Origin of the sequence: Pelagicoccus mobilis (assembly GCF_016595505.1) — a bacterium.
In the GTDB taxonomy this organism is placed as follows: Bacteria; Verrucomicrobiota; Verrucomicrobiia; order Opitutales; family Opitutaceae; genus Pelagicoccus; species Pelagicoccus mobilis.
The window spans coordinates 1-98190 of the sequence record NZ_JAENIL010000030.1; the positions used below are offsets into that span (position 1 = coordinate 1).

Consider the following 98190-nt stretch of genomic DNA (forward strand, 5'->3'; position numbering starts at 1 on the left):
AACGACTCCGTTTCACTTCTCCATTTCGCCATAGCGGCGCCCTTGGTCTTCGCGTTCGCAACGCTTTGGGCCAACAAGCTAGGCCGCCCGGCAGTACAGATCGTTTCGATCACCGGTTTTGCGATTCCCGCTATTCTGGCTCTCATCACTTGGGTTGCTTACAGCCCGGAGGTAGCCGGTGGATATGACTTCGTCACTCGCCACAACACCGGTCTGGAAGTGGTGGGCATCAGCCTTCACCTCGGGCTTAATGGTGTAGCTCTTCCGCTTTTTGTAATGGCATCCATCGTTGGCTTGGCAGCTGGACTTTACGCGGCTCAGTCAAAAGCTGAAAACCTTTCCCGCTATTTGTTCTGCTTGTTGATCATGCAAGGCGGTTTGATGGGTGTCTTCGCTTCCATTGATGTGTTCTTTTTCTACTTCTTCCACGAGCTCGCGCTCATCCCGACCTTCGTAATGGTTGGCGTATGGGGCGGACGTGACCGTGGTTACGCTGCGATGAAGATGACCATCTACCTCACGCTTGGCGCGATGCTATCTCTCGCTGGCTTGATCGCTCTTTATGCGAAGAGCGGTGCAGAGTCCTTCGATCTCATCACCCTCAAGGCACACCTCGCAGCTGCTCCATTGAGCGATACAGTTTCCAACTACGCGTTTGGTCTTTTGCTCTTCGGCTTCGGTATCTTGGTATCGCTCTGGCCACTACACACTTGGGCACCGCTCGGTTATGGAGCTGCTCCAAGTTCTGCCGCCATGCTGCACGCTGGTGTGCTCAAGAAGTTTGGCCTCTACGGTCTGATCCAAATCGCGGTGCCTCTTATCCCAGGTGGAGTAGGGCAATGGGAGAATTGGATCATCTGGCTCGCGCTCGGTAACGTTGTGATCGTCGGTCTGGTGACCATGGCGCAGCGCGACCTCAAGCAGATGCTCGGTTACAGCTCGGTCATGCACATGGGATATGCTTTCCTCGGTATTGCAGCGATGTCAGTCATCGGTGTTGCGGGCGCGGTTATCATGATGGTGGCGCACGGTCTCACGGTTGCTCTACTCTTCATGCTCTCGACCATGATCCACCACCGCACGCAGACTTTCGAAATGGAAGAAATGGGTGGCCTCTCCAAGAAAGCGCCCGTGCTCAGCGCCTTTTTCGTTTGCGGCATGATGGCAAGTATTGCTCTCCCAGGTCCAGGTCTCGCCAACTTCTGGGGTGAGTTCGGGATCTTCGTTAGCCTCTGGGCTTACAAGCCATGGGTTCTGGCGATCGCTGCCACAGGTATCATCATTTCGGCCATCTATGCTCTTCGCGCTATCGCTCGCGTGTTCTTCGGAACCGAGTCCGAGGACTTCCAAGAAGTTCAAAAGGAGCACGAAGTGATCGACATGACGTGGGCGGAACGCGTTCCAGCTCTGATTCTCATCATCGTTCTTTTCTTCATCGGTTTTTTCCCGAAGACCATTTCCTCCTCCCTCAATGACGCCCTCGAGAGCGAACCCGTCTACCAAGTAGCGGACGCTGGCGAGTAACTACTTTTGGATACACGATGCCAACTGAAACTCTGAATAAACTCGGCGAAATCGCAGCTACCAACAGCTGGGGCGCGATCTACCCAGAACTGATCCTCGGGTGCTTGGCTCTGTCATTGCTCATTCTCGAGGTAGTGCTTCCGAAGTTCGCACACGGCGCGATCCCTCGCATCTCGATCCTCGGTCAAATCTTGCTGCTCGGCTACATTCTTATCTTTGACTGTGCGGGGTGCTGCAATGGCGTTGCCTTTGGCGGAATGATCGAGCTTTCCGGAACGGGCCAGGCTTTGCGGATATTCTTCCTGATCGCTTCTATCTTCGTGAGCTACCTCGCAATGGTCAGCTTCGAAAACAAGACGCTCGCTCGTATCGAGTACTTTGCGATTACCCTCGTGGTGACTGGAGCTCTTTCGCTCATGGCGATGTCCAACCACTTCGTGATGCTCTTCGTAGCGCTCGAAACGGCGACCGTCGGCTTCTATGTTTTGGTCAGCTACTTCCGCCAGAATGCGCTCTCGCTCGAGGCCGGTCTCAAGTACTTGATCATGGGTGCGCTTAGCTCGGCGATTTTGCTCTTCGGTATCGTGCTTCTCTACGGCGCGGCGAGCAATCCAGCCCTCGCAGGCAGCAGCCCAGATTCGATGAACTTCCAGAATCTGCGCGCCTTCCTCGAAGCGAACCCAACTGACAGCCTCGCCATCATTGGCATGCTGCTCGTGATCTCGGGTATCGCCTTCAAGATCGGCGCTTTCCCATTCCAAGTGTGGATCCCAGACGTTTACCAAGGCGCGCCGGTTTCGACTACGGCCTTCCTTGCGGTCTCTTCCAAGGCTGCCGGTTTCGCGGTTTTGCTCACGCTCACAAAGGTATTTGCGCCGCTCTCCGAATGGTTGATCCCAGTGCTTTCCGGCATCGCTTGTTTGACACTGCTCTTCGGTAACTTCGCCGCACTCACGCAACGCAACCTCAAGCGTCTCATCGGTCTCTCCGGCGTATCGCACGCAGGTTTCTTGCTCATCGGTGTGATCGCCGCTCAGGCAATTCCGGAAGCGACCAACTGGGTGCTTTTCTACCTCTTCGCTTACTTGCTCGGCTCGATGGCGGTATTTTCCGTTTTCGCGCACTTGCCGAAGGAGTGGGACTCCGATCTCGACCTCGACGATTTGGGCGATCTCGCCAAACGCAATGGCTTCCTCGGCATCGCCCTGGCAATTGGTATTGGCTCGCTCGCTGGTATCCCGCCGCTCGCCGGTTTCATCGGAAAGTTCCTCATCTTCGTAGCCGCCTTCAAGGCCGAGCTCTACACGCTCCTCGGTGTGGGTATCGTAGGTGTGGTTGTTTCGATCTACTATTACTTTGGCGTGATCAAGGCAGCCTTCTTCGAGGTCTGGAAGTTCACTGATGAAGACGAAGAGGAAGCGACTGCCGCTCTGCCCGGCGCGACGCTTACTTTCCTCGGCAAGTTTGCCATCCTAGTAGCAATTGCTGGCTCGGTGGTTCTCGGCTTCTTCCAAGGCCCACTAGGCAGCTGGCTTTCCGGACAATAAAGCACGAACGAATAATCCCTATTTTTTAACGCTAACGGCTCGCCCAAAAAACGGCGGGCTTTTTGCGATTTAGTTTGAGCTGGTGAGCTTACCGAATTGGTTTCGAATACCGGTTTTTGACAACCCCAATTAGTCTTTCCCTAATGAACGTAACTGGTCTCGCGATCGTACCTCCTGAAGAAGCGGAAGGTGAATTCAAAGTCACCCCGGAGCTCCTCGCCTCTGTCCTCGCTCGTTACTCTCGTAGCAACGACGGCATTTCGAACATCATGTCCAAGGTCGATCTGAAGAACGCGGACAAGTCGATCGATCGTATCCTCAAGTTTGTGGATTATGGCCATGCTTCGATTGGTGGTTTGACGGGTGGTATCGCGATCGCGATTGACGACGTTTCAATGTGGCTTGCCTACAAGCTCTTCGAAGTGTCTCAGATGTGTGACGGGCAAGAATCAAGCACGCGTTACATTACGATGGATCCGAAGAACATACCGACGCCTGACGAGATCGGCATGCCGGTGGATCTTGCGGAGGAATGGCTCTCGATCGTGGCTGAAGGTTTCGAGTGCTATAACAAGGAGTACGAGCGTCTCGACCAAATTGCCAAGGATGACCCAAGCGTGGTTCGCGCTCCAGAAGGTACGCCCGAAAAGGTGCTCAGCCGTATGCGTAAGAACTACGCTCTCGACCGTGCCCGCTACTTTATCCCACTCGCGACCAAGACGAATCTCGCGCTTGTCATGTCGGCTCGCATGTGGGCGCAGACGATTAAGCACATCGCCTCGCTCCCGCAGAAGGAAGCGCAGACTGTGGCGGATCTGATTCGTGCGGAAGTGGCGAAGTTCGCTCCGCGTCTCGTCAAGCACAGCAAGGCGGAGAAGTCCTTTCAGCAGCAGGCCACTGAAGAGCATAATCGCAGCATCGAGCTCCAGAAGACGCGTCTTTCCATCGAGCACCTTGAAGACGAAGTCTGGGTGGATGTGGCGGACAGTGTCCCTCCGTTTCTTGCGGAAAAGCAGTCAATCGGCAGTGCTCTCAAGTATCGTTCCAATCGATACGGCTACTGCGGCACGGCGATCCGCCGCATGCGCGTTGCCTTTGCTTGGAACAACATGGCGATCGCGGAATTGCGCGACCTGAACCGGCACCGTACCGGCCACCGTTATACGCCTTGTATCCAGGCGGGCTTCTATCTTGCGGGTGAAACTGATCGCGACGAGTTCAGACCCTTTCTCGAGCGTCAGAAGGCTTTTCTCTCGAAGCTAGCTGAGCGAGGGGACGCGAGCTATGTCTACGCTCTCATGCTTGGCAGCCAAACGCCGTTCGAGCATTCGACCCATGCGGACAAGTTTGTCTACGAAGCGGAACTGCGTACAGGGCTTGGAGCTCATTATCGTTATGCCGATCATCTTAGTCAGGCGTTGGCGGAATTTTATAAGCAAGTACCGGATGCCCGCGAGTGGGTCGTCGAAGGTACGGCGGAGCCGGAGTGATGCGTCGCTTTGCTTTCGCTTTTTTGCTGCTCACTTTTGTGGGAAACCAGTGGTTCTCGCCGGAGCTGGACGCGGCGAAGAAGCAGGATAAGACGATTCCGGTAAAGATCGTCAAAGCGAGCGATACCAAGTTTAAGCACGCGAAGCTGGTTCAGCCGAAGCAGCAGGTGAAGAAGAAGCGTTTTCTTTGGTTCAAGAAAAAGGAAGTGAATCGTTTGGAGCCTAAGAAAGCTCGGCTCAACGGAGCGCTTAAGAAGCCGGCTGTGGTTAAGCCGGAATCAAAAGATATTCCCGTGATCGAGCCTGAAACGGTTCCGGCTAAGTAGGGGGCTGGCTCGTAGGCATCGCTCGATAGAAGGCGATCGCAGCGACGTCTTTAGGTAGCTAATTCGTAGGAATGGTATTCGTTCTTGATTACGTATAAAGACCTACTAGTTTCTTGGGTATGTCCCACTTACCCAAAATCCCCAGTTTTGTAGCCCTCATTCTGTTAGTCTTTGGTTCCTCGATTTTTGCCGAAAAGTCCGAGCTCGAAAAAGGGGGGTGGGATGAGATCCCTCCGGAGGAGTTTGAAGCAGCGGTGCCGAAGATAGATCCCGATGCTCATAGCGAGTTCACGTTTCGGAGCATCGAGGTGGATGATCGCGATCTGTATTCGTCGACGCACCGCTTCCACAATCGGGTCAAGCTGTTTACCGAGGCAGGGGTCAAGGAGTGGGACAAGGTTGACCTAGAGTATTTCGAGGGGATGCGAGTGACTAAAGTGAAGGCTCGAGTGATCTACCCGGACCTAACGGTCGCAACCTTGGACCGGAAGGACATCGTAAAGCGGAAGGTCTTCGAAAATGATTCCTTCAAGGGGTACGCGAAGTCGTTCTCTTTTCCTGGTCTCAAGCCTGGGTGCATCATCGAGTATTCCTGGGACTTGAAGATCGACGCTTGGTTCAAGGGGGTGACGGTCGACTTGCTGGGTGGGCATCCGACTTGGTTGTATGATGTGATCGTAAAGCCGTACAAAGGGCTTGCTCATAGCGTGCGGAACTTCAACAGCGGAGCTCAGTGGGATAAGTTTTCAAGTGGGTTCAAGTGCCAGCTGACTGATTTGAAGGCTCGCTCGAATGAGCCTTACGTTGGCCCAAGGCGCGATTTTGAACCTTTCTTCGTTGTCGAGTATTCGACCAAGCTGAAAGCCTTGGAGCAGCAGAAGTATTGGAACTACAGAGCGGGTCGCCTAGACAGCGTAAACGACGAGTTGATTCGGCCCAAGGTGGGGCGTGTCAAGAAGCTCGCTGAAAAGCTCTTTAGCGGCACGGGATTGAACGAAGAGAAGATTCAAATCGCCTACGACTATTGTACGCAGGAGATCGTAAATATCAGCGAACCAACTACGGTTTATACCGAGGAGGAAATCGAGGAGCTGAAGCGTAACTCGAGCCCATCCGATACATTGAAAAATGGATACGGCACAGGGTTTGATATCAATGCCTTGTTTGCCTCCTTGCTCGGTGCTGGTGGATTCAAGGTATCGCTGGCTGAGGTTGAAGACAAATCGTCGTGTACCTACCATGTGACTAAGTTGGGTGGATTTAATCTCTCGGACTGGGCGGTCGCGGCGAAGGTAAATAACACTTGGCAGTTCTATGATCCAGGTAGCGGCTTTTTGCCATGTGGGGTGCTCAACTCAGCGAACTCCGGCTCAGACGCTATTATCATCGAAGGCAAGTTCTACAAGGATCTAGAAACCGCTGCGGTTGGGGACGATTTTTCGAAAGTGGCAAGAATCGCGAATTTAAGCATCGATGAATATGGGGATCTTAAGGGGAAGGTCGCGATTAAGTATTCGGGTTACGAAGGAATCTCTTTGAAGCGTGCTTTCTCTGGGATGACTGATACGGAAATGGAGGAATTTGTTCTCGAAAAGGATTGGCAGGATCGTTTGCCGAGAGCGGAGATCAGCGATTTTTCGGTTAAGAACGAGGATTCCCGATCGAAGGATTTGATCTTGAAGTACAGCGTTAAGATTCCGGGGTATGCGGACGTGGCAGGTGATCGCCTTGTATTCAATCCTTCAATATTCCAGGAAGGTGAGTCTCCTGTCTTTGGTGAAGAGGAGCGGAACTCGACGATTGGCATTCCGTTTCGTCCGCATGTTTCGGACAAGGTGACGTGCACGATCCCGGACGGCTTCGAGTTTGAGGCCAATGCGGGAACGGACTCGAACAACGAAGGCCAAATCGTATCGCGTAAATCGATGATTACCAAGGCGGATGGTCAGTCTATCGTGTATCAGCGGTTTTATACGCTGAAAGTTCTAACGATTGACTCTCGATTCTATCCGCTTGTGAAGGCCGAGTTTGATCGAATGAACGAAGCGGATCACCGTCCCCTGACACTGCTCGCTAAGGAGAGTTGAACTTGTTAGCCACAAAGATGATGCTGCGAGCTTTGATTGCTATCGTATCGGTGGGGCTGGCGGGCTCTGCCTTGGCCAAGAGTTCTTATCCGGATTGGCTGGAGGAGTGCCTTGAGAACAAGTCGGTGATTGATCGGTTTGAAGAAGAGGCGGACGCTCTTTGTTTGCTGGATGAGAGCGAGATCGAGTACGAGGGGCGCGGGGTTGTCAGCCAGAAGGTACGTCGGGCGTTTCATATCTATGATCGGGATGGCAGGGAGAATGCTCGGATTGCGATCCAAATGTCGGACGGTAGGAAGCTCGACGGATTCTCTGCGTGGATCATATACAAGTCGGGAAAGATTGAGCGGTACAAGAAGAACGACCTTGTGGAGATCGCTCTGGATCGTGACAAATTGCGGAGCGATAGTTATCAGCTGCAGTTGGATCGTTCCGAATCGATGAGAGAAGAAACTGTATTCGCATTTGAATACGAAACGAGTAAGAAGACGGTTTTTCTCGATGGTGCTTGGCGTTTCAATATGGGGGTTCCTGTTGTTCTCTCTCGCTTGAGCCTGACACTGCGGAAGGGCTGGGAACTACGTTCGAGCGTTTTTAATTCCGATTTCTCTGAGTATTCAAACGAGGGTTACGTGCATCGTTGGGAGGGGAGGAACATACCGGCCGTGGAGATAGAGGAGAGCCAACCCTTTAGTTCGCTAATGACGGGGAATCTCTATTACACGGTTCATCCTGATTCAAAGGAGATGTCGCGATACCCGTATGCGATATTTTCGAATTGGAATGATGTGGCTCGGTATGTGGATGCTAGTCAGGATGAGCGGATTCTGACGAATGAAGCTCTGGTCGCGAAGACTGAAGAGATAACTGCAGGCAAGGAATCGCAGTGGGAAAAAATCTCTGAGATTTGTTCTTACGCTCAGTCGATCAACTATCTCGCGAACTCGATCGACCTCTACAATGGTGGAGGGATGACGCCGCAGTTCGCTGAAGAAACCTTCGAAAAACACTATGGCGACTGTAAGGATATGACGGCTTTGGCGAGGGCTATGCTCAGTTGTATCGGGATCGAATCATTTGCGGTGACGGCTCAAATAGGGAGTGACTCTTGGGTCTACGACGAGTGGGCGTCACCTGCTGCCTTTAATCACTGTATTCTGGGAGTGCGGGTTTCGGACGATGCTCCAGACTGTTCTGGTGTCTTTGAGCACCCCAAGCACGGCCGGATGCTCATATTCGATCCCACGACAAAAAACTCCAGTCCAGGAGTGCTTCCCTATTATTTGAAAGGCAGGAAGATTCTCGTTTGTAGTGAAAAAGATGATGCGCTCCTGGCGTTGCCCGAGATGCTTCCAGAAGAAAATCGGGTAAAGCGTGAGGTTACGGCTACGATCAACTTGGGAGGGAATCTAAATGCAGAATTGGTGCAGGAGTGCTATGGGGGCGCGGCAGAGTCGCTCAGGGGCTTGTATCGGAGTCTGAAGCGCGACGATTTTGAGAGTTTCCTTAGGGCTTGGATTGCGAATGGAACCCGGGATGCGCAGATCGACTCTTGGAGTTGTGAGGATTTCTTCGAAGAAAACCGTTTCGAGCTGACGTTATCCTTTACTGCTCGGCGTTATGGGAGATTGATGAACCAGGGAGAGATGATGCTCTTTAGTCCTGTCCTCATGAGTCGCCTGCAGTGGGTTCCTCCTGTGGATGATGACCGAAAGACTCCTTACTTGCTCTCGCCTCATCGAACGGAAGAAACGATACGTATTTCCATCCCTGAAAACTACATGCTCGATTCGTCGAGCAATCGCAAAGAGCTAGAATCGGAGTTCGGACGCTATTCGATGAACGTCTCCTTCACCGACGGAGTGCTCGAGGCGGATCGTCTGAGCGTGCTGGAGCGCTCGGTGGTACCCGTTGAGAACTACGGTCAGCTGGTAGACTATTTCGAGCAGAAGTCGCGAGCCGAGAGCTCCAAAGTTGTGTTTAAGCAAAAGGGCTAGCTAGCCAGCGTTTCGAACCGCGTCCTTCTTCTCTTCACGTTCCTCTTCGAGACGGGTCTTTTCGTTGGCGAGTTGTTTGCGGATATCTTCGGCGTCACTAAAATTCCCGCTTGCTTCCGCTTCCGCTATCTTGGGAGTTAGGAATACTTCGCGTTCCGCTATTTTGGCTTTGTACTTTTCGTCGAGCTCGGCGAGTTGGGCCTTTTGCTCGTCGCTAAGTGGCTTTTGTACCCCGTCCTTTTGCGCGAGGCGTTCCATGGCGAGTTCGTATGCGGACTTCATGGAGGGAGAATCCTCTTCGGCACGAGTCAGGTCAAAGGAATTTCTAGGCTTGGAGAATTAGGATTATCGCGGCGCAAGCTGCGACTGCGAGCAGTTGCCAGAGCGGCGAGGCCTTTGAATTGGATTGTTGGTAGCAATAGCCAATCAGAAATAGGGAGCCTAACAGTGACAAGGATGCGGTAAGTGCGGATATGGACGGGGTGGCTATGCTCGCGTATGGGAGTGTACTGGTGAACTCGAGGAGCAGGTGTATCAACTTAATTAGTACGATCGCGGCGTTGTTGTAGAACTCGCTAATCGGAACTAGGTCTATGAGTGGCGAGAAAAGCAAGGAGAGGAAACCTGCGATTATAGCGAGCGAAGCGAGGGGGAGTGCGACTAGATTAATCAATATTCCGTAAGTTGGGAGAATCTGGAAGTAGTAGATTCCAAGCATCGCTGAAACGAGAAAGGCTGCTGTGCTCACTCCAGTTGCATCGAGTATCCAGTTCTTGGAGGCTAGGAGTAGTTTCTGATGTTTCGATAACGCAGCTTGAGGAATATCTCTGTATAGGGGGACGAGGTGATTGAGTGTTTTGGCAAGTGGAAGACCGAGTAATAGAATCGCCGTTACGGTGAGGTAAGACATCTGGAATCCGGCCTGAAAGAGTTGTCCTGGAGAGAGCAGCAGGTAGATCAATGCGGAGAGGGCGAGGGCGTTCACCGGAGCGTTTTGCTTTTGGCTGAAATTGGCGAGATAGAAGCACGCGACCATGAGGAGCGCTCTCCAGGAAGAGGCGGACCCGCCTGTCACTAAAACGAAGAGAGCAACTGCAGTGAGAGTGAGAATCGCGCGAGGTTTTCGAGTGAATCTGAGGACGGTGAGCAGGGTGTGGAAACAGACGGTGATGACTCCTATGTGTAGGCCGCTGATGGCGAACAAGTGCATCGTCCCATTTGAGAGGAACAGCTGTTTTTGTTCAGGGCTGAGCTCGCTTTTTTGCCCAAGCATTAGTCCTTTGAGCGCTCCAGTGTATTCGCTTTCTGGAACGCTGTTGCGAGATAGAATTTCGGAAAAATGTTCGCGAGCGTGGTTGAAGAAAGCGGTAGAGCCACTCGATTCTTTCGACTTGGAGAGGATGTATCCTTGTTTGTAGTCGAGTCCGATGCCTAGATTTCTTAGATAGGCGTCGAAGCGATCGCCATCAGAGTAGGAGCGAAGGGGGCGGACCACTCCGATTGCCTTGAAGGTTTCACCTTCTTGGGGATGCTCCGTAAGGGCGTCCGTATCTAGGAAAAAGAAGACGCTTCTTTGAGTGAGCCAATTTTGCTGGGGTGGTGTTTGAACGATTTGGGCGATGCCAAGGGTGGTGTCGGGATCGGTGGCGTTGAACAGGGTTTCTATTCTCAACTCCAGAACAGCTTCGCGGGGAGGCATATGAGCTTGCTCGTTTCGCAACCCTTCTTGACTGGAGAATCGAATCGCTCCGAGGGATGTGATGGATACGACGAAAAACAAGTGCCACAGAGGGAGCTTGCTAGATGCCGCGACGTAGGAGAGACCCCCTGCGACTATGGCGATAAGAAGCGGGTAACCTATGTCGGAAAGTGGCTGGAAACGAGCGATCGCTATTCCAGTGGCGTAGGGTAACAGTATCCAAAGCAGCGGTACGCGACGCGGCTTGGCGGCAGATGGCATTTAGGGGAGGTGGTTTATGAAGGGGGATTGAGGTAGAGTAACGGGGGATTCCATTCCGCGTCTGAGGTAGTCGCGAGCGATTGAAATGGCGTCGAGGGCGGTATTGCCCTTTGCGATTTGAGCGGCGGTGGCGGAGCTGAGCGTGCAGCCGCTGCCGTGTGTATCGATTTCTTGGATTCGAGTTTGGTGAAAGTGGTGCGTTTCGCCGGACGGCGTCGCGACTACGTCAATAAGGTCCTCTCCTTCGAGGTGGCCGCCTTTGACGAGCGCGGTTGCCTGATAGGCCTTGGCGAGGTCGATGGCAGCTTGGTCCATTTCCTCCACGTTTTGGATCTCGCGTCCGAGAAGAAGTTTGGCTTCGTCGAGGTTTGGGGTGACCACGCGTGCTAGAGGCAGAAGGTGGATTTTTAGGGCGTCGAGGGCGTCGTCCTGGAGCAGAACGTGTCCGCTTGTCGCTACGGACACGGGGTCGACGACAATGGAGATGAGGGGGGCTCGTTCCAATCGGCGGGCGACCGCCATGATGATTTCGCGATTGAAGAGCATTCCTGTTTTGATCGCCTTGATCGGGTAGAAGTCGAGGACCTGCGAGATCTGGGCGTCAACGAATTCGGCTGGGGCGGTATGAATTGCCGAGACGCCTGTCGGGTTTTGGGCGGTGAGGCAGGTGATGGCGGTTGTTCCGTAGACTCCGTTTGCGGCGAAGCTTAGCAAATCCGCTTGGATGCCGGCGTTTCCTCCGGAATCGGATCCGGCGATGGAGAGGGCAGCTGGGGGAGTCGAGTCGGACATAATTGTAAGGTGATTTTGCGCTAGGAGTGCTCAATGCCAAGCTAGAGTTGCCGGGTGGTGCGCGCGCTTTGCTACGTAACGTTACGTTGCGGACTGCGCGGGCTGCGAGCGGGGCGTTTGTTTCGGGGTGAAGCGATGATGGTTTTGACCTTGGGACTGAGGGGGCCTAGCTGTGGAGAATGGATGATCAGGCGAGTTTGTTTGGAGCGGAAGAGGAGGTGGCTCTGCGAAAGGATGAAGGGGGGCGGCCGAGCAAACGGCAACCGCTGGCGGCCCGTCTGCGTCCGAGAAACCTGAAGGAGGTGGTCGGGCAGGACCACATTTTGGGCGAGGGCAATTTGCTTCCTCGCTTGGTGGAGTCCAACACCTTTGGCAGCTTGCTCTTTTATGGGCCGCCGGGTTGTGGGAAGACGAGTATGGCTGAGGCGATAGCGGGAGAGACCCAAAGCCGGTTTGTCAGGGTGAATGCGGTGATGTCGAATGTGGGGGAGCTACGCGAAATCTTATCGATCGCTCGTCGTATGGAGGACAAGGATACGGTGCTCTTTGTGGATGAGATTCATCGCTTCAACAAGTCGCAGCAGGATTTGCTGTTGCCGGATGTGGAAGCGGGGAATATCCGATTGATCGGCGCTACGACTCATAATCCTGGGTTTTATGTGAATGCTCCATTGCTGAGTCGGAGTCATTTGTTTCGCCTGAATCCTCATTCTGTAGAGACGGTGGCGGCGCGTCTTGCGAAGGCTTTGAAGGACGAGGAACGCGGGTTGGGCGGACGTCGGCATGAGGCGGAAGCGGAAGTGCTGGAAGGCTTGGCGAAGCTTTGTGACGGGGATTTGCGTCGGGCGTTGAATGCGTTGGAGGTGATTGCGATGGGGCTGGCCGAGAGCGAGCCGATTACAGCGGATGCTATCAGTGTATTCGCCTCGGAACGACAGATTCGCTATGACGCGAACGAGGACGAGCACTACGATACGATTTCAGCGTTCATAAAAAGTATACGAGGTGGGTCGCCTGATGCGGCTCTTTATTGGTTGGCGAAGATGTTGGCTGGCGGCGAGGATCCTCGTTTTATCGCTCGCCGCTTGGTTATTTCCGCCTCGGAGGATATTGGGTTGGCGGATTCGAACGCATTGCCTTTGGCGGTGGCGACGCAGCAAGCCTGCGAGTTCGTGGGGATGCCGGAGTGTCGGATTAACTTGGCTCATTGCGTGGCCTATTTGGCTGCTGCTCCCAAGAGTAACTCGGCGTATGCGGCGATCGGGAAGGCGTTGGCTGACATCAAGCAGGGGCCTGTTCAGGAGGTGCCTGTTTGGTTGAGAGACAGCGGTGGAAAGGCTTCGAAGGCTCTGGGGAATTCGGCTGACTATCGCTACAGCCATGACTATCCGGAGAACGTGTCTGGCCAGGAGTTTATGCTAGAGCCGAAGCGATTCTTGGATTTGAACCGTGTGGGGGCAGAGACGGAGATTGCCAAGCGTCTGGAGCGTTGGGAGAAATTGAAAAAGGAACGGAAAGAGGAACTGTAATATTATGATCGTAGACCATATTCAAAATTGGCGGAATTATTCGCTGGGTGGAGCTTGGGAGAAGGCGTTCTCCTTTCTGGAAACGCTTTCTGTCGATGCGGAGGAAAAGGAGTATCCGATCGATGGAGACGCTATTTTTGCTCGGGTGATGAGTTATCCGACCAAGGTGGAGACTGCGGAGGACGCGGTGTTGGAAGCCCACAGAAGGTATGTGGATATCCAGATGGCGTTGATCGGATCGGAGCGAATCTCGGTTTATCCGACTCATGAGATGATTGAGAAGGGGGGCTACGACGCTGAGCGGGATGTCGAGTTTTTTGAATACAAGGAAGCTGCGAAACTTCAATTGTCGATGTATCCGGGGACGTTTGCCTGCTTGTTGCCGCAGGATGCTCATATGCCGCAGCTTTTTACGGAAGAAGCGGGCAAGGTGGTAAAGAAGGTGGTTGTGAAAATCCTTCTGGACCGGCTGGATGTCTAGGGGGCGTTCTTTGGCTTTGAATGCCCGTTGAGGACAACGGGCTCTCCCTTAGTTGTCGCCGAAGTCCGCGTAGCGGAAGAGGTGAAGGGTAGTGCGACCGTCGTGCTGGCTGGATACGATCTTCTGGTAGCAGTGCGGAAGACCGGGCAAGTTGACGTTTGTGGAGAAGGTTCGGAAGAGGAGGAAAGTGGGCTTGTAGCGGTCGAAGTTCATTCCTTCGAGTACGCGGTCTTCGTAGCCAGTGAGATTGAAGACGAGGAGCTCGAAATTGCTGTCGAAGTTTGAGCGTTCGAGGATGCCGCAGATGGAGTTGGTGCTCACGTAGTTCACCTGCTTGCGTTTCACCTGATTGGGGAGCGGGACTTGGATGGGCTTTCCTTCGAGTCGCTCTTTCGCCTCTTGGAGGAGGGTTTTGCGAACGGAAGCTGAGGGGGGTAGGCCTACGATTTCGATGTAGGAGTCGCGAAGCAGTTTTTCGGAGGCTGCTACATTGAGCGATACGCTCGACTTGCGATTTTTCCGGCAGCGGTGAAAGAGGTGGGGCCAGGGTTCGATGAGGAGTCCTTTCCAACCGAGGGCCTTTTCGAGGTAGGGAGTCAGGCTGCCGTTGATGCCGTCGCGGGCGCCGATCTCGACGAATTTGCCTCCTGGCTTGTTGAAATAGGGTAGCAGCGTCTTTGCGTGGGGCTTGAGAGCTCCCATCGTGAATGTCCGATGGAAGGCCCGGGCGAGTGGGCCTTTTTGCTTGGATTGTTGGTTGCTTGCCACGGCTGAGTAGAGTGCTTGCTTCGTCATTCGGCGAAATTGGGCGCTGGTTAAGCCGGAATGCTGGAAATTTGCCTATTCTGGGGGCGAACTCGCTAGTCTTTGGCCTCTAGGGGAATAGCGGAGGATCGAGTCGCGTTTACGCCTGATTTACGAGAGCGGCGATTTGTGTTAAATTGTTCCCATCGTGGCGGAGGGATCTGTCGCTGATAACAGACGAAGAAGAAATTTTCTCCAAGCAACAGTAGGACCCGTGGCCAGGTGGCGGCGGGTCTTCTGCTATCTGGACCTGAGGTGGGAGCTAGGGGGCGAGGGTGGCTCGGAGGCTGCCCGGGGTATTGGTGGTGAGTGATTGGGCGCCGAGCGTGAGCCACTGGCGGGCGGTTTCTGGTTTGTCGACGGTCCAGGTGTGCAGCTCGTAACCGGCTTCGAGAATTGGGGCGAGGTAATCTGCGTCGACGTGGGGGTGGCAGTAGAGGCTGAGGCCGTCGGCTTTGGTGCGGCGGAGCTCTTGGACGAGGTGCTGGGGAGTGGGTACTAGGTTGGGGGATTTGTCGCGATGGCGTGGGGTGGCGAGAAGGATGGCTTTAAGGGAGGGGCGTTGGGATTTGACTGCTTTTATGACGCGTCCGCTGAAGGCAATGATGACGATTTGAGACGGGGCGATATCGGAGGAGTCTATGACCTTGAGGAGATGGCGGACTATCTTGGGGCTGCTTTTGATTTCGATGTAGAGCTTTTTGTCGGGCGGGACGGTGGTGAGGACTTCGGCCAAGGTGGGGATGGAGGTTCCGGCGAACTCGGGGGATTTCCAGGTGCCGACGTCGAGGGCTTTGAGCTGGGCGAGTGTGGACTTGCGGACGGTGAGGTTTTGTTTGGCGTAGCTTCCTGTAGTGGGGTTGTGGATGCAGACGACTTGCTTGTCGCGGGTGAGGTGGAAATCGCCTTCGATGGCGTCAGCTCCCTGTTGCCAGGCGAGCTGGAAAGCGGGCAGGGTGTTTTCGGGGGCGTCGGCGGAGGCTCCGCGGTGGGCGACGATGAGCGGGGATGTGGAAGACTTGAGTAGACTGGGCGTCGAAAGAGACATTAGGAGGGCAAGCAGGATGGAACGAAGCATTTATGAAATACAATGCTCCGACGAGATCGGAAACGCAAGTTGGCTTGAGCTGTGTGTTTGTGGCCGTTGGGGACAACGGCCGCTACCTAATGTGAGTAACTATCCTTCGATCTTGATGATGGTGACGGGGCAGTGGTCGGCGGCTTCCTTGAGGGCTTCGCGGTCTTCTTCGAAGCCTTGGCCGATCTGGAAGGGATCGTCCTCGGCTATGACTTGGTGGAGTTGGGCCAAGCCTTCCTCGTCCATCTTCCAGTAGTTGGGGGCGACTTCGGTGCAGAGGGCGCAGCCGATGCATTCGAGTCGCTTGTGTTTGATGGTGATCATTTGGAGGATGAGCTGCTTGTTACGGCAACGACGGAGCGTTGCCCTCCTATGCTGGGAGATGGAGGAAGAACTTGTCGTTTTGACGGACTTTGGCGTCGACTTTGATCGAGAAGACTTGGCCGTTGGTGACGTTTTCGGCTGTAGTGGTATCGTCAAGACGGAGGCCCTCGAGGGTGCCTTTTACGACTCCACTTGTTTCGCCGATGATGAGGTATTCTTGACCGGAGACGATGGGACCACTGGCGGTGATTTCGGCGACGCCGAGCTTGTTGTAGTAGTGGGTTACACGGCCGGCTTGGACTTTTTGGCGGGTGGCTTTGGTGCCGTGGGTCATGGACCAGCCTTGCTCGCGACCGAGGTAGTAGCCGGAGGAGTGCCCGCGGTGGTAGACTTTTTTGAGGTCGTCGTTGAGTTGGGTGACGAGGTCTTCGGTGAAGGTGCCGGACTGGATGGCGTCGACGCCGCGGCGGTAGGCGGCGGTGACGGTGGAAACGTATTCGGGAGCGCGGCCGCGGCCTTCGAGCTTGAGGGTGTGCACGCCGGCTTCGAGGACTTGGTCGAGGAAGTCGATGGTGCAGATGTCGTTGGGCGACATGACGAAGTTGTTGTCGATGAGGAGTTCCTTGCCGGACTCCTGGTCGACGACTTTGTACTCTTTGCGGCAGTTTTGGGTGCAGGCGCCGCGGTTGGCTGAGGCGTTGTCGGTGTAGAGGGACATGCCGCAGCGGCCGGAGACGGCGATGCAGAGGGCGCCATGGGCGAAAGCTTCGATCTCGACGGGGCGTCCGGAGGGGCCGCGGAGGTCATCGGCGATGACTTGCTGGCGGATCTTGCGGATCATGGAGAGGTTGAGCTCTCGGGCGAGGACGATGCGGTCGCAGAATTGGGCGTAGAATTTGAAGGATTCGTAGTTGGAGACGGAGAGTTGGGTGGAGAGATGGACCTCGAGGCCGAGTTCGCGGGCCTTGAGAATGCAAGCCATGTCGGAGGCGATGACGGCGTCGACCTTTTGCTTGGCGGCTTCTTCGAGCAGGGCGAAGCAGAGTTTGAGGTCGTGGTCGTAGAGGAGGGTGTTGAGAGTGAGGTAGCCGCGGATGCCGCCTTCGTGGCAGCGGGTCATGATTTCGGCGAGGTCCTTGAGGTGGAAGGAGCGGCGGGAGCGGGCTCGCATGTTGAGCTGGGCGAGACCGAAGTAGACGGAGTCGGCTCCGGAGTCGATGGCGGCTTGCAGGGATGGGTAGCAACCGGCGGGAGCGAGGATTTCGACGTGTTCGGACTGTGTGGTGGTGCTCATGTTGGAACCGCTAATGGCCGCGAATTATCGCGAATGGGTTGAGAATACTCTAAATTAAAGAGGAGCTTGTGTGTGGTTTTTTCTTGGGGAGTCAAGTGGTGGGGTGTGGGAGAGGGGAGTTTGACGTTTCTTTGGATGGTTTGGTGGGAAATGAAAAAGCTCGGCGGGTGGCCGAGCTTGGTGGGATGAAGATTATGATTAGGATGAAGATTATGATTAGGAGGAAGATTGTGGTTAGGGGGATGAGGAGGGGTTGGGGATCAGCCTGGGGGCCAGGCCATTTGGCGGCCAGCTAGGAGGTGGATGTGGAGGTGGGGGACGGCTTCGCCGCCGTGTGGGCCGTTGTTGATGACGGTACGGAATCCGTCGCTCCAGCCGAGTTTGGCGGCGAGCTTTGGGATAATGGTCATCATGTGGCCGAGGAGTTCGGCGTCTTCTGGAGTGGCTTCGCCGATGCGCGCGATGAGCTTCTTGGGAATGAGCAGGAGGTGGGTTGGGGCTTGGGCGGCGATGTCGTGGATGACGATGCATTTGTCGTCCTCGTGCTCGATGGTGGCGGGGATCTCGCGATCGATGATTTTTTGGAAGATGGTTTTTTCCATGTTGGGAAGCTGAATTGATTTGGTTGTGGGCGGCGGTCTGGGCCAGACCGCCCTACCTTAATAAATTATGAGATTGAGGTGGCTGGAGGGGCGGGTGCGGGATTGGCAGAACTCGCGGGCGTAGGCGATGGCGCTTTGGTACTCGGCTTTGCGTTTGCCGGTCCAGCGTTTGCCGGTGGGGCAGATGGCTTCCTTTAACCCGGTGAGGACGAGGAGCGGGCGTTCGAATCGGCAGGTGCGTTTGAGGGCTTCGAGGAGGCGGGCTCGGAGAGCGAGTTCGGAGTAGCCTTGGGCGTCGGGGGCGGTGACGAGGTCGATGATGGCCTTGTCGGGGTGGCGGGTTGTTTGTTCGAGCAGAGTCTTGGCTGCTGCGAGAAAGGCGGATGGGGAGTCTCGATGTTCGCTGGGCAGGGTGGCCTCGATGGACTCCTTGATTTGCCGGGCGAAGTAGAGGTCGTCGCCGATATTGTCGGCGAAGAGGGCGCAGATGATCTGGAGCTTGGAGAAGTCTTTGTGAGCGCCGGGTTTCAAGGTGTGGAGAGTGAGTTTGTGTCCGCTGGGACAGCGGACGCTGCCTTTTAGAGGAGCTTGGGGGTGTTGAGGTCGGAGATTTCGTCGAGGAATTCGTCGAGGTTTTTGAAGTCCTTGTAGACGGATGCGAAGCGGATGTAGGCGATGGCGTCGATGGACTTGAGGTTTTCGAGGACCTTTTGGCCGATGACGGCGGAGGGGAATTCCATGCCGTGCTCGGATTCGAGCTGGTCGATCATGTCTTCGACGAGGATGTTGATTTGCTCGGCGTCGACGGGGCGTTTTTGGCAGGCGCGGCGGAGGGAGTAGATTATCTTGGCTTTGTCGAAGTCTTCTCTGCGTCCGTCTCGCTTGGTAACGTAGAGGTTTTCGCGGAGGATCTGCTCGGTGGTGGAGAAGCGGTGGGAGCATTCGAGGCACTCGCGACGGCGGCGGATGGTGGATCCGTCTTTGGACGCACGCGAGTCGATGACTTTATCGAGCTCTGATCCGCACTTTGGGCACCTCATGGTAAGTTAGAGAGTAAGGAAGTTCTTGAGGATTTCCATCCCGTTTTCGGTCGCGATGGACTCGGGGTGGAATTGTACGCCCCAGATGGGGAGCTCGCGGTGACGGAGGCCCATGATCTCGCCTTCGGCGGTCTCGGCGGTGATCTCGAGGCTGTCTGGGAAGGATTCGCGCTCGGCGAGGAGGGAGTGGTAGCGGGTGGCTTGCAGGCCTTGGGGGAGGCCGCGGAAAAGGTCTTCTCCGTGGTGGGAGATGGGGGAGGTCTTGCCGTGCATGAGGCGGTCGGCGCGGACGATTTTGCCTCCGAAGTGCTGGGCGATGGATTGGTGCCCGAGGCAGACGCCAAAGACGGGGACCTTGCCGGCGAAGGCTTCGATCATGGCGATGGAGACGCCCGCTTCGCTTGGGGAGCAGGGGCCAGGAGAGATGAGGACGCGTTCGGGATTGAGGGCGAGCGCTTCTTCGGTGGTGATCTGGTCGTTGCGGAAGACGCGCTGCTCGACCCCGAGGGTACCGAAGTACTGGACGAGGTTGAAGGTGAAGGAATCGTAGTTGTCGATGACAAGCAGCATGATGCGTAGTTTTGCTGTGGTTTAAATAGGGCGTGGGGAGGTGGGTCAAGCCCAGCGCGGGGTGTGTGAATAAGTAGCCGATGTAGCGGCTGGGTAATCGGTTTTAGGCGTAAGGGGCTGGGGGTAAGTTTTGAGTTGTTTGAAGGTGGAGTGGGGGTAGTTTGTGGGCCGATTTATGAGCGAACACTTTGAATTGCTGAAAACAGATGCGGAAACGGATGCTCGTCGCGGGCGTCTGAAGACTTTGCATGGGACGATCGAAACGCCGATTTTCATGCCGGTGGGCACTCAGGCGACAGTGAAGGGGCTGACTCCGAAGCAAATCAAGGAAGAGGTGGGAGCTCAGATCATCTTGGGGAACACGTATCACTTGAACCTTCGCCCAGGTTCGGAGCTAATTCGTGATGCAGGCGGGCTGCACAAGTTCATGTCGTGGGATGGTCCGATCTTGACGGATAGTGGCGGCTTTCAAGCGTTTAGCTTGGCGAAGTTGAGCAAGCTGACGGAAGAAGGGGTGGCCTTTCGCTCGCACTTGGATGGTTCGAAGGTTTTTCTGGGCCCGAAGGAGGTGATGACGATCCAGGCGAACTTAGGTTCGGATATCGCCATGGTTATCGACGAGTGTCCTCCGTATCCGTGCAAAAAGGACGATTGTGTAAAGGCGATCGAGCGGACTACTCGCTGGGCGAAGGCGTGCAAGCAAATCGCGACGGATAATGGATTCTTGGATACGGGGCACCATGTGTTCGCGATTGCTCAGGGGTCGGAGTTTGAGGATTTGCGTCGCCGTTCTGCGGAGGAGTTGGCGGAGTTGGATTTTCCTGGATACGCGATTGGGGGTGTCAGTGTGGGCGAGCCTGAGCCGGAGATGTTGAAGCAGGTGCGGGCGACGGCTCCGTTTTTGCCGGAGGACAAGCCTCGATATACGATGGGCTTGGGGACTCCGCCGCAGATGTTGAAGATGATCGCGGCTGGGGTGGATATGTTTGATTGTGTGCTGCCGAGCCGGGTGGCGAGAAACGGGGCGTTTTTCACGCCGGATGGGATGTGGAACATTCGCAATAGTCGCTTTGCTACCGATATGTCGCCGCTGGTGGAGGGCATGGAGAATTACACGTGTCGGAATTTTTCGCGGGCCTACTTGCGGCATTTGACGATGGCGAAGGAGATCTTGAGCTGCACGTTGCTGACGTTGCATAATCTGCATTTCTATTTGGATTTGATGCAGCAAGTTCGGGATCACCTCGAAGCGGGTGACTTCGCTAGTTGGAGTGCCGCTTGGATCGAGCGTTACGAAGCTGGAGGTAAGGGGCAGGAGTAGTTTTTTGCCTGTTGTAGTTGACTGGTGGTTACGTGATATGAGTGGAGGGAAGACGAGTTCGAAGTTGAGAGTGAATATGCGGCTCTCGGTTGTGGAAGGGCTGTTCGCGATGCCTTTGGTGTTCTTTGCGATGCCCGGGAACTTCCTGATGGCCAGTCTGGCGACGGAGGCGATCGGTTTGAGGGAGTCGGTATACGGGGTGATCGCGTCGTTGCCTGCTTGGGCTAATGTGGTGCAGTTGTTTGCCTTGCCCTGGTTGACGCGGCGTTTGTCGCAGAAGACGATTTGTTTGATTTTTTCTTGGGTGCATCTTGCGTGCTGGATGGTGGTCGGTGTTGCGTTGCCCAAGATTGCGGAAGGAGGGCCTTGGCATTCGCCTTGGCTGGTCGTGACGCTTTTGGCGACGGGAGCGCTTGCGTTTGCTTTGGTGAATGTGAGCTGGACTTCCTGGGTGCAGGAGTGGTTGCCGAGCAAGGGGCGTGGGAAGTATTTGGGGCGTCGTAATCGGCTGCTTCAGATCAGTACGGTGGTGTTTCTGGTTGGGGCGTCCGCGTATTTGGGGCGGATGGCGGAAAACGCGGTGTTGGGGTTCCAGGTGATCATCTTTGGGAGCGTGGCTTTGCGGGCTCTTTCGATTGTATTGCAGCTGCGGATACTTCCGACCAAGCGAGTTGTGGATGAGAGGGGGGCACGGTTGTTTGATCAGTTCGCGGTCATCCTCGGAAACAAGCCTCTGGTTCGGTTTGTGATCTTTGGGGCTGCCTTTGGTTTTTGCGCGAATGTGATGGGGCCTTTTTTTCCTGTGTTCTATTACAAGGCATTGGGGATGAGCGTGGATGAGGTTGCTCAATTGGCGATGTTGGCGACGACTACGGGGGCGTTGTTTATGCCGTTGTGGGGGAAAATTTGTGATACGCAGGGCTGCAAGTTAGGGTTGATGTTGTCCTTGGGGCTTTGGATGGGGATCGGCTATTTGCACGGGTTCGCTACTCCGGAGCGGACTTGGGTGCTTTACGTGAATTGGGGCATCGGAGGGATTGCGGGATCGGGATTTCTTTTTGCCTCGTTCAACATGATTTTGAAGCTGATCCCGCCTGAAGCCAAGACGGCGGCGATCAGTTTCAATCTGGCGGCGAGTTCGCTGTCGACGGCGGTGGCTCCCATTTTCGGAGGGTTTCTCTTTTCTTGGTTGGAAGCGACGCTGGGAGATCTTGTGAAGGCGTTGCATGTGGTGTCGGCGGTGCATCACACGGTGACCTTGCTGACGGGGCTCCTGTTGTTCGGTATCGTGGAGCCCAAGGCGACAACGCTTACTCAAGCGATTGGGGCGATGCGACCGATGAGGCAGCTCGGCGCCTTGCTGGGGGCGGCTTTTTTGGCCAACTACAGTTTCTTCCGGAAGCCGAAAGGCGGGGATCGGAAGGGGGATGGCTCCGATTCGGGCGACTTTTAGGGAGCGAGAAGGTTTTGCTTTTAGGGTAATTTCCGTTTGAGTCTAACTACCAACGAATTATGAGAGTATTAGTGACTGGTGGGGCCGGCTTTTTAGGAAGTCATTTGTGTGATCGTTTGCTCGAAGACGGGCATGAAGTGATCTGTTTAGATAACCTGTTTACGGGGAGAAAAAGGAACATCGTCCATCTGCTCGGAAATCCCTATTTCGAGTTTGTGCGTCACGACGTGATCGATCCGTTCAAGTTCGAGGTGGACTGGATCTTTAATTTGGCCTGCCCAGCGTCGCCGCCTCACTATCAGTACAACCCGATCAAGACCATCAAAACCTCTGTTGTGGGCTCTATCAATTGTCTGGGGTTGGCGAAACGAGTAGGAGCTCGTGTATTTCAGGCTTCGACTTCCGAAGTTTACGGTGATCCTGAGCAGCATCCGCAGCCTGAGTCCTACTGGGGCAACGTGAATACGACCGGGCTACGCTCCTGTTATGATGAGGGGAAGCGTTGCGCGGAGACTTTGTTTTTCGATTATCATCGTCAGAACGGGGTGGATATTCGAGTCGTTCGCATCTTCAACACCTACGGTCCGCGGATGTTGGCGAACGACGGTCGGGTGGTTTCGAACTTTATCGTGCAAGCTCTCAAGGGAGAGGATATCACGGTTTACGGAGACGGTCAGCAAACGCGCTCGTTCTGCTATTTCAGTGATTTGATCGAGGGCTTTATGCGACTGATGAGTCAGGACGAGATTACGGGGCCGGTGAATATCGGCAACCCTGGGGAGTTCACAATGCTGGAGCTCGCGGAAAACGTTTTGAAGCTGGTCGACACGAAGTCGAAGATTGTTCATCGCGACCTTCCCTCGGACGACCCTAAGCAGCGCCAGCCGGACATTTCGCTCGCGAAAGCGAAGCTCGGTTGGGAGCCGAAGGTGCCGCTTGCGGAAGGCTTGAAGCCGACTATCGACTATTTCCGTAAGGATCTGGGGCTGTGACTTTTGATCACTTTGGAGCTTGCGCTGCAGCTTTTCGTTGCAAGCGGGTCCGCAATTCTCTAGCGGGACAGGTCATTATTTTACCCAAGCTCTAATGCTATCTTCATTTTTCAAGAAATTCGCAGGACGTTCCAACAAGAAATGGCTCAAATCGTGTGAGCCTGCTGTCGCCAAAATCAACCAGCTAGAGGCCTCGTACCAGTCGCTTTCCGATGAGGAACTGAAGGGCCATACCGCGAAGCTCCGCGAGCGTGTGACCAATGGTGAGTCGCTCGACGACATTTTGCCGGAAGCCTTTGCCACGGTTAAGAACGCGGCTCGCAGGTTGGTGGGCTCCTCTGCTATGGTTTGCGGGCGCGAGCAGCATTGGGACATGGTCCACTACGACGTGCAGTTGGTGGGAGGCATGGCCCTGCACCAAGGTAGGATTGCGGAAATGGCGACGGGCGAGGGCAAGACGCTCGTTTCGACTTTGCCGATCTATCTGAATGCCATGGCGAATCGCAATGTGCAGTTGGTGACGGTCAACGAATACCTCGCTCAGCGTGACTCTGAGTGGATGGGGCATTTGTTTAAGTATCTCGGTTTGACGGTTGGCTGTATCAAAAATCAGATGCCGCCGCCTTTGAAGCGCGAGATGTATGCTTGTGACGTCACTTATGGGACAGCTTCTGAGTTCGGCTTCGACTATTTGCGGGACAATGGGATGGCCCACTCCAAGCAGGAGCAGGTGCAGCGGGATCACTTTTTTGTAATCATTGACGAAGTGGACTCCATTCTGGTCGATGAAGCTCGGACGCCTTTGATTATCTCGGGACCTGCTCCGATCCAGCGCGAGCAGCCTTACACCAAGCTGAAGGGAGCTATCGAAAGCCTCGTTTCTTCGCAAAACAAGTTCTGTAACGGCTTGATCGCGGAGGTGAAGGAGGAGATCGACAAGGGCGACTACGATGCTTGGGACGTCGGACTGAAAATGCTCCAGGTGAAGCTTGGCATGCCCAAGAACAAGCAGCTTCTCCGTCTCATCGAAACTGGCGAACATCGCAAGTTGTTAGACAAGACGGACTTGGAGATGCACAGCGACATGAACAAGGACAAGTTCTTCGCCCTGAAAGAGGACTTGTTCTACGTGATCGATGAAAAGCAACGTCAGGCTGATCTGACGGAAAAAGGTCGTACTCAGCTTCGGCCGGATAACCCGGACGCCTTCGTTCTGCCTGATTTGGCGACTCGTTTCAGCGAGTTGGATAAGGATTCTTCTCTGAGTCAGGAAGACAAAGACGCGATCAAGCTTAAGGAGCAGGAAGCCCTTGAGCTTGTAGGCGAGGATATCCACGCGATCAGCCAGTTGCTTCGCGCCTACGCCCTATACGAGAAGGATGTCGAGTACGTGGTTCAGGAAGGCAAAGTGGTGATTGTCGACGAGAACACGGGTCGTGTGATGCCGGGACGCCGTTGGGGCGATGGTTTGCATCAGGCGGTTGAAGCGAAGGAGAATGTCACTATCGAGCGCGAGACTCGAACGTTCGCTACCGTTACCGTTCAGAATTACTTCCGCATGTACGAGAAGCTCGCGGGCATGACGGGTACTGCGGAAACCGAGGCCACGGAGTTTCACGATATTTACAATCTGGGCGTTGCCGTTATTCCAACCAACAAGCCTTGTATCCGGATCGACGACAACGACGTGATCTACAAGTCTCGCCGCGAGAAGTACAATGCGGTGGTCGACGAGGTCGAGGCAGCCCACAAGAAGGGGCAACCGGTGCTCGTGGGCACGGTTTCTGTCGAGGCGTCGGAATTGGTGGGGCGGATGCTTCGTCGCAAGAATATCCCGCACAACGTCTTGAACGCGAAATTCCATCAGCAGGAAGCGGAGATCGTCGCTCGTGCGGGTATCAAGGGGGCAGTCACGATTGCCACTAATATGGCGGGTCGTGGTACGGACATTAAGCTTGGCGAAGGTGTGAAGGAAGCGGGGGGCTTGCTAGTGATTGGCACCGAGCGCCACGAGTCTCGTCGTATCGACCGCCAGCTGAGAGGCCGCTGTTCGCGTCAAGGAGATCCAGGGCGTTCGAAGTTCTACATTTCTTTGGAAGACGATCTCATGCGTCTATTCGCCAACTCCGGTTTTATGGCCAAGATCTTGCATGGGTCGATGGAGGAAGGCGAACCACTTGAGCATTCTCTTTTGAATCGTTCGATTGAGACGGCCCAAAAGAAGGTCGAAGGCAGCAACTATTCCGTGCGCAAGCGTCTGCTCCAGTATGACGACGTGCTCAACAAGCAGCGTGAGATCATCTATGGTCTCCGAAATGAGGCGCTGCAAAGCGATACGCCGCTTGATACGGTAGTGGAGCTCGTGGAAGAAGAGATCGCGGATCGGCTCGAGGACGCTGAAGGCGATTTGGCGGGCTTCGTGACCTGGGCGAATTCCCATTTCCCGATCGGTTTGTCTGAAGAGGCGATCACAGGGAAGGGCCACGAGGAGCAGCTCTCACATGTGCTGGAAGCGATCAAGGACGCTTACCGGATCAAGAAAACGGCTGAGAACGAGGATGCTCTCGAGCATTTGGAGCGATACGTTTTGCTCAGCTCAATCGACTCCCGTTGGCAGGAGCATCTTACTGAGATGGAGGATCTTAGACGGAATGTTGGCCTTCGTAGCTATGGTCAGAAAGACCCTCTCAACGAGTACAAGAACGAGGCCTACGTCTATTTCGAGGAATTGATGCGGAACGTTCGTTCGCAGGTTTGCACTCGCTTGTTCAGAACGGCTACCAACCTCGTCGCGATTGAAAATGTTAAGAACATGCTCGCTCGCCAAGCGGTAGCTCAGGGTGGAGGTTCCGAGTCCTCGGTGGCTGGAGGTTCCAAGCCATCTGCGGCTCAGGGGAAAGAGGTCCAATTGCCCAAGGTAACCGTGAAGCGGAATTTGCCTAAGGTGGGTAGAAATGACCCCTGTCCTTGTGGGAGTGGTAAGAAGTTCAAGCAGTGTTGCGGTAGGTAGTTTCCTTGGATCGTTTCACTTGCTGCGGGTGATGCCGTATGAGGGCGAGTGTTATCTTATTGCGAAATACCAAATTTAAGCAAATTGACACTTGATGCATCCGTAGGGGTATCTAGTTTCGTATTGCTTCGTATTCCCCACATCCAAACAGATAAAATATGAAAAACAAGGTGTCTACTTTTCTCACTCGAGCGACTGCCTTGGCCCTTTTCGCTGCCCCGTTCTGTTCGATCAATGCGCAGGAAGTTTATTCCGCGACGATTGGAGCTGTAGCGATCAAGGTGCCTAGTCAATCGGATGTTATGGTTGCCCTGCCTTTTAAGCAGGAGAAAGCAGCGGGAGGTTCGGTCTCCTCTGTCGACGCAGCCGTAGCAACGCTCGGGGCAAGCACTCTACCAGATGGTGAATACGGTGCTTCCGGTCATTATCTCTACGTCGAAGACGGATCCCTGCAGGGGCGTCATTTCGATATCGTTTCCAACACGCCCTCGACTGTGACGCTCGACGCGAGCGATTTGACGGGCTTGGCTGGAGCCAACATTTCTATCAGAAAACACTGGACGCTCGATGCTCTCTTTCCAGAGGGCGTAGGTTACCATGAGGAAACCGAGCCTGGTCGTCGTGTTGTTGAAGTTGTATTGCCAGAGGCGGCTTCTGAAGGCGGAGGCCTTGCGGTGGCTAAAATCTACTATTTCTTCGAAGACACTTGGAGAGAATTTGGTAAGGCTATCGACGAGTCCAATGATGCTGGGGGGACAGTCGTTCAGCCAGGCGAAGCATTTGTGGTTCGAAACAATGGCGGAACGGATCTTGATTATTTCTTCTTCGGTGAGGTCGAATACGGCCCGCTAGCGATTCCGCTCCAATCGTCATCTGACGTAGTGGACAACTTCGTCGCTGTTGGTCGCCCTTTGGGACTTAAAATTGAGGAGTTGGGACTTCATACGAATCCTTCAGTCTTTGGAGCGAACGATCGTCTACTCGTTTATCCGAATGGCCAACAAGGCTTGCTGGGATCGGATCTCAAGCCAACCGTTTATCTCTATGCTTCAGACAAGTGGCAGGTTGAAGGTGGCGACGGTACCAACGTAGGAGGCACGCTGATCGAAGCGGGCCAAGGAATCGCCGTCCGCAAGGCAGCTGACGCGGCTGGAACGGAATACTGGGTTAACGACTGGAGCATCTCACAATGAAGAAATCATTACTTTCACTACTCGCATGTGGGGCTCTCTGTGGTTCTGCTTTCGGAGCGAAAATCTCTTTCTCGCTCGACATTGAATCCCTCTCAAACGCGGGAGGTACGGAGCAGTTGTCCAATCAAGGGCTACTGGTTCTGATCGTTTCTACTGAAGACGAGGTTTTCCAGTCTCCCGTAGCCGATACGATCGTCACTGGCGATGATCAGATCGTCGCTACCTGGGATTTGAACAAGGTTGGTCCTGGCACGACTGACATCGCCCTTTTCGAAGGTGGCATCGACTATCAGGCTGAATGGGAAGGCGGCCCTCTCGCTCTCGTTTGGTTTCCGGGCTTGTCGGAAGAGGACATGACTCCAGAGACGGACGAGCCATTTGGTTTTTTCTCTGATGCAAACAATCTGGTAAGCGGCCATTCTTGGAGAATGCCAGCTCCGGGCTCTCTGCTACATAGCTTAAAGCTGTTTACGCAGTCTGCTACCAAGTTGGTACAAGGTGGCGGTGACGTTCCTGACGGAATCGGTGCGGCGGCTTACTTGGTCGGAACTGCTCCAACTGCTCCAACTGCTCCAACGGAGATCTCCTTCGAGCCGAAGGGAACGACGATTGAAGTGACTTGGGAGGGTGGATCCGCTGGTTCAGGTGGTTACCTCGTCCAACGTAAGGGCGATGGAGACCCTAATTCTTCGTTTGAGACGATCGGAATCGTAAATGCGGGTGATCCAAACAAGTTTATCGATCCAAACGTCATTCCTGGTGCTAAGTATGACTATAAATTGATCTCGCTTAGCGGTATCGGTTTCGCGTCGGCTGACCAAGTTGAAGACTTCATCGAAGCGCTTCGTTCACGAATCATCGCGTTTGATAGTCGTGCAAAAATGATGTCCGGCATCAACAAGCGTACGATCGACTTGTCTGTAACAGGTAGTGAGGAGTTGCCAGTTCTGCTTCAGGCGATTGGCCCAAGTCTTCACGATTCAGGATTCGTTCCTCAAAGCCGTGACATCCCTGCAGATGCTGCTCTTGAACTCTATTATGGTATCAAGCCAGCTGACGTTACTGATCGTAAGATCGCAGAGAACGATGAGTGGGATCTCTACGAGGATCGTGATCTCATCGAGGATGTAATGAGAGACTACGGTGCTTACCCGATGTACAACCATCCAGGTAGTGGCGACTCCGCGTTCTTGGCACTCGTTAAGGAAGTTGCAGGTGGTTACACTGCTCCGGTTTTCGACCCAATGGGTGGCGAAGGCGTCGCGGTAGTAGGTATCTATGACGTGAACTACAAAGAAGAGAATCCTTCTGAGACTCGTCTGACTGGTGTGGCATCTCGTAGTTTTGTAGGCGAAGGGTTCGAGAACTTCAGAAGTTCGGTGAATATCCTAGGCCAGGTTCCGATGACGCTCCTGATCCGTGGTCAAGGTCCATGGCTGCGAGACTTGTCCGAGAACGATGCGTTCAATTCTGACGTCGTGCTGGATAATCCAACCGTTACTCTCTTCCGCTTGGTAAGTGGAAAGTGGGAGGAAGTTGCGACAAATGACGACTGGGGTACTGCGAACTCTGCTTCGGTTGCTCAGATTCATGCAGCCTCAGATGCGGTTGGTCTTCCTCGTCTGACCGAAGGTTCAGCTGACTCCGCGATGCTTCTCACTGTTGAGCCTGGTATTTACCAAGCTATCATGGATGGCGTTGATGGGGAAACGGGTGTCGCGCAGATCGCGATTTTCGAAGTTCCTGGAATGTAAGGACACTCGCTCTTAAATCTTTTCCAAGGCTCGCTTCCTAAAGGAGGTGAGCCTTTGTTTTGTTGATATGGAATCTGATTCTATTTGGTTTGATAGCGGAATCCGTAATTCGAAGCAGACTTTTCGTTTCTAATGCCTAAAATTTATACAGGACTAGAGTTAATATCTGTTCATATTCCGAAGGCTGCAGGTACGAGCTTCCGCAAGCTATTGGAAGAGCAGTATCAACAGGATTTGGAGTGCTTTTATGGAGGGGATAAAACTTTAGCCCTTTGGAAAGAAGGGGATTTGGAGCTAACACGAAACAGCATTCGTGTTGTGCATGGCCATTTCCGAGCGAGTCGGAAGCTTTTGCAGCAATGCCCAAACGCGAAGTTGATAACTTGGATACGCCATCCTGTAGATCGGTTGATATCTTATTACTATTTTTGGGAGTCGCTTGCTCCTCATGGAAATCCTTGTCACGACCAGTTCCTAAAGGACCGTCCAGGATTGGTCGAATTCTCTCAACAGGAGTACATGAAAGGGGAGTGGGCGGCATACTTTGGCGACGTGCCGATGAACCTGTTTGATTATATCGGTCTCGTTGAGTCCTATGACGAAGGGATTGAGTATCTCGCTCAGATGCTTGGATGGGGCGCTTTTCAGGTTAAGACAGAGAATAGGAACGCTTCAAAACCTGACATCAGTCACGGCGAAAGGTTGGAGCTAGAAAAGAGCCTAGCGGAGGATATAGAAATGTATGAAAGTTGGGCGTCCTATTCTCGAAAGCGCTTCACACTTACTAGCTGATCTCGAATCGGTATTGCAGATGTTTCTCACGGAAGCTTGTTGCATGAGATTGCTCTTGACCAAAGATCTTTGATGTCGCTTTGCATAGTGCTGTGAAGCATCGTATTCCCCATTATTCTAGACTGCTTGGGAAGGGGCTTGAGATTGGCGCTTTGCATGAGCCGGCTCCTGTTCCGGATTCGTGCTCGATGCAGTATTTCGATGTTCGAGACAGGGATGAATCGGTTCGCTTGTTCGATGAGTTGGACCCGTCGTTGATTGTCGATGTGGATGTTGTCGGTGATGTGGATCAGAGGGATTTGAGAAAGATCGGAGAAGGGTGTTGTGACTTTACGATCGCAAATCATGTGATTGAGCATTTGGCGAACCCGATCGCGTTGGTGGAGGACATGTTTTATATTACTAAGCCGGGTGGTTTAGTTGTATTGTCAGCTCCAGATAAGCGGTTCACGTATGATAAAAAGCGCGATATTACTCCGTTTCAGCATTTGCTAGAGGATTATTGGAATAGGGAAACGAGGGCTGATGATTCGCACTATTTAGATTTTATTCGTAAGGTGCTCCCGGGAGGGGAGGAGAAAGAGGGGAAGGCGTTGGAGGATCTTCTTACTCTTGTCTGGAAGCGTAGAGAGCATGTTCACGTTTGGACGACCCGTTCGTTTAGAGGATTCATGTTCGGGGCTTTAGATCATTTGGGAATCCAGGCTGAACCTATAGTCGAACTGGATGGCGATGATACTCGTTTTGAATATTTCTCTATTTGGCAGAAAGCAGAAAGCGGGTTTATTCCGAGTCTGTTGTCTGCGTGCCGATAGTGTTTCGAGTTCGATCAATAATGGGAGAACTTAACCGAGAGCGACTGGATGTTGTACAAGTTTGGCGAGGGCTCGCGGCTAGCTTGATTGTCATCGTTCATGTGTTTCTGCGACTGGACTATGTTTCTACAAGTAGCGAACGTGAATTCCTTATAGGCAATTGGGTGAATCTGTTTTTTTGTGAAATGGGCGTAGATGCCTTTTTTGTGATTAGCGGATTTATAATGGTATATATCTCTGATCAGGGAACTTCCCAGTCAGGCTTTTTGCTAAAGCGTGCGTTGAGAATCTATCCTCCTTATTGGATCTATTCAGGTATGATGATAGCTGTGCTGTTCTTTGTCGTACCTAATGATCGGAGACTGGGATTTGACTTCGTGGATCTCACTCGAGCGTTGTTTTTGATTCCCACTATAAACGACGTTACGAAAAACATATTTCCACTCTTTTTGTCGCAGGGGTGGACCTTGATATATGAACTGTTCTTTTATTTAGTTTTCTTTCTTTTTTTGAAAGTTGGATCCGTCGCTCGAACGGTGCTAACTAGTGTTGTACTCGTTGTTTTTCATCTGATCGCTATTAAGACTGGGCTTTTTGATGGAGCGGTTAAGTGGCTCTTTTCCGATAGCGTGATGTTGGAGTTTATAATTGGAATGCTGCTGGGGCTTTTCTATACCAAAACTCGTTTTTCGATTCGAAAAGGGGTAGCCTGGTTACTTGCTGGGATTGGGGTTGTTTGGTTTATCTATTTTCAGATAAACGAGTATCAAGGGTGGGGTGTGCGGATTGTATCCTACTGCATCCCGTTGTCGCTGTTGTTTGCGGCGACAGTTTTTTGTGAGGAGTTGAAAGCGATTCAGTTTCCTAAGGCGCTTCTTTGGTTGGGGGATGCTTCATATAGCATCTACCTGACGCATACTATCGTTATATTTGGTTTCGCTAGGCTGAATCGGAAAAATGGAGTTTTCGCTGATGTCTCTTTAGACGTTCAGTTTGTGCTCATTTTACTTACAGCACTCGCAGTCGGAGTGCTATTGTACCAATTCGTTGAGAAGCAGACGAACCGGTTGTCCCGAGTCTTGATAAAGAAGGTTGTTCGTTAGGACTTTGTCCCTACGAGGGCTACCCAAGCTCCGCCCCATCTGTGGATACGTGTGTTTTGGTAGCCTGCTTTTTGGCCGTAGGTAAGGAGTTCGTCGGCGGAGGAGACCATGCTCATGTGAGCGGGGCGCTCTGATACCGGAATATTGTATCCGTCTGTGAATACCTGCCAACCATGGTCCGTGGTAATGTCTACGTTGTCGAAGTAGACTCGGCCTCCTGGCTTCAGGAGTCGCATCGCCTCTTTGATGTAGCGGTAGCGGTCCCATTCGAGGAGGTGCATAAAGACGACTGTGCAGTAGATCGCATCGAACGACTCGTCTTCAAATTGTTCGAGGGAGCTGGCTTGCAGTTTGTGGAGGCTTACGTTGTCGAGATCGTTCAGGTATTTTTCAGCCTGTGCGATCATGCCTGAGGAAATGTCTGCCCCATTCCATTGCCCCACATGGGGAGATAGGGCGCGGCCGACTCTTCCGATTCCGCAGCCGATTTCCAAGAAGGTATCTTCTTTGGATACGCCGATCGTCTCTTTGAGGACCTCTAGTGTTACTTGTGCGGAGCGTTGAAATTCTTTGTTGTCGTTGTGGCCTGCTACGAAGTGTTGCGCGGAATCGAAGTCCTTGGCTAGGCCTTCCCAGGTTTTTTCGTAGTTTGATCGGTCGGAGAAATTCATTGTCGCTATGTTCAGTTGGATTGGTGGGATGTCGAGATCTCTGTTGGTGGCCGTGGAGGCTTTTCGAGACGAGCCTAGAGAATGAAGGTGCCTTTTTCTAAAGCTGCGAGTTTGGGCCGGGCTGGCTCGAGGCTATTTGTTTCGAGGGTTATGAAGGGAGTGTAGATTGAGCGAAATCCTGCTTCCGCGAGCTTCTGGCAAAAGTCGATGTCGATTGAGTCTATATCTTCGAGAGCCTCGGAATAGCCGCCGACTTCTCGCCATAGGGCTTTTCTAAAGACGATACAATCGCTCGATATCGCGGGAAAGGAGGAGTTGAGTAGGGCTCGGTGAAAATAGCCGTCCGAGTCTTTGTGGAGGTCGCAGAACTGTGTGGAACGGATGCCAGGTTCGGGGAGCGTAAAAGGTGAGCTGCGAGTATGGCCTGTTGTGGTGAGCGTTCTCGCTCCGACAAGGCCGACTTCTAGTTGGGAAGCGAATGCGACTAGGTCTTCCAGCCAACTTGGAGACTGTGGGGCGAGCGTTCCTTTTGTGATGCAGATGAATTCGGTGTTGGAATTCTCAATCGCCTGATTCCGTTTTCTTGCGAGAGAGCCTTCAAATCGATTGGGAGTCGCTTGGGATAGGGAAACGAGTTGGCTGTTGAAAGGGAGTTCGCCGATTGTCGTTTCTTGAGCCCCTTCCACGATCAGGGTGACAGAGGCTCGAGGTTGTGTTTGGTAGCGTGGGTAGAGGTAGATTCCCGCGTGCTCCTTTATTTCGACGGGACGTTCCTCTCTTTGTAGGTTTTGGCCCAATACGGCTTTGGCTGCCTCGTATGCGTAGTTCTTGTTTTCGTTTGAGGTTGCTGTCGATACGGGGGTCGTCCTCCAGTGGTATAGGATATGTGGAATGTGGACGATTGACCGGAGGTCGCATTTGGCGCTGGCACGAAGTATGAGGTCCCAATCTTGGGAGCCACTGGTGTCTTCGCGAAGCCCTCCCACGTTTTTTAGAAGACTGGATCTATATACGCTGAAGTGGCCGGTGTAGTTTTGGCACTTGATGAATGTAGGATCCCAGTCGGGTTTGAAGTATGGGGTCGAGCGGTTGTTGTTGAGATCGATCTTATCCTCGTCGCTGAACAGTATGCTCGCGTCTGGGTGGCTCTTTATCGTCTCCGCTACCATTTGGAGGGCGTGCTCAGATAGCAGATCGTCGTGGTCTAGGAATCCGCAGTAGCTTCCGGAGGAGAGCTCTAAGGCGATGTTGGTGGCAGCGGCTATATGGCGGTTTTGTTCGAGTGTGCGGTACTTGATTCTGCCGTCGAGTTCGGCGTAGTTCTGGAGGAAGGAATCAAGTTCGCGGGAGTTCGAAGCGTCGTCGATGATGCATAGCTCCCAATTTCTGTAGCGTTGCTGGCGGACTGAATCGATCGCTTGCTGCAAGAGCTGTAGATCCGGTTTGTAAGTCGGCAATAGAATCGAGAATTTTATTTGAGCCTCTGATTTCTCTGGGTCCGGCGCTTGTTCGTAGAACTTACTGAGCGTCGCTTGTTCACGCTCTTGATAGATCTCATAGTCCAGCTCTCGGTCTTCTACGATGGTTTGGTCTACGGCTGGCTGGAGAGGCGGGACTGGGAGCTTGTAGCTGTGGCCTTCGATTTTCAGAGACGAGGCGTTTTTGCGGAAGACAGCCGATATGAGATCGCTAAGTTTTTGAGCAACGCTTCTGCTAGGAGCGACTGGCTCGAACGATTCTATCTTTTGTGGAGGTGGAGAATAGGAGGTCGGTTTGGCCGTTTTTCGAGAGCTGGTGAGGGTGGTGTAAAACTCGAGAAGCATCGCTCCATTGCGGGAGAGGGCGAAATGCTCTTCTGCATATCGTTTTCCATTTTGGGAAAGTGCTTTGTGCAGTTGGGGATTCGAGTCTATTTCAAGGTAGGCTTCGGCGATCGATTCGGGGTCGGTCTTTTCGACGAGGAAAGCTTCCTTTTTGTCTTCCAGTCTTAAGCCCAGGTTTATCTTGCCGGTGATTACTGGACGGCCGCTTGCCAGGAACTCTGGTAGTTTGCTGGGGAGGCGGTAGTCGTTGAAGGGATCGCTGTCGCCGGGCTGAACGAGAACGTGGGCATTTTGGATGAGAGCGGTGAGCCTCTCTTTGGGAAGAAAGCCGAGATCTAGTATGTGGTCGTCTGATGTGTAGCGGCAGGACTCGAGAAGGGAGGGGTGGTTGGGGCCTGTTTTTAGAAGGCGAACCTTTTTCCCTCGTTGGCGGAGAAGATAGACGGCGTCGTAGAGATTGGCGATATCTTGCCGGTTGCTGCTGGTGACTCCTCCACTGTAGACGATGGTTTTTTCGTCTTCTTCGAGTTGCTTGAGAATAGGTGAAATGTCTACCGGACAGGTCGGCTCGCTTTGGAAATCGATACCCGGCAATAGTTCGATGCGTGGAGTTGAGCTTGGGAGGAAATCGAAAAGGGTGTCGATGACGGCGGTGCAACCGTCAGCGTTTTCTAGGAATTGTTGGAATTGCGTGGGGTGGCAAAGCATTGGCTCCCATCGGTCTTGGCCTTCTGGGAACTGTCGCGAGCGGAGATCTTCCCAGTTGGAGTCGTAAAAGTGTTCGAGGATGGCCTTCTCGTTGTCTTCCATATGGACGACGAGTCGAGCTTCGCGGCCGAAGCGGGCTTGGTAGCTGTGGACGAAATTGAGGACGTTGATCCGGGGCGTCCATGCGTGAATGACGTCGGCTGGCTTTCCGTTGGGGAAGTGGTGAGCGAGGCTGAGCAGATCTGAGTAGCTGGTGGTCTTGAAGAGGATTTTTGGGAGTTTTGATCTGCTTCTCAAGTTGCCTGGAATCGCGACTATGCACTGGTGCCCCGCATCGGTGAGATAGTTCGCGAAGGGACCGATGTGGTTCAGGCTATTTGTGGAATGGTCCCCGTAGTTGACGAAGAGTATGTTCACTGGGAGTCGGGCGTTGGGGGAGTGCTGGCTATCGAGCCGTCCACTGAGAGCGTGAGCGAGCGTCGATTTATCGTTGCCACAGGGCGAGCGCTCTGAAGCGATTTTCGTAGAGGCTGCTCAATCGCTGGGGCGAATAGAGCTCTTTGATCGTCTGGCGGGCGTTTTGGCCAAGCCTTGCTGCGAGTTCAGGGTCGGTGGCGAGTCGGAGCATTTGGCGGGCGGCATCGGCGGGATCGGGGTCTGCCCAGAGCTGTCCTTTCTCGTAGGGGCCGAAGTCACGTTCTAGTTCCTTGAGCTTGAAGGCGACGGGGCAGCCGTTTTCGGCGTTTACGAATTCCGAAGTGGCGGACCAGTTGGTCGAGATGACGGGTTTGCCGAGGAACATGCTTTCGGCGACGGTGAGGCCAAACCCTTCTGAGCGATGCAGTGAGACGTAGCTATCGCAGGCTTTCATGAGGCCGTAGGTGTCTTCTCGGGATAGGGTGCGGTCGATCAGGTGGTAGTTGGGGATGTCGGCGAGGAGGGCTTTCAGTTCCTTGAGGTTCTCTTGGTTTCGCCCTGAGGAGTGGATCTTTATGACGAGGCCGACGTCTTTGGCGATCGGGTTGCCGGTGAAGGCTTGCCGGTATGCTTCGATGATCGCCTTCGGATTTTTTCGTTCCTGGTAGCTGTTGAGGTCGTAGGCGAAGCAGAAGAGGAACTGATCCTTGGGAAGCCCGAGGATTTCTCGGTAGTCGCCTGCGGGGATTTCGAAATCGATGCAATGCGGCATGGTGAGCACGGGCACCGGGGATTTCATGGCGACGGCGTTGCGGACGAAGTCTGAGGGGGTCCAGATCTCGTCGAAATATTGGAAGTACTTGATCCAGCGGTCTGGAAAGTCGGGGAGTTCCCAAGCCCAGTAGGCGATGTTGCGTTTCCCTTTTCGAAACTGCGGGCTGTGGTGGTGGTCGATATCGGCGCTTTGCGGGGCGTCGATATGGAAAATGTTGATGGGGTGCGGGTTGCTGTCCTGCAGTTCGGCGTCGAGACTGGTATCGCCTTGGGAGGCCATGCAGTTGACTTTGAGCGGGACGAGGGCGTAGGGGAGCTGGGTGTTTTTGAGGACTTTGGCGGCGAGCCGCGCGGATTCGCCGATGCCGAGTTGAGCCTTGAACCAGCCGACGAGGTTTACGCCGAGCTCTGCGTGCTCGAGAGCGTATTCGGTGTTGAGCGGGTTGGTCGGGTTGAGGGCGAAATTGAATACGTTTTGGCCATTGAGATCGAGTTTCTCGATGCAGAGTCGCTTGTTCAGCGCTTGGGGGCGATATTTAGCCAGTTTGCCGCGGATCGGGGAGGGGATGTAGCCTTTGTTGGCCAGAACTCTGCCGAGGTAGGCGTATGTGTTGGAGCGGGCGGTTCCGAGGAGTTTCAGCTCGATTTGTACAGGTTCGTCCGCGCGAGCTGGAGGATCGGGGAAGTGTAATTTGAATTCTCCTGTTTCGAGCTTGGTGAAGAACTTGGTGCCGATTCCATTTACGGTTACTTGCAGTCCCAGTTCGCCGCGGGTTTCAGGCGCTCCATCTGTGTCGGGGTGGAGGGTGCCGGAGAGGGTGATCGATGAGAGCAGAGTGCCTCTTGGTAGGGTGAATTGCGCTTGCTCGCGGATCCAGACGCCTGGCTTGTCCTCGGTTGGGTACAGGCCGTTTATCTTGTAGCTATCTTGGAGGGGGGAGGCGTGCATGTTTCGTTCTTCTTTTCTGATCTGGGAGTCTGACATTCCATCCAAAAGCGATTTCCAGTGGCGTTCTTTACGATGCAGTTCGCAATTGGCTAAGGTAAGGGCAACGGGGGACGGGCCTTTTCTGAGGGTGAGGAAGCGTAAGGCTGCGTCGTAGGTCCGTTGGGGATTTAGGGCGGACAGGGGGGCGGCGAGCGTTTCCTTGAGGTATTGGTCAGGCCATTGCGATGCGGCGTGAGTGGCGATGAGCTTGTCCCACTTTCGCTGCACGAGGCGGGAGTTGGCTTCGGTGTTCAGGTTCCGTCCATGGCGTGTGAAGCTGACGTGGTGTCGTACGCGGCTCTTGTTGCTGACGTAGATTTTGAGTCCGAGTTGGCGAACCCGGAAGCAGAGATCGACGTCTTCCCCTCCGTTAAGGAAGGCTTCGTCGAAGCCGCCGAGATCGAGAAAGAGTTTTCGGGGAATGGCGCAGCAGGCGGCGGTGATCAGGTGCACTCGAGAATAGGCTGGGGTTCGGCCGAGAGTGCTTGGGACGGTTTGGATGTGCCTTAGGCTGGTGTCGATCGTCACTTCGATGCCAGCGTGATCGACCTCTCCGGTTTTGGCGTTTAGCTGAACGTTTCCGACGATGCCGGGGCGGGCGAGTTTGCGGAAGGCTGCCAGCATGGGAGGGAGCCAGCCTTTGAGGAAGACAAGGTCGTTGTTGGCTAGGACCAGGTATTTTCCTTTGGCGTGAAGGGCTCCTAGATTGTTGGCGTGAGCGTAGCCTTGATTAAGCGGACTGGTGATGAGCTTGACTCGTTCGCCAGCGAGGTCTTGCAGGCCAGCCTTTATGTCGGGAGCGCTTCCGTCGTCTACAAGGATGACTTCATAGTCGATTCCGGCAGTTGTTTCTTTGAGGGAGTCGAGGCATTCGCGCGTCAGATCGAGGTGGTTGTAGACTGGGATGATAATGGAGACTTCCATCGGAAAAGCGTCTAGTAGTGGGGCGGTTTTTCGTCGGCTGGCATTTCGTTATTTGAGCCGCTTTGCGAGTCGGCGCGCTCGGCGAGCTTTCTGACTTCCGCTCTGAGTTTTTCGAGTTCCGTCTGCAGGCCGTAGATGACTCGGTCCTGTTCCTCGATATGGCGTTCGAGAAACGCCTGTTTTATTTGAAGATCTTGAATTTGCGACTCGCTCATCTGAAAGGCCCCCCACTGTGGGCAGTCGAGGCGAGAGGGCAAGATTCCCCTTAAATGGAGTCGATTTCCAACCGATAAAAGGAGCATGCGGCCCCCACTTCTTCATTCGGCCGCTTTTCCCGGAAAACGTAAATGACTCAATCGGATTCTCCAGACTTCGAGTTCGACATATCGGACTTGGAAGTTGAGGGCAGTGCTGCCCCCGCTTCCAATGCGGAAGATGCTGTGCCCGGTTCTAAGGATGAGTCGAACCTTGGAAAGCAGGAGCAAGGCTCAGGAGATCAGGAGTTTAGATCGGATGATCGCTCAGAGGAGGACCTTGACGAGGCTGCGTTGGAAGGCTTTGCGATCGATGAGCTCCCGGACGCTTTTAGTTCCGAAGAAGCGTCTGCTCCGGCTGAAACGGATGCGGATGCGATAGAGCCTGAACCTGCTGAAGCGCAGGATCCCGGTTCGGATGAAGACGTGCAGGAAGTGACGCGTGTGGCGTCTGAAAAGGAAGCGAAGCCTACCCGCACGCTTGGAGCGGACGACTTGGGCGCGGATGTATTCGCGGAAATGGACGACGATTCTTCAGCGGTCAGCTTTTCGGATGTGATCGACGACCTGATGGACGAGGTCGAGGATTTCGAGGCCGGCGGGTTTGTGGATCTTGAGCAAGAGGCCAAGGCGTCTCAGAGCGAAAAGGACGACCTTTTTAAGATGGACGATCCGGATGATTCGCTAGGCCAGTCGATTGATCCGAATGCGGTTGAAGAAGAGGAGCCTGAGGCGGAAGCCCCTTCATTTCCAAGTCCTCCAGCTGATTTCGAGATTCCGGCTGATCCGGAACCCGAGGCGGTTGTTCCTGAAGAGCCCGAGACTGCTCAGGCTCCGGAACCGATTTCTGACGAGCGAGTTGAGCCAGTCGCGACTAACGAGCGCCCTCCTCAACCTGTTTCTAGATCCCCTCAAACAGAGATTCCTGTTCAGGGATCTATGGAGAAGGTTGAGGCGAAGATTCCAGAACCGCCAACTGCTGAGACCGTAGAAGAGAAGAGTGCGGCTGCTTTTGATCCGGAGATGGTGATTCCTGCCGACTTGCCGGAACCGTCTGCTCCTGTTGAGCAGAAAATCGAGGGATCTGCTCCCGAGCCGTCAAGCGACGTGCCTGAAGAGGAAGTGATGGTCGAGTCCGAGGCGATTGGTCCGATCGAGCCTGCCTTGGAAGATGAGGCGGTTGAGCCAGTGGATGGGCACGAGAAGGTGCTTTTTGACGCTGCGGAAGAAGAGCAAGCTGATGTTTTGCCGGAAGAAGATGCTGCTGCGGTTGAAAGCGAACCTGCTGTCTTGGAGGAGGAGGCCGTTCCTGAGCCAGTGATCGAAGAGATCTCCGAAGCTGATGAGGATTCTGTGCCGGAAGCGGTCGAGGCTCCGGCTTCGGAGGAAGTGGAAACCTCTGCAGAGGTCGAGGCGGATTTGGACCTAGCGGCGGTCGAGTTTGAAGAGGAAGAAGAGGACCTTTCTGCTTTGATTGATGCGACCTTGGATTCTGAGGAAACTCAAGAGGCTGCTGATGATGTTCTCGAAGAGCCTCTCGAGGAGGCAGAGGAGCTTGCTGTCGAGAATGAGCCGTCTGCGGAACTCGTAGAAGACGGTGAAGATGATCCTGTGGCGCTTCCGACACTCGAAGAAGAGGTGGAGGTGGCTGAGGAGCCTGTTTCTGTCGATGAGAGCGAAGTGGAGGATATCCCTGTTGTTCTCGACGAGGAAGAGGAGGATCTTTCCGAATTGATTGAGGCAGGTTCGGCTGAGGAAGAAACTGCTGAACCTGAGGTTGAGGAAATCGTCGCGAGCGAAGAGCCGTTGCAGGAGCTCGATGTGGAGGACGAGGATGAGGTCGTTGAGCTTCCTTCGCCCGAGGATCTTGTGAGCGCCTTGGAGCCTGAGCCGGCTGAAGAGCCTGAGCCTGTTGAAGCTGCGGTTGAGGCGGGCGATTTGGAGGACGAGGAAGACCTTTCCGAGCTTGTTGCTGGACTTCAAGTCGAGGAAGAGGCCTCTCCCGAAGAGAATGAGAGTTTGCCGGAAACTCCATCTTTGACTGTCGAGGACGAGGAGGATGAGGAGATCGTTTCTCTACCGGTTCCTGAAGTGCCTGGCCTGGTTGAGGTCGAAGAGGAAATCGCGGAGGAGTCTGAGGAAGTTACAGTCGAATCTAACGTGCCGGCGGCTCCTCCTAGCGCTGAGGAATTGCTCATGCAGGCGAGCAGCCTGCTCAATGGGGACTCTAAAAAGCCAGCCGAAGGGGCGAGCGACTTGCTCGACGAGTTGGATGGTGACGACGAGGACATCGTGGCGTTGCCTTCGCCGGAAGCCATGATGGCCGACGTTGCGGAGTCTGAGATCGACGACGAGGAAGTCGTGGCGATGCCGGATCCTGCTTCGCTTATCACTGAGGCGGGTGAAGACATTGCGGTGATCGACGACGAAGAGGAGGAGGAAGACGCTCCTGGAAACGTGGCTGATCGAGCGGGCGACTTGCCGCCGCCTCCACCGGCTCCGGTTGAGATTCTTGACGAGGAACCGCCTGAAGAGGATTCGCAAGCTGCAGTTGAGCCAGAACCCTCGGCTGAAGTCTCCGATCCCGAGCCGACTGCTGAGGAAGATGGTTTGCAGGACCCGTTTGCGGGAGAGATTTCGCTCGATGATTTTAGCGATGAGCTCGGCGAGATCGAAGGGCTGGTGGAAGACGACGAGTCAATCATCGATGCCTTGGACTCTGAGATTGAAGATGATGAGACGGTGGAAAGCGCCCCGGCTGCTGCCGCTCAAGTCGTCGAAATGCCCAAGCCTAGTTTGCTCTGGCGGATCACTCATTCGATGGCGGTTGCGGCGGGATTTGTTTTGGTCGGCCTTGCGAGCGTCTTAGCTGTTTGGAAACAGCAGATTATCGAGTTTTACGAGGGGCGGGATATCGATGGGTCTGCGTTGATTCACGAGATAGAGTCGGTTTCGAACCACGCGTTGGAGGAGTTTGACGAGAGTGGACTGTACCGAATGCAATGGGTGGACAGCGAAGTTCGTCGCGTATCGAAGAACGAGATACGTCTGCATGCGTTGATAGGCGCCCAGCTGAGGGAGAATTTGTACAAGCCGGTTTTGGAATCGGAACTGAAGGACAAGTTTGGGTATGACGAGGAGTCGCTGCTTGGATCTCTGAGTTATGCCCATCAGCATTTCCCTGAGGAAATCGGTCGCTACCCGGACAAACCCTGGGAGCGGCTCTACGAATTGTCCGCGGCTAAAGGGGAGGTCCTTTCCCTGCGTGTGATTTACGGGCTGACACGGCCGAACAAGGATGCGGATTGGCAGCTTTCTCGCGTCAAGGTTAGTGGATACAAGGAGAAGCTGACTTGGCCGGAGGGCGAAACCAAGTATGCCTTTGGCGAGGGAGCTTACGATATCGATTCGCTAGAGTTTTCGAAGGTGTTTTCTGAATACAAACTCCAATCTAATGAGTATGTTGCTCGGATCGATCGCCTGAAGACTGAGGTCGAGAACGGGCGTCTTGCGCTTAAGCGGGAGAACGATCGTCAGCGTGAGCGGGTGAAGATGGCTCTATCGGAAGGGGCGTACTTCAATGGTATCGCGATTTTGGGCGAGGACGCTGTGGATTCCGAGGACGTGCAGTTGGTGATCACTGAGGTTCGTAACGAGGGGTCTTTCGTGAAGGGGGTGCTTCGTTTGAATCGGGAGAGCGAGGAGCGTTCCAAGCATTTCGTAGGAAGCTTGGCGTTTGAGAAGACGCTTAGCGGGAAGGAGCAGGGCTACCTGAACTTGACCACAGTTTCAATGGACACTCCTGGGACGCTTGCGGCGGAGTCTACGTTTTTCCAAGCGAACACTGTGTCGCGCATGAAGCTGAAGGCGGATGGATTTCGTTTGGAGGGTGACACTAGGGACCTTTCCTTCCGTTTGACGCGGAGCATGTAGGGCGGACTGCGGAAAAGATTGGGATCGCCAAATCGGTTTGAGGGCGAGATGAACGGCTGCATGAGCAGTTCCGATCTTTCTGATTCGATTTCCCGGGCGATAGACCGCAAGTGTGGCTCTATAGTCTCCTTGTCGATTCTGTGGAAAAAGGCTGCTGCGACCCTGCTTGAGTCAGGAGCGAGCGAAGCCTCGGCGGTGAGTTTGATCGATGGGCTGGGGAGCGCTCGAAGCGTGGAGGCATTGGTGGCGGGAGTTTCCCAAGAGGGAAGGACGGTTGACGAATTTCTCTCGGGACTGAGCTCCTCGGTGGACGAGTCGATCTACTCGATTGATGCGTGGTTGGAAGCGTTTGAGAGGGTCCTGGCGCGATTGGTTGAGGAGAACCGTAGGGCCAGCCCGACCTCGATTTTAGGCTATGTCCAGTGCACTGCGGAATTCGCATCTCAAACGGCTGTGCACGAGCGACTGCCTGATTTAATTCAGTCGATGCTGGACGAGTACGGTTTCGAGGGCGAAGAGGGCTGCGTTTCTGGGGGGGCTGAGTAGAAGCGAGTAGGGGGAGTTGTTTTGGGGCTTAGAGCGGGACTGAGCTCTTCTAGTCAGGAAGTTCGATTTTTTTTGCGGATAGCGCATAATCGGGACTCGCGGGCCGAGTGATGGGGTGTGTCAGACGATAACTGGATTATTGGAGGCGGTTTGGACGCGACGGCGTCATGGATCGTGATCGCCTCTGAAGTCACCTCAAATGTCTATGTATATGAAAACTCGCACCTTTCGTCGCTTTCTCGCTCCGTTCTCCCTGTTTAGCCTTTGCGCTGTATCTGCTTGCCTGGCAGGAGATAAGCAGGATGGGGCGCTCTCTGGAGTCGTGGATCTGAAAAGCGAGAAGAGCGAGAGTCGTTGCGTGATGGTCTTTGCGAAGGTGGGGGAGCGGTTCCGCTATGAGTTTAAGGAGGAGAAGCCGTGTCCCTCTTTGGAGTGCGCTCCAGGCATCAACGCCTTGGGTGAGGAGAGCGCATTGCCCCAGGGGCTTGGATTTAACGCTGATGAGTTTGTTTTGGAAGGAATCCCGATGCGGCCAGGTTTTCACGAGTATGTGGTGATGCGAACTGAGAAAGGGGTGACCCGCGAGCACGTGGTTCTGATCGATATCCAGGAGCATTCGTTCGCAGCTGGAGGTGTTGAATACGCCTCATATCTCGCTGGAGGGATGCGTTGAGTTTCAGAGGGGCGGGCTATTTTTGCGCAATCGTTTCGGTGTGCGTCCCGCGGCATGCGAATTGCTGAATAGGATTCCTGTACTAACTTCCTAGGGCTGTAAGGCTTAGGCCCATACATTCTCTGGGGGGATGGTGAGCGATTCTCTTTTTTGCAGGTCGAAATTGAATCGTAACGAAAATTGATGTGGACAAAAAGAGGATCTGTATTAGTTTATTTATTACATGGGAATTCCTTCTGGTTCTTCCAAATTAGAGAGTAGCAAGTCCGTTTCGCGTCGGACGAAGACGTATGTTTTGGATACAAACGTCCTTATACACGACCCGCACTGCATCTTTAAATTTGACGATAACAATCTAGTCATCCCCATCGAAGTGTTGGAGGAGCTGGATTCCATAAAGATGGAGCAAAGCTCTGAGCGAGGGCGAAACGCTCGGCGAGTCCATCGGCTATTGAAAGAGCTATTGCCGGACTCGCGATCTATGGCGGAGGGCGTTGAGCTTGATACAGGCGGGACTCTTTCGGTCGTAATCAATAAATACTTACAAGGAGATGCCTCCAACGCTCCGGAGCGGTTCAAGGAATTTCAGACCTTGCTTGACTTTAAGAAGAAGGACAACCGGATCATCGCGGCGGCCTTGTTCGTGCAGGATAACTTGCCTCCGCCTACGATCCTTGTGTCCAAGGACGTTAATGTGCAGCTCAAGGCGCGAGCGGTTGGGCTGGAGTCGGAGGACTATCTCAACGACAAAGCTCCTGAAGAGCCTGAGTTTAGATCGTACAAAAAGATCGAAGTATCTAAATACGAACTACAGCGTTTTGCGTCCGAGGGCGAGTTTGAGCTCGAGGGTTATGCCGAGGGCCAATTGTTCGTGAATGAGTATGTTCTGCTGGTTTCGGATGAAGGGAAGACGATGCCGGCCCGCCACTATGGCGATGGCGTGCTGCGGAAGTTGATCATTCCAGAGTTTGTCAAGGCACCCGGTGGAGTGCCGATCCGGCCAAGAAATTTGGAGCAGCGATTTTTCATGGATGCGCTTCTCGATGACACCGTTTCCTTGATTACTTGTTATGGAAAGGCCGGCACGGGGAAGACGTTGTTGTCCACTGTTTGCGCGATCCACCAGACGGTTTCCGCGACGGATTGCAAGTACGACGGGGTTTCGATCTCGAGGCCAGTGATTGGAGTTGGAAAGGAAATTGGTTTTCTGCCCGGCACTCTCGAGGAGAAGATGAATCCCTGGTTGCAGCCTTACTATGACGCTTTGGAGGTCTTGATTCCGGGGAAGGAACCGAAGGATCCTCAGTTCGAGAACAAGCGTCAGCGTCGCAAGGTGAAATCGCAGGAGGAGCCAGCTGCCGGCAAGGTGCCGCAAAAGCCGTATGAAAAGCTGCTGGAAAGCGGTTTGGTCGAGATCGAGGCCTTGTGTTTCATTCGTGGTCGCTCGATATCGAACCGGTTTTTTATTTTGGACGAGGCTCAGCAGCTGACGCCGCATGAGGTGAAGACAGTAATCACTCGTATTTCCGAAGGTTCGAAAATCGTTTTGATCGGCGATCCGGCTCAGATCGACAATCCTTATGTCGATTCGCGAAGCAACGGCCTCGTCTACTGCTCGAATCGCATGAAAGGGCAGGCCATCGCTGCTCATGTGCAATTGACCAAGGGAGAGCGTTCGCTCCTCGCTGAGTTAGCGGCTGACCTGCTTTAGGTCGGCCATGTCTGGCATAGAGGCTGAAACCCTAGCCGCGCTTCTTTAGGCGTTGCAGGGTTTTGGCTTTCAACTGGTTAACTGGTAGCTGAATCTTCTTGAGCATGCGCTTCTTCATGCGGTCGGTGAAGAGGATGCCATTGAGATGGTCGACCTCGTGCTGGATGCAGCGGCCAAGGAGTCCGTTGGCTTCGATGGTGTGAGGAGTGCCGTCTAGGTCCTGGAATTCGCAGCGAATCCAGTCGGTACGTTCCACGTCGCCCCGGATGTTTGGGAATGAGAGGCAGCCTTCTTCGTAGGAAGTGACCTCTGACTCTATCAGCTCGACCTTGGGGTTGCAGAGGGCCATGGGCATGAAAAGGTCCATGGGGGGCTTGCTTCCGTCTAGGGTGTATTCGAAATCCGGATCGCACCCGTTGAGGTCGACAACGCAGAATTGCAGGGCTTTGCCGATTTGTTGAGCGGCGAGACCGATGCCTTCGGCTTCGTACATGGTGTCGACCATGTTTTCGAAGAGAGTGCGGAGTTCTTGGTCAAACTCGGTGACAGGCTTCCCTGTTTCGTGTAGCACTTTTTCTCCGTATTGAACTATTTGTAGCAGCATGGGTCTTGTTTTTTACCTAACCAACACCTAGGGCATATGTAGTTCAATTTCTTTCTTTGTTACCGGTATCTCATGTCAACCACAGCGAAAACCTCCCGATCCCCCGCTTTTCTCGGCGTTTTTCTGCTGTTTTTGGGAGTCGCGATGATTGCCGGCGGTTGGCTGATCCCTTCTCGCTTCAAGTCGGTTCCGTTCGGGGTGGTGCGCGAAGCGGGGCAGGCGGGCGATTCGGTGTCGGATCTGGCGAAACGGACTTTGTTGGACGGGAATTTCGGGGCTGCAGCTCTAGAGGCGGAAGCGGCTATTGAGATAAGCGACGAAAAGGGCGGATTTGTAGCATCGCAGGTGGCCATGGAGTTGGAGGCGAATCCTCAGCTCGCTCGCTGGGGGGCATGGGATCCGTTTTTGGAGGCGGCCCTCAAGACTGTTCCGCTGGAGGACTATTCGACTGAGCCGGGTACTTTGGGTATTTTGCTTTCCAAGTCTTGCCGGACAGCGGTGAGCGGATTGCTGGAAAACTCGCGTAATCCGCTCGTGCAAGATTTTAGGGCGACGGGAGAGTTTACGACATACCGTCGTCTTTTCCCCGTATCCAGCACTTCGGGACGTCCCCTGGAGGTAACTCTTCATGCTCTCGGCTTGCTCGCTCAGGGCGGGCATATTAGCGACGACCTGAGGATGCAGTTGCGAGAGCTTATCCTCGAAGCGAAGGCGACTGGAGCGATTGGTCAGCTGGAGGACTTTTATCTCGATAGCCTATCACTGATGAGGCTTTTTGATTGGGGGCAGCTGAAGGAGATCTTCATTCGTCTGGATTCTACCGATGAAGTGAAGCGTCTCCGATATTTGCTTCATCGAAGGGCCGATGATCAAGCCCTTGTTTATGCGATGAGCCTAGCCAGTCGGGATGTGTCGACTCTGTTCGACTATCTAGAGTCGTTTGGGGATGCGGGCTTCGAGCGTTTGCGCTCAAGTCTGGCTACGGGAGTTGAAGGCTATCGCCTCGCTCTTCGCGAGCAGTTGCCGATCGAGATCGAGACGTTGGAGGAGGCTGGGGCGCTTATTTCAAGGGTGCAGGCGGGAATCGCTCCATTTAGTCTGCAGAATCCAAAGCTGTCGTTGGCATTTAAATACAGTTTGTTTTTCTCAGGATCTTTCGTGGCTTTGTGGGGCTTTAGTCTGTTTGGGCGTTTTTATCGCGAGACTATTTCTCCCATTCTCGCTCTGACGCAGCGTTTCTTTGGTGCGACTGCTTCGGTGCTTGTCTTTGCCGTTCTAAGCGAACCCTTCCTCGCTATCTCGGGCGCCTTCGAGGGCTATAACTTCAGCTTTGTCCTTCCTGTGCTCACGCAGGTGGACGGTGAACTTCAAATTGTCGAAACCACTCCTAGTACTTCTATGGAACCAGCAACACTACTATCCATCGCCTTTTTCTTTTTGCTCCAAGCATTGGTCTTTTTGATCTGTATGCTTAAGGTTCGTGAAATTGAGAAGCGTGACCTTGATCCTTTGGTGAAGCTTCGCCTTATGGAAAACGAAGAGAACCTCTTCGATAGCGGACTCTATGTGGGGATCGCAGGGACTTGTATTTCTCTTGTGATGCAGGTGATCGGGATCGTTGAGGCAAATCTGCTCGCCGCCTATTCCTCAAATCTCTTTGGCATCCTCTGTGTCGCGATCGTAAAGATTCGTTTGGTTCGCCCTTATAAGACCAAGCTAATCATGGCGGGCGAGGAGCAAATTGTTGGCTTGTCGAAGGAGTCCTAGGCAGTTCGGAATCAATCACGATGAATAAAACCCTGCTTCTTATTCTTTGCGACTTCCTGTTGCTGACCATTCTCTCGATGTGGAAGATGGAGGAGGACGCTCCGGCTCCATCGGATACGCAGAGTTCCGAGACGGAGAATGCAAACGTCTCTGCGATGGCGATGATGGAGCAGGACTTGCTCGATACGCTGAGCTATTCGCTCGAAGAGGAGAAAGCGGAACGTGCGGAGCTGAATGAGGACTTGGAGTCGAAGGCGGCTGAGCTTGCTCGGCGAGAGCAGGAGTTGGCTCAACGTCAGGAGCGTATTCAAAACTTGGAGCAGGATTTGACTGAATCGGAGCTTCGCGAACGAGAGCTTGCTGCTGAAAGGGAGTCGCTTGAGTCGAAGGCGAGCGGATTGGAAAGTGAAGTGGCTGCCGCTCAGACACGGATTCAAACTGTTTCGGAGCGTTTGTCAGAAGCCGAACAAGCTGCATTGCAAAGCCAGGCTCAATCTCGTCTCTTGCAGGAAGAGCTCGAGCAAAAGCTCGCTGAGATCGAGGAAAAGGAAAACGTGCTCGAAGAGCAAAGAGAAGCTCTGGCAAGCTCGCAGCAACGCGTGCAGGAGCTGGGGGTTGAGGTTCGCATGAAGGAGCAGCAGAACACGTTTTTGCAGGAATCGGTTGATACCTTGAAAGGGGAAGTCGTAGCCGAACGGGAGGAGCGGCAGCGCATTCAGGAGCAATCATCAGTGCTCGCTCAGGGGGTGAGCGACTTGGCTGCCAGCTCGCAAGATCTAAGGCAAGAGCTGCGCTCTAACTTCGAGATCAATGCGAACCAGTTGTTTGCGGATTATAAGAACAATCAGATTCAAGCCGATTTTTCCGCAGTGAAGTACATGCGTAACCGTTATGTAAATACGGAAGAAAACACGACGACGGTCCTCGTGAGTGACGGAACCAACTACTACGCTCTGGCTCACATTGATAGCCTTCCGTTTGGTTTGAAGACGAGCCCTTCGAGTATCCGTTCCATGACGCTTTCGCTGAATCGCGCGGGGGAGGAGAAGAAGGCGAGCTCGCTGCAGTTTTTAGCGCTCGATCCGCGCATCGCGATGATCTCTCTTACCGATGCTGAGGCGGAGCGTCTGGGAGGGAAGGCTTACTTGACGGCTTTAGAGCCTTTCAAGTTTCCCGAGGCAGTTTTAGTGAACAAGCAAGGGGATTACTACGGGGAGGTGGAGTTCAAGCTCGACTCGGATACGCCGGGATTCGTGAAGATGCAGACTAAGATCTTTAGTTCGATCTTTGGAGAGTTCTCGCCGTCGACAGGGGATCTAGTGCTTTCGAAAACAGGTGAGCTATTGGGGATCATGGTTAACCGACGCTATTGCGCTCTGGTTAATAACTTCGTTCCGATTTCAACTTTGGACCTGACAAAGACTTTGGACGCTGGGGAGCTGAAGAAGACGCTTCGGGTGCTGAATGGTTCGCTGAACAACTTTCCTGAGCCTTTGCGTTAGCGTTTTTGGAGGAGCTGACTGACGAGCAGTCCGCCTAAGTGAGTCTTTGTGTAGAGAGGCTGTATTTGATCACTCCATACGATTGATGGCAAGTTCTGGGGGCGTAGGTTTGCTGCGACCCTAAAAGAGGCGTAGAGGCAGCGCACTATGATCGATTGCCAGAAGGTTGTAGATTGAAAGTCCGAGTAGGCGATCAGTCCTCCGGGGCGAAGTGTCTGTTCCAGGTTTGGAAGGAGCTCGTTTGCTTGTTCTTGCGAAAAGCAGTCCAAGGCGAAATGGAGTCCAAGAAAATCGTAGTTGTTTGTTGGATAACGATACGTCGTTGCGTCTGCATGAATCGGATTGAAGCGACTTTTGTTCAATCCGGACCTTCTCTGCGCTTGGCCAAGCATCGCTTCGCTTATGTCGAGAGAGTCGATCTTTATGTTTGGATTGCTCTGCAGGAGTGTTGAGGAGAACCGTCCATCGCCGTCTCCAATGAGAAGGCCGTGGGGGCAGTTGCTTAAGTGGCTGATGTAGCAGTTGCGAGCATGTTCCAAGCTTCTTCCGAAGCTCACGCGCTCGAGAAACGCGTAGGGTCTGGCGAGTCTGTCGAAACTGCGTGTCACGTGAGGAGGAGGGGGAGTATTGGTGTGAGTAGGCAGATGTCTGCCAACGCTCGCTTCGTAATCAGCTCTCCTGATTTGAAGCGGAGGTGCAGGGTTGTCAGCGCTAGCAAGGAGAGGAAGCAGGAAATCCCGATCATGGAAAACTGTGTCCAAATGACCGATACGCTTAGAACTGCACAGGAAAAGAAACCTAAGAATGCTGCCTGACGGGTGATGGTTTCATGGGGATGACTCCAGGTGCGGATCAAGAGGCAGTTCGTGAAAAAAAGAAGCCAGATGGAGAGAATTGGTAGCGGAGGTATTCTCTGCATCTCTTGAAAAATAAGGGTGGCTGCCAGAATGAGAGCGCTTGTGAAAGCCGTTTTGGCGATCGGGTAGAAGCGGAGACTGCGGGCGCGTTGTGCGAATAGGGTGTAGGCGATGGCTGAGCACATCAAAGCGAGCCCTTTGAGTAGCTCGCTGGTTTCTAGAGTTGTTAGCGAGAGTGTCACAGCTGTGATTAGGACCAGTATCCACGTAAGAAGGACGGAGTTTCTGAATTTGAGATAGAAACTGTGCTGTTCGCTCTTGGAAGGGGATCGACTGAGGGTATCGAACCATCGATCTGCGGAATAGCCGAGCCAGACGGAGAGGGAGACGATTGCGAAGTGATGCCAATTCTGGCTGCTCGCGACGCTTTTTGAAATGAGTGCCTGCCATGCCACTGCCACAATCGGCGCGTCGAGTGAAAGAAGGGTAAGCCATTTCAGATGCTTGAGCATGTCGTCGAGGATCAAAGGGCTTTGTCGCCTGCTTGCGATAGGATTTCGGGGAAACCTTCCCACAAATGCGTTGGCAAATGCTGAGGGCAGGGCAGGGTTGCCCTGATGACGGAGAAATTTCGAGAAGACCGGCCCGACGTGATCGTGGTGATGACCACGCAGTGGCGTGCCTCGGCTTTTGGTTTCGCAGGCGACCCGAATGCTAAAACTCCGTTTCTCGATTCCTTGAAAGAGGATTCGCTTTGGCTTCGCCAGGCGGTGACGCCTCATCCCTTTGGCGTTTTTGCGCGGGCTGCGTTTCTGACCGGGACACGGTCCCCGGCGAATGGGGTGAGTGATTACTTCGATCCGTTGCCTGCCGATGCTCGAACGCTTGCTGATGCCTTTGGGGAGGAGGGGTACGAAACTGCTTTTTTCGGCAAGTGGCAGCTTTTTGAGCGAGATCCTGATGCTCCTGTGGTGGGAGAGGCTCATGCCCGAGTGGTTGTGCCAAATGATCGTCGCGGTGGTTTCGAGTTTTGGGAGGGGTTCGAGTCCGGCTTTTTGCTGAACGACCCGCTCTTGCATGGGACGGATATTTTGGAGCCGACTCGCTTTGAGGGGTATCAAAGCGACGTGCTGATCGAGCGATTCATGCGTTTTCGAGAGAACAGGAAGTCGAATCGTCCTCTTTTTGCCCTGATCAGCCTAGATCCTCCGCATCCGCCCTACGCCGCCGATGCTTCTGGGGTGAAGGCTGCGAATCCGGAGGATGTGGTCCCGCTTAAGGGAACGACTCGTGATCAAGATCTGAGGGCGATGGCTCAAAGGGAGCTTGCCGGTTATTACTCCCATATCGAGGCGACTGATCGGGCGATAGGCAGGCTGGTCTCTGACCTTAAATCCTCTGGTGTTTGGAAAGACAGCTACTTTGCCTTCACCTCTGCTCACGGCGATATGCATGGGGTGGACGGAAAGTTTCGGAAAGGGTGGCCGGACGACGCGGCGATTCGGGTACCGATGCTCTTGGTGGGGCCTGATATTGAGGCGGGAGAGGATGACTCCCTGTTGATGAGCCTGGTCGATTTGGGGCCGAGCTTGTTAAGTTTAGCCGGGGTCGACAACGCTTTGGGTCGCGATGGGCAGGATCTGTCGGATGTGGTCAGAACCGGTGGCCCCGGGCCAGCTCAGCAAGAGATCTCTATGCCGAGCGTTCCTCCTTTCGAAAAGCAATGCCCCTTTGTTTGGACCGCTAATCGCGTCCCGGAGCGCACGGAAGTGTTTCCTGAAAACGACTCGCCGTACACCTTGGAAAACCATGAAAAATGGGAATTTGAAGCCTAGGCAAATTCTGCCCTCGGCGTTTTTTAGAGAAGCTTTAGAACTTTTTCAGTTTTTTAAGTCGCTGAATAGCAGTTGTTAGTGGTGTCTTGGCGTTGTGTGGGCATAGGCTTTGCTCAGTGCGAGGCATGATAGATGACTTGATGCAGCGCGAAAATTACGTCCTGGCGAAAAAGCTGTTGGATGTGTCGCACGCAAAGCAGAACGCGATCGCCAGCAACCTGGCGAACGTGGAGACACCCGGCTACAAGCGCATCGACATCGCCACGGACTTCGAAGCGCAGCTAAAGAAGGTCGCTTCTGTTAATGACGTGAGCGGCATTAAAAACCTAGAGATTCGCACCGTGCAGGATCTCCACTCTCCAAGCGTCCGGGCGGACGGCAACAACGTCCAGATCGACCAGGAGATGCTCAGTATGCAGAAGAACGCCATCCAGTTCGAATTTCTCGCTAACTATACCTCGACTTCCCTCAACCGCCTGAAGACGGCGATTTCTGGACGGGTCTAATTTACAACTAGATAGGAACGCACCATGAACTTAATGCCAGGCATCGACTCGACGGCTTCCGCGCTGCAAGCGGAGAAGCTTCGCATGGACATCATCGGGCAGAACATCGCCAACGCCCACACGACCCGTGGTCCGGATGGCAAGCCTTACCAACGCCAAATGGTGCAGTTCGAAGCGAAGTTGCTCGAACTCGGCCGCGACGCCAGCGGTCAAATGAGGACTGCGCAAGGCGTGAACGTCCGCGATGTGATCGCAGACGAGAACCCCGGTCAGCTCGTTTTCAATCCCGGTCATCCCGATGCGGATGAGAAGGGGATGGTTAGACTGCCAAACGTGAACCTGACTCACGAGATGGTCGACCTCATTTCCGCGTCACGCTCTTACGAAGCGAATCTTCAAGTCGTGCGGACCTCCAAGCAGATGGCCCAGCAGGCTCTGAGAATTGGCAAGCGATAGTACCCCCTCCATTTCCTAATTTTCTCCACCCATACGCCCACCACCCATGATCGACTCTGTATCCAGTTTAGCAGCGCAGCAGCTTTTCAAGCAGAACCAGCTTGAGCACGCCAAGAAGCTGCAAAGTGTTGAGTTTCCCGGCCAAGCCCAAGGCCTGGAAAAAACAGGCGAAGCCAAGTCCTTCGATGGAATCGTCGGTAAGTTCATCACCGAAGTTGATTCGAAGCACAAGACGGCTGTGGCCGAAACCAACCGGATGTTGCTCGGCGAAACAGACAATGTTCACCAAGCCATGATCGCGAGCCAGGAGGCAGGGGTTGCTTTCAACATGATGGTGGAAGTTCGCAACAAGCTCGTTCAGTCCTACCAGGAACTGATGAAGATGCCAGTGTAGTTAACCTGAGAATACGATAGAGATTAGCTACTATGGGAACTCAATTTAAAGAAATCTGGCAGTCGCTCGGAGCGAATCAGCGCATTTCGCTCATCCTCGCAGGCGGACTTGTAGTGCTGGCGATGATCGGGATGATGATCTGGGCGGCAAAGCCGGATATGCAGTTGCTTTTCGGTAAGCTCTCCATGGAGGAGACCGGAAAGATCATCTCCAAGCTCGAGCAGCAGGGAGTTAAGTTTGAAACAGGAGCGGGAGGAAACTCGATCTACGTTGAATCCTCTCAAGTGCATAAGCTCCGTGCCGAACTCGCTCAAGAAGGGCTTCCAGCGGGCGGCAGTGGACCGGGCTTCGAGCTTTTCGACGAAGGGAGCTTCGGGATCAGCGACTTTGTTCAGCGCACGAATTTCCTTCGCGCTAAGCAAGGGGAGCTTGCTCGCACGATCTCGCAGTTTGATGGGGTTGAGTCGGCGCGCGTCATGGTGGTCATGCCTGAGAATCGACTGCTCGCACGTAGCGAAGGGCAGGATCGCCCAACTGCGTCAGTATTTGTGAACGGTGGTAATCTTTCTACCAATACGGTAAATTCGATTCGCCACTTTGTTGCGAACGCGATCCAACGTCTGAACGTGAACGACGTTGTCGTTGTCGACAGTATCGGAAATGTACTGAGCGAGGAACTACGCAGCGACGGGCTTGGCAGCGGAATGAACAGCGACGTCATGAAGTACCGCAAGTCGATGGAGAGCTACTTTACCAACAAGGTTCAGTCCATGCTCGATCGCGTTCTCGGAACGAACAGATCGGAAGTTCGTGTAGCGGTTGATATCGACACTTCTTCAGTGCAAACGACTGAAAAGATATTCGATCCGGAAGGTAAGGTCGCTCGCACGGTGACTTCGGACGAAGACACATTTAAGGAAAGCGAAACGAGTGGCGATGGAAGCGATATCACTGCTGGAGTTTCCTCCAATAGCCAAGGTGCCGGAACGACTGCGGCAACCTTCTCGACTCTGAAGGAACGCGAGGAGGACTCGAAGACCAAGACCGAGTCGTTTGAAATTAACGAGACGATTGTCAGCAGTGTGCAAAACCCAGGTTCCATTCGTCGCCTCACTGCTTCGCTCGTCGTGGCCAAGCATGTTGACGCCAGCGGAGCGGTCGTTTCCCGAACTGCGGAAGAATTGCAAGAGCTGGAAGATATCGTAATCACCGCGTTGGGCATTCGCTTGGCTCCAGGCGAGACCGCTGCGGACTTCGTGACCGTAAAGGAGATGACCTTCGCCCCGGATCCTTATGCGAACCACGAAGAGATGCTCCAGGAAGACGCGAACATGCAGCGTTATATCGAGATGGGCAAAAACGGCCTTGGTGCGGTGCTCGGTCTCGGCGTGATCATCTTTTTCATGCAGATGCTCAAGCGTTACAAGCCGGAGAAAATTTCTATCGAGGTGCTCCAGCCGGAGCAAATGCTGCAAACCCGGAAGATGGAGGACACCAGTGTCGTCACTCCGGAAATGCTTAATGAACTCATTCGCCAAAAGCCCGCCAATATCGGTGTTTCGCTCAGCGAATGGATTGGAGATGAAGTCGCTAAGAAGTAGTTGTCATGCCATCTGAATACAAAAGCCTTTCCCGCATTCAGAGACTTGCCACCTTTTTGGTGGTCATTGGTCCAGACGCAGCAGCTCATATTCTCAAGGAGTTTGATGATGAAGCGATCGAGCTGATCTGTAAGGAGATGACGAGCATCTCTGCGATCGAAGAGGATCTGCAGAAGGCGGCGGTCGAAGAGTTTTCGAGCTTCATTCTCTCCAGTTACGGATCCCTTTTGGGTGGTCCTCTGTATACGCGCCGCGCTCTCGAAATTGCCAAGGGCGACTTTAAGGCGACCAGCATTTTGGAGCGCATCGCTCCGACGAGTAACTCTGCCGAGGTCATCAAGGAAATCGAGCAGATGGAGCCGCGCCAGATCTTTAACATGATCAAGACAGAGCAGGCTCAGACCATCGCTTTCGTGCTTTCCTACCTCGAGCGAGACAAGGCGGGCCCTATTCTGGGGATGTTTAACCATGAAGTGCGCGAGGAAGTCATCGAGCGTCTTGGTATCATGGAGCCGACTTCGTTGGAACTGATCAACAAGGTCGCCAACTCGCTCTCTAAAAATTTGGATACGAAGCAAAAGACCACGCTCAACAAGAGTGGCGGTATTCGCATGGTGGCCGATCTGCTCAATACGCTCGAAAAGGAGGACAGCAAGTCGATCCTCACCAATATCGAAGAGCGCAACGCAGCTCTCGGCGCGGAGATTCGCAAGAAGATGTTCAGCTTCGAGGATCTGGCTCGTCTGGAGCTTCCAGATCTCCAGCGTATCATGCGCGAGGTGGATTCCGGCGATCTCATTATCGCCCTCAAGTCCGCTACCGAAACGCTCCGAGACTCAGTCATGGAGGCGGTTTCAAAGCGTGCGGCAGAAACTCTAAAGGAAGAACTCGAGATGATGGGGCCAGTCAAACTGACCGAAGTGGAAGCGGCCCAGGAGCGCGTGATCCAAGTGGTGCGCCGACTCGAAGAACAGGAGGAGATCAGCCTAGATGGTGGCGGCCAAACAGTCTAAGCGTAACGTGCTCGTTCTTGAAGAACGACTCGTTGGACTCGATGTCGCCTATGATGGTGCCTCGCGTGTGGATAACCTTGCTCACCAGCAGCAGGTCGAGACGTCCTACAAGTCTGGATACGAGGACGCTAGCTCTCAGTATAATCAGCAGATTTTGGATTTCCGTTCCGAAATCAACGCTCTGCGGGAAGGCATGTTTTCACAACTTGAGAATAAGTTTGTGAATATCGTCTCGGAGGCTCGCGAAGCGTTGATGACGCTAACCTTCGAGTGCGTCTCTCAGACCTTAGGTGGATACCAGATGGAAGCAGAAGCGATCGAGAAGATCGTCGAAGGCGTGGTAACCGAAGCAGGTCTCGACGATGAGCGTATGGAAGTGCGTCTCCATTCTGCGGATATTGCTTTGCTCGAAGAGCTCGACTCGGACTTGCGTGCGAAGCACCCTGGCTTGTCGTTTGTCGCGGATGACCTTCTTGGGCGAGGCGACTGCGTTTTGTCTAGCCGTTTTGGCAAGATCGACGGAACGATGGAAAACAAATTTGCGAAGCTACGGGAGAGCTTGCGTCCCTCATGAAACGCATGCTTCCAGATTGGGCATCCGATATCGGTATGCGTGTCGGCGCTCTGGATACGCTGAGCCATCTCGGTAAGGTGGCGCAGGTCACTGGTTTGATCGTCGAGTCTGAAGGCCCGCAAGCCAGTCTTGGTGACGTTTGCGAAATCACTTCTCCAGGCACGACGGTGAAGGTGCATGCGGAAGTCGTGGGCTTCCGTGAACAACGAATTTTGCTCATGCCGCTCGGCGATGTCGCCGGTGTGCATCCGGGGTGCGACGTGAAGTTGAGCTCCGGATTTAACAAGATCCCATCCGGCAACGAGGTGCTTGGTCGAGTCGTGGATGGCCTTGGTCGGCCGATTGATGGAATCGGCCCCATGCACTATCATGATCCGAGTTCGGAGACTGGTAAGGTACCAAATCCTCTTTTGCGTAAGCGGATCACTGAGCCGTTCAACACGGGAGTGAAGGCGATCGACTTGTTTGCTCCGGTGGGAGAAGGGCAACGCATGGGCGTATTTGCCGGTTCAGGTGTTGGTAAGTCGACTTTGCTTGGCATGCTCGCTCGCGGTTCGAATGCTGACGTCAACGTGATCGCTCTGGTGGGTGAACGTGGTCGTGAGTTGCGTGAATTTATCGAGAAGGATCTAGGTCCGGAAGGCATGGCTCGCACAGTGGTAGTGGTCGCGACTTCCGACCAGTCCGCTCCTATGCGTTTGCGTGCTGCGAATATGGCGACGGCGATCGCTGAGAACTTCCGTGATTCTGGCAAGAGAGTGCTCTTCTTGATGGACTCTGTGACACGTTATGCGATGGCCCAACGTGAGGTTGGTCTCGCAGTCGGAGAGCCGCCCGCGAGTCGTGGATACACGCCTTCTGTTTTTTCGACTTTGCCACGTCTCCTCGAGCGTTCTGGTAATTCTGACAAGGGAACGATTACTGCGTTCTATACGGTACTCGTGGAGGGTGATGATTTGAACGAGCCAATCGCGGATGCGGTGCGTGGTATCCTCGACGGGCACATCGTGCTTTCGCGTCAGCTTGCCACGGCTAACCATTTCCCGGCGATCGATGTACTAGAAAGCATCAGCCGTCTCCGAAACGATATCTCAAGTGAGGAAGAGCTCGCGACTGCGGGGATCGCTCGCGACTACCTCGCTATGTATCGGAAAAACGAGGACATCGTGAACCTCGGAGCTTATGTCCGCGGTGCGAATCCGAAGATCGATGCTGCGATCATCGCGAACGAACGAGTCATGGATTATTTGAAGCAGGGCTACAACGAGTGCGTGCCGCGCGAAGAGAGCTACCAAACGCTCGCTGGTTTGATTAAATGAAAAAGTTTACCTTCAGTCTCGATTCCTTGCTGAGCCTCCGCGATTTGGAGGAGCAGAATGCTCGCACTGCCTTGGCTGAGGTGAACGCTCAGATCGAGCGGCTTGACCAGCATATGAAACAGCTGGAGTCCTCGGTGGACGCCGTGTACCAATCTTGGGACGGAGAGAGCGGCCGCCGGTTCAATGCGATGGATCGCATGGGCCTCAGCTCGCAGGTTGCTGACTTGAAGCGTCAAGCGGCTGATGCCGAGCAAATGAAACAGCAGACGGTCGAGCGTCGCGCGAAAGCGATGCAAAATCTGCAGGAAGCCACGCGTAATCGGAAAGTGGTTACAAATTTGAAGGAAAAGCGGCTACAGGAATATCAAGCTGAGCTGCTTAAACAGGAAGCCAACGAAATCGAAGACATTTTTAACGCGCGGAGGGGCAATCGCTAGTCCTTATGAAGATTCTAAACAAACCCGTTGTACTCGCGATACTTGCCCTCCTTTTAATGGTGGGAACTCAGTTCGTGGCATTGAAGATGTATTGGTCGGAATTGTTTCCCGAGCCTAAGAGCAAGGCGTTGGTCGTCACTCGAGAGGAGCCGGAGCCCTTTGAGTGGGGGTTTGCGTCCGATTACATAACGAACTTGGAAGAGGAACTGAACCGCCGGATCGCTGCCTTGGAGGTGCGTGAGAGCGAGCTCGCGGAATACGAAGCGCGCTTGGGCGCGGATCGGGCGGAGATCGAAGAGATCAAGAGCCAAGTCGAGCTCATGCGTGAACATCTCCTGGAAGGCATCGTAAAGCTCGAAGCGGATGAGAAGGACAACCTCAAGCGCTTGGCGAAGACCTATGCTCTTCTGGACCCGGAGGCTGCGGTAAGCATTTTCAATGAACTAGACGATTCGACCGTGGTTAAAATTCTTTTCTTCATGGATTCGGAGACGGTGGGAGCCGTTCTCGAAGAAATGGTGACAGCAAATGGGAATGGCTCGGAGCAGGTGAAACGTGCTGCGAAGATTTCCGATATGCTCCGACTCTTTACGGATAACTCCAAAAATAATCTACAACAAACATAGCTATGCCAATAGAGCCTACCAGCGTATCCAAAACAGGGGTACGTGAAGTTGAACAGGCGTCTTCAAGCTTTAGTTCTTGGACGTCTAAGCAAGGAAGCTCTACCGGAGGCAAGGATCGCCCCACCAGTAACAGCATTTGGGAGAAGGCCATCAATGGCGCCCAGAAGCTTTTTGGTTCCCGTACCCCGGAACCACGTTCGCTCGAGGAAACGGGCGAGACCGATGAGTCGTCGGAAACGAGGGCCAAAACTGTACAAACTGAACCCATTGCCGAGTCCGTTCCTGGATTTGGAAGCAGAGGCTTCGGCCGTTTCTCCGCGTCCGCTTTTGGTGGAAACGCGTTTGGCTCCATCGCGACCTCTCGTGCAGCTCCGGAACCGCAGTTTGACGATGTGGATGCGAAGCCTGATTCGGGCTTCAGCGGAGGCTCGGCCAAGAAAGATTTTTCCGCGAAGTCGGAAAGCCAAGTTAAGCCGCGCGAGGAAAGTGTGGCTCCTAAAGAGAAACTCGTGGCGAAGGAAAGCGAGTTAGAGGACGAGGAGTCCGGAGATGAGCGAGTGAAGGCGAATGCGCCAGCCCGCCCGGTCGCCAAAATTGCGATGCCGCAGACTGCCTCGAGTATGCAGACTTCATCGGTTACTCCTGCTTCCGTCCAGGCTCAGGTCACACCTCAGAAAAACGTAAACGTGCAGGCAGTTGTGCCGGAAGGGCAGAAGGCTCCTGCGAACCCAACTGGCCAAGCTACTCAAGCGCCGGCAGTGCAGAATGGCCCCGTAGCTAGTCAGCAGTCGAAGGGAGCTCAAGCGCAGGCGACGACTGTCGCCGGAAAGCCAGCGACGCCAATGGCGACTGAAGCTCAGGCAAAGACGGACACCTCGACTCCAATTGCGAACGGTAACATCAAGCCGACTGGTTTGGCAGAAAACGCTGTGGTTGCTAAGCAGGCTCAAGATTCGACCAAGCCAGTTCAAACTCCCGTGGAAGCAGCGAAGGTTGTTAAAGAGCAGCCAAATCCGATTTTAGGAGACAAGCCGAACACTCCTGCTCGTGTTCCAAGCGCGGCTCCCGTGGCTAATCCTGAGCCTGCCGCTACGCAGACTCCAGGACAAGTCGCTGCTCGTCCAATGGCAGAGACGATTGGCCCAGAGAAGGGCAAGACTGAAGACGGGCTAGGATTTGACCTTTCGAAAGCGAAGGAAGGTATTTCGGAGACGCTGGCTCGTGCCACGAAACCGGTAGCCAGCAAGCCAGTTGCTAATCCTGCAAATATGCCAACCACTCCAGCTCAGCCAGGAGCGCAAGCAGGGCAGTCTCCCGTTTCGACCGAAACGCGGGACCCTCTAGGCAAGGCCATGGGGCTTGACGTATCTGGAACCCGACCGGGAGAAGGACTCGAAGGGAAGGAAGCTTCCGCCAATCGTGAGGCGAATCTGTTTGGACAACAAAGAGCCGCTTCTGCTCGTGCGGGAGCTGAGGGCGCGAGCCAGTCGCGCGTTGTGGTGCCGAGCGGCGATGGGGCTCCTATCGATGCGAAGGCAGCTCAAGCAGCTAGCCAAGCTCACTCGCTGCATGCGTCTCGTGATGCAGCGGCCGCTGCCGCAAGCCGGGCTCAGGCTCCGGCTGGTCAGGCTAAGCCTGCTGTAAGTAACAACGGCCAGACTACTACGACCGGATTGAACGGTGTTGCGGGAAATCAAGGCATGTCGACTGGCGTGAACGCCCAAAACGCGCAGCAAGGTGGATCCCAGAACCGTGACGGAGGTGATCCCGCTGCGAAACAAGATTTCAACGCCGCGATGAAGCAGGCAGCGAACGGGAAGGGCGCCGAGAAGGCAGGCGGAGATTCCGCACAAGCATTTGATGCCAAGGTAGAAGCGGCTGCGAACCGCCGCTCCGAGGCTGCCAGCAAAGCGAGCCAGACTTCTTACGTCAGCAAGACTGCTGCGGAGGTGAAGGAGACGATTGCTACTTTGACCAAGAGCATCGATCGCCTCGTCACTGACAAGAGCGGCGCGATGAATCTGAAGATCAACTTCGAAGGCGGGGGCAGTGTGAACCTCCGGATTTCGATGGATGGTTCCGCGGTAAGCACACAGATGACTACCGACGTGGCCGGACTCGAGGCGGCGATCAAGTCGAACTGGGCGGAGCTCGCCAATGACTGGAATCAGAAGGGGATCAAGCTCAACAGCCCGCATTTCCAGAATTCGGAATCCGGCAAGGAAAGCTCCTTCACGAACTTGAATGAGTTTGGTTCCAAGCAGGATCGTCAGGCGAATGGAAACGGAGAGGGGCGTGGCTCTTCCCGAGGCTCGCAGTCCCGCGGATTTGAAGAAGGCTCTGCTGAATCCGAATCCGGTTCCGCGAAAGCCTCCGACGAGGTGATTTCGGACAATGAGCTGAAGACTTACGCCTAAGCTAGAATTTTCGAACACGCGTACATTGTTCGAGACTGGAACGGGGATCCCATTTGGGGTCCCCGTTTCTTCTGTCCCCGCCTCGCCGATGCGCCCGCAACTCGCTCTCCCATTTTTGCGCAGAAATGAACGTAACGTTACGTAGCAAATTGCGCAGATGCCGGAAGTGGCTGTATTGCAGCTATGTCTGTATCTAGGAAATCTAAGTTCTTGCTGGAAATGTTGTTCGTTTTGGGGACGGACACTTTGCTCTCGGTTCCGTCTTTGCGGAAGTGTGTCGGGTACGGAGGAGGATGGGATCATGCCTCTTCCTTTGTGAGGCAAATGCGTTTGATCCAGGAGCAGGGGCTGCTGAGGGACGGAGAGCCAAGGAAATCGGACTGGATTCCGAAATTGACCGATAGAGGGCGTGCTCTCGTTGCTGATCAACTGGATCCGAAACATGAATGGGAGCAGGCGTGGGATGGAAGTTGGAGAACTTTGACCTTCGATATCGCGGCGAGCGAACGGAAGGAAAGACAACGGCTCGATACCTGGCTGAAGGATATGAGGTTCGGGCACTTGCAAGGGAGTCTATGGATCAGCGCTCGCTCTTATCGCGATTGGGGAGAGGAGCTGGAGTCCTTGGAATTGGACCCGCGTTCTGTGATATTTATGGAAGGGCAGCCTTTAGGGCGGCTCTCGGACGAGCTGATCGTTGAGCGATCTTGGGATTTCGAGGAGATCGGACTTCGATACCGCGAGTATTTGGAGTTTTTAGAGAAGAATCAGCCGAGCGAGGGCGAAGGAGATCCGGCGGAGTGCTTTGTTGATTGGTTTCGAATGGAGTCGCTTCTTTGGAGGCGTGTCTTGGAAGTCGATCCCTTGTTGCCGAGGTGTTTGCATCCAAATGGGTATCTAGGGAGGCATGCATGGGAGGCGAAACAGGCCGCTGTTGAAGGATGGAAGGTGCGACTCAGGGCGTAGGCAATCTGTAGTCATTTTGCAGGGAGCAGGGATGGAGGATGCTTGTGTGCGCAGTTTGCTACGTAACGTTACGTTCGTTTCTGCGCAAGGGGTTGGGTGTGGAGAGGGGGATATGCTTTCCGGGGGTGGGGCGGCAGATCTTGCCGCTTGGGGGAGGATATGATGTTGGATAAAAATTTGGTATTTTAAGTCGTTGATAAGAAAGGGTTAATGTATAGTTTATTTGGGTTGGCATCTGTGTTGCTAAGAACTGGTCAGTCAAAAACGTACGCGATCAAGAAGAACCCAAACACCGACTAAAAACCCGACATGCCAATCGATTCCATAGCTGGCGCTCAAAGCCTCGAGAATGTCTCGAATCTCAATTCCACTGGGACGGCGGAAGAGCGCGTAGAAAAGAAGGCCCTGGGTCAGCAAGAATTCTTCAAGTTGCTGACAACTCAGCTCGCGTCCCAAGATCCACTCGAGCCAATGGAGGATACCGCCTTCATCGCTCAGATGGCTAGCTTCAGTGAGTTGGAGATGACCTCCAACCTTACGAAGAGCTTCGATAACTTTACCAAGTCCCAGCAGCTTAACTCCGCTCAGGGCTACATCGGCAAGATGGTCTCCTTCCCAGGGGAGGCTCCAGGACTGGTGACTTCCGTTGAGTATGTGAACGACGAGCCGTTGCTTTTCTTGGACGGCAAGAACACCGACGGTCGCAGCGTGAACTCGATCACAAAGATCGAGCCAGCCCCAGGCGGAGAAATCAGCAGCTCGAACCAGTTGAAGAGTCTCGTCGAAGAGATCGTCAACCAGGTCAAGGGGCAGGACGGCTAGTCTCTCACAATTTCAAAAACCAACTTTAAAAACAGTAACCTTTTATAACCCACACTTAATAGATCATGGCATTCGGAGCACTCAGTAGCGGAATCAGCGCCCTCAACAGTTTCTCGAAAGGGATGGAGGTCATCGGTAATAACATCGCCAACGTTAATACCGTATCGTTCAAGTCTTCACGTATCAAGTATTCGGAGACGTTCAACCAAGTCCTCAAGCAATCAGCCCCTTCGCCGGCGAGTGGTGACCGCTCGAATGTCCAGGCTTCGCAGGTCGGTCTCGGTGTGCAGGTTGAAGGTATCGTGGGCCAGTTCCACCAAGGTGGACTCTCCTCGACCAACCAGCTGACGGACTTGGCGATCCAGGGTGAAGGTTTCTTCCTCGTTGAGGATCCGAAGACGAACACCCAGTACGCGACTCGTGGTGGCGATTTCCGTATCGACGACCAAGGTTATCTCGTGACCAGCGGCGGTATGCGTGTGCGTGGTTTGACGGGTGGTTCTATCGGTTTCGAAGTCGATGTCGACGCTGACGGCAAGATGAACTTCGTAGTGAATGAAGACACTCAGACCGGAACAATCGCTCCTTCCGAATACGATTACGTTCGCCTCGACTACAACGTGGGCGACGCGGAAGTTTATGACGAAGCTTTCAGAAGCGGCGGCCAAAAGCGTAACACCGTGATGTACACCAACCACCTGATCGGTGAAGACGCTGCAGGCGGAACGACTTGGGGAAGCATCTCTGTCGATCCGGGTACGGGCGTGATTGATACTTCTGCCACTGTTTATGGGGCGGACGCTGAGAATCCGCACCGCGTGGGCTCGCTCGTTTACAACGATATTGATAACCCGACCGAAGTGACCGGCGTCACCGGATGGCACTCGTTCATGAAGGAGGCGGTTTCCAATCTCAAGACGCTCCGTAACGTAAGTGAGCAAGGTAGCTTGTCAGGCGTGGTGACCGATGCGGAAATCGAGCAGGCGGTAAGTAGCGACTTCTTCTACGCGATGTTCGGAGCCGATCTCGATGCGAATGCAGCCGTCTCTATCGACGGTAACGCGGTCAGAAACCTTTTTGCTGATGTCGCCTCTGGCGGCGAATTGTCCTGGAAGTCGAACATCGACTCCGTCGCGACTGTTGACTCGATCATGGCGACTTTCCCGACCTCTATCGAAGAGGCTCGAGGTATCGTATCGTCTGTGACCCGTGAGCAGACTCCGGAGTTGAGCCGTTTCTCGATCGATGACGAAGGCGGTATCGTTTACTTCCTCAACAATGGTGACAGCTTTAACCGCGGCCAGATCCAGCTCGTCGACTTCAATGACAAGACGGCCCTGATTCGTGAAGGCCAGAACCTGTATTCAGCTTTTGGAGCTGCGGGCTTGAAGGAGAATCCTTACGGAAAGAATGAGGAAGGTCTCCAGATTGCGGGTACAAATGGACTCGGCATTATCAAGCAGGGCGCTCTCGAACTTTCAAACGTCGATCTGACTGGCGAGTTCGCCAACATGATCACCACCCAGCGTGGTTTCCAGGCGGGATCCCGTATCATCACGGTATCCGATGACATTCTTCAGGAAGTCGTAAACCTGAAGCGATAACCAACAACTAAGGTAACCTAACCTAAAGTAGTAGTAACAACCCCCAACGACTGATATAAATGGCAGAAGAACAACAAGCTTCAGAAGCCCCACAACAGTCCGCGAAGGGTGGAGGAGGTAGCGGGATGCTTCCCGCCCTCCTCGTCATCGTGCTCATGCCGGTGATCTCTTTCGCGATGTTCAAGTTCATGTTTCTTCCGATGATCAAGGCCGAGCTCCCCGAGCAGGGAGAGGAAGCTCCGATCACCGCGGAAGACCTCGACATCATGGTCGATGACTCGGGCGACGAATATAAGTATGCGTTTGAGCCAGTGGTCGCGAATGTTAAGGGGACCAGCCAGACGCGCTTCGTGCAGGCGGTGTTTACTGTCTACAGCCACAATCTGGAATTGGAATCGATCATGGAGAGCAAGCTGGACCGCTTGCGTGACCATGCCGACACCATCGTGGGCAATCTCACTTTGGCAGACTACGAGCGTCGCGAGAACAAGAACCTCGTTCGCAACCAGTTGAAGCAAGGCTTCAACCACATCGTTGGGAAGCCGGTCGTCGAAGACATCGCTCTCACTCTGGTAATCCAATAGGCGTATAACGACCGAACTCCTCCATGGCTGACGAAGAACAAAACGGCGCTAACGAAGGCGAACTGCTGAACCAAACCGACATCGACGCTCTTATCCAAGAGGCGATGGAGGAGCCGGAGGAGATTATCTATGATCCCGAAGGTAATAAGGTTAAGACCCCGAAGGGGACTCGCATCGAGCCGTACGACTTCCGGAATCCGATCTTTCTCACGGAAGTGGAGCTGCGTCGTGTCCGTATTCGCCACGAGGAGTTCATCCGCTACCTAGCGGCCCGTCTTTCCATTTTTCTCCGTCTCGAGTATTCGCTGAAGATGTCGCGTCTCTCGACGCTGACCTACAGCAAGTTCACCGAGACGATTCCGAATCCTGCCCACGTGGTGCTCTTCAAGATCGAGCAGCTTTTTGGGGTGGGGGTCATCGATATCAATCCACGACTCGCTCTCACCATGGTGGACCGGATGCTGGGGGGCAAAGGCCACTCGGTGCAAGGCGAGCGCTATTTGACCGAGATCGAAACCAATCTCGTCGACGATGTTGTCAGCATCGTGCTCGAGGAATGGTGCCGCCAGTGGAAGAGCGAGCAGGAGCTCGACACCACGATCATCGGTCACGAAAGCAACGGACGCTTCCTGGAGACTTCTCCGCCGGATGCGATCATGTTGGTACTCTCGATGGAAGCCGGAGTAGGGGACTGTTCCGAAACGATCCAGATCGGCCTGCCTTACTACACCCTCGAGCCGATCATCAAGCGCATGCACGAGGCGAAGGAGAAGGATCTTGGGCTGGATCTTACGACTTCAGAGAGCAGCTGGCAGTCGAGTTTCAACAACATCGACATCCCGGTCCAGGCTGAGTGGGATGGGGATAGCCTTACCACGAAGGAAGTGCTCAACTTGCGTCCTGGCGACGTGATCCGCTTCCCGAAGAGCGTGTTGAAGAACACGCGAGTCAGACTTTCAAACACTATAAAATTCACTGGAGAGATCGGCTTGGAGAACAACCGAGTCGGCGTGAAGCTTAGCAACAAAGTAGAAGAGGAATTGCCTGAATCATGAATATGCTAGAAGAGACGAAAGACCTTGGCCTGTTGATGGACGTGCGCGTGAAGCTCACCGTCCAGCTCGGATCCTGCCGGATGCCGATGCGTGAGGTGATGGAGCTCGTGCCTGGATCTGTCATCCAGCTTAACCAGGAAGCGAAAGATCCCGTCGGTCTCTACATCAACGACAAGCTCATCGCCTATGGTGAAGTAGTGGTCGTGGAAGATAATTTCGGCATCAAGATTACGGAGATGGCCAATGGCTAGTTCGCTGCGGGCGAACGCATAAGTATTTGATACACAACTGATATGTTAAGAAGCCGCGCCCTATTGGAGAAGGGCGCGGCTTCTTTGTGTGCGGATTGGTAGGGCGTGAGGCCCGGCACGCCGGATTGCACATTGGCGTCAACTTAAGCGCTAAAAGGCTCTTCATCTTCTTCTTCATCCGCTTCTTCATCGCGCTCGGAGAGCGGTGTTCCAGGATTGGAGTCTGTGATTTTAGAAGAAGATGAAGAAGGAGAAGCAGAAGAAGAACATTTTGGAGACGTTTTTCAGATAAGTTGACGTCAATGCGCATTGCATGAACATGAGGCAGCGGCGTGCCCGGCGGTCGCGCCCTACCATTTGTTGAAACGCAAGTTTCTCTTAGGGTGAGTACCTTATTTGCCGACCTCGCAAAAAGTGCCTAGTTCGCGGCTTGGGCAGTGTCTTGGGAGGGGCTAGGAAAAATCTGCCTATACGACCGTATTTTGAATAACTTAAATGTTTTTTTAGTTTTTATTCAACTGATATACAACGAGTTATGTTAGGTTTGTGAGCTTCTGGCATCGGCGTTGCTAAGAAAGCGGCGCACACAACCACCACAATCCTATGTCCTTCCGCACTCCTTACGCCGTACTGCTTGCCGCAGCGGCCTTATGCTTTTGCCAAGTCTCGCTAGCGATCGATGCAGACGAGGTGATCGACCCATCCCGCTCTTCTGAGGGAGCGAGTGAGGGATCCTCGGCGATGCAAGGGATCTTGTCGGGCAACTCGGCTTCTTCCGGCGCGTTGATCACGCTGATTGGTTATGCGGTCGTGATTGGTGCGGTCGCGGTTGTGGTTTGGTATTTGTTCAAAAGCGGCTTCATGCGGAAGTCGCTCGGCAAGGAGGGCGGCAAGCTCAAGATCGCGGAAACGCGTATGCTGGGAAATCGCCAGTTTATCTCCGTGGTCGAATATGGAGATCAGAAGATTCTCATCGGCGTGGGCCCAGGAAAGATCGACTACCTGACGACCCTGCAAAACAGCAGCGGAGAGTTTCCTCAGATCGAGGCGAGCAGCATTGGCGCTGAGCAAGGAGGGCAAGCGTGAGGCGAATTATATCCATATCTTGGATACTTTTGCTCGCTAGCGTTTTTGCGAGTGTGGCGTCCGGGCAGGACGCTCAAGACGCCGGGGCGGCTGGCTCCGGATTGCAATTGAGCCTGAACGTCGGCGGTGACGGTGGCGTGCAAGATGTGGGAGCTGCGATTCAAGTTCTCCTCTTGATGACGCTTTTGACCTTGGGACCTTCCATGGTCGTTCTGATGACGAGCTTCACACGTATCATCATCGTGCTCGGATTTGTGCGTACCGCGATCGGTGTTCCGCAAGCGCCTTCAAACCAAATCATCGTTGGGCTCTCGCTCATCATCACTTTTTTCATCATGCAGCCGGTTTTGACCGATGTGAATAACAACGCCTTGCAACCCTTGATGGCGAAGGAGATCACGACGCTAGATGCTTTCGAGCGTGGCGCGGCTCCGCTGCGCGAGTTTATGCTCAATCAGACGAAGCTTTCTGACGTGGAGTTCTTCTTGGATCTCGCGGATCTGGGACCGACTGCCGCTTCTGAGCTCCCGATGCGAATCGTGGTCCCCGCTTTTGTGATGAGCGAGATACGCACTGCCTTTCAGATGGGATTCAAAATCTTTCTCCCGTTCATCATGGTCGACTTCCTTGTCGGTACCACGCTGATGGCGATGGGCATGATGATGATGCCCCCAGTTGTAATTTCTCTACCGTTTAAGCTCCTGCTCTTCGTTCTCGTAGATGGCTGGACGCTTGTAATCAAATCTTTGGTACAAAGTTTCAATATATGAATATCGAAACCGCAATTGAACTCTTTCGTCAGGCTGTGACCAATGCCCTCATGCTGGTCAGTCCGATCCTGATAACGACCATCGTGGTTGGTTTGGTAATAAGTTTGATCCAGTCCGTCACAAGTATCCAGGAGCAGACGCTTTCGTTCGCTCCAAAGCTCTTCGCGGTTGGCGGTCTTTTGATCATCGGCTCCTCGTGGTTGATGAAAACTCTCATGAATTTCACCATCGAAGTGTACCAAACCATTCCTTCGGTTGGATTCTAAAATCGATTGTTAATAAGTATCCAATAACATATGACGATCGAATTGATAGGTCTGTTTTTGCTGGTCGGCATGCGAGTGCTGGGCCTCTTCATGGCAGCGCCTGTCTTCTCTCATAGAGCGATCCCCCTCGTGGCGAAGATCACGTTGGCTTCTGGTTTCGCCCTCATGGCAATGCCGATGGTCGAGATGGGAATAACTCTTCCGGAAACGGTTTGGGGGCTGGTTTTGTGGTTCGCGAAAGAGTTTGTTGTGGGCGCGATGATGGGGCTCGCGATGCGCATGGTATTCTTCGTTCTCGATTTTGCGGCCCAGGTGATCACGGTGCAGATCGGCCTGCAGCCAGGTCCGGAGATCGATCCGGCAACTTCCTCTAGTCAAGGCAATCCCTTGGGAACTGTGATCTACTTCTTTGGTTTGATGCTTCTGCTATCGGGAAGTGAATACGACATGTTGCTCGCGTTTATGCGCAGTTTCGAAATCGCTCCAGTTGGCTATTTCGAAGCGAACTCTTACGCGGCTGACTACCTCATCTTGAAAACGGTCGACATCTTTAAGATCGGTATCCTGATGGGGGCTCCGATTATTGCGGTCAACTTTATCGTTAATCTGGTTTTCGCGGTATTGGGCAAGGTCGTGCCAAAGCTCAATGTCTTCATTCTGAGTTTCTCAGTTCGTATCTTTTTCGGCACTACGGTGCTCGCTCTCACCATCGGTTTAATCGCTCACTATGCGTTGAACTTCATCGTTGAAACTCCCGAAATGATGCTTCGCTTCATTTTGTTCAGACCCCAAGTGTAAAAGATGGCGGATACTGATAAAGAGTCGAAAACTGAAGAGCCAACCGCGAAGCGCTTGGATCAAGCCCGTGAAGAGGGTAACTTGCCACAGGCTCAAGAGGTGGGAGTTATGTTTACTCTGCTGGCGGGTTTGCTGGTGGTTATGTTCGCAGGTCGTTCGATTGCGAACGATGTATTCAGTATTTCGGCATCTTTTCTTGGTAACCTAGGCGGCGACTCTCTTTCTCGGGACAACATCAGCTTTTTCTTAAGCGAGGTGGTTATCATGTTGGGCAAGCTCTCAGCTCCGTTTTTGCTGACTGCCATGGTGGCCGGAATTGTCTCTGGTGGATTGCAGACGAAATTCCGACTCACTCCTAAGGCTCTCGGGGTGAAGTTCAGCAAGTTGAGCCCGATTGCTGGGGTGAAGCGCCTCTGGGGTAAGGATGTACTCGTCAAGTTCGGTATCGATTTGCTGAAGATGGCGGCCATGGGGTTGATCCTTTGGGTGGCGATGCGGAAGATCGTCAAAGACCCGATCTTTTATGCCGAGGTCGATATCACTCATGTCGGTACCTTCATAACGGATACGATGATCTATGTCTTCATTCGTTTGGTGGCGGCTGTGGGCGTGATCGCTGTGATTAGCTATCTTTGGCAGAAAAAGAAGACCATGGACGACCTGAAGATGACCAAAGAAGAGGTCAAACAGGAGCGTAAGGATCAGGACATGAGCCCAGAGCTGAAGAAGGCTCGGATGCAGATGGCGTTCCGTCTCATGCAAGGTCAGATGTTGGGTGATGTTGAAACTGCGGACGTTGTAGTGACAAATCCAACACACTATGCGGTGGCTCTCAAGTACGAGCGCGGTGTGGACTCGGCTCCAGTCGTGGTCGCCAAGGGCGAGAATGCGTTCGCTCAAAGAATCAAGTCGGTAGCGGCAGAGCACGGAGTGCCCGTGGTCGAGAACAAGATGGTCGCTCGTATGCTTTTCAAGGTTTCACAGGTTGGGTCTGCCATCCCGATGGAGATGTTCCAGTCGGTGGCTGAGATCCTAGCGTTCGTATACAAGACGCACCGTTACTACTTCCACAAACTCAAGGCTCGTCGTGCCGAGCTCAAGAAGCGTAAATAATGGCAGAACTTTCACAGAATTTTACTCCGGCAAAACTGCTCGCTTTTCTAAAGAGAGGGGATACGGCTCTGGTTGCCTGCTTGTTTGGCACGGTTTTGCTGCTGGTCTTGCCATTGCCGCCATTGATGTTGGACGTGCTGTTGGCGGCGAGTATCGGAGCCTCTTTGCTGATCCTTTTGATCATCGTTTACGTCAAAGAGCCTTCTGAGTTCTCCGGATTTCCGACAATCCTGTTGGGAGTAACCATTTTCCGACTCGGGCTGAACGTGGCTTCGACCCGCCTGATCCTGCTCGATGGCTATGCGGGTAGCGTGATTGATTCCTTCGGTTCTTTTGTAGTTAGAAACAACTACCTGGTGGGAACTGTCATCTTCCTGATTTTGGTCGCGATCAACTTTATCGTTATCACCAAGGGTGCGGGACGTATCGCGGAAGTTGCCGCTCGTTTCACCTTGGACGCGATGCCTGGTAAGCAGATGGCGATCGATGCGGAGCTCAACGCGGGCATCATCGACGAGATCAAGGCGACTAAGCGACGCGAGAAGGTGCAAAAAGAAGCGGACTTCTACGGGTCGATGGATGGTGCGAGCAAGTTCGTTCGCGGGGATGCGACGGCTGGTATCCTGATCACTGCGATCAACGTGTTGGGCGGTATCGCCATCGGCATGTGGCAGCAGGGCATGAATTTCCAAGAGGCGTTGCAGACGTTCACGCTTCTTTCAATCGGTGATGGTTTGGTGTCCCAGATTCCGGCGTTGATCATCTCTCTGGCGGCCGCGCTTCTTGTAACTCGCAACTCTGGCGAGGACGAGGATCTCGGTTCGCAAATCGGTGGCCAAGTGGCTGCTTACCCGAAGGCTCTTGGCGTGCTGTCTGGTATGTTGGGGCTCTTCGGATTGATCCCGGGAATGCCTTTCCTGCCGTTCTTCATGATGTCCGCAGGCGTTGGCGCCGGGGCGTTGGCTCTCAATAAGGTGCAGAGCAAGAAGAAAGCTGAGGAGAAGTTGAAGCAACTAGAAGAGGAGGCTCAGGCGCGGCAGGGAGCTGCTCCAGGAGCGCCGCCTGTCGAAGATGGATCGAAGCATCTGCCGGCTGAATTTGAAAAACTAATTGAAGTAGACGTGTTTGCCTTAGAAATCGGATTTAATCTTTTGTCGCTCGCGGACAAGGCCCAAGGAGGCGACTTGTTGGAGCGGGTCACCGGTGTGCGTAAAACCTTGGCTAGCGAACTCGGCATCGTAGTGCCGCCGATTGCGGTTCGCGACAACATGGAGCTCGATGGTCAGGAGTACCGGTTCCTCTTGCACAACAAGGAGGTCGCTCGCGGCCAGGTGGTCCCGACGCGTTGGATGGCCATGAACGTGACCGGTAGCGAAACCGAGCTCAACGGCATCCCGACCAAGGAACCCGTGTTTGGTATCGACGCGGTTTGGGTCGACGAAGACGAGAAGAAGACTGCGGAAATCAATGGTTTCTCGGTGGTCGATTCTGCCTCGGTGCTCATTACTCATCTTTCCGAGTGTCTCAAGACGAACGCCCACCACCTGCTCAGCCGCCAGGATACGCAAAAGCTTGTCGACCACGTGGCGGAATCCCACCCAGCCCTTGTGCAGGAACTGCTTCCGGATCTCGTATCCGTTGGGACGATACATAGAGTGTTTCAGAATCTACTTAAGGAAGGCGTGGCCATTCGCAACCTAACCCTGATCCTGGAAGGCATAGGCGACTTCGCTCATATTTCTAAGAACCCGGATGATTTGTCCGAGTACGTTCGCCGTCGTACGGGAGAGTTTTTCGTCTCTGAATACGAGTCTGAGAAAGGGGTGCTCAAGGCGATTACCATGGATCCGCGCCTCGAGCAGGTACTGGCCTCTAAGGTGCAACGCACAAATACGGATTACACACTTTCCCTAGATCCGCAGCTCGCGCAGTACCTACTCCGGGAGCTTGCAATAAAGGCTAATGACCAGATCGAAAACGGTCTACTACCTATTCTTGTAACGGCAGCGGAAATACGCTTGCCCTTCAAACGATTCTTTGAACCGTCGCTGCCCAAGCTTAATATTTTAAGCTATCAGGAACTTCCATCTAGCACTGAGATTATGAATCACGCCATTGTCCTATTCCCGGATTTTGCTCAGAGCGATATGCAGGCCCAAGCTCAAGCGAATGGAGCGACAAATGCAGCGGCGGACGCCCCGATGGCCGCGAGCTTCCAACCTAACTAAGGAACCTGATTTTTCATGAGCCAAGACTCCACACCTGCAGGCACACAGATCAAGCTCCTCGTTAATACAGCGAGCGAGGCGGTCAGCGTCATCCGCGAGAAATATGGCGAGATGGCCCGCGTGCTTTCGGTCAAGCAAGTTGAAGCCGGCGGGCTTAAGCGACTTGTTAGCAAGCCGAAGCTGGAGGTGATCGTGGAGATCACAGGCGATGCGAGCTCGCCAAAGCCAGAGGCGTCTAAGCCGGCAACCCAAGAAGCTCAGGCTGCGGCTCCTTCTGCAGCGGCTCAGGAAAAGGCTCCTGAACAGCAAGCGGTCTCCGAAGAGCCAAGTGCGACTGCTCCTCTCAATAAGAGCCCGATAGGCGATCTGTATTCAAAAAGTGAATCAAGCGAGTCGTCAGGTGATTACTTTGCTCAATTTGAAGCCGAGACGCCAGCTCCGGAGTCGGAAGACGCAAAAGCTCCAGAGATTGCTCAAAGCGAAGCTCCTTTGGGGTCCGCGGCTAATCCGGTGCAGCGAGGAACTCTTGACGCAGTGCAGCGAGCGATCTCCATGTTGGAATCGATCGGCTTTGATCGGTCCTTGATCGAGCGCGTTCGCTCTGAAGTCGATTTTCGCGATATCGGAACTTTGCCGACAATGGATCTGTATGCCAAGATTTGCGATTGGCTACGTGTCCACTTTCCTCATACGGAAAGGCCGAACTTGAATCATCGGAGAGCCTTTATCGGCTGCAGTGGAGTGGGGAAGACTTCCGCTCTCTGTAAGATGCTGTCTGCGGATGTTTTTCTAAATGGATTGGCTCCTAGCGTGTTGAAGGTCGATTCCGATCTGCCGAACCCAAGTGACGGGCTAGAGGTATTCTGCGATATCATGGGAGTAGGGCTTGCTCGTTCTGCCAGCGAGGTTGGGGAGATAGGTCCGGAACGTCCTTTGCTTGTAGATATGCCCGGCTACAGTCTTGAGGATCGCAGCTCGATCGATTCGTGTCGTGAGAATTTGGATGCGCTCGGAATTGATGAGCGGATCCTGGTAGTAAATGCTGCCTATGAAGCGGAATTGATTGCCGACATGTTGGCGGCAGGCGAATCCATCGGAGCGAACAAGGTAGTGTTTACCCACGTAGAGGAGACCCGGAAAGCGGGCAAACTTTGGAAGTTTTTGTTAAATCGCCGGATGCAGCCTTTGTTCTTTAGTGAAGGCCCGAATCCAGCTGGTGAATACACTATGGAAACCTATAGCTACTTGCTGGAACGATCTTTCCCGAACGGGAGAGAATTGGCCGCTTCGGCCAAGCGTCGAGGCTCGGTAGCTGCAACTCAACCAGGAGGGGCGTCGATTAAGTCATGATGTACTCAATGCTCATGGGAGGGATGATTGGATTCATCTCAATGTTTCTCATCGGCTTGGCGGTCGGCAAAACTCCTCTTAGCGCCCTCGGGCAAGCCAGCATCGGAAGCTTCCTTTGCGGTCTGCTTTTCCTGTGGGTCGGACAAATTTGGATAAGGAATGTAAAGCAAATGCTCATGGAGAAGCGTCAAGCCGCCATTGCTGCGATGGCGGAGGCTGAAGAAAGAAGACAGCAAGATGCTAAAGAGCGCGGATCTAAACCCGTATAAATACCCAACCAACTATGAATGATATTAACGTGAAGGAGAGGAAGGACAGTTCAAAGGGGAAGAAAGCCCAGGCCGCCAAAGCCTACGGGGTGGGCGACTCTGCGAAGCCGCCTGTCCAGCAAGCGGAACTTTTCGAGACCTACATGCCCTTAGTGCGCTCGATTGTGGCCCGCATCAAAATCAACCTGCCGCCGCACATCGATGAGCAAGACCTGCACAGCGTCGGCATCACTGGCTTGATCGCCGCCCTCAAGAAGTACGACCCTGCCCAGAAGAAGTCTTTTGGCTCGTACGCGGCGATGCGTATCCGTGGATCGATCCTCGACGAGCTTCGTCGCATGGACTGGATGCCGCGTAACGCACGAACCAATTTCAAGAAACTCCGCGCTACGATCGAGGAGGTGGAGCAGCGCCTCGGCCGCCCGGCGACCGAGGAGGAGATCCGCAACGAGCTAGGCCTCAGCCATAAGGAGTACGACCAGTTGATGGCGGAGACGCGTCCGGTCAGCTTCCTGCCGCTCGACAATGCGGCTGCTGGCGGCGACGACGGCGAAGGGGCGGACCTTTACGAGGTGATCCCGGACGACAATGTCATGCCGGTCACCAACAAGATGGAGAAGGACGAGGTGACTCGTCTGGTTGCGGAGCGTATCAACCAGCTCCCGGAGACCCCGCGCAAGGTTTTGGCGATGTACTATTTCCAGGACATGCGTCTGGCGGAAATCGCTGAAGTGTTTGGACTTACGGAATCCCGTATTTGCCAGATCCACTCGCAGGCCATCATCAGTTTGAGAAGCTACATCACGAATGTGATGCATAAGTAGATTTCTTCATTCGCTGAGTAAAGTTCTCTCCCGGAACTCCGATAGGAGAGACCACGAGCTATGTTTATCATCATCGGCAGTCTTATCGTAGTCGGTTCCGCAGTCACGGCCTTCCTTATGGCCGGCGGAAACCTGATCCTGCTTTGGCACCCGGCGGAAATCATCGCGATTGGCGGGATTACCATCGGGGTGGCGGTTATCAGTGCTCCGAAGGACGTCCTCATCCATACTATCCACGCATGTATCGGCGCCCTCAAGGGGTCTGGTCCGGGCAAGGATGACTACTTGGATCTGATGAAGGTGATGTACGAACTCTTCATGCTAGGTCGCCGCAATGGCCTGCTAGCCCTCGACGAGCATGTGAGCTCCCCTGAGTCCTCCACCATCTTCCAGAACTATCCGAAGTTTCTGGCGGATAAGGAAAAGGTGACATTTCTCTGTTCGGCCCTCCGTCCGATAATCGACGGTAAGATAAAGCCGGACCAATTGGAGCCGCTTCTCAAAGCGGAGATCGACGCCAAGAAGCACGCAGCGCATGGCCCGATCAACGTTCTCCATCTTCTCGGCGACTCTCTCCCTGGTATTGGTATCGTGGCGGCGGTTATGGGTATTATCCTGACCATGAGTTACCTCGACCAGAGCGTGATGGTGATCGGCGGCAAGATTTCGGCGGCGCTCTCCGGTACTTTCCTTGGTATCTTCGCGGCGTACGGATTCATTAATCCGCTCTGTAACGTGATCGAATTCGGCAACGAGGCGGAAGAAACCTACTACATCTGTATGTCTCGTTCGATCGGGGCATTCGCCCGCGGTCTCGCTCCTATCATGGCGGTCGAGCTGGCGCGTCGTAGCTTGGAGGCCAGCATGGTGCCGAGCGCGGATGACCTGGAAAACATTTTGAAGTCCTCCACTGGAGGCTGATCTGAGTAGATGAAGCAAACGGGTACACACCATGGCGGTGCTTGGAAGGTCGCATACGCGGACTTCGTGACCGCGATGATGGCGCTTTTCATGGTTCTCTGGCTGACTTCCCAGAACGAGAGCTTGAAGCGGGAGTTGTCCGAGTACTTCCAGGACCCGTACAACACGCCGATGGACAATTCCATGGGGGTCATCGACAGCAAGAGCGAGGGCCAGCCCAAGAAGGACACGCAAGGCCAGGCCAAGGGTAAGGCGGAGATTTCCGACTTTAAGGTGCTCTACGACATGGCTCAGGAGTTCATGCGACTGCTGAATATCGAGAGCTCGGATCCGGACCAGAAACCGATCGACCTCGACGTGACGAGCGACGGGCTTCGTGTAACGCTCTACGATCGGGATGCTCATCCATTTTTCGTGGAAAATACTGCGGACTACACCCCTTGGGGCGCGTTCGTGGTGGAAACGCTGGCTTGGTTGGTGCAGCGCCACGGGTTCATGGTGCGGGTCGATGGCTACGTTTCGGAAGGCTTCGAGGGCGATGGCTGGGATTACACCGCTTGGGAGCTCTCGAGTGACCGGGCAAACATGACACGTCGCCTCCTTGAGCGCTATGGCGTGCGAGCAGGCCAGTTTAAGGCGGTGACGGCGCATGGGACGACCGAGCCGTTGCCATTTGTGCATCCTTCGGCGGAGGCGAACGACCGGGTTTCGATAAGCCTTGTCTTGTCCGAGCTCTACAACAGTCTTGAAGACCGCGAGTCAGAGGGGGACCCTCCCTCGTTCCCAGAGTAAATATGGATAGCTATCTTTCAGGCAGAGAACAACTTGGGGAATCCAAGAAATCAAAGGATTCGCTTGAGCTTTCAGCTCCCGAAGCAGGGCTCGGGCAGTTGGCGATGCCGCCTGCGGAGGACCGTGCCGAAAGCGAGGTCTGCGGAGAGGGCGGAAGCAAGGTCTCCTACGTCTCGGAGGAGGGCCGCGTGACCAAGATCGTAGTCACCTGCAAGTGTGGCCAGATCACCGAGATAGACTGCAAATACGAGGAGTAATTGCTGCAGTTCCTGCCCTTGGGTGAGGGAAAAAATTGCCCCCAAGAAAGTGTGGTTTCGCAAGTCGCTGATAGGTAGTGTTTTGTGAGATTGGCATATGGGTTGCTTAGTTGGCAGCCAAATGTTGAACGGAGTCTACCAAAACGCAGCGGCCATGACGGGCCTAGAGCACTGGAACAATTCTATTGCTCAGAATATCGCGCAGTCCTCTACGCCTGGGTATAAGAAGGCGACGCTCTCCTTTGAGGGAGTGGAAGCGGGCAATGTAGGCATCCAGAACGAGTTTGGTAAGACCCTCGAGCATGCGACGCTGCAGACGAAGGGAGTCGGTTCGGTCGATTTCACCAGCGGCTCGATTGTTCACACCAACGGCGACTTCGATTTCGCGATCGAAGGAGACGGCTTTTTCGAAGTGCGAGCCGACGACGGTCAAATCGTCTACACTCGAGACGGGCAGTTCAAGGTGAACGACCAAGGCGAGCTCGTCACCAAGCAAGGCTTCAACGTTCTCGACGACACCCGCAACGCGATCGAGCTCGATCTGACTCGTGGCAAGCTGCAAGCCGCCAACGACGGCACGCTCCGTCAGAACGGTATCATGGTGGCAGAGCTGAGCATTCGCGGCATCAAGAACCCCGGTGATCTTATTCGTTCCCATGGCGGGTTTATCCTTCCGGGAGGCGAGCAAGGAGTGACCCGTCACTTGGAGAACGCGTTTGTCCGTCAAGGGGCTCTCGAGCAGAGCAACGTTTCCGCCACCACGGAGATGATCAATCTGATCAGCGTCTCCCGCTCCTTTCAAATCAACCAGCGCGTCGTCCAGCAACAAGACCAGTTGCTCGGCAAGGCGATCCAGTCCCTCGGAGGCCGCTAGTAGCGAGCCCGGCTCAACCCAACTAATTTAATCAACCCAGCTAACCAACCATGAGTATCTCACTTTATTCGGCAGCGAGCGGCATGGAGGCTCAACAGACGAACCTCAACGTCATCTCCAACAATATCGCCAACGTGAGCACCACTGGCTTCAAGAAGAGCAAGGTCGAGTTCCAGGACATGTTCTACCAGGTGCCGAAGTCCGTGGGCGCGGATTCCGGAGGCAACATTCTCCCGACCGGTATTCAGGTTGGTACCGGTACGCAGGTTGTTTCCACTTCCAAGGTCTTCACGCAAGGGCAGGTTAGCCAGACAGGCGAGCAGCTCGACGTGGCGATCGTGGGCGAGGGCTTCTTCCGTATCCAGGGTCCTGATGAAACTTACTACACTCGCGACGGAGCGTTTAAGATCGGCCCTAATGGTGAGGTGACCAACTCCCAAGGTATGCCCGCTCTCGACTTCCCAGGCGCGCCTAATGGAGCGACTAAGATCGTGATCGATTCGAGCGGAGGCATTTCCTACCTTAACGACAACGGGGAGAACCTCGGAGCCGGACAGATCCAGACCGTGACGTTCCGCAACCCATCCGGTCTCCTCGCCCTCGGTGGAAACCTTTTCCGTGAAACCGACGCAAGTGGCGCCCCGACTCCTGGTAATCCAGGCCAGGACGGATCCGGCACTTTGCAGCAGGGTTACCTCGAGACTTCAAACGTGAACATCGTCGAAGAGATGGTGAACATGATCCTCGCTCAGCGAGCCTACGAGATTAACTCCAAGTCGATCCAGACTTCGGATAACATGATGCAGCAAGTTAGCCAGTTGAAGCGATAATCATGAAGACTTCCGTATTCCTCCGCCTCGCATTTGGCCTCGGCCTGGCCATCTTCATCTTCGCCAGCGCACTTCGCGCTTCGCTCGAGGACATTCTCGCTCCATTGCCGGTTGCCGAAGTTACCGCTGTATCCGTCTCTTCGGTACGTACTGCCGGGGCAGTGCCTGCTTCTCGCGAAATCGCCATTTTTGACAGCCTCCCGGAAGTTCCGAGCTACCCGGAAGACGCGATTCTCGCCGTGGATGTGCACGAAGAGATCACTCGCGAGTTGCAAGCTCAGTTGCGGACCTCGGGCGATCTATCGCTGGTTCCTCTGCGCGACTTGCCGGACATTTCTGAATACTCGCAACCGTTCAGCGTAAATCTGGTCTCGGTTCCCAACCGTCTCGCTCGCGGCAATGTCTACCTTCGCTACCAAGTGGAAAACGAAAAGGGGATCTTGGGAGAGTGGACAGTGCCGTTTCGTGTACACCTTTTCTCCGAAGTCTGGTTCCCCAAGGCTCATCTTCGTTCTGGAGATCTCGCGGTTCCATCTGACTTCGAGATCCGACAGATCGATCTGCTTACCGAACCAGACGCGGTCCCAGCCTCTCTCGAAAGCCTGATGCGTCACGAGTACGCTCGCGACGTCATGCCAGGCAAGCCGCTTCAGTGGCGTGACCTCATGGAGCGCTCGCTCGTTCGCAAAGGCGATGTCGTGGAGGTGACTGCCGTCAATGGTCTGCTCGCCATCTCCATGAGAGCCGTCGCTCGCCAAGATGGTTCGGATGGAGATCTGATCCTTTTGCGAAACATCGATTCTGCCAAAGAATTTTCAGCCCGAGTGATCGGGGAAAACCGTGTTGAAGTCATTTTCTAGAAAACGCCCAAGCCCTACAAAAATGCGTATCACAATTTTACTTACTGCTGGAGCTCTCGCTTTCACTAGCCTTTCTGCGAAGTCACTCTGGAACACGCCTACTAACCGCGAGAGAAGCATGTACGCCGATCGTAAGGCGAACGCGGTGGGGGACATCCTGCAGGTCACGATCGCGGAAGAGACGATTGTTAACCGAACTTCTTCCAAGACCTCGTCAAGCTCGCCAAACGTAGGTGGAGCAAGTCTGAAGTCGCTGGTCATCCCTGACGTTCTGGAGGATTGGGTCCCGCCATCCTACGAGATTTCGGGTACTGATACTTACAGCGGTTCTGGTTCGATCACCGATGCGAATACGCTTGAAGCGAAGGTCGCGGTCATGGTTGCGGACGTTTTGCCAAACGGAAACTTGATCATCGAAGGCGCCCGTAAGTCCAAGGCGAACGGAGAGGCCCAGTATATCGTTTTTCGAGGCATCGTACGTGAGGACGACATCGGCCTGGATAACAGTGTCATGTCCTACAATATTCTGAATGCGAGCGTCGAGATCATCGGGGAAGGGGACATTACCCGATCCCAGACCAAGGGCTGGATCACGAGGTTGTTAGATATCACCAACCCATACTAAGCGCCTGACCACTTTTCCTAAAATCCTTTCCACCCCTGCACACAGTGAAGCTTCTAGCTAAAATCATACTTCTTCTAACTGTATCCGCTACTGCGTTACAGGCTGCGAGAGTTAAAGATCTCGTATCGATTGAAGGAGGCCGGGACAATCAGCTGATCGGTTACGGTCTCGTGGTTGGTCTCGCTGGAGACGGCGATAGCTCTTCTCCGATGACCATCAACGCGGTTGCTAACTCCTTGCGTCGTTTCGGTCTCACCGTAGATCCGGAAGAGATCAAGTCTGAGAACGTAGCGGCCGTCATGATTACCGCTGACATCCCTCCTTTTGCTCGTGAGGGTACTCGTATCGACATTACGGTCTCTTCGATTGGCGATGCGGAAAGCTTGCAAGGGGGCGTTCTTTTGCAAACCCCGCTCATGGGTGCGGACGAAAGTGTTTACGCGGTCGCTCAAGGGCAAATCGCGGTTGGTGGATACATCGGCGGTTCGGATGGCCCAGGAGGCGCATCGATTCAGAAGAATCACCCGACAGTGGGCGCGATCACGGGTGGCGCAATTGTTGAAAAGGAGATCCCGATGGAGTTCACCAACGGTGGATTCGTTAAGCTTCTTCTCCGTAATCCAGATTACAATACAGCGTCCAAGCTTTCTGAAGCGATTAACGTCATCTTCCCAGCCAGCACTATCGCTCTAGATGCCGCGGCGGTTCAGGTGACCATTCCAGAAATTTACCTCGGTCGCGAAGTCGACTTCATCTCCTCTATCGGAGGAATCAACGTAGAGCCTGATACTCCGGCGAGAGTCATCATCAACGAGCGTACCGGTGTCATCGTTACCACGGCGAATGTCCGCGTATCCACTGTAGCGGTGAGCCATGGTTCGCTGAGCCTGACGATCGCTCGCTCGCAAAACGTTTCCCAGCCCGGCCCGTTTGCTCAGACAGGAGAGACAGCGGTCGTTGAAGGGACTGAGTTGGAGGTGACCGAAGAGCTCGGCGCGTTTCACGTGATTCCTGACTATCCCACCATTCAGCAGGTGACGAACGCTCTCAACGCGATGGGCGTTTCTACCCGCGAGATGATGTCGATCCTGCAAGCTCTCAAAAGCGCCGGAGCTCTCCAGGCCGAGCTTGTTATCAAGTAGTCTTAAGCAAACGAATTTTATAAACCAAACATGGACGTAACGAGTACAGCGGCAGCAGGTCTAACGGGCCAAAGCTGGAAGGAGCAAATGCTCACCGGCGATGCTTCTCGTGCCGAGCAAATGAAACAGCTCGGTGCCGAGTTCGAAGGTATCCTGCTACGCCAGTTTCTCGACGAAGCTCTCAAACCGATGGATCCGGAAAATGGATACTTTGGGACGGGCTCTACTCCCATGTACGAACACTTAATCAAGGATTCCTTGGCCAATTGCATCACGAAAAGCGGATCTCTCGGATTCTCTTCCGTGCTGCAGGCCCAACTGTTTCCTCAAGAAATGAACGAAGGAAAGGGAAACGCATCCCATGAGTAATAATTTGGCAGAGAAAGACTGGAACCCGCTGGTCGAGATGCTGCGCCATGAAGTGCAGGAGTACGGAGGTCTGTACAACTTGCTCGAACGTCAGCAGGAAGAGATCTTTAAACGTGACCCTCAGCTCGTGCTCGATACGAACGCCGAGATTGAAAGCTACATGGCGGACATGGGTGGCCTACGTGAGCAACGCGAGAATTTCGTTCGCGAGATGGCTCGTGCGTTTGGCGCGGACGAGGAGCAGCCGTTGTCCAAGCTTTTAAACTACTTCCCAGATTTCATGCAGCCGATGCTGCAAGCGCTGGTGGACGAGATCAACCACATGGTACGCCGCACCCGCCAGAAGGCTCGCCAGAACTTTATGCTGCTCTCCCGCACGATGGAGATCAACCACGAGACAATGCAACGTCTCCAGCCTGGAAACTACAACAAGACTTACTCCAAGCGAGGAAGGGTGGGGATCAAGACCCAAGCCCAGTCCCGCTACCAAGCGTTCGTTTAGTTTCCTGAATATTCGAATTCAAATCCTGGATACCCACACCACATGGCCAGTAACATCCTAGGCAACCTTGCCAACGCCAGCAAAGCCCTCACGGCGCACCGTTTCGGTGTGACCACCGCGGGTAACAATATGGCGAACGTCAACAACCCGGACTATGCCCGTCAGCGCGTAGTGATCGGGGAGGACGGGGTTGTGCAGACGATGGCTGGCCCGCAGGGCACCGGAATCGAGATCCAAGGCTTCGAGCACATGCGTGACAAGGTGCTCGATCGCGAGCTCCTCCGGGAAAGTTCGCTCAACGCCTCGCTTAGCGCTCAGCAAGCCGCCATGAGCAAGGCCGAGTCGAATCTTGGACAAGAGATTTCCCGCTCGGGCGACTCGCCCTTTATCGATGGAGCTACAGCTGACGATGGTGGCATCGGCGGTATCGCGGAAACCATCAACAATTTCTTCAACGCCTTCCACTCGCTCTCCGCAAATCCAGGTTCGGATGCGGAAAAGGAGTCCTTGCTGCAGAAGGCGGACATCCTCGTTGAGAAGCTCAATGTCACTTCCGAGCGTTTCAGCGACTTGCACGATGACTTGGCTTTGCAGGTTCGCACCGATGTCGGTTCGGCGAACCAGATGCTCGAAGAGATCGCTCGTCTCAACGCGGAGATCTCTCGTGCGGAGTCAAGCAAGGCCGGGCAGGCTCTCGCTCTCCGCGACCAACGCCAGGGCGTTTTGGAAGATCTCTCCAAGATCATGCAGATCAAGACGGAGGAGATCCCCAACAGCGCCGGCCAGATTCGCGTGTACGTCCCGACTGTAGGCGGAGAGAGCCCGACTTTGGATCTCGTCGAGCGCGGTCGTTTCAAGGAAGTCGATTTCGACGATTCTGGCGCTGCTCCGATCTTCACTGTAGGAGACGACAAGGTGCAGATCGAGATCAAGAGCGGTCGTGTCCAGGGAGCCTTGGCAGCCCGCGATGGCGCGATTGCTGATTACCGTCGCGGTCTTGATGGCCTGGCCAACGAGCTCGTTACCCAGATCAACGGACTCTACAACACGGGTGTCGCTCCAGCCACTACAAACTTTTTTGCAGATACAGGAGATGCCGCCGAGCTTACTGCAGCGGGCATCAAACTTGCATCAGGCTTGGACGCTAGCACGCTCCGCACGACGAACGATCCAGACCAGAACCTCGGTGACAACTCCCTTGTTTTGGCGATCGCAGAGCTTGATCAGAAGAAGATTGCTGGCCTTGGCAACCGCGACTTTGCCTCCTTCTACCGTTCGACAGTAACCGATCTCGGTGAGAACGTGGCGAAAGTCGATGCCCGCCTTCAGGACGAAGAAATCGTCTTTAAAAACCTTAAAGCACAACGTGAAGCCGTTTCCGGCGTCAATCTCGACGAGGAAATGACTGACATGATGAAATACCAGAGAGCGTTCGAAGCGACCGGTAAGCTGATCCGGGCTATCGACGAAATGCTGGATGTCATCGTTAACCGACTCGTTTAGATCAAAAATTTGAATACACGATAATCTCAGTTTTCCCACAAAAATGAGAGTAACCACCAACACCTTCCCAGACAACCTGCTCAGTCACCTGCAACGCGTGACCAAGGATATGAACAAGCTCAATGAGCAGGTTGCTACGGGCCAGCGTATCTCCAAGGTCTCGGAGGATTCGGCTTCTGCGAACCGCATCTTGGACATGCAGGAGGAAAAGAAGCGGATTACTCAGTTTTCGAAGAATGCGGCACGTGCTGAGAATATCAATAACACCACCATTTCACAGCTGCAGAATTTCATCCAAATCTCAGATCGTATCAGCGAGTTGGCTACATTGGCCGATGGTTTGAAGGGGCCGGACGGAATGAAGGCCTACGCGGAGGAAGTCGACGAGCTTATCGAGCACGCGATGCAAAGCGCGAACGCGAAGTTCAATGGTGAATACATTTTTGGCGGCGTAGATACGGGAACAGAGCCATTCGAGGCAAATCGCGATGCGGATGGAAAGATCGTCGTGGGAGCGGGTGCCGCAGTCACTTACGAAGGTACTGCCGAAGGCGCTGAGTTCCACCTTTCCGAGACAGGCACGATTCACCCTTACACTGATGGAACGACGAATCAGGAGTTCGCCGACTTCATTAATCGCATGGTCGAACTTCGTGATGCCTTGGAGACCGGATCTACCGATGCGGTGACCCCGCAGATGCGCCAAGATCTCGAGGAGTCGGAAGATGAATTGATCTTCGCTCTTAGCCGTCAGGGTTCTGTGCAAATGCGCATCGAATTCGATCTCACTCTCAACAAGCAACGTTTCACTGACTTGGAGGAGAACATCTCTGCCGAGGCTGACGTGGACATTGCCCAAACTGTGGTTAGGCTGACTCAGGTTCAGAACGCCTACCAAGCCTCGCTCAAAAGCGCCGGCCAGGTGCTCAACCAATCATTGCTCGACTACATTTAATAGCCGCAGCCGCCTAACCCCCACCTAGACCACACTATTCATGAAAGTCGCACCCGAATCCCAGTCGGATAAACAGGTTTGGATCAAGCCGATGGAGTTTGAACTCATCGGTGGCTTGATCGGATTGGAGGAATACACTCGTTTCGAGTTGCTGATCAACGAAGAGGAAGAGCCCTTTAAGTGGATCCGCTGCGTCGATCACCACGAGCTTGGGTTCGTCGTTGTCGAGCCATCCTCCATCGTGACCGACTACGATGTCGAGATCGCGGACGATGACGCTTCGAAGCTCGAGATCGAAAGCGCCGACGACGTAATCATCCTGAACATCGTCACTCTGAAGAACGACGATATCGAGTCCGCTACGGTCAACCTGATCGGGCCGGTAGTGATCAATCGCCGCACGCTGAAGGGCAAGCAGCTGATTGCCGCCAACTACATGAAGTTCTCCGCTCGCCATCCCATTTTGAGCGAGAGCGCCGTGGCCTCCTAAACCGTATCCAGAATCCAAGGAAGGACTCACTAATGTTAATACTTTCCCGAAAAGTGAATGAGGCGATCGTGATCGCCGAAAATATCGAGATCAAGATCACCCGTATAGACGGTGACACTGTGAAGATCGGAATCGATGCCCCACGCTCCATCCCGGTCGTTCGCAAAGAGCTCTTCGAAGAAATGCAAAAGGCTAACAAGGAAGCGATCGCGACGCCTGTCGCGGCTCCGGCCAGCGGCACTCCCGCGAAGCCGAAGCTCTCTGGACTGGCCAAGAGTCTTGCATCTAAGAAGCAGTCAAAGCAACCGGCTCGTTCCTCGCACAACCAGGGCGCATGATGCGCTCGCGAGAGACTAGCCACTCAGTCGTAAACTAAACTAACCTAATGGAAGAGGTCGTAATATGGTTATCAATACTAACTCCAACGCAGTTGAAGCTGCGAGCAGTCTCCAGCGGAGTTCTGCAATGCTCAGCAAGAGCTTAGCTCGTCTTAGCTCAGGCTCAAAAATCATCAACCCATCAGACGATGCTGCCGGTCTAGCGGTATCGGAAAAGCTCGAAGCGCAAAACGCTCGCGTGCTTGCAGCGAGGACGAACACGCAGAACGCGATGTCCATGCTGCACACTACGGACGGTTTCTTGCAGGGAATGATGCAAACGTTGAATCGTATGAGTGAGCTCTCGATGATGACTCGAGACGTCACGAAGAACGACAACGACAAGGCTCTCTACGAAGAGGAATTCGAACAGCTGAAGGATCAGCTTCGTAGTGTGGTTGGCGCGAATACCTCGCCAGCTTGGTCCGCGGACGGAGAACCGATTGGTACCTTTAACGGCATTAGCCTGTTTGGTGATCGTGGCGACTTGGCTACTGTCGTTGGCGCGACTGGTGACCAGTTCATGAACATTCCTGAAATGAACCTCAAGGATGGGGCGACTTATTTCGCTCAATTGCTTGAGGATGGTGGCCCGCTCTCGGTGGCGGGAACGAATACGATCGCTCACCTCTCTTCCACGATTCAGGAGGTCGCGGAAAATCGCTCTCAGATCGGTTCGCTTCAATCTCGTCTTGAGTTCGTGAATACGCAGCTCACGACGCAGAGCCAAAACTTGGAATCTGCGAATTCGAGAATCCGAGATGTCGATGTAGCGGAGGAATCTACTCGCCTAGCGAAGTATCAGATTCTCGTGCAATCGGGTACCTCCATGTTGAGCCAGGCGAACTCTTTGCCTGAAAACGTGCTGCGTCTCCTCGGATAGGAGCTCGGTTCTGCCCAAACAACCTCAGACCCGAAAACTCATGTTATCCGCAGTTGACCAATATCTGAAGACGCTTCTCACCTTCGTGCCCTGCAACAAGGCGAACCGCTTTAACAACGACTATATCGCTCTCATTCACGTGCCTGCGAATGGTCCTGAAAAAGTGTACTCGCTCGCGTTTGGGGAAAACGAACCGCTCCTAACGGTCGCTTCCTATAAAAGCGCGGTTTGGGAGATCGTAGAGCATTTTGACTCTCAGGATCAGCCAAAGCCCGAGCTCGATGCGTTGCAGGCCCAGCTCGAGGCGGACCATCCTGCTCTCGACTACCTTGGGGTGAAGACTCTGAGGAACTGTGAGAATTACAGCGACGGACAAGCCGGCTTGGACTACTATCTAATGCTCTGGCAGAAGGACGGGGAGAGCGGCGTTGTTGAATGTTACGAACCGTATTCGAGAGACGACTACGCTTGGGCTACTGTGATTGGAGCTCTTCAAGTGCTGTCGAGTCAGTTTGAGTATGCTATAAAGTAGGAGGCTTTGAGCCGTGAGTACATCTTTCAAAACAACTAAAACGAACAAGCGTTTCCTCGGAGTACGCTTTGCGAGCTGCAATTGCTACGGCCGTCTTTATCTTAATGATGACGGTGTGGCCTATGTCGGACGTTGTCCGAAGTGCTATACTCCGTTTTCGGTGCGAATCGGAAATGGGGGCACCGACAGCCGCATGTTTGTGGCGAATTGCCGCTAGTTAGATTGCTGCAGTGCCGTATTTGATCGCAGGCTTGGTCGCTGCGGTGATCCTTATGCTATTGCCCCGATTCTTGGGGCGTAGGCATGAACGAATGCTGAAGCAGTACGAGGTTCTGGAGAAGCGATTCGGTCTCGTACGGCAGGTGGCGCAGAGTCGTTGGGGGAAGGGAATTGGAGAGCATTATTCTCTGAAGGGAGAGAATCGTGGGTATCCGCTTTCTTTGTACAGTCACTTTCGCAAGGTAGCGGGAAGAAAAGTGGAGTGGACGTCGCTGGTCTTTGAGGCTCTTTTTGTGGAGGACATTGAGCTCTGTATCGAGTTTGAGGGGACGGAGGCGAGTGCTCGCTTCGGCAAGAAGGAGGGCTTGTCTCGTGTCGAGGTTGCGTGGGGCGCGGACGTGTGGAGCAACGCGGATTTGGCTAAGTATCTTGCTTCGGAAAACTTGCTGGCTCGTATCTCGTCTTTTTCGAAGAAGGGGAGCTGCGGGGCGGTTCAGCTGAGTAAGGGCTTCATCGAGTACCGTGAAGTCGGCGTGATGGAGTCAGAGGAGCAGCGTCTTCGTTTTCAGGAAGGCATTTTGCTACTGGCCAATTTATGCGATGCGATTTCGCTCTATATGAGTGAGCGACGGGGGTAGCGTTGGTTCGCTTCTCGTAGCGCGGCGCTTTAGCCCGCGTCTGCTCTGGTATGATCCTGCAAGTGATCGCGGGCTGAAGCACCGCGCTACGGGGTCTACCTCAGGGCGTCTACGCCTGCTTTTAGGCGGCGAAGTCCTTCTTCGAGCGTCGAACGTGGGCAGCCGAAGTTGAGGCGGACGTGCACTTTGCTGTCGAAGGGGACGCCGTCGCTTAGGCCGATGCCGTGGCTTTCGAAATGGCCGATTGGATCTTTTAGCCCGAGCTTTGAGACATCCATCCAGCTGAGGTAGGTGGCTTCGTGTTGGTAGAGGCCGATTTCTGGAATCTCGCTCTTTATAAAGTTGTGGATGAGGTCTCGGTTTCCTGCGAGGTAGCGTTGCAGTTCGTCGCGCCAGTCTTGAGCGTAGCGGTAGGCGGCTTCGCAGGCGGTGTAGCCGAGATTGTTGACCTCGGCCATGATGCCTCGTGTCGCCATGGTGAACTGGCGACGGAGATTTTCGTCAGGGATGATGGCGATGGAGCAACCTAGACCGGCAAGGTTGTAGGTCTTGCTGGGAGCGATGAAGGTGAAGACGCGTTTGTTGGCTTCTTCTGAAACGGAGGCGAGCGGGATGTGTTTGCGGACGTCGAGGACGAGTTCGCAGTGGATCTCGTCGGAGCAGCAAATCAGGTCGTGGCGTTCGCAGAATTCGATAACTTTCAGCAGTTCCTCTCTTTCGAAGACGCGAGCGCAGGGGTTGTGCGGATTGCAGAAGAGGAAGAGCTTTGTGTCTGGAGTGACGGCTGCTTCGAGCGCGTCCCAATCGATGACGTAGCGGTCGCCGTCGAGCGCCATGGGGGCTTTGACGACGGGGCGTTTCTGGAATTTCGGGCCGAAAATGAAAGGCGGGTAGATCGGGGTGGTGGTGAGCACGTTGTGCTGCGGTTCGCAGAAGGCGCGGCTGGCAATGTTCAGGCCAACGACAAGCCCTGGAAGCCAGACCAGCCAGCTTGGGTCGATCTTCCAGTTGTACTCGCGTTCTAGCATTTCGACGATGGCGTCAGTGCAGGACGGCTCGGGACGGGCGTACCCGAAGATTCCGTGGTCGATGCGTTCGTGCAGGGCGTCGAGCACGACTTCGGGAGCGTGGAAATCCATGTCCGCCACCCACATGGGGAGGATGTCCTTGTGCTCGTACTTCTGCCATTTCTGGCTGTCGGTCTCGGTGCGGTCGTAGACGGTGTCGAAGATGGATGGCTCGTTGCTCATAACTGACTGAGCAAAGAGGCGAAACCGTGGCGGCTTGTAAACGTGAAAAGTGGATTGGGTAGGGCTCGACCGCCGTGGCGAGCCGCATCGTGTGGTGCGTGCTTGTGGTTCTGTCCGCACGACGGTCGGACCCTGCCAATTGCTCGTTTCAGGTGTGCGGTGTCCCGGACGAGGGTTCTTAATTGTGTGACAATATGACTCTCTAGGGTTTTGGTCGGTTTTGTAAGTCGTTGTTGTGCAGTGTAAAGGACTCTTTTGGCGGTTGGTATCAAAAGTGCACAATAGATGGCATCGAACAACTCACACGAATTCTAAAAGGAGGAAAAACAATGACATACTTAAACAGCTACAACACTCGTCGTAACGCGCTCAACTGGCCATCTAGCTTTGGAAGCTTGGAGAAGCAGTTGGACTCTATCTTCGCTGGTTTCCCGAGCTTCTTCGATCTTGAGAAGAACGTGGGGAGTCTCGGAACCGAATCGGGAGTGAAGGTTCGCTGGTACGAGCAGGGGGATGGCTACTTGGCTCGCCTCGATTTGCCAGGCGCTCGCAAGGAAGACATCTCGCTGGAGATTGAAGATGGCTACCTGAAGGTGACTGCCACTCGCAAGTTCGAGTCAGACGACAAGCAAGGCTCTTCATTTGAATACAGCAAGAGCTTCAACGTTCCCGAGGACGTTGATGCGGAAAAGATCTCAGCGACTTACGAGGATGGCGTGCTGAGTTTGAATTTGCCGAAGGGTGAAAAGGCCAAGCCTCGCCAGATCAGCGTTAACTAAAAGCGCCGCAAACTTAGAAAACTAAAATTAACGAAACACTTTAAGGAGGAAAAACATGACAACTTTAAACGTAACGAAGAACACTAAGACTGAATGCCCAACTGCTTGCCAAGCGGAGGCCGGGGACGCCAAACGCGTACGAAACGTAAGGCCACAATATCGTGTCCGGGAATTGGATACGGAGTTTGTGGTGACGGTCGATGTGCCGGGTGTCGCCAAGGAGGCCGTGGATGTATCGCTTGTAGACGGCGTGCTAGAGATCTCGGGTACGCGGTCGTGGGCGCAACGCGGGGATTGGAAGCCGCTGGCAGGCGTGTCGGAAGATGACGTTGTCTACCGTTTGCGCCTGGCGATCGGGGACGAGGTCGATGGCGAAAAGATATCGGCTGATCTCAATGCGGGTGTTCTTAAGCTCACTTTAGCAAAAGCAGAGGATAAAAAGCCGCGCCGGATCGCTGTGAACTAGCGATAGCGGTTGTGGTTTAAGGGAAGGAGGGAGCCGGTCTCGCGAAAGCGGGGCCGGCTTTTTTGTGTCCGTAGCGCGGAGCTTTAGCCCGCGTAGTAGAGGTGCACGAGTATTGGTCGCGGGCTGAAGCACCGCGCTACGGGTTGGATTCAAGCTTGTCTCCCGAGTGGGCTCAGGTTTGTGGTAGAGGGACGTTATGAGGAAATTTTGGATACTCGCTCTGTGTGCTCTTGGACTCTTTGTTAACTCGACCCTTTTCGGCCAGGAGCAGGAAGCGGCAACTCCCGCTCAAGAGGTGGCGCAGGAAGGGCAGACCTTTTCGGAAGTGCGTGAAGAGGCTCTGCAGAAGTTCAGTCAACTGACGGATATTGATTTGGGGGGGAATTCGGGCGCTCGCCTTTTCTTTTTCTTCCTTTTGCTTTTTGGCACCTTTGTCGCCCGCAAGATTGTGGTAGGCATTTATGTTCGTTGGTTTCACAGGGCGGCGGAGAAAACGTCTTGGGCGTTCGACGATAAGTTGATTCCGGCAATGACAGGCCCGATCGGGGCGATGGTCTATGTGATCGGTTTCTTTCTCTCCATTTCCATATTGAGCTTATCGCCAACTATGGACGTCGTGATTTTGCGAATCTTCCAGGCCTCGACGATGACGGTGCTTTTCTGGGGATTGTTGCGGGTGGTCGACGTGATGGCCGAGGTGATGGTGGATGTGGCCAAGGAGAGGGATCACAGCGTTTATCACTTCATCCCGCTTATTAAGAAGACGGCCCGCATTTTTCTGATCGTGGTCGCGGTGGTGCTGGTTGTTCAGAACCTCGGTTACTCGGTTGGCTCGCTGCTTGCCGGTATGGGGATCGGCGGTTTGGCTCTCGCCTTGGCGGCTCAGGAGTCGTTGGCGAACTTCTTTGGTTCGGTGAGCATCGTGGCGGATCGGCCCTTCAAGGTAGGGGACTGGATTCAGGTTGGCAGCAAGGTCGATGGAGACGTGGAGGAGATCGGTCTGAGATCGACGAAGGTGCGTACTTGGTCCAAGTCGCTGATGACGATTCCCAACAAGGTGCTGGCTAACGAGATCATCGAGAACTGGAGCCGTATGCCCAAGCGCCGAGTGAAGCAGTACATCGGCGTCAACTATAGCACGTCGCCGGAGAATATGGAGGGCTTGGTGGAGGACATCAAGAAGCTGCTGAGGGAAGACGAGGGGGTGAACCAGGATTTCATTTTGGTGAACTTCACCGACTTTGGGGAGAGCGCCTTGCAGATCCTTGTCTACTACTTCACTTCGACCACAGCCTGGCTGCCGCACATGGACATTCGCCAAAGGGTGAACTTAAAGATCATGAAGGCCGTGGAGGCTCGAGGCTCCTCTATCGCGTTCCCGACGCGTACGCTGCATATCGAAGGCGGTTTGCCGCAGCTTTCGGGCGACGAATAGGCGGCATTGTTCCAGTTCTGTGCCCTGATAGAGATAACCTGATAGGGATACTATCGAGACGTCGTTTTTCTAGCACCTAGGTAGAGCGTAAAAACATTAAAAACTGTGTAAAATATCAAATTTTTTACATTCGTAATGTTAAACCGATTGCTCCGAACCCTGATTCCGTTATCTCTTTTTCTTATCGACGCGATAAGTAACCCAAACGCCCTCGTCGACAGCGGCCCTGCCGTCTAATCCACTTTCTTTATGTTGTTTGGGAGAAGTCCGGTCCCTTCGGGGACCGGGCTTTATTCCTTTTGGGAGGGACGGTTGGGCGGGCGATGTCCGCTACTGTTTTCTAAGCTGCCCTACTACGATCGGCTGTAGCTGTAGTCCAACGGGCATCCAATTGGCTTGGAAGCCTGCGCGTTCAAGCTCTTGGTTCATCTCCTCTTTTGTGAAGAGGCCAAGTCGGTGGCTTTCGTTCAGCCGATGGGTTTGGTCGCCCGAGCGCACTTCGTAATCTATATTTATGATGGATACGGTGCCGTCGGTATCGCCGGTTCGAGTCCGCTGGATGGTTTCGCCCGAGTTTGTGTCCGTCGTTTCAATAACGTCCACTTGCCCCGGCCGCCAGACGTCAGGCGTGATCCAAGGTTCGAGAATGAGCCAACCTTTGGGTTTGAGATGGCGGGCGAAGCAACTGAGGGCGTCTCTAAGGCCGGTGAGTGTCTCGACGTAGCCGATCGAGCTGAAGAGGCAGAGCAGGCAGTCGTATTGGCCAGGTAGATTAAAGCGTCGCATGTCTGCGACCTCGAAGCGGGCTTGCGGCGACTTTTTCTGGGCGATTTTCACGAAGCCCGGCTGGATGTCTAGTCCGTCCACTTGGTAGCCAAAGTCGCGGTTGAGCCGGAAGGCGTGTTCTCCGGTGCCGCATCCGATGTCGAGCAAGTGCTGCGGTCGGGGCGAAATTCGGCGGAGCAGGGAGTCGATTTTACCCGCCTCTTCTCCGTAATCCTTAAGATCACGGTAGATCAAATCGTAATAATCGGTGGAACGGGTGTACATTTTTGTGCACCTTATAATCCCTATAAGGCGATACAAGCCAATCAGGGGCTTCAGCGGGCAAGTTGCTAGTTTACCGGACTTGCTTTTTAGGGAAATGCCCTCCCTTATTTGCACTTTCATTTCATTACGTACGATAAGTTATGCGCGACTACTTTCTTCGGAGACTGCTGCTGATACCACCGACCTTGATCGGGGTGACTATGATCGTCTTCGCTATCACTCGATTTGTGCCTGGAGGCCCCTTTGAGCGAATGCTGATGACCGCCCAGATGGCAGCCCAAGAAGGCGGCGGAGGAGGTGCGAACCGCGGGGCGGCGCTCTCGGAGGAGCAGATCGAGAACATGAAGGCCTACTTTGGTTTGGATAAACCTTGGTACGTGGCTTATGCCGGCTGGCTCGGCAAGGTGGTGCAGGGCGATCTTGGCACCTCTAATATCTATAACGATTCCGTGTGGAGCATGATCAAGGAGCGTCTGCCGGTATCGTTTTTTTATGGAGGGATGACGTTGCTCATCACCTACGCGGTTTGTATTCCGCTAGGGGTGGTCAAAGCGATAAAACACATGACCTTCATCGACAACGCCACCTCGGTTGTAATTTTTAGTGGATACGCGATTCCTGGCTATGTGTTAGGATCGTTGCTGGTGGTGTATCCAGCGGCGCGGTGGGGCTGGTTCCCTATCTCAGGTTTCCATAGTTTCGACTTTGAATACATGACGACTTGGGAGAAGATCGTGGATCTCTTCCATCACGGCGCTCTTCCTCTAACCTGTTATCTCATCGGCAGTTTCGCGTTTGTGACGTTGCTCATGAAGAATCACCTTCTGGAGAACTTAGCCGCGGACTATGTTCGTACTGCGGTAGCGAAGGGAGTTAGTTTCAAGTCTGCTGTATTCAAGCATGCGCTACGAAACTCCCTGATACCGATCGCGACGAACTTCGGTCAGAGTTTCACCATATTTGTAACGGGCTCCTTCCTGATCGAGACGATTTTCGATATCGATGGCCTCGGGTTGCTGGGGTATTCCTCCACGCTTGAGCGTGATTATCCGATCGTGATGGGGGTTCTTCTCATTTCGTCCATCTTCATGCTTGTGGGGAATTTGGTAGGCGACGCGTTGGTCGCCCTGGCTGATCCTCGGGTACGATTCAAGTAGACCAGTTTTCCGCGTCACGATGTTGAAGTTTAAACTCAATCCGATCACCCGTAAGAAGCTGGAACGCTTCCGTTCCAACCGCCGGGGTTTTTATTCGCTGATCATTTTTAGCATCCTGTCTCTGCTCGCCGTGTTTGCGGAGCTTTGGGTAAGCAACCGAGCTCTGATTGTAAGCTACGAGGGTGAGTGGTACTTCCCGACTTACACTGACCAGAAGTCGGGAGCTGAATTTGGCGAGGACTATACCTTCGAGGCGAACTACAGGGATCTCGCCAAGAAGTGGAAAGAGGAGGGGAGCGATAACTGGGTCTTGTTGCCGCTCGTGCCTTACGGGCCGAACGAGAGCGATTTTCAGGAAGGCAAATTCCCGCCTTTCGAGCCTTCGTTCGCGGACCGACATTATCTCGGCACGGACAAGACTGCTCGCGATGTGCTGGCTCGCTTGGTTTATGGTTTTCGAATCGTGCTCGGCTTTTCGGTTGGCTACGTGAGCTTGGTTTATCTGATCGGCGTCGGGATCGGTTGTTCGATGGGCTACTTTGGCGGCAAATTCGATTTGCTGGGCCAACGCCTGATCGAGATTTGGTCGAACATCCCGTTCCTCTACGTGGTCATTATCGTGGCGTCCGTCACTACGCCGAGTTTCTGGAAACTGCTCTTGATCGTGGTCGCCTTTTCCTGGACGGGCATGACTTTCTACATGCGTTCGGGAGCTTACAAAGAGAAGGCGCGTGACTATGTGGCGGCGGCCGAGGCTTTGGGCGCTGGAAACGGGCGTATCATCTTCAAACACGTGCTGCCGAATTCGCTTTCGACTCTGGTCACGTTCATCCCGTTTACGGTGGCGGCGGCGATCACGAGCCTTACGGCTCTCGACTTTTTGAACTTTGGTTTGCCGGTTCCCACTCCGAGTTGGGGTGAGCTTTTGAAGCAAGGAACTACCAATTTGCACGCTCCATGGATCGTATTGTCTGCCTTCGGCGCAATGGTCTTGGTGCTCTTGCTCGTCACTTTCATCGGAGAAGCGATTCGTGAAGCCTTCGATCCCAAGAAATTCACCCTTTACCAGTAGGAGTTAGGAAAATGAAGAATATGAAACAGATCCGTAAATGGATGTTTGTCCCTGCCACTTTCGCAGCGCTCGCCCTCGTCGGTTGTGGCGGCGGCGATAAGGAGGAAAGCGCAGCGGTAGAGCCGGGGACTGGGAAAGCCCTTGAAGATGCGGCGGCTTACTATGCCGAGCATCCCGACTTTTTTACCTTTGCGACTCCAGCTGACCTGCCGGCCGATTTGGTGTGGGAAGATTCGAGCGATCTGCCGGAATTCGCATCGCCCGATGCCAAGCGAGGCGGAGTGTTGTATGATTTCAACCTCTCGTATCCACGCACGTTGCGGACGATTGGACCTGACTCCAATAGCGCCTTTCGCAAGTTCCTGCTCGACGATTACAGCTTCCGCGTCGTGCACCCGCATCCGAACATTCCGGGCAAGTATTATCCGGCTTTGGCAGAAGCCTGGTCGATTGATTGGGAGGGCAAGCGTGTCTTTTTCAAGCTAGACCCGAAAGCGACTTACTCGGACGGCGTGAAGGTCACCGCTGACGACTATCTCTTCATGTTCTACTTCATGCAGCAGGACTATCATCAGGAGCCATGGTCGACCAACTGGTACCGTATGGGCGAAACCTATACAAACATCACCAAGTACGACGACTACACGATTTCGATCGGCGTGAAGGAAGCGAAGCCTGACATTTTCCGCCTCTTTGAAGAAGATGTCCGCCCGGTTCCCAGTCACCACTACAAGGACTACAGCGAAGACTTCACAACTCGTTACCAATGGACTTTCGAGCCAACCACTGGTCCCTACGTCGTTCTCGAAAAGGACATCAAGAAAGGCCGCTCAATCGCGTTGACGCGCATCGACTGGTGGGCGGACGACAAGCGTTTCCTCCGCAATCGTTTCAACCCAGACAAGCGTGTCTTCACCACGATTCGCGATATCGACAAGGCGCTTGAGGCTTTCAAGAAAGGCGAGCTCGATTACTTCCCGCTCACAGTTCCTGAATTCTGGCACCTTAAGCTGCCGGATGATAACGAGGTCGTACAAAATGGATACGTTGGAAAGTACAAGTTCTACACTGATAAGCCTCGCCCGAACATCGGCGTTTGGATGAACAAGGCAAAGCCGCTCCTCGCCAACAAGGACATCCGCGTAGGCGTTGCGTATGCTCTCAATTTCGACCTCGCGATCAAGCAGGTCTACCGTGGCGACTACGAACGCTCTCAAACCTGGGCGGAAGGTTACGGGGATTATCAGAATCACAACGTGAAGGCTCGTCCGTTTTCGGTGGAAAAAGCCCTCGCAAGCTTCGCCAAGGCTGGCTTTGTAGAGCGCGGCCCGGATGGCATCTTAGTGAATGACAAGGGTGAGCGACTGCAGATCGAACTCACCAATGGTCGCCCGCAATACAAGGACTACATCACGATCCTCAAGGAAGAAGCCATGAAGGCGGGTCTTGATCTCAAGATCGAAAATCTCGACCCGATGACTGCTTTCAAGAAGCAGCAAGAAAAGAACCACGATCTCGCGATTGGCGGCTACAATGTATCCGTCGAGCTGTATCCACGTTTCTTTGACTTCTTCCACTCCTACAACGCTCTTAATCCAGATGGCAGTCCTAAGCCGACTACTAACAACCTGACCACTACCGCGTACGATGATTGGGATGAGCTGATCGACAAGTACAAGGCGAGCGACGACCTCGAAGAGATTCGCGAGATTTCGCTTAAGATGCAGGAGCTCATTCACGATGATGCCGCCTATATTCCAGCTCACAAAGTGTCCTATTATCGTGTGGGCATGTGGCGTTGGATGAAGTATCCGGAAGGTTTTGACGCTCGTGTTACTGACTCTTGGGACCAGTTCGGTCTGATGTGGATCGATGAAGAAGAGCGTAAGGAAGTTCGTGCGGCTGTAAGAAGTGGCAAAACTTACGACCCGATTTTCGAGACGTTCGACCAATACAAGTTAAAGGATTAATGGATACGGCGGATCAATCGGCTCTCAGCGTTCGCAATTTGCGGGCGGGCTTCGCTGCGAAAGACGGTGTTATCGTAGCGGTCGATGATGTCTCGTTTGATGTTCCCAAGGGCAAAACCTTGGGGCTCGTCGGCGAGTCGGGCTGCGGAAAGAGCGTAACAGCGCTTTCCATCATGCGGCTTTTGCCGAACCCGACCGGCCGTATTATCAGCGGCGCGATCGAGCATCACGGTACGAATCTTGTCGACCTGAGCATCGATGAGATGCGGAAGGTGCGCGGCAAGGATATCGGCATGGTTTTTCAGGAGCCGATGACCGCTCTCAATCCGGTGCATCGGATTGGCAAGCAATTGAGCGAGTCCTTTCTTTTGCATTTCCCTGGTATCAGCAAAAAGGAAGCTTGGGATCGTTCGATCGAGGCCCTTAAGCGGGTTGGCATTCCAGCTCCAGAGATTCGTGTGACTGAGTTTCCTCACCAACTGTCTGGCGGTATGCGGCAGCGTGTGGTGATCGCAATGGCGCTCGCTTGCGATCCCGGAGTTCTTATTTGCGACGAGCCAACCACCGCGTTGGACGTCACCATTCAAGCTCAAATCCTGGATCTGATTGGTCAGCTGCAAGCGGACCTGGGCATGTCGGTAGTCATGATCACTCACGACTTGGGTGTGATTGCTGAAACGTGTGACGAAGTGGTGGTGATGTACGCAGGCCGAGTAGCCGAAAAGGGGAGTGTTTACGATATCTTCGAGAATCCCCAGCACTTGTATACGACGGGATTGCTGAGTTCTATCCCGAAGCTCGAGTCTCCGGCCAAGCAAAAGCTCTCGACGATTCCCGGCATGGTGCCTTCGCTGGTGGATATGCCAACCGGAGCGCGCTTCGCGCCTCGGTCAAACCATCCGAAGATCAAGGATTACCTCAGCTCCAAGGATTTCGCCGAAAAGCGACCCGAGCTTATCGAGTACGCACCCGGGCATTGGGTGGAAGATTGTGAATTTGTACGTGTATCCGGGGAATGAATATGAATTGTAATTTGTGTAGCGCGGTG

At 53.9% G+C, this 98190-nt stretch carries 94 protein-coding genes; 74 read left to right on the forward strand and 20 right to left on the reverse strand.

From position 1 onward, the window contains the following. From JIN87_RS16000 to JIN87_RS16025, 6 genes are all read left to right on the forward strand, one after another. On the forward strand, positions 1-1524 hold a 1524-nt coding region (locus JIN87_RS16000; protein WP_234033450.1), incomplete at its 5' end, for a complex I subunit 4 family protein. A gap of 17 nt (positions 1525-1541) precedes the next feature. Then, positions 1542-3071, forward strand: a complete 1530-nt coding sequence (locus JIN87_RS16005; protein WP_200356596.1) for an NADH-quinone oxidoreductase subunit N — start codon at positions 1542-1544, stop codon at positions 3069-3071. Between the two features lie 143 nt (positions 3072-3214). Beyond that, complete coding sequence (locus tag JIN87_RS16010) at positions 3215-4561, forward strand: FAD-dependent thymidylate synthase (protein WP_200356597.1); 1347 nt, start codon at positions 3215-3217, stop codon at positions 4559-4561. Next, complete coding sequence (locus JIN87_RS16015; RefSeq protein ID WP_200356598.1) at positions 4561-4887, forward strand: hypothetical protein; 327 nt, start codon at positions 4561-4563, stop codon at positions 4885-4887. The genes JIN87_RS16010 and JIN87_RS16015 overlap by 1 nt, the downstream gene beginning before the upstream one ends. Positions 4888-5006: 119 nt before the next feature. Next, on the forward strand, positions 5007-6974 hold the full coding sequence (locus tag JIN87_RS16020) for a DUF3857 domain-containing protein (protein ID WP_200356599.1): 1968 nt from the start codon (positions 5007-5009) through the stop codon (positions 6972-6974). 17 nt (positions 6975-6991) lie between these two features. Continuing rightward, positions 6992-8971, forward strand: a complete 1980-nt coding sequence (locus JIN87_RS16025) for a transglutaminase-like domain-containing protein (protein WP_200356600.1) — start codon at positions 6992-6994, stop codon at positions 8969-8971. Here JIN87_RS16025 and JIN87_RS16030 read toward each other — a convergent pair whose 3' ends face one another. From JIN87_RS16030 to thiD, 3 genes are read right to left on the reverse strand one after another with little or no spacing between them, the layout of a single operon-like run. Then, positions 8972-9253, reverse strand: a complete 282-nt coding sequence (locus tag JIN87_RS16030) for a hypothetical protein (protein ID WP_200356601.1) — start codon at positions 9251-9253, stop codon at positions 8972-8974. A 43-nt stretch (positions 9254-9296) separates the two neighbouring features. Beyond that, entirely contained in the window at positions 9297-10931 is a 1635-nt protein-coding gene (locus JIN87_RS16035; RefSeq protein WP_200356602.1) for a ComEC/Rec2 family competence protein, read from the reverse strand. Continuing rightward, positions 10932-11723, reverse strand: a complete 792-nt coding sequence (thiD, locus tag JIN87_RS16040) for a bifunctional hydroxymethylpyrimidine kinase/phosphomethylpyrimidine kinase (protein WP_200356603.1) — start codon at positions 11721-11723, stop codon at positions 10932-10934. A gap of 179 nt (positions 11724-11902) precedes the next feature. Here thiD and JIN87_RS16045 point away from each other — a divergent pair, with 179 nt between their 5' ends. After that, complete coding sequence (locus tag JIN87_RS16045) at positions 11903-13252, forward strand: replication-associated recombination protein A (protein ID WP_200356604.1); 1350 nt, start codon at positions 11903-11905, stop codon at positions 13250-13252. Between the two features lie 4 nt (positions 13253-13256). Then, entirely contained in the window at positions 13257-13733 is a 477-nt protein-coding gene (locus JIN87_RS16050; protein ID WP_200356605.1) for a NanQ anomerase/TabA/YiaL family protein, read from the forward strand. Positions 13734-13781: 48 nt separating this feature from the next. On the opposite strand, the gene JIN87_RS16055 is transcribed toward JIN87_RS16050, so the two are convergent. From JIN87_RS16055 to JIN87_RS16090, 8 genes are all read right to left on the reverse strand, one after another. Beyond that, positions 13782-14528 carry an FkbM family methyltransferase gene (locus JIN87_RS16055; protein ID WP_200356606.1) on the reverse strand — a complete coding sequence of 249 codons (747 nt, stop codon included), beginning with the start codon at positions 14526-14528 and terminating at the stop codon, positions 13782-13784. 271 nt (positions 14529-14799) lie between these two features. Then, positions 14800-15615: a glycerophosphodiester phosphodiesterase gene (locus JIN87_RS16060; RefSeq protein ID WP_200356607.1), complete on the reverse strand. Its 816-nt coding sequence runs from the start codon at positions 15613-15615 to the stop codon at positions 14800-14802. A 99-nt stretch (positions 15616-15714) separates the two neighbouring features. Then, positions 15715-15939 carry a ferredoxin gene (locus tag JIN87_RS16065; RefSeq protein WP_200356608.1) on the reverse strand — a complete coding sequence of 75 codons (225 nt, stop codon included), beginning with the start codon at positions 15937-15939 and terminating at the stop codon, positions 15715-15717. 46 nt (positions 15940-15985) lie between these two features. Next, complete coding sequence (locus JIN87_RS16070; protein WP_200356609.1) at positions 15986-17233, reverse strand: peptidase U32 family protein; 1248 nt, start codon at positions 17231-17233, stop codon at positions 15986-15988. 260 nt (positions 17234-17493) lie between these two features. Next, entirely contained in the window at positions 17494-17835 is a 342-nt protein-coding gene (locus JIN87_RS16075) for a histidine triad nucleotide-binding protein (protein WP_200356610.1), read from the reverse strand. Between the two features lie 57 nt (positions 17836-17892). Continuing rightward, the gene (locus JIN87_RS16080; protein ID WP_200356611.1) at positions 17893-18366 is read right to left on the reverse strand and encodes a hypothetical protein; all 474 of its coding nucleotides are present in this window, start codon (positions 18364-18366) and stop codon (positions 17893-17895) included. Between the two features lie 47 nt (positions 18367-18413). Further along, entirely contained in the window at positions 18414-18875 is a 462-nt protein-coding gene (gene nrdR, locus JIN87_RS16085) for a transcriptional regulator NrdR (RefSeq protein WP_200356612.1), read from the reverse strand. A gap of 6 nt (positions 18876-18881) precedes the next feature. After that, positions 18882-19445 carry an anthranilate synthase component II gene (locus JIN87_RS16090; RefSeq protein ID WP_200356613.1) on the reverse strand — a complete coding sequence of 188 codons (564 nt, stop codon included), beginning with the start codon at positions 19443-19445 and terminating at the stop codon, positions 18882-18884. A 175-nt stretch (positions 19446-19620) separates the two neighbouring features. Between JIN87_RS16090 and tgt the strand changes: the two genes are divergently transcribed. The 9 genes from tgt to JIN87_RS16135 all read left to right on the forward strand — a co-directional run bounded on the left by tgt (position 19621) and on the right by JIN87_RS16135 (position 31878). After that, the gene (gene tgt, locus JIN87_RS16095; protein ID WP_200356614.1) at positions 19621-20766 is read left to right on the forward strand and encodes a tRNA guanosine(34) transglycosylase Tgt; all 1146 of its coding nucleotides are present in this window, start codon (positions 19621-19623) and stop codon (positions 20764-20766) included. Positions 20767-20803: 37 nt separating this feature from the next. Then, entirely contained in the window at positions 20804-22219 is a 1416-nt protein-coding gene (locus JIN87_RS16100; protein WP_200356615.1) for an MFS transporter, read from the forward strand. Between the two features lie 59 nt (positions 22220-22278). After that, entirely contained in the window at positions 22279-23211 is a 933-nt protein-coding gene (locus JIN87_RS16105) for a UDP-glucuronic acid decarboxylase family protein (protein ID WP_200356616.1), read from the forward strand. A gap of 94 nt (positions 23212-23305) precedes the next feature. Beyond that, a complete protein-coding gene (gene secA, locus JIN87_RS16110; protein WP_200356617.1) occupies positions 23306-26221 on the forward strand; it encodes a preprotein translocase subunit SecA in 2916 nt (971 codons plus the stop codon). A 158-nt stretch (positions 26222-26379) separates the two neighbouring features. Beyond that, entirely contained in the window at positions 26380-27414 is a 1035-nt protein-coding gene (locus JIN87_RS16115; RefSeq protein WP_200356618.1) for a TIGR02597 family protein, read from the forward strand. Continuing rightward, positions 27411-29168 (forward strand): hypothetical protein, encoded by a 1758-nt coding sequence (locus JIN87_RS16120; protein ID WP_200356619.1) that lies wholly within the window; start codon positions 27411-27413, stop codon positions 29166-29168. The genes JIN87_RS16115 and JIN87_RS16120 overlap by 4 nt, the downstream gene beginning before the upstream one ends. A gap of 132 nt (positions 29169-29300) precedes the next feature. After that, entirely contained in the window at positions 29301-29960 is a 660-nt protein-coding gene (locus JIN87_RS16125) for a sulfotransferase family 2 domain-containing protein (protein ID WP_200356620.1), read from the forward strand. A 188-nt stretch (positions 29961-30148) separates the two neighbouring features. After that, positions 30149-30775 (forward strand): methyltransferase domain-containing protein, encoded by a 627-nt coding sequence (locus tag JIN87_RS16130; protein ID WP_200356621.1) that lies wholly within the window; start codon positions 30149-30151, stop codon positions 30773-30775. Between the two features lie 20 nt (positions 30776-30795). Continuing rightward, entirely contained in the window at positions 30796-31878 is a 1083-nt protein-coding gene (locus JIN87_RS16135) for an acyltransferase family protein (RefSeq protein WP_200356622.1), read from the forward strand. Here the strand turns inward: JIN87_RS16135 and JIN87_RS16140 are convergent. The 4 genes from JIN87_RS16140 to JIN87_RS16155 all read right to left on the reverse strand — a co-directional run bounded on the left by JIN87_RS16140 (position 31875) and on the right by JIN87_RS16155 (position 38440). Further along, entirely contained in the window at positions 31875-32549 is a 675-nt protein-coding gene (locus JIN87_RS16140; RefSeq protein ID WP_200356623.1) for a class I SAM-dependent methyltransferase, read from the reverse strand. The two genes, JIN87_RS16135 and JIN87_RS16140, sit on opposite strands and share 4 nt — an antisense overlap. 74 nt (positions 32550-32623) lie before the next feature. Beyond that, positions 32624-35497 carry a glycosyltransferase gene (locus tag JIN87_RS16145; protein WP_200356624.1) on the reverse strand — a complete coding sequence of 958 codons (2874 nt, stop codon included), beginning with the start codon at positions 35495-35497 and terminating at the stop codon, positions 32624-32626. A gap of 67 nt (positions 35498-35564) precedes the next feature. Continuing rightward, positions 35565-38183: a glycosyltransferase gene (locus JIN87_RS16150; RefSeq protein WP_200356625.1), complete on the reverse strand. Its 2619-nt coding sequence runs from the start codon at positions 38181-38183 to the stop codon at positions 35565-35567. Between the two features lie 11 nt (positions 38184-38194). Then, entirely contained in the window at positions 38195-38440 is a 246-nt protein-coding gene (locus JIN87_RS16155; RefSeq protein ID WP_200356626.1) for a SlyX family protein, read from the reverse strand. A gap of 90 nt (positions 38441-38530) precedes the next feature. Here JIN87_RS16155 and JIN87_RS16160 point away from each other — a divergent pair, with 90 nt between their 5' ends. From JIN87_RS16160 to JIN87_RS16175, 4 genes are all read left to right on the forward strand, one after another. Continuing rightward, positions 38531-42370 (forward strand): prolipoprotein diacylglyceryl transferase, encoded by a 3840-nt coding sequence (locus tag JIN87_RS16160; RefSeq protein ID WP_200356627.1) that lies wholly within the window; start codon positions 38531-38533, stop codon positions 42368-42370. A gap of 60 nt (positions 42371-42430) precedes the next feature. Beyond that, positions 42431-42916 (forward strand): hypothetical protein, encoded by a 486-nt coding sequence (locus JIN87_RS16165; RefSeq protein WP_200356628.1) that lies wholly within the window; start codon positions 42431-42433, stop codon positions 42914-42916. 211 nt (positions 42917-43127) lie between these two features. Next, positions 43128-43589: a hypothetical protein gene (locus JIN87_RS16170; protein WP_200356629.1), complete on the forward strand. Its 462-nt coding sequence runs from the start codon at positions 43128-43130 to the stop codon at positions 43587-43589. Positions 43590-43812: 223 nt separating this feature from the next. Continuing rightward, positions 43813-45300, forward strand: coding sequence for a PhoH family protein (locus JIN87_RS16175; protein WP_200356630.1), 1488 nt, complete (start codon positions 43813-43815; stop codon positions 45298-45300). A gap of 31 nt (positions 45301-45331) precedes the next feature. On the opposite strand, the gene def is transcribed toward JIN87_RS16175, so the two are convergent. Then, positions 45332-45904, reverse strand: a complete 573-nt coding sequence (def, locus tag JIN87_RS16180) for a peptide deformylase (RefSeq protein WP_200356631.1) — start codon at positions 45902-45904, stop codon at positions 45332-45334. A 72-nt stretch (positions 45905-45976) separates the two neighbouring features. Between def and JIN87_RS16185 the strand changes: the two genes are divergently transcribed. After that, on the forward strand, positions 45977-47671 hold the full coding sequence (locus tag JIN87_RS16185) for a hypothetical protein (RefSeq protein ID WP_200356632.1): 1695 nt from the start codon (positions 45977-45979) through the stop codon (positions 47669-47671). Between the two features lie 20 nt (positions 47672-47691). Continuing rightward, on the forward strand, positions 47692-49173 hold the full coding sequence (locus JIN87_RS16190) for a coiled-coil domain-containing protein (protein WP_200356633.1): 1482 nt from the start codon (positions 47692-47694) through the stop codon (positions 49171-49173). Here the strand turns inward: JIN87_RS16190 and JIN87_RS16195 are convergent. Both JIN87_RS16195 and JIN87_RS16200 read right to left on the reverse strand, forming a co-directional pair. Beyond that, the gene (locus tag JIN87_RS16195) at positions 49170-49781 is read right to left on the reverse strand and encodes a class I SAM-dependent methyltransferase (RefSeq protein WP_200356634.1); all 612 of its coding nucleotides are present in this window, start codon (positions 49779-49781) and stop codon (positions 49170-49172) included. The two genes, JIN87_RS16190 and JIN87_RS16195, sit on opposite strands and share 4 nt — an antisense overlap. After that, positions 49778-50542 carry a hypothetical protein gene (locus tag JIN87_RS16200; protein WP_200356635.1) on the reverse strand — a complete coding sequence of 255 codons (765 nt, stop codon included), beginning with the start codon at positions 50540-50542 and terminating at the stop codon, positions 49778-49780. Before JIN87_RS16200 ends, JIN87_RS16195 begins: the two co-directional genes overlap by 4 nt. Before the next feature lie 105 nt (positions 50543-50647). Between JIN87_RS16200 and JIN87_RS16205 the strand changes: the two genes are divergently transcribed. From JIN87_RS16205 to JIN87_RS16420, 44 genes are all read left to right on the forward strand, one after another. Then, on the forward strand, positions 50648-51865 hold the full coding sequence (locus tag JIN87_RS16205) for a sulfatase-like hydrolase/transferase (RefSeq protein WP_200356636.1): 1218 nt from the start codon (positions 50648-50650) through the stop codon (positions 51863-51865). Positions 51866-51990: 125 nt separating this feature from the next. Next, the gene (gene flgB / locus JIN87_RS16210) at positions 51991-52371 is read left to right on the forward strand and encodes a flagellar basal body rod protein FlgB (protein ID WP_200356637.1); all 381 of its coding nucleotides are present in this window, start codon (positions 51991-51993) and stop codon (positions 52369-52371) included. Between the two features lie 24 nt (positions 52372-52395). Beyond that, entirely contained in the window at positions 52396-52827 is a 432-nt protein-coding gene (gene flgC / locus JIN87_RS16215; protein WP_200356638.1) for a flagellar basal body rod protein FlgC, read from the forward strand. Between the two features lie 46 nt (positions 52828-52873). Continuing rightward, positions 52874-53221, forward strand: coding sequence for a flagellar hook-basal body complex protein FliE (gene fliE, locus JIN87_RS16220; protein WP_200356639.1), 348 nt, complete (start codon positions 52874-52876; stop codon positions 53219-53221). Between the two features lie 32 nt (positions 53222-53253). Then, entirely contained in the window at positions 53254-54822 is a 1569-nt protein-coding gene (gene fliF, locus JIN87_RS16225) for a flagellar basal-body MS-ring/collar protein FliF (protein ID WP_200356640.1), read from the forward strand. A 5-nt stretch (positions 54823-54827) separates the two neighbouring features. After that, entirely contained in the window at positions 54828-55835 is a 1008-nt protein-coding gene (gene fliG / locus JIN87_RS16230) for a flagellar motor switch protein FliG (protein WP_200356641.1), read from the forward strand. Further along, positions 55813-56409 carry a FliH/SctL family protein gene (locus JIN87_RS16235; protein WP_200356642.1) on the forward strand — a complete coding sequence of 199 codons (597 nt, stop codon included), beginning with the start codon at positions 55813-55815 and terminating at the stop codon, positions 56407-56409. Before fliG ends, JIN87_RS16235 begins: the two co-directional genes overlap by 23 nt. Then, the gene (locus JIN87_RS16240; RefSeq protein WP_234033451.1) at positions 56406-57728 is read left to right on the forward strand and encodes a FliI/YscN family ATPase; all 1323 of its coding nucleotides are present in this window, start codon (positions 56406-56408) and stop codon (positions 57726-57728) included. Before JIN87_RS16235 ends, JIN87_RS16240 begins: the two co-directional genes overlap by 4 nt. Next, complete coding sequence (locus tag JIN87_RS16245; protein ID WP_200356643.1) at positions 57725-58165, forward strand: flagellar FliJ family protein; 441 nt, start codon at positions 57725-57727, stop codon at positions 58163-58165. Before JIN87_RS16240 ends, JIN87_RS16245 begins: the two co-directional genes overlap by 4 nt. 5 nt (positions 58166-58170) lie before the next feature. Further along, the gene (locus JIN87_RS16250; protein WP_200356644.1) at positions 58171-58791 is read left to right on the forward strand and encodes a MotE family protein; all 621 of its coding nucleotides are present in this window, start codon (positions 58171-58173) and stop codon (positions 58789-58791) included. 2 nt (positions 58792-58793) lie between these two features. Further along, positions 58794-61208 carry a hypothetical protein gene (locus JIN87_RS16255; protein WP_200356645.1) on the forward strand — a complete coding sequence of 805 codons (2415 nt, stop codon included), beginning with the start codon at positions 58794-58796 and terminating at the stop codon, positions 61206-61208. A gap of 183 nt (positions 61209-61391) precedes the next feature. Next, positions 61392-62174: a PaaX family transcriptional regulator C-terminal domain-containing protein gene (locus tag JIN87_RS16260; protein ID WP_200356646.1), complete on the forward strand. Its 783-nt coding sequence runs from the start codon at positions 61392-61394 to the stop codon at positions 62172-62174. Between the two features lie 309 nt (positions 62175-62483). Then, positions 62484-62996 (forward strand): flagellar hook capping FlgD N-terminal domain-containing protein, encoded by a 513-nt coding sequence (locus JIN87_RS16265; RefSeq protein ID WP_200356647.1) that lies wholly within the window; start codon positions 62484-62486, stop codon positions 62994-62996. A gap of 65 nt (positions 62997-63061) precedes the next feature. Next, complete coding sequence (locus JIN87_RS16270; RefSeq protein WP_200356648.1) at positions 63062-64600, forward strand: flagellar hook-basal body complex protein; 1539 nt, start codon at positions 63062-63064, stop codon at positions 64598-64600. A gap of 59 nt (positions 64601-64659) precedes the next feature. Then, positions 64660-65184 (forward strand): flagellar basal body-associated FliL family protein, encoded by a 525-nt coding sequence (locus JIN87_RS16275; RefSeq protein ID WP_200356649.1) that lies wholly within the window; start codon positions 64660-64662, stop codon positions 65182-65184. Positions 65185-65207: 23 nt separating this feature from the next. Beyond that, positions 65208-66239, forward strand: coding sequence for a flagellar motor switch protein FliM (locus tag JIN87_RS16280; RefSeq protein WP_200356650.1), 1032 nt, complete (start codon positions 65208-65210; stop codon positions 66237-66239). Next, positions 66236-66490 (forward strand): flagellar motor switch protein FliN, encoded by a 255-nt coding sequence (gene fliN, locus JIN87_RS16285; RefSeq protein ID WP_157726066.1) that lies wholly within the window; start codon positions 66236-66238, stop codon positions 66488-66490. The genes JIN87_RS16280 and fliN overlap by 4 nt, the downstream gene beginning before the upstream one ends. 603 nt (positions 66491-67093) lie before the next feature. Then, complete coding sequence (locus JIN87_RS16290) at positions 67094-67576, forward strand: flagellar biosynthetic protein FliO (RefSeq protein WP_200356651.1); 483 nt, start codon at positions 67094-67096, stop codon at positions 67574-67576. Next, positions 67573-68346, forward strand: a complete 774-nt coding sequence (gene fliP / locus JIN87_RS16295) for a flagellar type III secretion system pore protein FliP (RefSeq protein ID WP_200356652.1) — start codon at positions 67573-67575, stop codon at positions 68344-68346. The genes JIN87_RS16290 and fliP overlap by 4 nt, the downstream gene beginning before the upstream one ends. Continuing rightward, a complete protein-coding gene (gene fliQ, locus JIN87_RS16300; protein WP_200356653.1) occupies positions 68343-68612 on the forward strand; it encodes a flagellar biosynthesis protein FliQ in 270 nt (89 codons plus the stop codon). Before fliP ends, fliQ begins: the two co-directional genes overlap by 4 nt. A 30-nt stretch (positions 68613-68642) precedes the next feature. Beyond that, entirely contained in the window at positions 68643-69410 is a 768-nt protein-coding gene (locus JIN87_RS16305; protein ID WP_200356654.1) for a flagellar biosynthetic protein FliR, read from the forward strand. A 3-nt stretch (positions 69411-69413) separates the two neighbouring features. Then, positions 69414-70523: an EscU/YscU/HrcU family type III secretion system export apparatus switch protein gene (locus tag JIN87_RS16310; protein WP_200356655.1), complete on the forward strand. Its 1110-nt coding sequence runs from the start codon at positions 69414-69416 to the stop codon at positions 70521-70523. Further along, positions 70523-72751 carry a flagellar biosynthesis protein FlhA gene (gene flhA, locus JIN87_RS16315; RefSeq protein ID WP_200356656.1) on the forward strand — a complete coding sequence of 743 codons (2229 nt, stop codon included), beginning with the start codon at positions 70523-70525 and terminating at the stop codon, positions 72749-72751. The genes JIN87_RS16310 and flhA overlap by 1 nt, the downstream gene beginning before the upstream one ends. A gap of 15 nt (positions 72752-72766) precedes the next feature. Further along, positions 72767-74101 (forward strand): hypothetical protein, encoded by a 1335-nt coding sequence (locus JIN87_RS16320; RefSeq protein WP_200356657.1) that lies wholly within the window; start codon positions 72767-72769, stop codon positions 74099-74101. Beyond that, complete coding sequence (locus JIN87_RS16325; protein WP_200356658.1) at positions 74098-74370, forward strand: hypothetical protein; 273 nt, start codon at positions 74098-74100, stop codon at positions 74368-74370. Before JIN87_RS16320 ends, JIN87_RS16325 begins: the two co-directional genes overlap by 4 nt. A 14-nt stretch (positions 74371-74384) precedes the next feature. After that, positions 74385-75194 carry a FliA/WhiG family RNA polymerase sigma factor gene (locus JIN87_RS16330; protein ID WP_200356659.1) on the forward strand — a complete coding sequence of 270 codons (810 nt, stop codon included), beginning with the start codon at positions 74385-74387 and terminating at the stop codon, positions 75192-75194. A gap of 60 nt (positions 75195-75254) precedes the next feature. After that, entirely contained in the window at positions 75255-76115 is an 861-nt protein-coding gene (locus JIN87_RS16335) for a motility-associated protein (protein ID WP_200356660.1), read from the forward strand. 9 nt (positions 76116-76124) lie between these two features. Then, the gene (locus tag JIN87_RS16340) at positions 76125-76907 is read left to right on the forward strand and encodes a flagellar motor protein MotB (RefSeq protein ID WP_200356661.1); all 783 of its coding nucleotides are present in this window, start codon (positions 76125-76127) and stop codon (positions 76905-76907) included. 2 nt (positions 76908-76909) lie between these two features. Further along, positions 76910-77164, forward strand: a complete 255-nt coding sequence (locus tag JIN87_RS16345; protein ID WP_200356662.1) for a hypothetical protein — start codon at positions 76910-76912, stop codon at positions 77162-77164. Between the two features lie 121 nt (positions 77165-77285). Further along, on the forward strand, positions 77286-78038 hold the full coding sequence (locus JIN87_RS16350; RefSeq protein WP_200356663.1) for a flagellar hook-basal body protein: 753 nt from the start codon (positions 77286-77288) through the stop codon (positions 78036-78038). A 50-nt stretch (positions 78039-78088) separates the two neighbouring features. Continuing rightward, the gene (gene flgG / locus JIN87_RS16355; RefSeq protein ID WP_200356664.1) at positions 78089-78868 is read left to right on the forward strand and encodes a flagellar basal-body rod protein FlgG; all 780 of its coding nucleotides are present in this window, start codon (positions 78089-78091) and stop codon (positions 78866-78868) included. Positions 78869-78870: 2 nt separating this feature from the next. Further along, positions 78871-79728: a flagellar basal body P-ring formation chaperone FlgA gene (gene flgA, locus JIN87_RS16360; protein WP_200356665.1), complete on the forward strand. Its 858-nt coding sequence runs from the start codon at positions 78871-78873 to the stop codon at positions 79726-79728. 22 nt (positions 79729-79750) lie between these two features. Further along, positions 79751-80353: a flagellar basal body L-ring protein FlgH gene (locus JIN87_RS16365; RefSeq protein ID WP_200356666.1), complete on the forward strand. Its 603-nt coding sequence runs from the start codon at positions 79751-79753 to the stop codon at positions 80351-80353. 44 nt (positions 80354-80397) lie between these two features. After that, positions 80398-81495 (forward strand): flagellar basal body P-ring protein FlgI, encoded by a 1098-nt coding sequence (locus tag JIN87_RS16370; protein WP_200356667.1) that lies wholly within the window; start codon positions 80398-80400, stop codon positions 81493-81495. A gap of 30 nt (positions 81496-81525) precedes the next feature. Next, complete coding sequence (locus JIN87_RS16375; protein ID WP_200356668.1) at positions 81526-81864, forward strand: hypothetical protein; 339 nt, start codon at positions 81526-81528, stop codon at positions 81862-81864. Beyond that, positions 81857-82366 carry a flagellar protein FlgN gene (locus JIN87_RS16380; protein WP_200356669.1) on the forward strand — a complete coding sequence of 170 codons (510 nt, stop codon included), beginning with the start codon at positions 81857-81859 and terminating at the stop codon, positions 82364-82366. Before JIN87_RS16375 ends, JIN87_RS16380 begins: the two co-directional genes overlap by 8 nt. 42 nt (positions 82367-82408) lie before the next feature. Beyond that, on the forward strand, positions 82409-83869 hold the full coding sequence (gene flgK, locus JIN87_RS16385) for a flagellar hook-associated protein FlgK (RefSeq protein ID WP_200356670.1): 1461 nt from the start codon (positions 82409-82411) through the stop codon (positions 83867-83869). 43 nt (positions 83870-83912) lie between these two features. Continuing rightward, positions 83913-84824 carry a flagellar hook-associated protein FlgL gene (gene flgL, locus JIN87_RS16390; protein WP_200356671.1) on the forward strand — a complete coding sequence of 304 codons (912 nt, stop codon included), beginning with the start codon at positions 83913-83915 and terminating at the stop codon, positions 84822-84824. Between the two features lie 40 nt (positions 84825-84864). Continuing rightward, positions 84865-85314, forward strand: a complete 450-nt coding sequence (gene fliW / locus JIN87_RS16395) for a flagellar assembly protein FliW (protein WP_200356672.1) — start codon at positions 84865-84867, stop codon at positions 85312-85314. A 32-nt stretch (positions 85315-85346) separates the two neighbouring features. Beyond that, positions 85347-85652, forward strand: coding sequence for a carbon storage regulator CsrA (csrA, locus tag JIN87_RS16400; RefSeq protein ID WP_200356673.1), 306 nt, complete (start codon positions 85347-85349; stop codon positions 85650-85652). A gap of 64 nt (positions 85653-85716) precedes the next feature. Beyond that, positions 85717-86574, forward strand: a complete 858-nt coding sequence (locus JIN87_RS16405; RefSeq protein ID WP_200356674.1) for a flagellin — start codon at positions 85717-85719, stop codon at positions 86572-86574. A 40-nt stretch (positions 86575-86614) separates the two neighbouring features. After that, complete coding sequence (locus tag JIN87_RS16410; protein ID WP_200356675.1) at positions 86615-87106, forward strand: hypothetical protein; 492 nt, start codon at positions 86615-86617, stop codon at positions 87104-87106. Between the two features lie 13 nt (positions 87107-87119). Beyond that, positions 87120-87323 carry a hypothetical protein gene (locus JIN87_RS16415; protein WP_200356676.1) on the forward strand — a complete coding sequence of 68 codons (204 nt, stop codon included), beginning with the start codon at positions 87120-87122 and terminating at the stop codon, positions 87321-87323. Positions 87324-87417: 94 nt separating this feature from the next. Next, positions 87418-87963 (forward strand): hypothetical protein, encoded by a 546-nt coding sequence (locus JIN87_RS16420; RefSeq protein ID WP_200356677.1) that lies wholly within the window; start codon positions 87418-87420, stop codon positions 87961-87963. Positions 87964-88058: 95 nt separating this feature from the next. Here JIN87_RS16420 and JIN87_RS16425 read toward each other — a convergent pair whose 3' ends face one another. After that, entirely contained in the window at positions 88059-89213 is a 1155-nt protein-coding gene (locus JIN87_RS16425) for a MalY/PatB family protein (RefSeq protein WP_200356678.1), read from the reverse strand. Between the two features lie 329 nt (positions 89214-89542). Between JIN87_RS16425 and JIN87_RS16430 the strand changes: the two genes are divergently transcribed. From JIN87_RS16430 to JIN87_RS16440, 3 genes are all read left to right on the forward strand, one after another. Then, positions 89543-89992 (forward strand): Hsp20/alpha crystallin family protein, encoded by a 450-nt coding sequence (locus JIN87_RS16430; protein WP_200356679.1) that lies wholly within the window; start codon positions 89543-89545, stop codon positions 89990-89992. 55 nt (positions 89993-90047) lie between these two features. Beyond that, the gene (locus tag JIN87_RS16435) at positions 90048-90458 is read left to right on the forward strand and encodes an Hsp20/alpha crystallin family protein (protein ID WP_200356680.1); all 411 of its coding nucleotides are present in this window, start codon (positions 90048-90050) and stop codon (positions 90456-90458) included. 196 nt (positions 90459-90654) lie between these two features. Beyond that, the gene (locus tag JIN87_RS16440; RefSeq protein WP_200356681.1) at positions 90655-91893 is read left to right on the forward strand and encodes a mechanosensitive ion channel family protein; all 1239 of its coding nucleotides are present in this window, start codon (positions 90655-90657) and stop codon (positions 91891-91893) included. Positions 91894-92223: 330 nt separating this feature from the next. Here the strand turns inward: JIN87_RS16440 and JIN87_RS16445 are convergent, their stop codons facing one another. Next, positions 92224-92943 carry a class I SAM-dependent DNA methyltransferase gene (locus JIN87_RS16445; RefSeq protein WP_200356682.1) on the reverse strand — a complete coding sequence of 240 codons (720 nt, stop codon included), beginning with the start codon at positions 92941-92943 and terminating at the stop codon, positions 92224-92226. 140 nt (positions 92944-93083) lie between these two features. On the opposite strand from JIN87_RS16445, the gene JIN87_RS16450 reads away from it, so the two are divergent. From JIN87_RS16450 to JIN87_RS16465, 4 genes are read left to right on the forward strand one after another with little or no spacing between them, the layout of a single operon-like run. Continuing rightward, complete coding sequence (locus tag JIN87_RS16450) at positions 93084-94100, forward strand: ABC transporter permease (protein ID WP_200356683.1); 1017 nt, start codon at positions 93084-93086, stop codon at positions 94098-94100. A 19-nt stretch (positions 94101-94119) separates the two neighbouring features. Continuing rightward, entirely contained in the window at positions 94120-95172 is a 1053-nt protein-coding gene (locus tag JIN87_RS16455; RefSeq protein ID WP_200356684.1) for an ABC transporter permease, read from the forward strand. 11 nt (positions 95173-95183) lie between these two features. Next, a complete protein-coding gene (locus JIN87_RS16460; protein WP_200356685.1) occupies positions 95184-97142 on the forward strand; it encodes an ABC transporter substrate-binding protein in 1959 nt (652 codons plus the stop codon). Continuing rightward, complete coding sequence (locus JIN87_RS16465; RefSeq protein ID WP_200356686.1) at positions 97142-98161, forward strand: ABC transporter ATP-binding protein; 1020 nt, start codon at positions 97142-97144, stop codon at positions 98159-98161. Before JIN87_RS16460 ends, JIN87_RS16465 begins: the two co-directional genes overlap by 1 nt. Positions 98162-98190: the final 29 nt, after the last annotated feature.

Coding starts and splice junctions, on each gene's coding strand:
- JIN87_RS16455 (WP_200356684.1), top strand. CDS start 94,120: ATGTTGAAGTTTAAACTCAATCCGATCACCCGTAAGAAGCTGGAACGC.
- JIN87_RS16065 (WP_200356608.1), bottom strand. CDS start 15,939: ATGATCACCATCAAACACAAGCGACTCGAATGCATCGGCTGCGCCCTC.
- JIN87_RS16330 (WP_200356659.1), top strand. CDS start 74,385: ATGAATGATATTAACGTGAAGGAGAGGAAGGACAGTTCAAAGGGGAAG.
- JIN87_RS16250 (WP_200356644.1), top strand. CDS start 58,171: ATGAAGATTCTAAACAAACCCGTTGTACTCGCGATACTTGCCCTCCTT.
- JIN87_RS16265 (WP_200356647.1), top strand. CDS start 62,484: ATGCCAATCGATTCCATAGCTGGCGCTCAAAGCCTCGAGAATGTCTCG.
- JIN87_RS16240 (WP_234033451.1), top strand. CDS start 56,406: ATGAAACGCATGCTTCCAGATTGGGCATCCGATATCGGTATGCGTGTC.
- JIN87_RS16050 (WP_200356605.1), top strand. CDS start 13,257: ATGATCGTAGACCATATTCAAAATTGGCGGAATTATTCGCTGGGTGGA.
- fliW (WP_200356672.1), top strand. CDS start 84,865: ATGAAAGTCGCACCCGAATCCCAGTCGGATAAACAGGTTTGGATCAAG.
- JIN87_RS16435 (WP_200356680.1), top strand. CDS start 90,048: ATGACAACTTTAAACGTAACGAAGAACACTAAGACTGAATGCCCAACT.
- JIN87_RS16130 (WP_200356621.1), top strand. CDS start 30,149: ATGCAGTATTTCGATGTTCGAGACAGGGATGAATCGGTTCGCTTGTTC.
- JIN87_RS16200 (WP_200356635.1), bottom strand. CDS start 50,542: ATGCTCAAGCATCTGAAATGGCTTACCCTTCTTTCACTCGACGCGCCG.
- JIN87_RS16305 (WP_200356654.1), top strand. CDS start 68,643: ATGACGATCGAATTGATAGGTCTGTTTTTGCTGGTCGGCATGCGAGTG.
- JIN87_RS16150 (WP_200356625.1), bottom strand. CDS start 38,183: ATGGAAGTCTCCATTATCATCCCAGTCTACAACCACCTCGATCTGACG.
- JIN87_RS16075 (WP_200356610.1), bottom strand. CDS start 17,835: ATGGAAAAAACCATCTTCCAAAAAATCATCGATCGCGAGATCCCCGCC.
- JIN87_RS16135 (WP_200356622.1), top strand. CDS start 30,796: ATGGGAGAACTTAACCGAGAGCGACTGGATGTTGTACAAGTTTGGCGA.
- JIN87_RS16015 (WP_200356598.1), top strand. CDS start 4,561: ATGCGTCGCTTTGCTTTCGCTTTTTTGCTGCTCACTTTTGTGGGAAAC.
- thiD (WP_200356603.1), bottom strand. CDS start 11,723: ATGTCCGACTCGACTCCCCCAGCTGCCCTCTCCATCGCCGGATCCGAT.
- JIN87_RS16115 (WP_200356618.1), top strand. CDS start 26,380: ATGAAAAACAAGGTGTCTACTTTTCTCACTCGAGCGACTGCCTTGGCC.
- JIN87_RS16280 (WP_200356650.1), top strand. CDS start 65,208: ATGGCTGACGAAGAACAAAACGGCGCTAACGAAGGCGAACTGCTGAAC.
- JIN87_RS16030 (WP_200356601.1), bottom strand. CDS start 9,253: ATGAAGTCCGCATACGAACTCGCCATGGAACGCCTCGCGCAAAAGGAC.
- fliQ (WP_200356653.1), top strand. CDS start 68,343: ATGAATATCGAAACCGCAATTGAACTCTTTCGTCAGGCTGTGACCAAT.
- JIN87_RS16165 (WP_200356628.1), top strand. CDS start 42,431: ATGAGCAGTTCCGATCTTTCTGATTCGATTTCCCGGGCGATAGACCGC.
- JIN87_RS16205 (WP_200356636.1), top strand. CDS start 50,648: ATGACGGAGAAATTTCGAGAAGACCGGCCCGACGTGATCGTGGTGATG.
- flgG (WP_200356664.1), top strand. CDS start 78,089: ATGAGTATCTCACTTTATTCGGCAGCGAGCGGCATGGAGGCTCAACAG.
- tgt (WP_200356614.1), top strand. CDS start 19,621: ATGAGCGAACACTTTGAATTGCTGAAAACAGATGCGGAAACGGATGCT.
- JIN87_RS16340 (WP_200356661.1), top strand. CDS start 76,125: ATGAAGCAAACGGGTACACACCATGGCGGTGCTTGGAAGGTCGCATAC.
- JIN87_RS16335 (WP_200356660.1), top strand. CDS start 75,255: ATGTTTATCATCATCGGCAGTCTTATCGTAGTCGGTTCCGCAGTCACG.
- JIN87_RS16010 (WP_200356597.1), top strand. CDS start 3,215: ATGAACGTAACTGGTCTCGCGATCGTACCTCCTGAAGAAGCGGAAGGT.
- JIN87_RS16055 (WP_200356606.1), bottom strand. CDS start 14,528: ATGACGAAGCAAGCACTCTACTCAGCCGTGGCAAGCAACCAACAATCC.
- fliE (WP_200356639.1), top strand. CDS start 52,874: ATGATCGACTCTGTATCCAGTTTAGCAGCGCAGCAGCTTTTCAAGCAG.
- fliN (WP_157726066.1), top strand. CDS start 66,236: ATGAATATGCTAGAAGAGACGAAAGACCTTGGCCTGTTGATGGACGTG.
- JIN87_RS16420 (WP_200356677.1), top strand. CDS start 87,418: ATGCTGAAGCAGTACGAGGTTCTGGAGAAGCGATTCGGTCTCGTACGG.
- JIN87_RS16125 (WP_200356620.1), top strand. CDS start 29,301: ATGCCTAAAATTTATACAGGACTAGAGTTAATATCTGTTCATATTCCG.
- flhA (WP_200356656.1), top strand. CDS start 70,523: ATGGCAGAACTTTCACAGAATTTTACTCCGGCAAAACTGCTCGCTTTT.
- JIN87_RS16260 (WP_200356646.1), top strand. CDS start 61,392: ATGTCTGTATCTAGGAAATCTAAGTTCTTGCTGGAAATGTTGTTCGTT.
- JIN87_RS16405 (WP_200356674.1), top strand. CDS start 85,717: ATGGTTATCAATACTAACTCCAACGCAGTTGAAGCTGCGAGCAGTCTC.
- JIN87_RS16270 (WP_200356648.1), top strand. CDS start 63,062: ATGGCATTCGGAGCACTCAGTAGCGGAATCAGCGCCCTCAACAGTTTC.
- JIN87_RS16410 (WP_200356675.1), top strand. CDS start 86,615: ATGTTATCCGCAGTTGACCAATATCTGAAGACGCTTCTCACCTTCGTG.
- JIN87_RS16365 (WP_200356666.1), top strand. CDS start 79,751: ATGCGTATCACAATTTTACTTACTGCTGGAGCTCTCGCTTTCACTAGC.
- csrA (WP_200356673.1), top strand. CDS start 85,347: ATGTTAATACTTTCCCGAAAAGTGAATGAGGCGATCGTGATCGCCGAA.
- JIN87_RS16185 (WP_200356632.1), top strand. CDS start 45,977: ATGTCAACCACAGCGAAAACCTCCCGATCCCCCGCTTTTCTCGGCGTT.
- JIN87_RS16425 (WP_200356678.1), bottom strand. CDS start 89,213: ATGAGCAACGAGCCATCCATCTTCGACACCGTCTACGACCGCACCGAG.
- fliG (WP_200356641.1), top strand. CDS start 54,828: ATGCCATCTGAATACAAAAGCCTTTCCCGCATTCAGAGACTTGCCACC.
- nrdR (WP_200356612.1), bottom strand. CDS start 18,875: ATGAGGTGCCCAAAGTGCGGATCAGAGCTCGATAAAGTCATCGACTCG.
- flgK (WP_200356670.1), top strand. CDS start 82,409: ATGGCCAGTAACATCCTAGGCAACCTTGCCAACGCCAGCAAAGCCCTC.
- JIN87_RS16060 (WP_200356607.1), bottom strand. CDS start 15,615: ATGCTTCGTTCCATCCTGCTTGCCCTCCTAATGTCTCTTTCGACGCCC.
- JIN87_RS16100 (WP_200356615.1), top strand. CDS start 20,804: ATGAGTGGAGGGAAGACGAGTTCGAAGTTGAGAGTGAATATGCGGCTC.
- JIN87_RS16310 (WP_200356655.1), top strand. CDS start 69,414: ATGGCGGATACTGATAAAGAGTCGAAAACTGAAGAGCCAACCGCGAAG.
- JIN87_RS16275 (WP_200356649.1), top strand. CDS start 64,660: ATGGCAGAAGAACAACAAGCTTCAGAAGCCCCACAACAGTCCGCGAAG.
- JIN87_RS16160 (WP_200356627.1), top strand. CDS start 38,531: ATGACTCAATCGGATTCTCCAGACTTCGAGTTCGACATATCGGACTTG.
- flgB (WP_200356637.1), top strand. CDS start 51,991: ATGATAGATGACTTGATGCAGCGCGAAAATTACGTCCTGGCGAAAAAG.
- JIN87_RS16120 (WP_200356619.1), top strand. CDS start 27,411: ATGAAGAAATCATTACTTTCACTACTCGCATGTGGGGCTCTCTGTGGT.
- JIN87_RS16025 (WP_200356600.1), top strand. CDS start 6,992: ATGATGCTGCGAGCTTTGATTGCTATCGTATCGGTGGGGCTGGCGGGC.
- JIN87_RS16460 (WP_200356685.1), top strand. CDS start 95,184: ATGAAGAATATGAAACAGATCCGTAAATGGATGTTTGTCCCTGCCACT.
- JIN87_RS16350 (WP_200356663.1), top strand. CDS start 77,286: ATGTTGAACGGAGTCTACCAAAACGCAGCGGCCATGACGGGCCTAGAG.
- JIN87_RS16170 (WP_200356629.1), top strand. CDS start 43,128: ATGAAAACTCGCACCTTTCGTCGCTTTCTCGCTCCGTTCTCCCTGTTT.
- JIN87_RS16175 (WP_200356630.1), top strand. CDS start 43,813: ATGGGAATTCCTTCTGGTTCTTCCAAATTAGAGAGTAGCAAGTCCGTT.
- JIN87_RS16450 (WP_200356683.1), top strand. CDS start 93,084: ATGCGCGACTACTTTCTTCGGAGACTGCTGCTGATACCACCGACCTTG.
- JIN87_RS16045 (WP_200356604.1), top strand. CDS start 11,903: ATGGATGATCAGGCGAGTTTGTTTGGAGCGGAAGAGGAGGTGGCTCTG.
- flgC (WP_200356638.1), top strand. CDS start 52,396: ATGAACTTAATGCCAGGCATCGACTCGACGGCTTCCGCGCTGCAAGCG.
- JIN87_RS16325 (WP_200356658.1), top strand. CDS start 74,098: ATGATGTACTCAATGCTCATGGGAGGGATGATTGGATTCATCTCAATG.
- JIN87_RS16255 (WP_200356645.1), top strand. CDS start 58,794: ATGCCAATAGAGCCTACCAGCGTATCCAAAACAGGGGTACGTGAAGTT.
- JIN87_RS16440 (WP_200356681.1), top strand. CDS start 90,655: ATGAGGAAATTTTGGATACTCGCTCTGTGTGCTCTTGGACTCTTTGTT.
- fliF (WP_200356640.1), top strand. CDS start 53,254: ATGGGAACTCAATTTAAAGAAATCTGGCAGTCGCTCGGAGCGAATCAG.
- JIN87_RS16070 (WP_200356609.1), bottom strand. CDS start 17,233: ATGAGCACCACCACACAGTCCGAACACGTCGAAATCCTCGCTCCCGCC.
- JIN87_RS16320 (WP_200356657.1), top strand. CDS start 72,767: ATGAGCCAAGACTCCACACCTGCAGGCACACAGATCAAGCTCCTCGTT.
- JIN87_RS16245 (WP_200356643.1), top strand. CDS start 57,725: ATGAAAAAGTTTACCTTCAGTCTCGATTCCTTGCTGAGCCTCCGCGAT.
- JIN87_RS16430 (WP_200356679.1), top strand. CDS start 89,543: ATGACATACTTAAACAGCTACAACACTCGTCGTAACGCGCTCAACTGG.
- flgL (WP_200356671.1), top strand. CDS start 83,913: ATGAGAGTAACCACCAACACCTTCCCAGACAACCTGCTCAGTCACCTG.
- def (WP_200356631.1), bottom strand. CDS start 45,904: ATGCTGCTACAAATAGTTCAATACGGAGAAAAAGTGCTACACGAAACA.
- JIN87_RS16465 (WP_200356686.1), top strand. CDS start 97,142: ATGGATACGGCGGATCAATCGGCTCTCAGCGTTCGCAATTTGCGGGCG.
- JIN87_RS16235 (WP_200356642.1), top strand. CDS start 55,813: ATGGTGGCGGCCAAACAGTCTAAGCGTAACGTGCTCGTTCTTGAAGAA.
- JIN87_RS16380 (WP_200356669.1), top strand. CDS start 81,857: ATGAGTAATAATTTGGCAGAGAAAGACTGGAACCCGCTGGTCGAGATG.
- JIN87_RS16035 (WP_200356602.1), bottom strand. CDS start 10,931: ATGCCATCTGCCGCCAAGCCGCGTCGCGTACCGCTGCTTTGGATACTG.
- JIN87_RS16140 (WP_200356623.1), bottom strand. CDS start 32,549: ATGAATTTCTCCGACCGATCAAACTACGAAAAAACCTGGGAAGGCCTA.
- JIN87_RS16290 (WP_200356651.1), top strand. CDS start 67,094: ATGTCCTTCCGCACTCCTTACGCCGTACTGCTTGCCGCAGCGGCCTTA.
- JIN87_RS16375 (WP_200356668.1), top strand. CDS start 81,526: ATGGACGTAACGAGTACAGCGGCAGCAGGTCTAACGGGCCAAAGCTGG.
- JIN87_RS16190 (WP_200356633.1), top strand. CDS start 47,692: ATGAATAAAACCCTGCTTCTTATTCTTTGCGACTTCCTGTTGCTGACC.
- flgA (WP_200356665.1), top strand. CDS start 78,871: ATGAAGACTTCCGTATTCCTCCGCCTCGCATTTGGCCTCGGCCTGGCC.
- JIN87_RS16020 (WP_200356599.1), top strand. CDS start 5,007: ATGTCCCACTTACCCAAAATCCCCAGTTTTGTAGCCCTCATTCTGTTA.
- JIN87_RS16345 (WP_200356662.1), top strand. CDS start 76,910: ATGGATAGCTATCTTTCAGGCAGAGAACAACTTGGGGAATCCAAGAAA.
- JIN87_RS16445 (WP_200356682.1), bottom strand. CDS start 92,943: ATGTACACCCGTTCCACCGATTATTACGATTTGATCTACCGTGATCTT.
- JIN87_RS16105 (WP_200356616.1), top strand. CDS start 22,279: ATGAGAGTATTAGTGACTGGTGGGGCCGGCTTTTTAGGAAGTCATTTG.
- secA (WP_200356617.1), top strand. CDS start 23,306: ATGCTATCTTCATTTTTCAAGAAATTCGCAGGACGTTCCAACAAGAAA.
- JIN87_RS16090 (WP_200356613.1), bottom strand. CDS start 19,445: ATGCTGCTTGTCATCGACAACTACGATTCCTTCACCTTCAACCTCGTC.
- JIN87_RS16005 (WP_200356596.1), top strand. CDS start 1,542: ATGCCAACTGAAACTCTGAATAAACTCGGCGAAATCGCAGCTACCAAC.